Raw genomic sequence first — 94,172 nt, 5'->3', positions numbered from 1 at the left:
CGGGCGCCACCATGGTGGAGTACGCCATTATGGTGGCGCTGATCGCCGTTGTTGCGATCGCAACTGTAGTCACATTGGGCGACGAAGTTGAAGCGGCCTTCGATAACATCGCAACAACACTTCAAGATGAAGCTTAAGCCGAGTAAAAGTTGTTAGGAGTTTTCCGGTCGGGAATAACCCGACCGGTTTCCTGGTTACCTGTCTAAATTGGTGAGTGCCCAGGATGCCCGCACCTTTATTTAGTTTAACGTCCCTGCCCGTCCTTGGGGTTCTCACTCCCATCCTTATGGCTGGGGTCTTTTACGATCTGCGCGAGCACCGGATCCCCAACGCCCTGGTGCTCGCCGGGCTGGCGGCCGGACTGGCAGTCAATACCTGGGCGGGCGGTCTCCCGGGGTTTCTGGACGCTTTTGCCGGCGCCCTGGTCCTGCTCCTGCTCGGCTTCCCCCTGTTCGCCCTGGGCTGGCTCGGGGCCGGGGACGTGAAGCTGCTGGCGGCGGTGGGGTCCGTCGTCACCTGGCATCTGGCCCTCGCCGTGCTGGTGGGGGTGGGGCTGGCCGGGGGCGTCCTCGGGGTCCTGGCGCTGGTCTGGCGGGCCGGTGTGCGAGAGTCGTGGCAGCGGCTGGGCCTGTCCCTCGCCGTGCGGCGCCCCGTCCCGGCGTCCCCGGGTGCCGCCGGGGCGGCGCAGCTGCCCTACGCCGTGGCCATCGCCGCGGGGACGCTCGGTGCCCTCTACCTGGCACCGAGCGTCCCCGGGCTGGTCCTGTGACGGTTCCGAAAGGGGGCTCCCGGACATGAGCCTGTTCTCCCCCGCCGCAGAGGCCACTCCGGAGGTCCTGGAACGGTTCCGCCACCGCAAGCTCTCCAGCCCCTCCGGCGGGAGCCGGCCGGAGGCTTCCCCCTGCCCCGCCGCCCCCCGCGCGGCCGCCGACCTGGGGGTGGGCCCGGAGACCCTCCTGCAGCTGGTCCTGAAGCACCTGCACACCGGTGGGGCCCAGCGCCTCGACACGCTGGGGCGCAACCTGGGGGTGCCGGCCTCCCTGCTGCAGGACACCATCGCCTTCCTGCGCCGCGAGCACCTGGTGGAGGTCCACGGCGCCCGCCCGGGGGCCCCGAGCGGGACCGAGACCTACTTCCTCACCCAGCAGGGCCGCGAGCGGGCCCGCTCCCATCTCCTCGACGACGGCTACATAGGGCCGGTTCCTGTGCCCCTGGACCAGTTTCAGCGGCAGATCGAGGCCCAGTCGGTGGCCGGGACGGTGGTGGACCGCGCCTCCATGGCCGAGGCCTTCGCGGGCCTGGTGGTCCCCGAGCGGGTCCTCGAGCAGCTCGGGGCGGCCTTCAACAGCGCCAGCTCCCTGTTCCTCTACGGCCCGGCGGGGACCGGCAAGACCATGCTGGCTACCCAGTTCGCCCGCCTCCTGCAGGGGGAGGTGGCGGTGCCCTACGCCTTTTCCGTGGACGGGCAGATCGTCCGCGTCTTCGATCCCGTCTACCACGTCCCCACGGAGTCCCGGGCCCCCGAGTCCGGGGCTGCCTCCCTGGGCCGGGGCGGCGAGGACCAAGACCGCCGCTGGGTCCGGTGCCGGCGGCCGGTGGTGATCGCCGGGGGGGAGCTGACGGCGGACATGCTGGAGCCCGCCCACCACGCGGCGGGGAACTTCTACGAGGCGCCCCTGCAGGTGAAGGCCGCCGGGGGCCTGCTCATGATCGACGACCTGGGCCGGCAGCAGGTGGACGTGACCACCCTCCTGAACCGGTGGGTGGTGCCGCTGGAGTCGGGGGTCGATTACCTGGCGCTGCGGAGCGGCGCCAAGTTCCCGGTCCCCTTCGACGCCTTCCCCGTCTTCGCCACCAACCTCCGGCCGAAGGATCTGGCCGACAACGCCTTCCTCCGGCGGCTCGGCTACAAGGTCCACCTGGGCCCCCTGGACGAGGACGGCTACCGGGCCATCTTCGCCCAGTACTGCCGGGCCAACGGCCTGGAATACCGGGACCAGGCGGTGACCTACCTGCTGCGGGAGCACTACGAGCCCACGGGAACGCCGTTGATCGCGTGCCACCCGCGGGACCTCGTCAACAAGATCATCGAGTTCGCCCTGTTCGAGGGGGAGGAGCCCGGGCTCACGGAGGAGGCCCTGGCGCGGGCGTGGAATGTCTATTTCGTCCAGGAGTAGGCCGTCCGCGGCCGCTCCCCGGTGGGAGGCACCATGGAGAGACGGGCCCTGATCACCCTGCTGGTCGCCGTTGTCATCGGCGCCATCGCCGTCTGGCTGCTCAACACCCAGCTCCAGCCCCCCGAGCCGGAGGTGGTGGATGCCCCCGCCGTGGAGACTCGTCCCGTGGTGGTGGTCACCGAGGACCTGGCGGCCGGGGAGGATCTGCAGGAGCTTTTGGTGACCACCGTGGACTGGCCGAAGGATGCGGTTCCGGAGGGGGCCTATGCGGATCCCGAGCAGCTGCTCGACGGGGAGGACCCGCCCACCCTGACCAAGGAGGTCCGCAAGGGGGAGCCGGTGCTGGACTACAAGGTGGCTGGGGAGGGCCACCTGCGTGGCCTCGCCGCCAAGATCCCCGAGGGCATGCGGGCCATGACCATCCCCGTCAACGAGGTCCGCGGCGTGGGCGGCTTCGTCCTGCCCGGTGACCGGGTGGATGTGCTGCACACCACCACGGCGGGGCGGATCCGGGAGGACAAGGTCACCCGCATCCTCGAGCAGAACCTGCTGGTGCTGGGCATCGACCAGGAGGCCTCCAAGGAGGAAGAGGAGCCCGTGGTGGTGAACACGGTTACCGTTCAGACAACGCCCGAGCAGGCCCAGCGCATCACCCTGGCGGAGAGCGTTGGTGAGCTGAGCCTGGCCCTGCGCAACGAGGGGGACGGCGACACGCCTCGGACGAACGTGATTGCCACGGGCAATCTGATCACTCCCCCGGCCAATCCGCGGAAGAAAACTACCAAGAAGGCCGAGCGGGACCCCTCCCCTTCAAAGGACCGGAATGTGGAACTCATCCGCGGGCTGGTGGTGGAGGAGAAACGGATCCCCGAGGGGGAAGGCGGCGAGTCGGACGACACCGACCAACAGGCGAGGACGAGCCCATGAGGACGGCGGGGCGGGAAGGCCGGCCAGGCAGTGGCGCCGGCAGGGCGGTCCGGGGCCTGTGGATGGCCATTGTGTTGCTGGGGCTGACGGCCCCCCCGGAGCCGGTGGCGCAATCGGAAAAGGTGGACCTGGAGCTGGGGGACCAGGAGCGGGAGGAGTTCCGGCTGGCGGTGGGGAAATCCCGCATCCTCCGCTCCCCCCGCCCCGTGGAGCAGCTCATCCTCGGCAACGAGGAGGTGGCGGACGTCAAGCTGCTGACCTCGCGCCAGGTGCTCATTCTCGGCAGATCCGCGGGCCTGACCAATCTCGCCCTGCGCAGCGAGCAAGGGGACCTTATCGCCCTGCTCGATGTCCTGGTGGGCCACGACCTGACCGCCATCAAGCGCAAGCTGCACGAGGTGCTGCCCGAGGAAGAGGACCTGCAGGTGCGGGCCTCTAGCGGATCGGTTCTCCTCTCCGGCGAGGTGTCCAGCAAGGAGGCCATGGACACCGCCCTCGCCATCACCCGCAGCTTCGCCGGCGACGAAGTCACCAACCGCCTGCAGGTGGGCGGCGGGCAGCAGGTCATGCTGGAGGTGAATGTCTCCGAGGTGAACCGGGATGCCCTCCGGTCCCTGGGAGTGGACACCACCAACAACCTCGGCGACACGCCGCAGGGCGGCAACAACCTGGGGAGCCCCGCCCCGGGCATGGCCGGTACGCCCGAGGCGGGGGCCTCGGGGACCTCCGGGGACGACTTCGCCTTCGACTTCCTCCAGGAGAGCAACCTGCAGGCCTCCCCCTTCGGCACCCTGGGCATGCTGTTCGAGGGCGTCAACTTCCAGATCAAGGCCCTCGAGGAGAAGGGCCTGGCCAGCACGCTCGCCGAGCCCAACATCATCGCCCTTTCCGGCCAGGAGGCGAGCTTTCTGGTAGGCGGGGAGTTCCCGGTGCCGGCGGCGCAGTCCTCCGCGGGCACCGAGGGCATGAACGCCATCACGGTGGATTTCAAGGAGTTCGGCGTGGGGCTGGAATTCACCCCGGTCGTGCTGTCCCCCGGCAAGATCAACATCAACCTGCAGACCGAGGTCTCCAACATCGACCCCACCGCCAGCTTCCGGACCCCCGGCGGGTTCAACATCCCCGGTCTGGCCACCCGGCGAGCGTCCTCCACCGTGGAGCTGGGCGACGGGGAGAGCTTCGCCCTCGCCGGGCTGATCAAGAACGAGGACCAGAGCACGGTGAGCAAATTCCCCATTCTGGGGGAAATCCCCATCCTCGGGGCGCTGTTCCGCAGCACCGATTTCCAGCAGAACCGGAGCGAGCTGGTGATCGTCGTCACCCCGCACCTGGTCAAGCCCGGCCGGGAAGAGCAAATGGCGATGCCCACCGATGGCGTCCTGCCCCCCAGCCGCTTCGACCAGTACCTCATGGGCCGGGTGGAAGGGCTGGCGCCGGAGGAGCCGGCGGACGGCCGCCGGGAGGCGGAGGGCGCGTCGGCCGGAACCCCGCCCGAGGATGGGGGCATGGAAGGCGCCTACGGCCATCAGCTATGAGGAAACGGACCATGCATAATCCGGCACCGGCAGCGACCCTGGCCATCGCCCTCCTCGTGGCGGGGCCCCCGGCCTTCGGGGAGGAGGCCGGCGGGGACCGGCGGCACGGCGACGCGGTCCGGAGCAACGTGGAGGTCCAGCTCCTGGATCCGGAGGCCCCGCGCCGGGACCCCGCGGCCACCCTCCTCGACGGGCCCAAGGCCGAGCAGGTGCTGGAGGACTACCGAACCGAACAGAGCGAGGCGGACGGGGAGCGCCTCCTCGAGAACATGCAGGGGAACTGAGCCCCGGGGGGACGGGCCCGATGCGGAGTCGCCGAGACGGGGAAGGCGGGGCGATCCTGCCCATGATGGCCGTCCTGATGGTGGTCCTGCTGGGCATCACGGGCCTGGCCCTGGACTTCGGCCGGCTGGCCCTCTGGAACAGCCGGCTGCAGAACGCCGTGGACGGGGCGGCCCTGGCGGCCGCCACCGAGCTGAACGCCCGCCACGGGGCCCTGGAGCGGGCCCGGGTGGCCGCCCGGGAAATGCTGGAGCCCCAGGGGATCCCGCTGGAGGAAGTCCTGCCCGACGAGAATTTCACCTTCTACGCCACCATCGGCTCCAGCCGCGATCCGGCCGACTCCGGCAAGGTGGAGACCACCTCCCACCGGGAGGCGCACTACGTCGAGGTCCGGATCGAGCAGTGGCCCGTGGAGCTTTTCCTCCTGCCGGTCCTGGACATCCTGCCGGGCGTGTCCATGGACGACGAGCTGCAGGTGGACGTCCGGGCGCTCGCCGGACGGCACTATTACATGTGCGAATTTCCCCCTCTGATGTTCTGCAATCCCTTCGAGGCGGAGGGGGAGACCTTCCGGGAGGCGGTGGACCCCCAGCGCCCCGGGGGGCCCCTGCTGGAGCCGGGGGACTCGATGTACCTCAAATACCAACCGGATCACTGGGAGCCGGGCAACTTCGCCTTCCTCCGGCCCACGGACGAATCGGGGGATCCCGAGCACGGAGCCAAGGCGCTGGGGGAATACATCGCCGATCCGAGTCGCCAGGGGTGTACCTACCCGAACCTCCACACCCGTACGGGAACCGTGCAGAGCTGGCCCAACCACGGATGGAATACCCGCTTTGATCTCTACAAGGGGCTGACCCCCAAGGAGTTTCCTCCCGCCCCTGGGGTGATGGGCTACCCCCAGGACCAGAGCTTTCGGGACATTGGCGGCATGGACGACCGCTTCGGCAAGGGGGATTGGCCGGCGGCGGACTACTGGGCGGAGTACCACGCCTACCACGGCCAGCCCAAGCCGGTGGACTGGGACTCCTGGACCCGCAAGGAGGTCAACGAATGGGAGACCGCCCAGGGGTACCCGCCCTGCGACCCGGACGCCGGCGACGGGGTCTCTTGCCCCGCGGACGCCGATCTGCCCCTCCCCGTTCCGGACCACGACACCTACACCGATCCGGCCCCGACCCCCGAGCGCCCGGAGCCCATCCCCGACGGCCTCGCCGACCCCAACCATCTGGACTTCGACTCCGAGCCGGCCTCGGTGCCGGGAAGGCGCACCCTGCTGGTGGCCGCGGTGAACTGCAAGGAGCAGGAGGTCAAGGGGGACATGGACGTGACCGCCGAGGCCTTCGCCAAGTTCTTCGTTCTCCAACGGGCCAGGCAGGGGGCTTCGGACACCGACATCGACTTCCTGGTGGAGTACATGGGCCTGGCGAGCGCCAAGGACGAGGAATACCACGTGGATGTCCAGCTCTATGAATAGGCAACCGGCCTTCGAAGAGGAACGGGGCGCTGCCCTCGTGGAGCTGGCCCTCGTATTCCCCCTGCTCATGCTCCTCCTGGTGGGGGTCGTCGAGCTGGGGCGCGGGCTCTACCAGAGCCACATCCTCACCAAGGCGGTGGAATCGGGGGCCCGTTACCTGAGCCGGGAGCCCGGGGCCCTGGACTGGGAGAGTTGCGATACGGGGGAAACCTGGGGCGACGGGGTCCAGAGGGCCAGCCGTCTGGTGGTCTACGGCGACCCCTTCGGCGGCGAGGACCCGCTGGTGCCGAACCTCGGAACGGATGCCGTCACGGTCAATGCGACTGCCCCCGGAGAATCCGAGGGGGAAGGCCTGGCCGGCTCTCCCTGCGTGGTCCGGGTGCGGGCGGAGGCGGCCTTCGAGCCGGTGGTGGCCCCGGGGCATCTCCCCGGCCTCGCCGACCTCGTCCTCGTGGGGACCGCCGAGGAGCGCTACGTTGGCGAATGAGGCCTTGGGCCCGGGCGAGGGGCCCCGGAACCAAGGGGGTGCGGCCCTGGTGGAGCTGGCCGTGGGGCTGATGCTCTTCCTCGTCGTGGCCCTGGGGGTGCTCGAATTCGGCTACGCCCTGTTCAACTGGTCCCGGGTGGCCGAGGCCAGCCGGGCGGGGGTCCGTACCGCCATCGTCAACGACCCGCCGGCCGACCTGGGCGACCTCCTCGACGATTGCGCGGAAGGGACGGACGGCGAGGTCCAGACCTCTCCCGGGGACCGCACCCTCTCCGCCATGGAGGGGATCTACGCCCCCCTGGAAGCGGATCAGGTGGCCGTGACCTACCGCTGCTCGGGAACCGGCCATGCGGACCGGCCCACCCCGGTTTTGACGGTCGCGGTGGAGGTCCGGGAGGTGGCGCACCGGTTGATGGTTCCTCAGGTCCTGGGTCTGCCGGCGGAGATCACCCTGCCGGCGTTCACGTCCAGCCGGACCTCGGAGGACCTGGAGACCCAGCCCGTCTCCTGAGGGGCGGCTCATGCCGGCGAACGAGAGGTTGCCATTCCAATGATCAGCGGGCTCAAGGTTCTGGCGCTCCTCGCCGATCCAGCCACTGCCCGGGAGGTGCATGAGGCCGCCCAGGGCCTGGAGGGGGTCGACCTGGACCTGCGGATGGTGGGACCGGAAGGGGCCATGAGCCACATCGAGGTGGCGGCCCCCCCTCCCCTCATCCTGCTGGAGATCGACACCCAGGAGGAAGGCGACCTCCAGCAGACCCGGGAGCTGGTGGCCACGGTCGGCGACCGGGCCAATGTCTTCGTTACCTACGCCCAGGGCGACCTGAGGACCTTGCGCACCCTCATGCGGGCGGGGGTCCGGGACGTCCTGCCCCAGCCGGAGCTCCCCGACCAGCTGGCCCGGGAGCTGGAGGCCCTGCTCGCCTCCGAACGGGACAGCCTGCGGGCCGGCCAGGCCCCCCGGGGCAAGGCCATCGCCTTCCTGAACGCCAAGGGCGGGGCCGGGGCCACCACCATCGCCACCAACGTGGCCTACCATCTGGCGGCCGGGGAGCAGGCCAAGGTGGCCATCCTGGACTTGGATCTCCAGTTCGGGGCGGTGGCCATGTCCCTCAACCTGCGCCCGGAGCGCACCATCCAGGACGCCGTGGAGGCCCCGGAGCGGGTGGATCCCCTGTTCCTGAACGCGCTCATGAGCGAGCACGCCAGCGGCCTCCGGGTGCTGGCGGCCCCGGCCTCTCCCCAGGTCAGCGGCGAGATCCCCGGAGAGGCCGCCCGCGCCATCCTGGCGGCCGCCCTGGAGGGCCACGACTACGTGGTCCTGGATGTGCCCCGGGTGCTCAATCCCCTGCTGGTGACCATCCTGGCCACCGCGGATCCGGTGTACCTGGTGGCGCAGCAGAACCTAGCCACCCTGCACGACGCCCGCACCACCCTGGACGGCCTGTCCCACCTGGGGGCGCGGGCGGACCGGGTCCAGCTGCTCCTGAACCGGGTCCGGGGCAAGCGGCTGGGCGACATCCGGGAGGAGGACATTCCCGCCCTCCTCGGGCGGGAGATCGATGCCCGCCTGCATAACGATTTCGAGACGGCCAACCGGGCCCAGACCGAGGGCCGCCCGGTGGCCGAGGTCAAGCGCCAGTCCCCGCTGGCCAGGGATCTCCAGGCGCTCGCCCGCGGCCTCACCCAGTCCTCCGGCGCCGCCCCGGCCTCGGCCGGAAACCGGCGAAGGGGCGGCTCCTTGTGGAACCTCTTGCGGCGATAACGGAGCAGGAAGCCATGGCGGAATATCCGGAGCGCACGGTCGGACCCCAGGGGGAAAGGCCCCGGGGGGGCCCCAACCTCCCCGATTTCCAGGAGATGAAGGGGCAGATCCATCGCCGCCTCCTGGACCGCATGAACCTGGCCGTCATCGAGCATATGGACCCGGGCCAGGTCCGGGAGCAGATCGGCGAGCTGGTCCGGGAGATGCTGGCCGAGGAAGACATCCCCCTGAACGCCGGGGAACGGGACCGCCTGGTGCAGGAGATCCAGGACGAGGTCCTGGGCCTCGGGCCCCTGGAGCCCCTCCTCGCCGACCCCACGGTAAGCGACATCCTGGTGAACACCTCCCAGACCGTCTACGTGGAGCGCGCCGGGCGCCTGGAGGAGGCATCGGCCCGGTTCCAGAACGACGACCACCTCATGCGCATCATCGACAAGATCGTCAGCGGCATCGGCCGGCGGGTCGACGAGTCCTCGCCCATGGTGGACGCGCGCCTGGCGGACGGATCCCGGGTCAACGCGGTGATCCCGCCCATCGCGGTGGACGGGCCCATGCTGTCCATCCGCAAGTTCAGCGAAGATCCGCTGACCATGGAGAACCTGGTGGAGGGGAAGAGCCTGACCGCCGGCATGGCCGACTTCCTCCGCGCCGCCGTGCGCTCCCGGGTCAACGTGCTCATCTCCGGCGGCACGGGAACCGGCAAGACCACCCTGCTGAACGCCATGTCCGGGTCCATCCCGGAGTGGGAACGGGTGGTGACCATCGAGGACTCCGCCGAGCTCCAGCTGCAGCAGCCCCACGTGGTCCGAATGGAGACCCGTCCGCCCAACATCGAGGGCGAGGGCGAGATTACCCAGCGCGACCTGGTGCGCAACGCCCTGCGCATGCGCCCCGACCGCATGGTGCTGGGCGAGGTCCGGGGCGAGGAGGCCCTGGACATGCTGCAGGCCATGAACACGGGGCACGAGGGCTCCCTGACCACCATCCACGCCAACTCCCCGCGCGACTCCATGACCCGCCTGGACCACATGGTGGGCATGACCGGCATCTCCATCCCGCCCAACGTGATCCGGCACCAGATCGCCTCGGCCCTGGACCTGGTGGTGCAGCTGGAACGTCTCATGGACGGCCGTCGGCTTGTGTCCAGCATCCAGGAGATCACCGGCATGGAGGAGGAGGTGATCAGCATGCAGGAGATCTTCCGCTTCCGGCAGCAGACGGTCTCCCAGGAAGGGCGCGTGCAGGGGGTCTTCCAGGCCTCGGGCATCCGCCCCCAGATCCTCGGCCGGTTCCGGGAGCAGGGGATCCAGCTCGACGACACTCTGTTCGATCCCGACCGGACCTACGAATAGGACGCCCAATGGATCCGAATCTCGGTCTCTATGCGAGCTCGGCCCTGGTATTCGTGGCTGTCGTCCTCCTGGTGGAAGGGCTGTACCTGCTCCTGCGGAGTCTCCGGGGCGACGGGCGGACCCGTTTCCTGGACCGGGTTCGCACCCTTTCCGCCGGGGGCGAGCACGGCACCTCGACCCCCGATCTCATCAAGAGCGACCGCTTCAGCGATCTGCCCTGGCTGAACCGGCTGCTCGCCTACATTCCGCGCATTCAGGTCCTGGACCGGATGCTGGTCCAGAGCGGAGTGAACCTGTCGGTCCCCCGCTTCCTGGCCCTGGGCCTGGGCATGGCCGGGGGGCTGTTCCTGGCCCTGGCGGCGGTGGCGGGCTGGAACCTCCTGCCCGCCGTGGTGGTGGGCGCGGCTGCGGGGATCGGGGTGCCCCTGCTATGGCTGCGCCGCCGGGTGGCCCAGAACCAGGCCCGCTTCGCGGAGATCCTGCCCGACGCCCTGGATTTTCTGGCCCGCAGCCTGCGGGCGGGAAACCCGTTTCCCGCCTCCCTCCATGCCGCCGCGGGGGAGCTCCCCGAACCGGTGGCCAGCCAGTTCCGCCTCACCTTCGAGGAGGTCAATTTCGGGCTCGACCTGGAGTCGGCCCTGTACAACCTGGCCTCCCGGGTGGGCCTCCCCGAGGTCCATTACTTCGCCACCGCCGTCAACCTGCAGCGCGCCACCGGCGGCAACCTGGCCGACCTGCTCACCCGCCTCGCCGAGATCATCCGGGCCCGGCAGCGCACGTATCGGGAGGTCCAGATCAACGCCGCGGAGATGAAGATGTCGGCCCACGTGCTCATCGCCCTGCCCTTCGTCGTGGCCGGCGCCATCAGTGTGATGAACCCGGAGTACCTGGCCCCCCTGGTCACCGAGCCCTTCGGCCGGATGATCCTCGGAGCGCAGCTGGTCCTCTTCCTGGTGGGCTATTTCGTCATCCGACGGATGGTCAATTTCCACATCTGACCGGGCGGAACAGGAAATGGAAGAACTATTCATCCAAATAACGCGAGAGCAGGCCTGGACCATCGCCTCCGGCCTGTTCTTCCTCGCGGTGGTGCTCGCGATCCAGGGGGTGGGGGCGCTGCTTCTCAATCGGCAGGCGCCGATCCGCAAGCGCCTGGACAGCTTCCTGCGTCCCCGCGGTCGGCAGGCGGCCGGGGAGGAGGCCGGACCGGATCGCAATTGGCTCGTGCGCATCTCCAACCGGCTGTCGCAGGTCACCGTACCGGACGAGGACTGGCAGAAATCCCGGATCCGGCAGAAGCTCGTACACGCCGGGATCCGCGCCCCCCATTCCCTGGAGGTGTTCATGGGCCTGAAGGCCCTTCTGGCCCTGGGCCTCCTGGTGCTCGCCCTGCTGGTCGGGGCCCTGGTGTACGGCAAGTCCCTGTTCGTCGGGAGCCCCCTAGCCCTGGCGGGCGCGCTGAGCCTGGGCATTGCGGGGTATTACCTCCCCGACTGGGCGCTGGAACGCCGTCACAGGAGGCGCCTTACCGCCCTCCGCGACGGCTTCGCCGACGCCATGGACATGATGGTGGTCTGCGTGGAGGCGGGGCTGGGATTCGACGCCACCCTGCAGCGGGTTAGCCGGGAGCTGAAGCTCAGCCACCCGGAGATCTCGGAGGAGCTGGCCATCGTGGGGTGGGAGCTGCGCGCGGGAAAGAGCCGGGAGGAAGCCCTGAAGGACCTGGCCGAGCGGGTGGAGATCGAGGAGGTGCGCGCGCTGGTCAGCGTCCTGATCCAGGCCGAGCGCTTCGGGACGGGGATCGGCAAGGCCTTGCGGGAGCAGGCCCAGGAGATGCGCACCCTGCGCATCCAGATCGCCGAGGAAAAGGCCGCCAAGCTGCCCGTAAAGCTGATCTTCCCCGTCATCCTGTTCATCTTTCCGGCCTTGTTCCTGGTGATCCTCGGTCCGGCCGTCATCCAGATCAAGCGGGGCCTGGGGCCCGTCCTTGGCGGGTAGGCCCCCGCCGGGACGGTCCCCGCTCCTCCACAGCGCGAGGTCGCCATGCCAATTCCCTTCCGCAAACCTTGCCTCTTTGCCTTCGGGCTCCTCCTCCTCGCGGGCTGCGCCACCCAAGACGAACGGGGCCCGGAGGTGCAGTCGGTTCAGCGGGGCGATGTGGCGCAGCGCGACCCCGATCCCGAGGAACTGGAACTGGACCCGGAGGAGCACCTGGAGCGGGGCCGAGAGGCCCTGGAAGACGAGGAATGGCGGGAGGCGGAGCGCCACTTCCGGGAGGTGGTCAAGGACCGTTCCGAGGACACCGGCGCCCTGCTGGGTCTCGGCAAAGCCTTCGCCCGGCAGGAGAAGCACGCCAGGGCCGAGGAGGTCTTCGCGCGTCTGGCGCAGCTGGAGCCCGACCACGGGGAGGCCCTGGAAGGGCTGGGCCTCGCCCGGCTGCGGCTGCGCAAGCTGGCCCCCGCACGGGAGATCCTGGAAGGGCTGGTGGAGCGCGAGCCGGCACGTTGGCGGGCCTGGAACGGGCTGGGATTCATTCACGACCTGCACGGGGAGTACACCCGGGCCGAGCGGGATTACCGGCGGGCCCTGGAGGTGGCCCCCGAAAACGCCCGCGTCCTGAGCAACCTCGGGTTCTCCAAGGCCATGGCCGGAAACCTGGAGGCCGCGGAGCGGATCCTCCGCAGGGGCCTGGAGCGCGGATCCGACTACCCTCCCCTGCGCAACAACCTGGGAGTCGTCCTGGCGCGGCAGGGCCGGTACCGGGAGGCATTCCGGATCCTGAAGCGGGGCATGGAGCGGCACGAGGCCAGCAACAACGTGGGCTACGTGGCCATGCTCCAGGGGGATCACGAGGCCGCGGAACGGTTCTTGCGCCGGGCGCTGGAGGCCAGCCCCACCTACTACCGGCGGGCGGAACGCAACCTCGAGGAGCTGGAGGCACGAAGGAAAAACGCAAAGCCGGAAGGGGAAAGCGGGACCGAAGGGCGGCTGCGGATCTCCGGAGCCGACTGAACCGGCCTTGCCGAATCCCCCTCATTCCGCGTGGGCGGCCGGGGGCGCAGCAGGGCGCCCCCTTGCCGCCTTCTGAGCCCTAGTACCCGAACCGCTTCAGGGTGCTCTCCACCGAAGAGCGGTAGGGGCCGCCGAACAGGCGGACGTGGACCAGGAGCGGATAGAGGTTGTACAGCGGCCGGCGCACCTCGAAGAACTCCGGCTCGATGCGGCGCTGCTCCCCGTAACGGGCGTAGAAGCGGTCGCCGAAGGTGCGGAACATGGTGGTGAAGGCGAGCTCCACCTCCGGGTGGCCCCAGTACAGGGCCGGGTCGATGAAGCCGGTGATCCGGTCACCGACCGCCAGGATGTTGTTGTCCCAGGCATCCCCGTGCAGCAAGGCCGGATGCTCGGGCTCGGGGAACCAGTCCGCGGCATCGGCGGCGAAGCGCTCGATGCGACCGTACAGGGCATCGTCCAACCGCCCGGCGGTTCGGGCCTGACCGGCCATCTCCAGGAGGCGGGCCTCGGCGAAGAAGTCCGCCCACTTGTCGTAGCGGGGGTTGGGCTGCGGCAGTCCGCCGATGACCGTATCGTACTCGAAACCGAAATGAGGGGCAGGCTCGCCGTGCAGGGCGGCAAACAGGTCCGCGGCGTGCTCCTCGGCGGCAGGGCCGAAGTGGTGGTCGCCGTCGATGCGCGGCATCACCAGCAGGCCGGGCTCGAAATGCAATGGATCGGGTGCCGGCAAGGGGCTGCGCTGCGCCAGGTGGCGCAGCATTCGCCCCTCCGTCTCCAGCAGGTCCGTGGCCGGGGTCTCCACCTTGACCACGTACTCCCGCCCGCCGGCGCGGGCGCCGTACACCTCGCCGACGCAGCCGCCGCTCAGGGGGGCGGCCCCCTCGAGGGGTGCACCGATGATCTCCTCGGTCCGTTCGCGAAGGGCTTCAGGCAGAGGCATGGGCGATCCACTCCCCCGTTTGCACCGCTTCCACCAGGCCGTCGGCGGCCTCCTCCACCAGGTCCAGGACCCGGTCGAAGGCCTCCTCCGACTCGGCGTAGGGGTCCGGCACCTCCTGCTCCGGGGAGGCGGCGAAGTCCAGCAGGTACCGCACCTTGGTCCGGTCCGCCGGGCTGGGCGCCAGGGCCACCAGGTCGGCGTAGTTCTCGCTGTCCGCAGCCAGGATCAAATGGAAGCGCCGGAAGTCATCGGGCTCCACCTGGCGGGCCCGCAGCCCCGTGAGGTCGTAGCCGCGCCCGGCCGCCGCCTCCCGGGCGCGCGGATCGGGCATCTTACCGATGTGGTAGTCGCCGGTGCCGGCGCTGTCCACCCGTACGCGGCCGTCCAGGCCGGCCTCCTCCAGCTTGCGCTGCAGGACGCCGTGGGCGGTGGGCGACCGGCAGATGTTGCCCAGACAGACCACGAGGATGCGGATCTCGCCGTCGTGCTCGTTCATTCCCTATCCCGATTGGTGCTGGCAATTGCGGCGGCCCGGAGGCCTTGGGCTATTCCACGCCCAGGGCTTTGGACTCCAGCTCCTGCACCCGGTCGCGCAGCCGGGCCGCCTCCTCGAACTCCATGTTGCGCGCCTTCTCGAACATCTCCTCGCGCAGGCGCTTGATCTCCTTGTCGGCCTCCTCGGGGCTCAGGGCCTCGTAGCCCCCCTGCCCCTCCGCCACCTTCCTGGGCGCCGGGCCGGTGTAGCCGCCCTTCTCGGGGACCCCCTCCAGGATGTCCTGGACCTCCTTCTGGATGGTCTCCGGGGTGATGCCGTGGGCCTCGTTGTAGGCCTGCTGCTTCTCCCGGCGGCGCTCGGTCTCGTCGATGGAGCGGCGCATGGAGCCGGTCATGGTGTCCGCGTAGAGGATGGCGGTGCCGTTGACGTTGCGCGCGGCCCGCCCGATGGTCTGGATGAGGCTGCGGTCCGAGCGCAGGAAGCCTTCCTTGTCGGCGTCGAGGATGGCCACCAGCGACACCTCGGGCAGGTCCAGCCCCTCGCGGAGCAGGTTGATGCCCACCAGGACGTCGAACTTGCCCAGGCGCAGGTCGCGGATAATCTCCGAGCGCTCCACCGTGTCCACATCCGAGTGCATGTAGCGGACCCGGATGTTCATCTCCTCCAGGTAGCTGGTGAGGTCCTCGGCCATGCGCTTGGTGAGCGTGGTCACCAGCACCCGCTCGCCGGCGTCGATGCGCTCGTTGGCCTCCGAGAGCAGGTCCTCCACCTGGCTGGTGGCGGGGCGCACCTCCACGCGGGGATCCACCAGGCCCGTGGGCCGGACGATCTGCTCCACCACCTGGCCGGCGTGCTCCTGCTCGTAGGGCCCGGGCGTAGCAGAGACGAACACGGTCTGCGGCATGAGCCGCTCGAACTCCTCGAAGCGCAGCGGTCGGTTGTCCAGTGCCGAGGGCAGCCGGAAGCCGTATTCCACCAGGGTCTTCTTGCGGCTGCGGTCGCCGTTGTACATGCCGCCGATCTGCGGGATGGTCACGTGCGACTCGTCGATGATCATGATGCCGTTGTTGGGCAGGTAGTCCAGCAGGGTCGGCGGCGGCTCGCCAGGATTGCGCCCGGACAGGTAGCGCGAGTAATTCTCGATGCCCGAGCAGTAGCCCAGCTCCTGCATCATCTCGATGTCGAACTTGGTGCGCTGCTCCAGGCGCTGGGCCTCCACCTCCCGGTTGTCGGCGCGCAGCTCCGCCAGGCGCTCCTTGAGCTCCGCCTTGATCTGCTCGATGGCCTCCAGCAGCGTGGCCCGCGGCGTGACGTAGTGGGTCTTGGGATAGACGGTGACCCGCGGCAGCCGGGCGGTCACCTCCCCCGTCAGCGGGTCGAAGGTAGACAGGCCGTCCACCTCGTCGTCGAACATCTCGATGCGGATGGCCTCGGACTCGTTCTCGGCCGGGAACACCTCGATGGTGTCGCCGCGCACCCGGAAGGTGCCCCGCCGCAGGTCCATCTCGTTGCGCTGGTACTGGATGTCGGTGAGCTTGGCCAGGATCTCCTTCTGGTCCACGCGGTCGCCCTGGCGCAGGTGCAGGATCATGCCGTGGTAGGCCGAGGGGTCGCCGAGGCCGTAGATGGCCGACACCGAGGCGACGATGATGGCGTCCTCACGCTCCAGCAGCGACTTGGTGGCCGACAGCCGCATCTGCTCGATGTGGTCGTTGATGGAGGCGTCCTTCTCGATGAAGGTGTCGCTGCTGGGGACGTAGGCCTCCGGCTGGTAGTAGTCGTAGTAGGAGACGAAGTACTCCACGGCGTTGTCCGGGAAGAAGCCGCGGAACTCCGCGTAGAGCTGGGCCGCCAGCGTCTTGTTGGGCGCCATGATGACCGCCGGCCTGCCCAGCTCCTGGATGACCTGGGCCATGGTGTAGGTCTTGCCGGAGCCGGTGACCCCCAGCAGGGTCTGGTAGGCCTCGCCATTGGCGAAGCCATCCACCAGCTGGCGGATGGCCTGCGGCTGATCGCCGCTGGGCTCGTAGCTGCTGTCCAGCCTGAAGGGTCTGCTTTCCATGGGACCATTCTACCAAGTGATGACGGCGCCCCGGGGGCGACGGAAGCCCCCAAATGGCGGCGAGCGCGCAGTTATGCTAGTTTTCTCGTCTTTACCATGGCCTTCGACGGGAGCAAGGTACCCTTGGCACTCCGCCTCTCCGACCGTGTCCAGCGCATCCAGCCGTCCCCGACCCTGGCGGTCACCGCCCGCGCCGCGGAGCTGCGCGACCAGGGCCGCGACGTGATCGGCCTCGGGGCCGGCGAACCGGATTTCGTCACCCCCGAGCCGATCCGCGCCGCGGCTAAGGCGGCCATTGACGGCGGGCAGACGAAGTACACCCCGGTGGACGGCATGGCCTCTTTGAAACGGGCCATCGCCGCGAAGTTCCGCAACGAAAACGGGCTGGAGTACGGCAGCGACGAGGTGATCGTCTCCAGCGGGGGCAAGCAGGTGGTGTACAACCTGGCCCAGGCCCTCCTCCAGGAGGGCGACGAGGCGGTCATCCCGGCCCCCTACTGGGTCTCCTATCCGGATATCGTCAAGCTTACCGGGGCCGAGCCCGTCACCATCGAAACCGATGACACCGCCGGGTTCAAGATCAGCGCCTACCAGCTCGACAGCGTCCTGAACGAGCGGTCCCGGCTGCTGATCCTCAACAGTCCCTCCAACCCCACCGGCGCCGTGTACTCGGAGGCGGAGCTGGAGGCCTTGGCGGAGGTCCTGCGCAAGCACCCGCAGGTGGTGGTCCTCACCGACGACATCTACGAAAAGATCCTTCTGGGCCCCACGCCCTTCCGCAATATCCTCAACGTGGCCCCGGACCTCAAGGACCGCACCGTGGTCCTCAACGGCGTCTCCAAGGCCTTCGCCATGACCGGCTGGCGCATCGGCTACGCCGCCGGGCCGCGGGATCTCGTCGCGGCCATGAAGAAGCTGCAGTCCCAGAGCACCTCCAATCCCGCTTCCATCAGCCAGCACGCAGCCCTGGCGGCCCTGGAGAGCGATCCGGAACTGATCGAGCCCATGGTCGAGGCCTTCCGGGAACGGCACAACTACGTCTCCGAGGCCCTCAACGCCCTCCCCTACGTCTCCTGCCGGCGGGCCGAGGGGGCCTTCTACCTGTTCCCCTCCTTCCACAGCGCCATCGAGGCCCTGGGCCTGGAGGACGACGTGGCCCTGGCCACCCACCTCCTGGACCGGGCCGGGGTTGCGCTGGTACCCGGGAGCGCCTTCGGGGCGCCCGGCTACATGCGCCTGTCCTTCGCCACGGATCTGGACTCGCTCAAGGCGGCCATGGACCGGATCGGTACGGTGCTGGCAGGCTGAAAAGGTCCCCTTCCCAGGTCAAGGGCAGTGCCATGACGAATTCCCCCGGGGACCGGCCGTCCCCCCTCGAGGCCGCTCGTCCGGACGGGGAGGAGCTCCTCGCCGACCTCCTCCAGGGCACGCGCGAGGCCCCCTACTCCCTCTCCCCCAAGTATCTGTACGACCAGCGGGGCTCCGAGCTCTTCGACCGGATCTGCGAGCTCGACGCCTATTACCCCACGCGCACGGAGCTGGCCATCCTGGCGGCCCGGGGCCGAGAGATCAGCGCGGCCGTAGGACCCCGGGCGCTGGTGGTGGAGCTGGGCAGCGGCAGCAGCAACAAGACCCAGGCCCTGCTCGACCATCTGGAGGAGCCGGCCGCATACGTGCCCGTGGACATCTCCCGGGAGCACCTGGAGGCCGCCGCGGCCCGCGTGGACGCCGCGTATCCGGGGCTGGAAGTCCTCCCCGTGGCCGCCGACTACACCCGGCCCTACTCCCTTCCGACCCCGCGCACGGAAGCCGCCCGGACCCTGCTCTACTTCCCCGGCTCCACCCTGGGCAACTTCGACCTGCCCGAGGCGGAGGCCTTCCTCGCTCGCCAGGCCGCGCTGGCGGGTTCGGGCGGAGCCATGGTGGTCGGGCTGGACCTCCAGAAGGACGTGGACGTCCTGCTCCGAGCCTACGACGATCCGGAAGGGGTGACCGCGGCCTTCAACAGCAACCTCCTCCACCGCCTCCGGGACGAGCTCGGGGCGGACCTGGACCTGGACGGGTTCCGTCACCGGGCCCGCTACAACGAGGATCTCGGTTGCGTGGAGATGCATCTGGAAAGCCTCAAGGACCAGGAGATCCGGGTGGCCGGGCGTGCCATCCCCTTCCGCACCGGCCAGACCATCCGTACCGAACGGTCTTACAAGTACACCCTGGCGGGCTTCCGGGACCTGGCGGAGCGGGCCGGCTTCCGGGTGGCCCGGGTGTGGACCGATCCGGACGGGTACTTCAGTGTGCAGTTTCTTGAGGCAGTCTAGGCCCGGGGGTGGAGGTTTGCGGGTCGACCCAGTAAGCTGGGCCCGCCAAGCCGCAATCGGCGCGGCGCTAAGGGGGTGAGGTCAGGTCCGGCCGATGGCGATCAAGCATCCAAAATCCCTGCCCATGCTCATCCTGTATGGGTTCGGGGTGGTTTCTTTGCCCCTGATCGGGGCGCTGACCTACGGTGCCATCCATGTGGAGCGCCTGGCCGAGCAGAGCCAGGATGCCGTCCACCAGGCCGTGCGCGCCATTCAGCACAGCGACGAGGTTATCGAGCAGGTCACCTCCATGGAGCGAACCGGCCGCCAGTTTCTGGTCCTGCAGGACGAACCCCTGTTCGATGCCTATCGGGAAACCCATGAGGAGTTCCAGGACAACGTTGCCCGGCTCAAAGACCTCCCCCTGACCAGCAAGCAGTACAAGCTCGCCAGCGAGCTGCTCCTGGCAGAATCGGCCCTGTTCGAGCACGTTTCGCAAGCGGAGCCCACTGACCGCAACCAGAAGGAGGTGGCCGACGCTTTCATCGGCCTCACCCGCAAGGCGGAGATTCTGCTGTCGAGGAGCAACGAGCTCATTGACCGGGAGGTGGACGTCCTGCGCAAGGACGCGAGCCAGGCCCAGGAGGTGCTGTTCTGGCTGGCCGCCTCCCTGATTCCGCTGTCCCTGGCCTCGGCCGCCCTGTTCACCGTGCTGATCTCCCGCCCCATCCGGGAGGTGGACCGCTCCATCCGCCAGCTCGGAGACGGGGACTTCAACAAGGGCATCGACGTGGGCGGGCCCCAGGATCTGAAGCACATCGGCGAGCAGTTGGACTGGCTTCGGGAACGGCTGCGCGAGCTGGAACAGGAGAAGACCCGCTTCCTGCGTCACGTCTCCCACGAGCTCAAGACCCCTCTCACCGCCATCCGGGAAGGTACAGAGCTCATGGACGAGGGGACGGTGGGCGGACTGAACGACGAGCAGCTGGAGATCATGCGGATCATCCGGAACAGCAGCGGGCAGCTCCAGCGTCTCATCGAGGACCTGCTGAAATTCAGCAACGTGCAGATCGGTCCACCCGCGCTCAACCTCACCAAGGTCGACCTGGGGGAGCTCATTGAGGAGGTGGTGGAAACCCACAAGCCTGCCACCATGGCCAAGCATCTGGAGCTGGACATCCACCTCGAGGAGAGCATCCAGTTGACGGCGGACCGCGAGAAGCTCCGCACCATCGTGGACAACCTGGTTTCCAACGCGGTCAAGTACTCTCCCGAGGGGGGGCGGCTGGGCATCGCCGCCACCCGTTCCCCGGACTCGGTCACGCTGGATGTGGTGGACAGCGGGCCCGGCATCAGTGCCCAGGACTCCCAGCGGGTCTTCGAGGCCTTCTTCCAGGGCGGTGTCCAGGCGCAGGGCTACATCAAGGGATCCGGCCTGGGCCTGTCCATCACCCGGGAATACGTCAACGCCCACCATGGCAGCATCCAGGTGGTGGACGCCGAGCAGCCGGGCGGACACCTCCGCGTCACCCTGCCGCTAAACAGCAAGAAGGAGGCCGCGTGACGGCCTGGCGCCCGGCATCCGCGGCCCTGCTGATGACCCTTCTGGCCGGATGCGGTACGCTGGACCGGTCTGTCCCGTCGGGCTCGGCGGATGACTTGGCCGCCTTCTATCGGTACGCTTCGACCCTCGACAGCAAGACGCTGGCGGCTGAGTATCGGAACTTCCGCAATTGGGTCCCGGAGGATCGGTGCACTGCCGACCGTCTACGACTGGCGATCCTCACCCTTGTGGCCGATTCGGGCCCAGCGGTGTCGGCGGAGCCCGGGAAGGTGCTCGGTCCCTGCATGGGGAGCTCGGACCAGATGGCCCCACACCTCCGGAACATGGCTTTCCTCCTCAAAGACCAGCTTCAGCAACGCAACAAGCTGTTCGAGCACGCCGCGCAGCTGGAGCAACGGGTGGACGAACTGGCCAATAATGTAGCCGAGAGTCGGGCGGCCCACCGTGAGCTTAGCCGGGAAAAAGGGGAATTGGAGGAACGCCTCCAGAAGTTGCATGAGCAGCTGGAGGCCCTCAAGGACATCGAGCGCAGCATTCGACAACGGGACTGATTCCCCGCAGCACTGGAACGAGCTATGGACCGCGCCCAACGCATCCTACTGGTCGACGACGATCCGGGACTCCTGCGACTTCTCTCCATCCGCCTCCGTTCCGCCGGCTACCAGGTAGCGGCGGTGGAAAGCGGCCACGAGGCCCTGGCCAACCTCGCCGCGGTGCGCCCCCAGCTGGTCATAACCGACCTGCGCATGGACGGCATGGACGGCATGGCTCTGTTCGACAACATCCGCGAGCGCCACCCCACCCTGCCGGTCATCATCCTCACGGCCCACGGCTCCATCCCCGACGCGGTGGAGGCCACCAAGCGGGGGGTGTTCAGCTTCCTCACCAAGCCTTTCGACAGCAGCGACCTGATGGAACAGGTGGAGAAGGCCCTCACCCTTTCCGGCGGTGCGGAAGAAGGGCAAGAGGACGGCCGGCAGGCCCCGTGGCGGTCCGAGATCATCACCCGCAGCCCGCTCATGGAGGACGTCCTCGGCCGCGCCCGCATGGTGGCCGACAGCGACGCCAGCGTGTTCATCCAGGGCGACAGCGGCACCGGCAAGGAGCTGATGGCGCGGGCGGTCCACAAGGCCAGTCCTCGCGCCGACAAGCCCTTCGTTGCCATCAACTGCGGGGCCATCCCCGAGACCCTCCTCGAATCCGAGCTGTTCGGCCACAAGAAGGGGGCCTTCACCGGTGCCACCCAGGACCAGAAAGGCCTGTTCCAGGCCGCCCACGGGGGAACCCTGTTCCTCGACGAGATCGGGGACATGCCCCTGACCCTCCAGGTCAAGCTGCTGCGCGTGCTGCAGGAGCGCCTGGTGCGCCCCGTGGGGGCCACCGACGGCATCCCCGTGGACGTGCGGATCATAACCGCCACCCACCGGGACCTCGGCGAGGAGATGGCCGAGGGGCGCTTCCGGGAGGACCTGTACTACCGGCTGAACGTGGTCGCCCTGGAGCTTCCCCCGCTGGCGGACCGCAGCGAGGACATCCCCCTGCTCGCCAGTCACTTCCTCTCCCAGCTCGCCGAGAAGTACGGCAAGACGGTCAAGGGCTTCGCCCCGGAGGCCATGGAGCGGCTGGTCAGCGCTCCCTGGCCCGGCAACGTCCGCCAGCTCTTCAATGTGGTGGAACAGGTGGTGACCCTCTCCCCTACCCCCATCATCTCGGAGGACTTGGTCCAGCGGGCCCTCAACGAGGACCCGGAGGAGCTGCCCTCATTCGCGGACGCCCGGCGGGAGTTCGAGCGGGAATACCTCGCCCGGGTCCTCCAGATGACCGGCGGCAACGTGAGTCAGGCCGCCCGGCTCGCCAAGCGCAACCGGACGGAATTCTACAAGCTCCTGAACCGCCACCATTTGGACCCGACCCTGTTCAAGCAGTCCGCCCGCTCGGAGGGGTGAGGCGGGCTCGGGGCGGGATCACTCCTCCTGCTCCGCCTCCCAGCCCAGTTCGGCGGCCAAGCGCCGGGCCGCCTCCGCATGGATGCGGTGGTCCCGCTCCCCGTGCAGGACCATCCGGGCCAATCGAACGGATCCCAGTTCCGGCAGGGTCTCCATCAAGGAGCGCAGGGCGATGTCGGCGGCCTCCTCCATGGGGTAGCCGAAGGCGCCCGTGCTCAGGGCGGGGAAGGCCACCGAGCGCAGCCCGTGCTCATCGGCCAGCCGCAGGCTGTTGACGTAGGACCGGCGCAGGAGGTCGGCGGGCTCGGGGTCCTCGCCGTACACGGGCCCCACGGTGTGGATCACGTACCGGGCCGGCAGCTGGTGGCCCCCGGTGATCTTGGCCTCCCCCGTGGCGCAGCCGCCCAGCTGGCTGCTTTCCTCCCACAGCCCCGGTCCCGCCGCGCGATGGATTGCCCCGGCCACCCCGCCGCCCGGGGCGAGGGCCTTATTGGCGGCGTTCACCACAGCGCCCGTGTCCTGGGCGGTGATATCGCCCCGCACGACCTCCACGCAGCGCTGGTCGTGGCAGAATCGCATGGCTGCCCTCCTCGCTTTCCAACTCCCTCCGCTGGCGGGTCCGTCAGTCCCCTTCGTGGGTGATGGAACCGGAAGTGAACAGGCGTTCCCGCAGCTCCGAGTCCATGCGCGGATCCCTGCGGCGGATCCATTCGAGCACCATGGCCGCGTGCTCCTTCTCCTCGTCCCGGTTGTGGGCCAGGATCTCCTTCAGCTCGGGATCCTCCGCGGCATCGACCCGCTGGTTGTACCAGTCCACCGCCTCCAGCTCCTCCATCAAGGAAACGATGGCCCGGTGCAGGTCCTTGGTCTCGGTGCTCAAACGATCCTCGGCCTCGTGCCAGCCCTCGCTTGCCATGAGCCACTTCCTTTCCGGGTGAAATTGGTGTTTTCCCGGGAATGTAGCAAGGTCGTACGGACAACGCACCCGGGACCCAACCCTCGGTTTCGGCTACCATGGGGCAATGACCGGGATCCTTGCCATGGGGCTGACGGCCCTGCTCATCCTTGCCTGGGCGGATTTCCTCCGCGCCCGGGAGCGGGCGGTGCGCATCGCCGAGACCACCTGCCGGCGACAGGAGGCCAAGCTGCTCGACGACACGGTTGAGCTCCGCCGGCTGGGCACGGGCCGCGACGGGCGCGGCCGGCTCCGGCTCCGCCGGCACTACGCCTTCGAGCTGACCCGGGACGGCCGCACCCGCGAGCGGGGCCACCTTGTCCTTTTCGCTGGCCGCACCGAATCCGTCCGCCTGGAGGATCCGACCGGTCGGAGCATCTTCGAGGATCCGGCGGGGGGACCGGGATAGGCCCGGCCCGCGAGCGCTGCGGCCCGGGCGGTTGTCCAATCCGTTGAGGGCCATGGCGCTACCTGCCCCGGCGCCCGTCCGGAGTGCCGGGTCCGACACTCCCTGGCCGGTCCGCCACCGCGGCAAGGGGCCGCAAGGAGCCTGTCATGTCCGTCCGGTGCTTCGCCTGCGTGCTTGCCGGTCTGCTCCTGGCCGGGTGCGCCTCCAGCATCCCCGAGCCCATCCGCGACCCGGAGGATGGGGGCCCGAGCCTGGCGGCCGTTCGGGCGGACCCCGATGCCCATCTGGGGAAGACGATCCGCTGGGGCGGCGAGATCGTCGAAGTGGAGAACCGCCCCGAGCACACCGAGATGCAGGTGGTGGCCAAGCCGCTGGAATACGACGCCCGCCCCGCGGACCGCGACCGCAGCGAGGGCCGTTTCCTGGTCCGGTTCCCGGGCTTCCTGGACCCCGCGGTCTACGCCCCCGGCCGCCGGATCACGGTGACCGGCACCGTCGAGGAAATGCTGACCCGGGACATCGGCGAGTACGCCTACCGCCTGCCCCTCGTGGAGGGGGACGGCAGCTACCTGTGGACGCGGGAGGAGGACCGCCCCCGCCCCTATCGGGATCCCTGGCACGACCCTTGGTACCGGTACCACGACCCCTGGTACCCCTATCCCCATCCTTACTACCCGTACTGGTAGCCACCATGCGCACCCTCGGCCGTGGCCTGTTCGCGACTCTCTGGATCCTGGCTCTGGTGGCCTGCGCCGGCACCCCGCGCTTTTCCGTGGACGAGGGCGTCGCGGAGGTGAGCCCCCGGGAGGCCAAGCGGGATATGGCCTCTCTGGAAGGCTCCCGGGTGCTCTGGGGCGGCGTCATCGTCAACACCACCAACCTGGAGGACCGAACCCGCCTGGAGATCCTGGCCTATCCCCTGGATGGTCGCCAAAAGCCCGACGTGGAAGCGGACCCACGGGGCCGGTTCCTGGCCGAGGCGGAGGGGTACCTGGAGACCGCCGACTACGCCCCAGGGCGCCGGGTTACGGTGTCCGGCACCCTGGAGGAGACCCGCAAGGGCCGCATCGGAGAGGCCGAGTACACCTACCCGGTGGTGGAGGTGGCGGACCAGGAGCTCTGGACCGAGGATCGCCGTGCCCCCGAGGGGCCGCGCTTCCATTTCGGGATCGGCGTGATCTTCGGGGGCTGAGCGGGGAAGGGCCAGCGTCCTGTCTAGGAAATTCGTAACATTTGTGAGCTTCCTGCGGCGGGATAGGGAGACGCACAACGGCGCCGCCGGGGAGGTGGCCCACCTCTACAAGGGCATGGACCGGCGCCGCCGGTAGCGAAGAGGCCCGGGCGAAACGCGGCGCCCTGGCTGGTAGAATCGGCGCCATGCTCGAACTGGCCAACATCAGCCTCCGGCGCGGGCCGCGGGAGCTGCTCCGGAACGTCAGCCTGTCCATCCACCCCGGCCAGAAGGTGGGGGTGGTCGGCGCCAACGGCACGGGAAAGACCAGCCTCTTCTCTCTGGTGCGCGGCGAGCTGGAGGCGGACACCGGCTCAGTTAGCCTGCCGCGGCACTGGCGCATCGCCTGGATGGCCCAGGAGGTCCCGGGCCTCCCCCAGCCCGCCATTGACTACGTCCTGGACGGGGACGAGGACCTGCGCGCCACCGAGGCCGCCCTGGCCGAGGCGGAGGCGGCAGGGGACGGGGTACGGCTGGGGGAGCTGCACGCCCACCTCCACGCCATCGACGGCTACACGGCCCGCTCCCGGGCCGCCCGGCTCCTCCACGGCCTGGGATTCTCCGCCGCCGAGGAAACCGCCCCCGTGGCGGCCTTCTCCGGCGGCTGGCGCATGCGCCTGAACCTGGCCCGGACCCTGATGGCCCGGGCGGAGCTCCTGCTCCTGGACGAGCCCACCAACCACCTGGACCTGGACGCGGTCCTGCGCCTCCAGGACTGGTTGGCAGCCTATCCCGGGACCCTGCTGCTCATCTCCCACGACCGCGATTTCCTCGACGCGGTGGTGGACCGAGTAGTCCACTTCCAGCACGGGAGCCTCAAGGTCTATCCCGGCAACTATTCCGACTTCGAGGCCCGCTACGCAGCGGAAAAGGCCCAGCAGCAGGCCGCCTATGAGAAGCAGCAGAAGGACGTGGCGCGCATCCAGCGCTTCGTGGACCGCTTCCGCGCCCAGGCCTCCAAGGCCCGCCAGGCGCAGAGCCGCATCAAGGCCCTGGAGCGCATGCAGCAGGTTTCGGCCGCCCACGCCGAGGATCCCTTCCAGTTCAGCTTCCCGGAGCCCGCCAGGCTGCCCACCCCGCTCCTCGGCCTCAAGGACCTGCGCGCCGGCTACGACAGCGACCCCGTTCTCCGGGGGATCAGCCTGGAGCTCCATCCCGGTGACCGCATCGGCCTCCTGGGCCCCAACGGCGCGGGCAAGTCCACCCTCATTCAGGTCCTGGCCGGGCACCTCCGGCCCCAGAGCGGCCTGCGGGACCCCGCCCAGGGATTGCAGGTGGGCTATTTCGCCCAGCACCAGGTGGACCACCTGGACCCCGAGGCGAGCCCCATGCTCCACCTGCAGCGCCTGGACCCCGAGGCCCAGCCCCAGAACCTGCGGGACTTCCTGGGCGGCTTCGGCTTCCGGGGGGACGTGGCCCTGGAGCCGACGGCGCCGCTGTCCGGGGGGGAGAAGGCCCGGCTCGCCCTGGCCCTGCTGGTGTACCGCCGCCCCAACCTTCTGCTCATGGACGAGCCCACCAACCACCTCGACCTGGAGATGCGCCACGCCCTCACCCTGGCCCTGCAGGAATTCCCGGGAGCCCTGGTGACCGTCTCCCACGATCGCCACCTCCTGCGCTCGGTGACCGACCGCCTGTGGCTGGTGGATTCCGGGACCGTGGAGGCCTTCGACGGGGATCTGGACGACTACCGGCGGTGGCTCCTGGAGCGCAGCGAGGGTCCGGCCGAGCCCGCCGGCCCCGCCGGCGAGGCGCAGCCGACCAAGGACCGGGACCGCCGGCGCGCGGCCGCGGAGCGGCGCAAGGAGCTGAAGCCCCTGCGCGACGAGATCCGGCGCTGGGAGAAAGAGGTGGACCGCCTCACCCGACGCAAGGCCGAGCTGGACCAGGCCCTCGCCAATCCCGGACTTTACGGGGACGGGGAGAAAGAGCGCCTGCAGGATCTGCTTCAGGAGCAGGGGCAGGTGGAGAAGGCGCTGACCGAGGCCGAGGAGGCCTGGCTGGAGGCCAGCGAGCGCTTGGAGGCGGCCAACGGCTGACCCGTCACACGGTTTTCCGACCTTAAAGGTCTGGATTTCCCCGGAACGGGAATGGTAGCGTTTGCGTCGTCGGCCCCCGGGCGTACCCGCGGCCTTTTGGCAGCGGCCCGGCGGGCCGCCCCTCCCCCCTCGCCATGGAGAGCCGCCCATGTCCCGGCTTGGAGCCCGCGTTACCCTCACCGCCGACCCCGGCCAGGAAAGCCGCCTCGCGGGGCACCTCAAGGAGATCCAGGGGGTGCATCTCGACTACGAGGATCTGGACGTGGGCGATTTCGTCCTCGACGGCGAGACCGTGGTGGACTACAAGTCGGGCACCGATTTCATCCTGGCCGTGGTGGACAAGGAGGTCTTCGACACGGCCAACCGCATGAAGGCCCACTACCGGCGCCCCCTGTTCCTTCTGGAGGGGGACTATTTCACCGCCCGCTTCCACCAGACCCCCTTTGATGTCCACTGGGCCATCGGCTACCTTACGGGCACCCTGGAGATTCCGGTGCTCTACAGCCCGAGCCCCAAGGACTCGGCCATGCTCCTGTACACGCTGGCGGTGGAGACCCAGAACCAGGTGCCCGAGGACGATCGCCCGCTGCGCCCCAACCAGCCGGAGACCCGCCGCGAGGCCATCCGCTTCCTGGTGGAGGGCCTCCCCGGCGTCGACCCGGAGCTGGCCCGGGCCCTGCTCCGCCAGTTCGGCACCGCCCGGGCGGTCTTCCAGGCCTCCAGGGAGGAGCTCCTTGCGGTGGAGGGCATGCGCGAGAAGGTGGCGAACCGGATCAGCGACGTGCTCGACAGCAAGAAGGGCCGATAGTCCGCCCCCATTCCCCGCCTCCTGCCGGGGCAGAGGCGGGAACGGGCTGTAGGTACCGGCCACCCGCCAAACGGACCACGGGAGCAGCGACAATGGCCCAGCAACGCCCGGTCTATCCGGGGATCCACAACGACCAGTACGCCGGCATGACCGACGCCGGGCGCATCATCCGGGACGCCTGGGTGTTCGGGATCCTACCCGAGACCGAGACCTGCGAGGGGTGGGACTACGGCCGGCTGGAACAGCTCCACGCCCAGGTTCTCGAGGCCTGGGAGCCGTACGGTCACCTGGTGAGCAATCTGCCCGAGGATCTCCGGCAGCGCCACGAGCGCATCCACAAAGAGGCGGTCCGCTTGGCACGCGCCGCCGGTTGGCAGCCGGACCCCTCCGGGGAGGATTGACGCCCACAGGCGACGGGGCCCGCCCTACTCCCCGCCGGCGCTCCTCCGCCCCTCCCCGCCGGGGACCCCTCCTTCCAGGAACCTCGGGGCAGGCCGCCCCAGGTGGAAGCCCTGGCCCATGCCCACCCCCAGCTCTTCCAGAATCTCGGCGATCCGCCCGCTCTCCACGAATTCGCCCACGCTCTCGATCCCCAGGCTGGCGGTCAGCTCGCTCATGGCCTGAACGAAGCGGCGGTCGAACTCGTCCCGGTCCAGGGCGCGGACGAAGCTGCCGTCGATCTTGACCATGTCCACGGGCAGGTTCTTGAGGTAGTGGAAGGAGGAGAAGCCAACCCCGAAATCGTCCAGGGCCACCCGGCAGCCTCGCTCGCGCAGGGTATGGATGAACTGGCGGGCGCGGGTCAGGTTCTCCACGGCGGCGGTCTCGGTGACCTCGAAGGTCAGCGCGCGGGGGTCGGCGCCCTGGTGCTCGATGGCGCTGTTCATGAGCTCCAGGATGTCCGAACGGCCCAGATGGCGCCCGGAAAGGTTGATGGCCAGCTTCACCGGCCGGCCCACCCGCCGGGACTCCCCCTGGACCCGGATGGCGTTCTCCAGGACCCAGCGGTCGATCTCCCCGATCATGCCGAATCGCTCGGCCGTATCGAGGAACGCCCCGGGACCCACCAGCTCGCCGTCCTCCGTCTCCATGCGCAACAGCACCTCGTAGTGGCTGACCGCGCCGCTGCCCAGATGGATGATGGGCTGGTAGTGGAAGCGGAACCGGTCCTCGCGCAGGGCGCGCCGAATGCGGTCCTCCCATTTGATCTTGGCCCGCATGCGGCCGATGGCCTCGGCGCCCTCATGGTAGTGGTGCAGGCGGTCCCGCCCTTCCTCCTTGGCGGTCCCGAGCGCCACGTCCGCCCGCGCCAGCAGGTCGTCGGCCCGGACGCCATCGCGAGGGAAGAACACCATGCCCATGCTCGCGGTGACCGCCGAGAGGTACTCCCCCGATTCCACCAGGGGCTGTGCCAAGCGAGCGCGTAGGGCCCCGGCAAGCTCCTCCATCTCCTCGGGGGTGGCCTTGGGGCGGATGATCCCAAACTCGTCCCCACCCAGCCGCCCGATCACGTCCACCTCGCTGACGGCGTCCTGCAGGGCGGAGGCCACGGCGTGCAGGTAGTGGTCCCCGGTCCGGTGACCCAGGGTATCGTTGATGTACTTGAAACGATCGATGCCGAGCACAAGCAGCGCGCCGTCGTGGGCGTAGCTCTGCGCGTAGGTGATGTTGCGCTCCAGCTCTTCCTGGAAGCGTCCCCGGTTGTACAGACCCGTGAGGGGATCGTGGTCGGCCAGGTAGATGATGCGCTCGGCGGAGTGCTTCTCCTTGGTGACGTCCAGGAGGAGTCCGCGCAGGATCAACCCGCCGTCCTCGTCCCGGTCCACGGCGTTGATGGCCCGCACCCAGACCGCGTGGCCGTCCCGGTGCAGCATGCGGAAGTCCAGGCTGAAGGACCCCGGGGCATCCCGGTGGCCGGACACCCCGGCCAGGAAGGTCTCCCGGTCCTCCGGGTGGACATGCTCCTCCCAGAAACCGGGCTGGAACCAGCGGGTGACCGGATACCCGAGGAGGTTCCCGGCCTCCTGGCTAACGTAGGTGAGCTGGAGCGTGTTGGGATCGCCCTCCACCACCACCGCCTCCACCCCGTCCAGGAGGGTGCGGAAGTGACGCGCCTGACGCTCCAGGGCCCGGTTCTTCTCCTCGAGCTCCCGCTGGGCACCGGTCAGGTTGGCCGCCATGTCGTTGAAGGAGCGCGCCACTGGGGCGAAGTCGTCCTGGCCCTTCACCGGGATCCGGTGGGAGTAATCCCCCTGGGCGAGGGCCCGGGCCCCGGCCTCGAGGCGCCGGAGGTTGCGCGTGAAGGAGAGGCCCAGGAACAGGGTCGCCAGAATGGTCAAGACGATCTCGACGCCGCCGATCAGGGCGTTCTGCAGCTTGGCCTGGCTGGTGAAGGCGCGCCCGGGGGCCAGGGAATGGCCGGTCAGAAGCGTGCCCAGGCGCTCGCCGTCGGCCCGGATCGCGCTGGAGGCGTCGTAGACCCCCTCTGGCCCGGCCTCGCTGGGATGCGCATCCTCCCGGGGCTCCGGCGGGGCCTGGCCCCGAGAGGCCACCGTGCGACCCTCGCGGTCCAGGACCCGGACGTATTCCAGGTTGGTCCCCTCGGATAGGCGCTCCAGCACCGCCTGTACCCGGGTCGGCTGGGAGGCGGCCAAGGCCGGGGCCACGGACCGGCTCAGGAAATCGTTGACCCGGTCAGCCGACGACTCGATCAGCTGGTCATGGCTGCTGTTGAGGATCCGCACCGAGTTCCACACCAGCGCGGACAGCGCCACCACCTCGATGACCAGGATGGAGAGGATGAACAGGGTCGAGCGGGGGACCCTCGTCCCTTCGCGGGGTCTTACCATGCCCGGCCTCCCCCGGGCACGAAGCGCATCCCTTCCCCGCCGTGCCTCCATGTCGCCATCGGTTCCCCCTTTTTGCCGGATCCCGCCTATCCCGGACGGCAACCGGATTCCTCCACCTGCCGCGCCAGGGGACGGAACTGCAGCCCGTAGAACATTTCCAGGTAGCGACGGGTCTCGTCCCGCTCCAGATTGGTCACGTATTTCCAGAAGCCGTAGATGCGGGACAGGGTCATCATCCGCTCGGCGTACAGCTCCCAGGTGTACCGGGCGCGCACCCGCTCCACCGCCGCCCGGGAGACCCGCTCCCAGTGCCCAGGTTCGGCGGCGCAGCGCTCCAGGAACCCCGCCATGATCTCCGCCGATTGGTCCCCGTGGTTGGGGTTGATGTGGAAGCCCGACACCCCGTCCTCGATGATCTCCAGCGGCCCCCCGTAGGAGGTGGCGAAGGTGGGCAGGCCGGAGGTCATGGCCTCGATCACCGTGAGGCCGAAGGCCTCGAACAGCGCCGGCTGCACGAAGGCCCCGCGGCGGTCGGCGATGAAGCGGTACAGCTCCCCCGCCAGGTTCTTGTCCAGGTGGGTGCCCAGCCAGCGCACCTCCCCGTCCAGGCGGTACGTGTCCATGAGCCCGTGCATGCGCTCGATCTGCGCCCGCTCCTCCCAGTTCACCGACTTTCCCGCATCCACGTGGCCGGCGATCACCAGAAGGTTGGCCGCCTTGCGGAGCCGGGGGCTCGCCCCGAACCATTCCACCAGCCCGGTGATGTTCTTGATGCGATCGAGCCGGGCCAGGGTGAACAGCACCGGCTTGTCGGGGTCCAGGAAGCGGCCGCGGGCGTCGGAGCGCTCCCCGCCGTAGACCAGGTCCGCAATCTCCTCGTGGAGACCCGTGAGACGCCGCTCCTCCTCCGTATACGGGAAGTACACCTCCGGGTCGGCGCCCGGCGAGACGATGTTGAACTTGGGATCGTAGATGTCCATGCCGTTCAGGACGCGGTACAGACCCGGCATGGTAAACGATTCATAGCTTTCGTACTGCCCCATGGTCTCGGCATCCCCGGCGATCTCCTGGTAGGTGGAGGTGATGATGAAATCCGCCGCGTTCATGCCGATCAGGTCCGCCGTGAACTGGGCCGAGAAATGGTACTCCCCCTCGTTGTCCGCCCAGAACAGGTCCGAGTAGAGGTGCTTGGGCTTCTCCAGGGCGTGGGCGATGTTGCACTGGGTCACGTGGAGGCGCTGCGACAGCAGAGTGGCCACCAGGTTGCCGTCTGAATAGTTGCCGATGACCAAGTCGGGCCGTCCCCCAAGCTCGGCAAGGAGCTCTTTCTCCGCCTCCACCGTGAATCGCTCCAGATAGGGCCATACCTCGAAGCGGGAGATCCAGTGCGGCACCACCTCCCCCTGCTCGGTGCGGAACGGCACGCGCAGGATGTGGGTATACTTGGTCCCCAGCACGTGCTCGCGGTGCTGGTCGCAGGTGGTGCCCTCCGCCTCGGGGATCAGTCGGGTCAGGATGCGGATCTTGGGCTCGATGTCCAGGCCTTGCTCCCAGATGCGCTGGCGCATCTCCGACTCCAGAGCCCGGACCTGGTCCAGGATGTAGACCACCTGGCCTCCCGTGTCCGGCTTGCCGAGGACGTTGGATTGGCCGAAGAAGCCGTGGGGGGAGATCACCGCCAGGCTGAAGATCATGGGGATGCGGCCCAGGAAGCGCTCCAGCGTGGCGGGCTCGGGGGCCTCCAGGATGTCGGAGAGCAGGTGCAGGGTATCGCGGGTGCGGGCCACATCGCGGCCCCACCCCGGCTCGAAGCCGAGCTCCCCCAGATGGGGCTCCACCTCGCTCCAGGGGGCGCGTTGGTCGGCGCGCGCCAGGTAGACCTCGGCATAGCGCAGCGCGGAGCGCAGCGCATCCAGGCTCTGGATGCTGTCGTTCAGCATCAGCTGCTGGCCGCGGTACTGGTGGAGGCGCAGAAAGCGTAGCAGGCTCTGGTCCCCCCCGTTCAGGCTCTGGAAGAGCTGGCTGGACAGGCGGCGGTTGAGGAACTCCACGCCTCGGCCGATGGAGCGTGTTTCCTGCAGCTTGGGGAACTCCCGCGAGAAGGGCCCCAGGTCCACCTCCAGGGTCCAGTCCTCCTCCGGATCCCGTCGGGTCACCTGGCGCTCCTTGAACTTGAGGAACTCCGACACGGAGATGGGCTCGAACTCTACCTCCTCCACGTGGAAGCGCAGGTACTCCCAGGCGGCGATGGAGGGACGTACGGAGAGGCAGATCCAGGGGGCCTCCAGCACCGCCTCCTGGGCGACGGCGAGCAGGCAGCCCAGAGGGGTGCGCTCCATGCCCGGCACCGTTTCCGCGGAGAACCGCAGCAGCTCGTCCCAGAGGTCCGAATGCAGCAGCAAGGAACGCTTCAGGCTCAGGTAATGCCGCAGGAGCAGGTAGACGTCCTCCCGCTGCTCGTGCAGATATTGGGGAAGCGCCTCCACCGCAGGTCTTCTACCGAGCCAGGAATTCACCGTTCACCCACCTTTGCGCCCGCAGGGCGCAGTGACAGCCCAGATGGACAGATTGCCACCCCGTCCGGACCGGCCCCAAATCCATTCCCTTTTCCCAGCCTGCACCATTCCAGGCCGGACAGGGAATTTTTGCCAGTAACCGAGGGTAAGCCGTGCTCAGGATCGTCACCCTACTGCTTTTCGGACTGACCCCCGCCCTCGCGGCGGCCACCGACCTGGAGGCCACTGCCCGTCAGTTCGACCATCCCGACCGGTACCGGGTGCTGTTCAGCCGCCTCATCGACCGCGGCGTCCATCCGGAGCGCATCCAGGCCCTGTTCACCTCGGAAAAGGCGGCCCGTCGCGACGAGAAGGCCGTCCGCCTGCGCACGGACACCTCCGAGATCCCGAAGCACAAGGAGCGGGAGCGCGAGGCCAACAAGCGCTACGTCTACGAGGCCAACCTTCTGGTGGATAGCTTCCGGGAGCATGGCCCCGCCTACGAGCGCATGGAAAAGGAATACGGCATCCGCAAGGAGATCATCGGGGCCATCCTCCTGAAGGAGAGTGCCCTGGGCCGCTACGACGGCTTCGATCACGACGCCTTCACCGTATTCAACAGCCTCCTCGACGGCCTGACCGTGGGCCCGAACGCTCCGCGCCGACTGCAGCGCCGCATCCCCCGCCTCCTGGATATGGCGGAGGAACAGCTGGTGTCCCTGGTCCTCTATGCCCAGCGCCAGGGGTTCGATCTCGCCGACACCCCGGTCCGGGCCAGCTACGCGGGGGCGGTGGGCATTCCCCAGTTCCTGCCCTCCAATCTGGACCATGCGGTCAGCGCCGGGGAGGGACCCCCGGACCTTTCCCGGTTACCGGACGCCATCCTCTCCGCGGCCAACCTGCTCCGCAACAAATTCGACTGGCCGGACCGGATGCTTGACTTCCAGCGCCTGGAAAACCTGGGGGAGATCGTCGAGGCCTGGCTCGAATTCGACGAGGGCAATGCCAGCTTCGCCGCAGCCACCAACGCTGACGGCCAACGCCTGCGGCGTTTCGATAAGGTCCGTTCCGATATCCCCAACATCAGTTACGTGGCAACCTATGTCCGTGCGATCATGCGCTACAACTACTCCTCGGACTACGCCTTGGGGGTGCTGCAGATTGCCGAGCGGGCCCACCGACTCCAGGAAAAGCCCCAGGAAGGATAATCGGCCCATCCGCGTTGTCTGCCTCTAATTGAAGAGGGTCAAGGTCTGGGTCAGAGAAAAGGAGAGAGGAGCGCGGCCATGAGCGAGCGGCATGAGTCCACGGATCCCGCCAAGGTGACCTGCGAGGTCTGCATGGCGGAGGTTCCCCATGACGACGCCAAGAGCATGGAAAGCAGCGACTACGTGGTCTACTTCTGCGGGCTGGATTGCTACGACCGCTGGGTGGACGACGGCCAGGAGGAGGAATCCGGCGAATGAGGCACGGCAGCCGAGGGACATGGCGGGCCGGGCTTGTTCTGGTCTGCGCCCTCGGCTCCACCCCGGTTCTCGGGAGCACCGATTCCACCCCAGACCACCGCATCCAGTTGGAAGTCCAGCCGGACACCCATACCATCCTTGGTGTCGATCGCTTTCGGTGGTCCGGGAGCGGCCCCCTCGCCTTCCGCCTCCATCCGAAGCTGAAAGTAGAGTCCGTGAAGGTGAACGGCTCGCCTCACCAGGGTTCCCGAATGAAGGGGGATTCCGGCCGTTGGCAAAGCAACCGGCCCCTGGAGCCGGGCCGCCATGAGGTAGAGGTCCGCTACTCAGGGGCCCCGCCCGAGGAGGCCCATCCTGAGGACGGCGACCAGGACCCGAGCTTCGGCCCCCGCGTCACCCGGGAGGGTATCTACCTGGCAGGGGGCTTCTGGTATCCCCGCACCGGGAACCATCTTCACACCTACCGCCTCACCGTCACCGTCCCCCGGGAACACCGGCTCACGGCCCCGGGACGCCGAACCGAAGAGGAGACGGAAGGAGATACCCGCACCGTTCGCTTCCGGATGGCCCAGCCCACCGAGAGGGCTGTGCTAGTGGGGGGGCCGCACCGGATCCGGTTCGACACCACCGAGGAAGGGATCCCGGTGGCCACCTCCTTCCCGTCCGGTTTGGAGGACCTCACCGCCCCATTCCTGGAAGACACCGCCGACCACCTCCAACGCTTTCAGGAGCGCTACGGGCCGTATCCCCACAGCGGGTTCACGGTGGTCAGCAGTCCATGGCCCGCCGGGTTCGGCTTCCCGGGCATTGCCTACCTGGGGCGCCGGATCCTGCCCATGGGATTCATCCGCGAGCAGTCCCTGCCCCATGAGATCCTGCACAGCTGGTGGGGCAACGGCGTCTACGTGGAGCCCGATAGCGGCAACTGGGCCGAAGGGCTGACCACCTATGGGGCCGATTACCGCCTGCGGGCCCGGGGCTCCGAGGAGGCGGCCCGGGAGATTCGGCTCCGCTGGCTGCAGGACTTTGCCAGCTACCACCGCGATGAGCCCGCACCGGCCCTGCGCCACTTTCAGGCGCGGGTGGACCAGGCTTCCCGTACCCGGGGCTACAACAAGGCCGCCTTCCTCTGGATCATGCTGCGCGACCGACTTGGCAACGAAGCCTTCCAGGCCGCCCTACGCCGCTTCTACGAAAGGAACAAGTACCAACAGGCCTCTTGGGGGGACCTCCAGCGCGCCTTCGAGCAGGCTGCCGAGCAGAATCTGGATCCCGTCTTCCAGGCCTGGCTCGACCGCCCCGGGGCCCCGCGGCTGCGCATCGCGAACCTCCGCTCCGGTGGTAGAGCCCTGGAGCTGACCCTGGCCCAGGAGGAGCCGGCCTATCCGCTGCGCCTCCCCGTGCATATCCATCGGGCCGACGGAACCGTCCGCAAGGAGACCGTCTCCCTGACCCGCGCGGAGCAGACCTTCCGCTGGACCCTCGACGGCCCCGCCGCCACCCGGGTAGCCGTGGACCCCGAGTATCGGGTCTTCCGGCATCTGGCTCCGTCGGAGGTTCCGCCGAGGCTGTCCGCCGTTATGGCCGCCAGAGGCGGTGGGCTCCGCCTGCCGGCGGAGCACAAAGACACGGAATGGGAGGCCGCCCTGGGAGCCCTGGCTGGCGCCTTGTGGCCGGAGGACTCCCGGGTGGAGGATGGGGAGAGGGAAGAAGCCTCCATCCGGGTGGTTTCCCCCAACGAACTGGCCGCGGCGTGGGAAGAGGTGGACGGGCGCCGGCCCCTCCCCGATTTCCCCGAGGAGGCCTCCACGCGGGTGCTGGTGGGTCGGGCGGGTCCCCAGGCCTCCCCCACCCTGCTGATCGCCGCCGACTCCCCGGGGGATCTGGAGGGCCTGGCCCGGGCACTGACCCATTACGGCAGCTACGGGTGGCTGGCCTTCCGCAATGGCCGCAATGTGGCCAAGGGACGCTGGCCCGCCCCCGCCCGGCCCCTGAGCCGGGCCCTGGAGGGGAGCGGCGGCTCCTAGGGGGGACCGAGCCGGGCCTCTAAGGGTCCATCCGTATTTGCCTCGCCCTTTGCGCCCATATACTCCTTTCCCAGGAAGACCCAAGTACTCCTTTTCCCCTCAGGTATCCCGATCCATGCCAGGAACCCGCTACCGTCTCGAAGTCCAGCCGCGCCTCCCCGAAACCCTCCACCGCCTTGGGGAGCTGGCCAACGACCTGAAGTACACCTGGGACCGCCGCATCCGGGGCCTCTTCTATCAGCTCGACCACCGGCTCTGGGAGGAGTGCAGCCACAATCCCAAGGTGTTCCTGCGCCGGGTCAGCCAGAACCGCCTGGAACAGGCGGCGCGCGACCGGGTCTTCCTGGAGGAGTACAACCGGGTCCTCTCCAGCTTCGACAGCTACTACAAGGAGCCCATGCGTCCCGAGCTCCAGGAGCACCTGAACCGGGACCGGGACCTGGTGGCCTACTTCTGCGCCGAGTTCGGCTTCCACGAGAGCCTGCCCCTGTACTCCGGGGGTCTGGGCATCCTGGCCGGTGACCTGGTCAAGGCGGCCAGCGACATGCACCTGCCCATGGTGGCGGTGGGTATCCTCTACCGCCAGGGCTACTTCGTGCAGACCGTGGATGCCGAAGGCAACCAGGTGGCCCACTATAACCCCACCGACTTCGACGACCTTCCCATCGAGCCGGTGCGGGACGCGGACGGCGGGGAGGTCCGGGTGCGGGTCCCCCTCCCCGGCCGCGAGGCGTGGGTGCGGGTCTGGCGGGCCCGTCTCGGCCATGTAACGGTCTACCTCCTGGATACGGACCTCCCGGACAATGCCGAGGAGGACCGGGCCATCACCTATCAGCTGTACGGCGGCGACGCCACGGTGCGGATCCAGCAGGAGATCGTGCTGGGCATCGGGGGAGTACGCGCCCTGCGGGCCCTGGGCGTGCACCCAACGGTGTGGCACGTCAACGAGGGGCACGCGGCCTTCCAGGCCCTGGAGCGCTGCCGCGAGTACGTCGCCCAGGGGCAGGACCTGGACACCGCCCTCGAGCGAACGGCCAACGCCACCGTGTTCACTACCCACACCCCGGTCTCCGCCGGCCACGACATCTTCGCCCCGGAGCTTCTGGGCAGCTATTTCGGCGCCTACGCCGAGGAGGAGCTGGGAACGGGGCTGGAATGGCTCCTGGCACTGGGTCGGGATGCCTCGCAGGACGGCGGCTTCAACATGACCGCCCTGGCCATGCGCACCTCCCGGTACCAAAACGGGGTCAGCCGCATCCACGGCCGGGTGGCCTCCGAGATGGAGGGCTACATCTGGCCGGAGGTGCCCCGGGAGGAGAATCCCATCGGGCACGTCACCAACGGGGTTCACGTCCCCACCTTCCTGGCCCGCGAGTGGGTCAGCTTCTTCGATCTCCACTTCGGCGGGCAATGGCGGAGCGAGCTGCTCAACGAGGGGTTCTGGGAGGGCATCGACCGCATCCAGGACCACAGCTTTTGGAGCGTGCGCCAATCCCTGAAGGCCGAACTGTTCGCCGAGGCCCGCCAGCGCCTGATCCACCAGCACCGCCGCAACGGCGCCACCCAGGCCCAGATCGAGCGGCTCACGGAGCAGCTCCACCCGGACCGTACCGATGTGCTCACCATCGGATTCGCCCGGCGCTTCGCCACCTACAAGCGGGCCACCCTGCTGTTCACCGACCCCGACCGCCTCGCCCGGCTGGTCAACGATGCCCGCCGGCCCGTGCTGTTCCTGTTCGCCGGCAAGGCCCACCCCAATGACCAGCCCGGCCAGCACCTCCTCCGGGTCATCCACGAGTTCTCCCGCCGGCCCGAATTCGAGGGCAAGGTGGTGCTCCTGGAGGGCTACGATATGGCCCTGGCGCGCAAGCTGGTAACCGGCGTGGACGTCTGGCTCAACACTCCGGAGTACCCCAAGGAGGCCAGCGGCACCTCCGGCCAGAAGGCCGGCATCAACGGCGGCCTCAACCTGTCGGTGCTCGACGGCTGGTGGGGCGAGGGCTACAACGGCGACAACGGCTGGGCCATCACCCCCCACGATCCGGACATGAGCAGCGATTATCGCAACCGGGAGGAGGCCAAGGAGCTGTTGGAGCTCCTGGAGGACCAGGTGGTCCCCAAGTACTACCGGCGCAATGGCCACGGGTACAGCGAGGAATGGGTCCGGATGTCCAAGAACGCCATCAAGTCCCAGATCCCTCGCTTCAACGCTCAGCGCATGCTCATGGACTATGTGCGGGACTTCTACGGGCCGGCGAGCCGGCAGCAGCGGCGGCTGGCGCGGGACGGTGGCGAGCCGGCCCAGGATCTGGCCCGCTGGAAGCGCCGGGTCGACCGGGCCTGGGATCAGGTGCGCATGGAACGCCTGGACGAGGTCCGGGAGGAGCTGACGAGCGGGGACAGCCTGCCCATCACCGTCGCGGTGCGGCTGAACGGGCTGTCCCCGGAGGACGTGCGGGTGGAATGCCTGGTGGGGCGGGCCGACGACCTGGGTGGGTTCGACGCCCGCGAGCGCCACGGGCTGGTGCCCCTGGAGGAGCCGGGACCGGAGGGGGAAACCCGGTTCCATCTGGACCTGGAGCCCACCCTCCCCGGGCTCCAGTACTACAAGCTGCGCATGTACCCCTACCACCCCGGCCTCGCCCACCTCCACGAGACCGGGCGCATGCGCTGGCTGTAAGAACGGGATTGCGCCCTGTCAAAGGCGGCCTCCCCACCCCTTTTTCTGCATGCGTCCCTGCTGGGGGAGTTGGGGAGGCCGGGGCCCGTTGCTGTCACTTTTAAGCGACATTCCCGATTTGTCAATACCCATTCCGGGGAAAGTCCGTTATAGCCGGTCGTACAGGGCGTTCAGATCGCGCAGCCGGTCGGCGAGTCCCGCTGGGAGCCAGTCCCACCGGAACCGCCATTGCCAGTTCCCTTCCACGGTGGCGGGGCGATTCATGCGGTGCCGGCCATCCAAGGCCAACAGGTCCTGCATGGGCAGGACGGCGGTACGGGCCACGGAGGCCAGAGCGGCCCGGGTCAACGGCCAGGGTACGGGCTCCCCGGGGTGGCCCAGGTACTCCCGCACCTCCTCCCGGACCTCCTCGGGGATGTCCTCCTCCCACCACCCCAGGGTGGTGTTGTTGTCGTGGGTCCCGGTGTAGACCACGAAATCGGGCCGGTGATGGTGCGGCAGGTAGGGATTGTCCGCCCCCCCGCCGAAGGCGAACTGCAGGATCTTCATCCCGGGCAAGGCGAAGTCCGTCCGAAGCGCCTCGACCTCCTCGGTGATCACTCCTAGGTCCTCGGCCACCAGCGGCAGGTCTCCCAGGGCCTTTTGCAAGGCCCGGAACAGCGCCTCCCCCGGACCGGCCACCCAACGGCCCTCCGTGGCCGCCTGCCCTTCCGGGATCTCCCAAAAGGCCGAAAAGCCCCGGAAATGGTCGACGCGCACCCAGTCGAACAGCTCCAGCTGGGTGCGCATCCGCTCGATCCACCAGCCGTAGCCGTCCGCCGCCAGACGGTCCCAGCGGTAATGGGGGTTGCCCCAGTACTGCCCGGTCTCGGAGAAGTAGTCCGGGGGGACCCCGGCCACCGTGGCCGTCCGACCCTCGGCGTCCAGGTCGAAGTACTCCCGGTGCGCCCACACCTCGGCGCTATCGTGGGCCACGAAGATGGGCAGGTCGCCGAACAGGGCGATCCCCCGCCCGTTGGCGTATCCCTTCAGGGACCGCCACTGCTCGAAGAAGCGCCATTGCACGAACCGGTGGAAGGCGATCTCCCCGGCCCGCTCCCTCCGCACCTTGACGAGGGCCGCCTCCTCCCGTTCCCGCAGCGGCCGGGGCCATTCCCACCAGGGACGCGCGCTGTCCGCGCGCAGGGCCATGAACAAGGCGAAATCCTCCAGCCAGTGGGCCTGCTCCCGGCAGAATGCCGCCAGGGCCTCCCGCTCCTCGGCTTGCGCCCCCTCCTCGTAGCCGGCGTGGGCCCGCTGCAAGGCCTCCCAGCGATAGGCGGACGGATCGGCCCCGGCGGGTGGCTCCGGAACCTCCTCCAGCCAGCCCAGATCGCGGAGCGGCTCCAGGGCCACCAGCAGGGGGTTACCGGCGTGGGCGGACAGGCACTGGTAGGGAGAGCCGTCCTCGTGGGTGGGGCCCAGCGGCAGGGTCTGCCAGAGGGAGAAGCCCGCCTCGGCCAGGAAATCGACGAAGCGGTAGGCCTCGGTGCCGAGGTCGCCGTTACCGGCCCCTCCGGGCAGGGAGGTGGGGTGGAGAAGGACGCCGCTGCGCCGGCGGGCTCCGGGTCCGCTCAGGGATGCCATGGGGGCTCCTTCCGGATGCTAATCGGCGGCGCGTCCCGGGCGCATGACCCCTCCGTGGGCGGGGGTCCCGCTGCCGTGGGCGAAGGCGTGCGCCAGGTACTCGGGGGGCGTCTCCCCCAGCCTGCGATAGAGGCGGCTCAGGTGCAGCCGGAACAGGCGCTCGAAATCCCGCACCACCTCCTCCGGGTTGTAGTCCCCGAACCACCAGAACCAGTCGGATCCCTCGCAGGTGGCGAGCTGGTGGGTGGCCTCCCGCAGGGCCTCTCCTTCCAGCCGGCCCTCCCTTACGCAGCGGTCGTAGGCCTCCTTGGCCTCCACCAGCATCTCCCAGCCCCGGTTCTTGTCCTTGTCGCCGATCCAGGTGGACAGCGTTCCGTAGACCCAGCTTCCGGCCACCAGCCGGTCCAGCCGGTTCGCGGCCACCCCCTGAGCCAGTGCCTCGCCGAAGGTGGTGAGGTCGATGCCGGGGTGCTCCGCCAAACGGTTATAGAGCCCGGACAGGAAGTAGTAGCCGTTCTCCGGGTAATGCTCCCAGGCGTTCTCCCCGTCCAGGATGATGGGGACCAGGGGCTCGGGATGGTCCGCCGTGGCCTCGGCGATCCTCTCCAAACGGCCGATGAGGTCCTCCACGGCGTCATCGGCGTGCCAATCCGAGTACTGGAAGCCGATCAGGTCGGACAGTTCGTCGTCGCGGAAGAAGCAGGCCGTTTGGGACTGCTGGATGCGATAGGGGTAGCAGAGGTTGTTGGAGGGGTCGGCGCCGTACTTCCCGTAGTCCTCCCCCAGGCTGTGACCGAGCACCCCCTCCCCCGTGGCCGCCCAGGCGAAGCCGAGCTCGCCCAGCAGCCGCAGGGTGCCGGTACAAACCGCCCCCTCCGAGGGCCAGCAGCCTTCGGGGGCCAGCCCGAAATGCCGGCGGAAGGTCTCGATCCCCTCGCGGAGGTGCCACCGGGCCCGCTCCGTGCCGCCGGGATAGCCGTCCTTGGCGGGCAGCGGGCTGTCGGGCAGGGCCTCCCGGGCGGACTGAAAGTCGAGGAGCAGGGGGACGATGGGGTGGGCATAGGGGGTCACGGAAAGCTCCACCTGCCCCTTCTTGGCCAGGCGCCCGTAACGCTCCGGGACCGACTCGATCAGCTCGCCGATGATGGACAGCAAGTGCCGGCGGTCCTCCACGGTGAACCCCGCGGCCTTTTCCTGCAGCCCACGGATGCGGGGGTCCTCGCGGCGGACCGTCTCCCCCATCCACGCCAAGTGGTACCAGGTCAGCAGATCGGCGACGAACTGGTCGTCGATGTACAGCAGGGCCTCGGGATCCTCCTCCAGCCATTCGGCCATGTCCACCAGACGCCGGAAGGCCGGAAAGCGCTCAACCAGGTTCTCCCGGTTGGCCCGGGTGCAGTCCCGGATCAGGGCGAGGCGCTCCTCGCTCCCCGCCGGCGGCACCGGGCTGTCCAGCGCCGCCAGTAGCGGATCGTGGATGGGCGCCCCTTGCCGGAGGTGGGCCTCGATCTGGCCGGCGTAGTCCGCCAGCTGCTCCAGGAGCACGGGGGCGAAATTGACCACCGCCCGGGCCCGGGGAACCGCCTCGAGGTGGGCGGCCATGTCTACGTAGTCCTTGATGGCGTGCAAATAGGTCCAGGGGAGCTGGTAGCTCCCCGACTCGGGGTCCAGGTACTGCGGCTGGTGCATGTGCCAGCACAGGACCACCTTCAGGGGCCGCTCACCGGACATGATGCAGTTCCATCCCCAGCATTTCCGGCGTGACCAGGACCACGCCACCAGGGCTCACATCGAAGCGCTCGGCATCGGCCTCCGGAACCTCGCCGATGACCATTCCCTCCGGAATGCGGCAGCCACGGTCCACCACCGCCCGCTTCACCACGGCCCCCGCGCCCACCTCCACGTCCGGAAGGATCACGGAATCCTTCACGTAGGCCCGGGCGTGCACGTACACGTTGGAGAACAGGAGGGAATGCCGGACCACGCCCCCGGAGATGATGCAGCCGCCCGAGACCATGGAGTCCACGGCCATGCCGCGGCGGTCCTCGTCGTCGAATATGAACTTGGCCGGCGGCAGCTGCTCCTGATAGGTCCAGATGGGCCAGTCCTGATCGTAGAGGTTCAGCTCCGGGGTGACGCCGATGAGCTCCAGGTTGGCGGACCAGAAGGCGTCGATGGTGCCCACGTCCCGCCAATAGGCCTGCCCCCCGGTTTCGGGGTCGCGGAAGGGATAGGCCATCACCTGGCGGGTCTCGATGACCTGCGGGATGATGTCCTTGCCGAAATCGTGGGCCGAGTAGGTATCGTCGGCGTCGCGGATCAATTGCTCGTACAGGAACTGGGTGTTGAAGACGTAGACCCCCATGGAGGCCAGGGCCACGTCCTCGCGGCCCGGAACCGGATCCGGGTCTTCCGGCTTTTCGGTGAACCGAACCACCCGACCCGCCTCATCGGTGGTCATGACCCCGTAGGCCTTGGCGGTCTCCCGCGGCACCTCGATGCAGGCCACGGTCATATCCGCCCCGCTCTCCACGTGCCGGGCGATCATGGCGCCGTAGTCCATCTTGTAGATGTGGTCCCCCGCAAGGATCAGGACAAACTCCGGATTGTGTCCGCGGATGATGTCCAGATTCTGATAGACGGCGTCGGCGGTTCCCTGGTACCAAGAAGTGGTGATCCGTTGCTGTGCAGGGAGCAGCTCGACGAACTCGTTGAACTCCCCCCGGAGAAAGTTCCAGCCCTTCTGCACGTGACGGATCAGCGAATGCGCCTTGTACTGGGTGAGCACGCCCACGCGCCGGATCCCCGAGTTCATGCAGTTGGACAGGGGGAAGTCAATGATGCGGAACTTCCCGCCGAAGGGCGTGGCCGGCTTGGCCCGCCACAGGGTGAGCCGGCCCAGCCGGGATCCGCGACCCCCGGCCAGGATCAGGGCCAGGGTCTCCTTGGTGAGCCGGCTGACGAACCGGGGATTTTCGGGGGTTTCGCGGATCGGATCGAAGGCGCGCTGGTGATCGTTCATGGTGCTCCCGCGGGCGGTCCCTGGCCCAGGCGGCCAAATGGTGCGTTACAGTGGGCCTGTAAACCCCACTTAACCATTGTCCGCGCCGGGCGTCCAAGGCCCCTCGCGGCCACCCCCTCCGCAACCCGCTGACAGGTCGGCCATGCCCCAGGATTCCTCCACCCTCGATCCCGCCTTCCAAGCCCTCATGGAGGCCCGCCATCCGGACCCCTTCGCCGTTCTCGGCCGCCACCGGGAAGGCCCGGAGGCGGTGCTCCGGGCCCTTCTGCCCAGGGCGCGGCAGGTGGTCCTGGAGGACCGCGGCGAGGAGCTCGCCCGGATCCCGGGCACGGACCTTTTCGAGTGGCGCGGGGTCCCTGCCGACCTCCCCGACCCGATCCGCTACCGCTGGACCGATGAGCAGGGAGCGGAGCACACCACGTTGGACCCCTACACCTTCGGCCCCCAGCTCGCCGATTTCGACCTGCACCTGTTCGCCGAGGGCCGCCACTGGCATGCCCACAACTTTCTGGGGGCCCACGTTCGCGAAGTGGACGGGGTGGCGGGCGTGCTCTTCGCCGTGTGGGCGCCCAATGCGGAGCGGGTGAGCGTGGTGGGGGATTTCAACCAGTGGGACGGCCGGCGCCATCCCATGCGGGCCCGGGGGGAGAGCGGCGTGTGGGAGCTGTTCCTTCCTGGCCTGCAGCCCGGGGCCTTGTACAAGTTCGAGATCCGTAGCCGACCCACCGGTGAGGTCCTGCTCAAGTCCGACCCCTACGGCCGGCGCTTCGAGCTCCGGCCCGGCACCGCCGGGGTCGTCGAGCCCCCGTCCGAGCACACGTGGGGGGATGCGGATTGGATGCGGGGCCGCGCCGAGCGGGACTGGCTGCAGGCGCCCCTGGCCGTTTACGAAGTGCACCTGGGCTCCTGGGAGCGCGGCCCCGACGGCTCCTTCCTGGACTACCGCGAGCTGGCCCACCGCCTGGTGGATTACGTCCTCCAAACCGGCTTCACCCACGTGGAGCTGATGCCCGTGGCCGAGCACCCCCTGGACGCCTCCTGGGGCTACCAGGCCACGGGCTTCTACGCCCCCACCAGCCGGTTCGGCGACCCCGACGGCTTCCGCTATTTCGTGGATTACTGCCACCGCCACGGCATCGGCGTGCTCCTGGACTGGGTACCGGGCCATTTCCCCCGGGATGCCCACGCCCTGGCCCGCTTCGACGGCACGGCCCTGTACGAGCACGAGGATCCCCGCCGGGGGGAGCACCGGGACTGGGGGACCCTGATCTTCAATTACGGCCGTCCCGAGGTGCGCAACTTTCTCCTTTCCTCCGCCCTCTTCTGGCTGGAGGAATACCACGTGGACGGCCTGCGGGTGGACGCCGTAGCCTCCATGCTCTACCTCGACTACTCCCGCGGGGCCGACGACTGGGTGCCCAACATCTACGGCGGGCGCGAGAACCTGGAGGCCATCGACTTCCTGCGGGAGGTCAACCGGGTCCTCCACGAGCGCCATCCCGGGGCCCTGGTGATCGCCGAGGAGTCCACCTCCTGGCCGCAGGTGACCCGCCCGCCCTATGTGGGCGGCCTGGGCTTCTCCATGAAGTGGAACATGGGCTGGATGCACGACACCCTGGAGTACATGGCCCTGGACCCCATCTTCCGCCACTACCACCACGACCACCTCACCTTCGGCCTGGTCTACGCTTTCACGGAGAACTTCGTGCTGCCCTTCAGCCACGACGAGGTGGTGCACGGCAAGGGCGCCATGGTGGCCAAGATGCCCGGCGACGAGTGGCAGAAGTTCGCCAACCTGCGCCTCCTGTACGCCTACATGTACGCCTATCCGGGGAAGAAGCTCCTGTTTATGGGCAACGAGATCGGGCAGTGGGAGGAGTGGAGCGAGGAGCGGGCGCTCAGCTGGCAGGTCCTGCAGTACGGCTATCACGAGGGGCTGCGGACGCTGGTCGCCGACCTCAACCGCCTCCACCGGGAGGAGCCGGCCCTGCATCGCCAGGACTTCCAGGAACAAGGCTTCGAGTGGATCGACTGCCACGACGCGGACCAGTCCACCCTGTCCTTCCTGCGCCGGGACGGCGATCGCCTGGTGGTGGGGGCCTTCAACTTCACCCCGGTGCCGCGGGAAGGCTTCCGGCTGGGGGTGCCCCGCGGCGGACCCTATCGGGAGCTGCTGAGCTCCGATTCCGCCTTCTACGGCGGATCGGACGTGGGCAACGGCGGGGCGGTGACCGCGGTGGAGGAGCCCTGGATGGGCCGGCCCTGCTCTCTGACGCTGACCCTGCCCCCGCTCGGCGCGGTGCTCCTGCGCCCCGCGGATCTGGACTAGGCCGGCGAAGGCGTAGCGGACCCAATGCTCAGGATCCTTTTCGTCAGCAGCGAGGTGCACCCCTTCGTCAAGACCGGGGGCCTGGCGGATGTGTCCGCCAGCCTCCCCCATGCCTTGCACGAGCTCGGCCACGACGTCCGGATCCTGATGCCCGGCTACGCCGACGCCCTGCGCCGGGCCGGAGATCTGCCGGTGGCGGAGGGCTGGAGCGGATTGCCAGAGGGCCCGAAGACCCGCCTGCGGACCGCCCGCCTGCCCGACAGCGGGGTGCCGGTCTGGATGCTGGATGCCTCCGGGTTCAGCGACCGCCCGGGCAACCCCTATCTGGCCCCGGATGGCGAGCCCCATGCCGACAACGCCGAACGCTTTTACCGGCTCGCTCGCGCCACGGCGGCCATCGCCACGGACCGGGCGGGCTTGGACTGGCGGCCCGAGGTGGTGCACTGCAACGACTGGCAGACGGGCATGGTGCCCGTGCGCACGCTCTTGGAGCGCGTCCCCGCCGCCACCGTTTTCACCGTCCACAACCTCGCCTACCAGGGCCTGTTCCCCCACGCCACCTTCCAGGGGCTCAGCCTCCCCCCCTGGCTCTGGCACCCGGAGGCCCTGGAGTTCCACGGCCACCTGTCCTTCATGAAGGGCGGGGCCGCGTTCGCGGACCGGCTGACCACCGTCTCCCCCTCCTACGCCCGGGAGATCCAGACCGCCGAGCACGGCTGGGGACTGGACGGCCTGTTCCGCCGCCGCGCGGCGGATCTCACCGGTATCCTCAACGGCATCGACCACCGCGCCTGGGATCCCGCCACCGATCCCCACCTCCCCGCCCACTTCTCCAGCGAGGACCTCGCCGGAAAGCGGGAGGTCAAGGCCGCGCTCCTTGAGGAGCTGGGCCTGGATGCCGACGCCGAGGCCCCCCTGCTCGGGGTGGTCTCCCGCCTCGCGGACCAGAAGGGAATCGACCTGCTGCTGGGAGCGGCGCGAACCCTGCTGGCCCGGGGCGCCCGGCTCGCCGTGGTGGGGACCGGCGACCGCTACTACGAGACCGCCCTGCGGCGGCTCGCCCAATACAACCCCGGCAAGGTAGGAGTCCATATCGGTTTCTCCGAGGCCCTGGCCCACCGGGTTGTGGCGGGGGCCGACATGCTCCTCATGCCCTCGCGCTTCGAGCCCTGCGGTCTCAACCAGCTCTACGCGCTGCGCTACGGTACGGTGCCCGTGGTGCGCGCCGTGGGCGGCCTGGCGGATTCGGTGGTGGACGCCACTCCCGAAAACCTGGCGGCGGGAAGCGCCACGGGAATCACCTTTGCCGGGGATACGGCCGCCGCCTTGGGGGGCGCCGTGGACCGGGCCCTGAAGCTCTACCAGGACGATACCCAGTGGCGCCGCCTGCAGGACACGGGCATGGAGCAGGACTTCACGTGGGAGCGCAGCGCCGGCGAGTACGTCAAGGTCTATCGCAGCGCCCTGGAGGCGCGCCCCTTCGCCTAGTCGCCATGCCCGCCACCGCTCCCGTCCTCCGGCCGGTCCAGGGGCACGGGCACGGTCTCCTCTCCCTCCTCACGCCGGATCCGCAGCCGCAGGCTGCCGCCCCACTGCTGCTGGCGCACGGCGTAGATCAGCATGGTGGTGTCGTCCACCTCCCCACCGTTCACCGCCAGGATGCGATCGCCGGCCTGCAGACCCGCCTTATCGGCGGGAAAGCCCTCCTGCACCTCCTCGACGACAACGCCCTCGCCTTCTGCCTCGGGATCCAGGAGGGCGCCGATGCGGACCGGGTCCTCGGCCCGGTCCGGGGCCATGGGCCAGGCGTAGTCGGCGTCACCATTAAGTGGCGGGTCCTCGCCGTCGGGATCGAAGGGCACCACCGTACGCACCTCCAGGTCGGGCTCCCGGGCCCGCAGCTGATGGGGGATGCCGTAGCCCCCCTGCAGGTGCCCCTTGCCGGTGATCCCCACGACCACCGCCTCCGGATGGTCCCGCAGGCCGTCGAGGAGGCCTCCGGCCATGGCGGCGTCCCAGGCGGTCTGTGCCTCGATGAACTCCCGGGCGCCATGCCCGGATTCGTGCTCCCCCAGGCTATCGCGCAGGGCCTCCCGGTACTCCTCGGACGGGTCCGCCACCTCGCCAATGCGGCGTCGCTGGTCCTCCCCCAGGGCATCCAGACCCTCGCGGGCCACCCGGGAGATCCAGTCCCGCGGGACGTTGATGCCGCGCAGGGGCACCCCCTGCATCCGGACCATTTCCAGCATGTCACGGTAGAGCCCCGGATCGATGCTCCAACCCTGGAACCAGCGCACCTTCCGCAGGAATTCCGTAAAGGAGGGCGTCTCCCCCCGCCACCAGGCATCCAGGGCCTCTTGGCGGGTGGAAGGGAAGGATTCCATGCCCACCACCACGGGCCCCCGACCGAGAAGGGCGGCGATTACGGCTTCCTGGGCCCGGTGATGGGCCCGGCTGTCGTGCTCCTCGCCAACAAGCACCACATCGGCACGGGACAGGTCGTCGATCATATCGGCGAAGGGAACCTGGTCCCCGCTGTCCGGTCGAAAAATCTGGCCTTCGCTCCCGTCCGCATCGCTGGCGAAGGCAGGTGCGGCCTGGAGAAGGGTCAGGATCCACAGGATGACCCCGAGCGGGCCTGGGTCTGTTATTCTGCGCATGAAACGTCCCATTCCTGAACGGGTTGAAGGGCGGCCCCGGGCGGGGCAAAATCCCATACCGCGCCCGGACAGGTACCGAATACGTTATCCTAACCCCATGATCCCGTAAGCGGAGGCGAACGCAATAATGGCAAGCAATCAGTACGCGGTGGCGCAGCAGACGGCCGGCGCCCTGGCCACCAACAAGGTGCTCCGGAACACCTACCTGCTTTTGTCCATGACGCTGCTGTTCAGCGGTGCCACGGCCGGGGTGTCCATGGCCATGGACCTGCCCCACCCCGGGATGATCCTGACCCTGGTGGGGTACTTCGGCCTGCTGTTCCTGACCAACGCCCTGCGCAACAGCGTCTGGGGCCTGGCGGCCGTATTCGCGCTGACCGGCTTCATGGGGCTGACCCTGGGGCCGATCCTCAGCCAGTACATCCAGGCCTTCGCCAACGGCCACCAGCTGGTGCTGACCGCCTTCGGCGGCACCGGCGCCATCTTCCTGGGGCTGTCCGGCTACGCCGTGACCACCAAGAAGGACTTCAGCTTCCTGGGCGGCTTCATCTTCGTGGGCATTATGGTGGCCTTCCTGGCCGGCCTGGCCGCGGCCCTCTTCAGCATGCCCGTGCTCTCCCTGGTGGTTTCCGGGGCCTTCATCCTGCTGATGTCCGGGCTGATCCTGTGGGAGACCAGCCAGATCATCCACGGCGGCGAGGACAACTACATCATGGCCACCGTCTCCCTGTTCGTGGCCATCTTCAACCTGTTCCTGAGCCTGCTGCACATCCTGGCGGCCGTGGCCGGCCAGGAGCGCTAGGCAACGCATTAGGCGCGCATCGGGCCCCATCCAGCGGATGGGGCCTTTTTCATGGCCGGTCCCCTCCGGCCGAATCCTCGACAAGGCGAGGCGCCCAATGGGCATGTGGCAGCAGCTGGCCGTGATCGCCCTGGCGGTGGCGGTGGTCCTCCTCCTCGGTCCCGGAGTGAAGCGCATGGCCGAGGAAAGCCCCTCCGGGAGCCGGGAGGACTGGTGGACCTTCGTCCGGATCATGGCCGCCGTGGTGGGCTTTATCCTGCTCCTGATCCTGTTCCTGCGTAACTAGATCCCCGGAGGACCCCATGGACGAGACCCTCTTCTTTTTCCTGACGGCGAGTCCCGCGAAGAACCCGGAGCGTTGCGCCACCCCCTTTTACATGGCCACGGTGGGCGCCACCCTGGAGTACCGTACGGTGATGGCCCTGCAGATGGAGGCGGTGAACCTGTTCAAGCCGGGGGTGGCGGACGAGCTGGTGGCCGTGGAAGGCGGGCGTCCCATCATCGATTTCATCCGCGATGCCGCGGAGGCGGGGGCGGAGCTCTACGTCTGCTCCGGGTCTCTGGCCGCGCAGGGGATCGCCGAGGAGGAGCTGATTCCCGAGTGCACGGGGGTGGTGGGCGGTACCTGGATGATCGAGGAGGCCGGCGAGGCGGACCTGGTCATCAGCTACTGACCCGGGCCGCCACCACGGCCAGGGCCGCCCAGAACAGGGTCCGGACCCCCAGGGCCGCGGCGGTGCGGACCTCGTAGGCGCCTCCCAGGGCCACGTGGATTCCGAAGCCGGCAAGGACCAGGGCGGTGGCGGCGGCCAATCCCGCCGCCAGGGGCAGGGCCCACTTTCCGCGCAGGACCAGGGCGACCGCCCCCGCCAGGTAGAGGAACCCGGCGAGGAAGTTGAACCAGACCACGAAGGGGACGTAATCCCCGGCCGCCTGGCGTGCCGCCTCCGGACCGAACAGCACCGCCCCCGCGGCCCGGAGGGTTACCGCTCCGAAGCCGGCCGCCGCCAGGGCGGCGATCCAGGCCAGGCCACGCTTCCCCACCTCGTTCATGCCGGCGCTCCTTTTCGAGCCGGGCTCAGGGTCCGATGGCGGCCTGCCCGCCCAGGTAGGGGCGCAGGGCCTCGGGGATGCGCACGGAGCCGTCGGCCTGCTGCCCGTTTTCCAGCAAGGCCACCAGGGCGCGGCCGATGGCCACGCCGGAGCCGTTCAGGGTGTGCACGAGTCGGGGCTTTTTCTCCCCGTCGGGGCGGAAGCGCGCGCCCATGCGGCGGGCCTGGAAGTCGTGGCACCAGGACACCGAGCTGATCTCGCGGTAGGTCTCCTGCGCCGGCAGCCACACCTCCAGGTCGTAGGTGCGCCGCGCGGCGAAGCCCAGGTCCCCCGTGCACAGCTCCACCACCCGGTAGGGCAGCTCCAGGCGCCGGAGCACCTCCTCGGCGTGGCCGCACATGGCCTCCCAGGCCGCCGGCCCTTCCTCGGGATGGACCACCTGCACCAGCTCCACCTTATCGAACTGGTGCTGGCGGATCATGCCCCGGGTGTCCTTGCCGTAGGAGCCCGCCTCGCGCCGGAAGCAGGGGGTCCAGGCTACGTAGCCCGCGGGCAGCTCGGCGGCCTCGACGATGGAGTCGCGGTGCAGGTTGGTCAGCGGCACCTCGGCGGTGGGGATCAGATAGAAGCCGTCCTCCCGCGTCTGGAACAGGTCGTCGCCGAACTTGGGGAGCTGCCCGGTGCCTTGCAGGGTATCGTCCCGGGCGAGCAGCGGCGGGGCGATCTCCGTGTAGCCGTGCTCCTCGGTCTGGAGGTCCATCATGAACTGGCCGAGGGCCCGGGACAGGCGCGCCCCGGCGCCGCGCAGCACCGTGAAGCGCGACCCGGCCAGATTGGCCCCCGCCTCGGCGTCGAGGATGCCGAGGCCGGCCCCCACGTCCACGTGGTCCCGCACGGGAAAATCAAAGGCCGGGGGCTCCCCCACCCGCCGTAGCTCCACGTTGCCCGTCTCGTCGGCCCCCACCGGCACGTCGGGATCCGGGAGGTTGGGCATCTCCAGCAGCCAGGCGTCCAGCTCCGCCTTGGTGGCCTGGAAGGCGTTGTCGAGCTCCTCCAGCTCGCGGCCGATGGCCTCCGCCCGTTCCTTGCGCTCGGCGGCCGCCGCATCGTCGCCGGCCTTCTTGGCCTCCCCCACCCCCTTGGAGACCTGCTTGCGCTCCGCCTGCAACTCCTCCACCCGGGTCTGCTGCTCCTTGCGGCGGGCTTCCAGCTCCCGCCAGGCGGCAACATCCAGGGGGTAACCGCGCTTGGCAAGCGCCTCGGCGACCCCTTCGGGGTCCTCTCTCAGCAGGTGCGGATCCAGCATGGGCTCCCTCGGGCTGTGGGCAAGGTTTACGGGCGGGAAAAAGCTGGGGGCTCCCCGCCTTGAGGGAGCCCCGGACGTTGAAAAGATGCCAGAGAACCCGGGCTATGGGAAGCCGGAGGCACCGCCGGACAGTCCGTCGCTGTCCTTGAGCTTTCGGGGCTCCTGGGCTATAACGGGCCGCCCCCAATCCCCGGTACCGGACTCGACCCAGGCATGGCCGACCCCGCCCGCCACGTCCTGCAGACCATATTCGGCTACGAGGACTTCCGGCCCCTGCAGGGGGAGGTCATCGACCGGCTCATGGCCGGCGGCGACGCCCTCGTCATCCTGCCCACCGGCGGCGGCAAGTCCCTGTGCTACCAGATCCCGGCCATCGCCCGGGAGGGCGTGGGCGTGGTGGTCTCGCCGCTCATCGCCCTCATGGGCGACCAGGTGGCCGCGCTGCGCCAGGCCGGGGTGCGGGCCGCCTCCCTGAACTCCACCCTGGACCCGGCCGAGGCCCAGCGGGTGGAGGCGGAGCTGGTGGCGGGCGAGCTGGACCTGCTCTACATCGCCCCGGAGCGGCTCAACTCGCCGCGCACCCTGGCCCTGCTGGAACGCGCCCCCCTGGCGCTGTTCGCCATCGACGAGGCCCACTGCGTCTCCCAGTGGGGTCATGACTTCCGGCCCGACTACATCCAGCTCGCCGTGCTCAAGGAGCGCTTCCCGAACGTGCCCACGGTTGCGCTCACCGCCACCGCCGACGCGCCCACCCGTCGGGAGATCGCCGGGCGCCTCGGCCTGCGGAACGCCGAATGGTTCATCGGCGGCTTCGACCGTCCCAACATCCGCTACCGCATCGACCAGGCCGACGGCCGCCCGCGGGAGCGCCTGCTGCGCTTCATCCAGGGCGAACACCCCGGCGAGGCGGGCATCGTCTACTGCCTCTCCCGCAAGCGGGTGGACGAGGTGGCGGCCTGGCTGGCGGAGCGCGGCGTCACCGCCCTGCCCTACCACGCCGGCCTCTCCGGCGAGGAGCGCGAGATGAACCAGCGGCGCTTCGTCAACGAGGAGGGCGTGGTGGTGGTGGCCACCATCGCCTTCGGCATGGGCATCGACAAGCCCGACGTGCGCTTCGTCGCCCACCTCAACCTGCCCAAGAGCATCGAGGCCTACTACCAGGAAACCGGCCGTGCCGGGCGCGACGGCCTGCCCGCCGACGCCTGGATGCTCTACGGCCTGCAGGACGTCATCACCCTGCGCCAGATGGTGGACAGCTCGGAGGCGGAGGAGGCCCGCAAGCGGGTGGAGCGCCAGAAGCTGGAGGCCATGCTCGGCCTCTGCGAGCTCACCACCTGCCGCCGGCAGGCCCTGCTCGGTTACTTCGGCGACGAGCTGGCCGAGCCCTGCGGCAACTGCGACACCTGCCTCCAGCCCCCGGAGACCTGGGACGCCACGGTGGCGGCCCAGAAGGCCCTGTCCTGCGTGCACCGCACCGGCCAGCGCTTCGGCGTCGGCTACCTCACCGACGTCCTGCTGGGCAAGGCCAACGAGCGCATGGAGCGGATCGGTCACCACCGGGTCACCACCTTCGGCATCGGCACCGAGCTGAACGCCACCCAGTGGCGCGGCGTGTACCGCCAGCTCATCGCCCGCGGCCTGCTCGCCGTGGACGCCGAGGGCCACGGCGGCCTGCGCCTTACCGAGGCCAGCCGGCCGGTGCTGCGCGGCGAGACGGCCCTGCACCTGCGCCGCGAGACCCGGCCCGCCAAGCCCGCCGGCGACAAGCGCAAGGCGGTGAGCTTCCCCGATCCGGCCGACCAGGCCCTGTGGGAGGCCCTGCGCGACTGCCGCCGGGCGGTGGCCGAGGAGCGCGGCGTGGCCCCCTTCATGGTCTTCCACGACACCACCCTGCAGGAGATGGTGCGGGTGCGCCCCACCTCCGTGGGCCACTTCGCCGAGCTCTCCGGCGTCGGCGAGCGCAAGCTCGATGAATTCGCCGAGGATTTCCTGGCCGTGCTGCGCGAGCACGCCGGGCAATCGGGGCGGCAAAACGGCACGGCTCCGGAAAACCCCTGACAGCGCCCCCGATCTATATTAGGATACGTTCAGTGTTTGTAACGGCGGCAGCGCTTCACCCCGCCCGGCGTACCCGCAGAAGTCCTTCCCCGCGTTCTTGGCTGGTACCCGCAAACCATCGGCGGCCCCCTGTAATCAGGGGGGCTCCGCACTTCCACCCGTCAGCGCCATCGCACTGACCCGGGACGGCCTTGTTCGGCCGCCGGAGTCGATGGACCGACGGGTCCACGATCGGGATCCAGGACCCTATGGTCCGGACGGGTCCAACCAGGAGCGAACAATATGTCCTTTTCTTCCCTCGGTCTTTCCGCCGGGATTCTGAGCGCCGTCGAGGCGCAGGGCTACAGCGAGCCCACCCCCATCCAGGCGGCGGCCATCCCCGCCGTGCTGGCCGGCAAGGACGTCATGGCCACTGCCCAGACGGGCACCGGCAAGACCGCCGCCTTCACCCTGCCCGTGCTCCACAACCTCGGCGGCCCCAAGGGCGGCTCTCCCCGCGTCCTTGTGCTCACCCCCACCCGCGAGCTCGCCGGTCAGGTGGTGGAAAGCATCGGCACCTACGGCAAGCAGTCCAAGGTGCGGACCACCTCCGTCTACGGCGGCATGCCCATCGGCAAGCAGATCGGCGCCCTGAAGCGCGGCGTGGACGTGCTGGTGGCCACCCCCGGCCGCCTCATGGACCACATGGAGCGCGGCACCGTGGACCTCTCCCAGGTGGAGACGGTGGTCCTCGATGAGGCCGACCGCATGCTGGACATGGGCTTCATCCAGCCCATCGAGAAGATTCTGCGCGCCGTGCCCAGCCAGCGCCAGACCCTGCTGTTCTCGGCCACCTTCTCCAAGGCCATCCGCAAGCTGGCCGAGCGCTTCCTGAACGATCCCGAGCGCATCGAGATGGCCCGCCCCAACGCGGCGGCCGAGGGCGTAACCCAGTCCGCCTACCTGGTGGACGGCAGCCGCAAGCGGGACCTGCTCACCCACCTCATCGGCAGCCAGGATTGGGGTCAGGTGCTGGTCTTCACCCGCACCAAGCGCGGCGCCGACAAGCTGGCCGAGCACCTGGAGCGCCAGGGCGTGCGCTCCACCGCCATCCACGGCGACAAGACCCAGGGCGCGCGCACCAAGGCGCTCTCCTCCTTCAAGCGGCAGAAGGTGCAGGCCCTGGTAGCCACCGACGTGGCCGCCCGCGGCCTGGACATCGACAGCCTGCCCCACGTGGTCAACTACGAGCTCCCCGACAACGCCGAGGACTACGTCCACCGTATCGGCCGCACCGGCCGCGGCGGCGCCGAGGGCACGGCCATCTCCCTGGTCTGCGCCGACGAGCGCCGGCAGCTCAACGCCATCGAGCGCGTGGTGGAATGCCGGATCCCCACCAGCGTGGAGGACGGCTTCGAGCCCACCGCCAAGGCCTCCTCCGGCCCCCGCCGCAACGGACCCAACAAGGGCCCCCAGGGGCAGAACCGCGGCAACGGCCAGGGCCGCAGTGGCGGCCGTAACAACGGCGACCGCTCCCGCGGCGGCCAGGACCGCCGGCGGGCCTAGCCCCACCGCGGGGCCGCGCGGGGCGGCCCGGCCGTAAAGCAGGACACGAACCGGCCTTCCATGCAGCTGCATGGGAGGCCGGTTTTTTTGTGCTTCCCTCCGGGCACCGGCCCCTTGGGCCCACCCCCCTCCCTTGCGCTATCCTAACCGGCCCCAGTTTCCGGCCCCGGATGCCCATGCAAGCGCTACCCATCGACAAGTTCCGCCAGGACTTCGACGGCGCCCTCGCCAGCGGCCACGTGGTGGTGGAGGCCCCCACCGGCAGCGGCAAGTCCACCCGCCTGCCCCTTTGGTGCGCCGAGCGCGGCCCGGTGCTCATCGTCGAGCCGCGCCGTATGGCGGCGCGCTCCCTGGCCCGGCACGTGGCCGAACTGCGCGGCGGCGTGGTTGGGGGGGAGGTGGGCTACGCGGTGCGCTTCGACGCCCGCCACGGCCCGGACACCCGCATCGTCTTCGTCACCCCGGGCGTGGCGCTGCGCTGGCTGGCCGCCGACGGCCTGGCCGGGTTCGCCACGGTGGTGCTGGACGAGTTCCACGAGCGGCGCTGGGACACGGACCTGCTGGCCGCCCTGCTCAAGGGCGCAGCCCGCCACCGGCTGGTGGTCACCTCCGCCACCGTGGCCGGGACCCGGCTGGCCCGCTACCTGGAGGGGACCCGGCTGGAGGCGGAGGGCCGCACCCACCCGGTGGACATCGCCTACGCCGGGGACCCCTCGCTGCCCTCCACCAAGCACCTGGAGCAGCGCGTGGCCAAGGCCGTGCGACGCATGCTCCAGGAGACCGACGAGGGCGACATCCTGGTGTTCCTGCCCGGCCGGGGCGAGATCCGGGCGGCGGAGCAGGCCCTGTCCGGCATCGGCACGGAGGTGATCCCCCTCCATGCCGGGGTGGATACCGCGGTCCAGGACAGGGCCCTGCGCGCCGCCGACCACCGGCGGGTGATCCTGGCCACCAACGTGGCCGAGACCTCGCTCACCCTGCCGGGGGTCCGCGTGGTGGTGGACTCCGGCCTGGAGCGGCGCACCCACCACCGCGGCGGGCGCACGGTGCTGGGCCTGCAGGCCATCTCCCAGGCCGCCGCCGACCAGCGCGCCGGGCGCGCGGGGCGCCTGGGGCCTGGGCGCTGCCTGCGCCTGTGGGCCCGGGAGGCGCGGTTGGAGGATTACACGCCGCCCGAGGTGGCCCGCGAGGAGCTGGACGACCTGCTGCTCGCCGCCGCGGCCAGCGGCACCCCGGTCACCGAGCTGGAATTCCCCGATCCCCTGCCCGAGCACGCCCTGGAACGGGCCTGGCAGCGCCTGCGCGCCATGGACGCCATCGACGACGCGGGCCACCTCACCGAGCACGGCCGCCGCCTGTTCCCCCTGCCCCTGGACCCGCTGTTCGCCCACCTGATCACGGCCATGCCGGATACGGATACCCGAGCGGCCATGACCGATCTCGCCGCGGCCCTGAGCGCCGACCGCGCCCTTCTGCGCCCCCTGCGCAAGGAGGAAGAGCGAGAAGCCCTGCAGGAATGGGCCCCCGAGCCCTGCGACGCCGCCACCCGCATCCGCTTGGTGCGCGGCGACCCGCCCAAAGCCGTGCCCGCCAACCGCGGGGCGCTGGCCGAGGCCCGGCGCATGGCCGACCAGGTCCGCCAGGCGCTGGACCTGCCGCAGCGCGGCCCCGACGCCCCCCTGCCCCGCGAGGCCGTGCTGAGGGCCGCCGTGGCCGCCGCGCCCGAGCTGGCCTACGTGCGCCGCGCCAAGCGACGCAGCGCCCTGGGCAACGGCCACACCGAGATCCAGCCCGCCGAGGAGTCGCGCTTCCCGGAGGAGGCCGGGGCGGCGGTGGTCTTCGATCAGCACAGCGTCCCCGGCAAGGGCACCACCAAGACCCTCAACCTCGGCACCTGCATGGCGCCGGTGGCTCTGGAGGTCCTGGCCGACCAGGGACTCGGCGAGGTCGTGCACGATGAACCGGCGTGGGACGGCCAGCGGGTTACCGTTACAGCGCGCCGCGTCTACGCGGGCCGCACCATTGCCTCCGACACCGTGGCGGCGGAGGGCCCCGCCCTGCGCGAGGCCCTGACCGACCTGATCCTGGACGGCCGGCTCATGGGGGACCTGGGGGAGCGAATCCGGGAGGAGATCGAGGCCTGGAACCTGTATGTGGCGCTGGACTTCGGCGACGGCGAGGAGGTGCCGGAGCCCCGTCAGTGGCTATTGGGGCGCCTGGAGGGCCTGGGCGTGGAGCAGGGTTCCGACCTGGAGCTGGTGGAGCCCGAGGACCTGGCTTTTGAGGGCATCCCCGAGTGGGAACGGGCCCGCTTCGACCGCCACTACCCCCGCCGCCTGAACCTGGAGGAGATCGACGCCGTGGTCCACTACGAGCCGCGCCGCAAGCGGGTCACCGTGGAGAAGGTGGGTGGCCGGCGCACCACGGTGCCCAAGCGCACCGAGCTGCCCGCCTGGCAGGGCTGGAAGGTGCAGTACCGGGACGGCTCGCGCTTGGTGCCGGTATCCTGAGGCCGAATTGGCGAGGTGGTCCGAGCATCCGCGGTATTAGGCAAGGTACCCGTCGCCACCAGCCTTAACGGCACAGGTCGCGAACTGGGGCTCGCTCCAACATAGGGCCCAGCCTGCCGTTGTAGGAGCCGCCGGCCCGGCCGCACCCCCGCCCCTGACTGGGCTTGGGGGAAGGCGAACGCTCTCGTTCCCTATTCGTTCTCACACGCTCTGGTCCCCATCGCCTCGCCGCTTCCGTTGCAGCTCCTCCACGCGTTCGCGGATGCGGCCCTCCAGCCCCCGTTCCGTGGGCCGGTAGTAGATCCGGTCGGCCAGCTCCTCGGGCAGGAAGGCCTGCTCCGGGGCCACCCCGCCCGCGTGGTCGTGATCGTACTGGTAGCCCGCGCCGTAGCCGAGCTCCTTCATGAGCCGGGTGGGGGCGTTGCGGATGTGGTGGGGCACCTCCAGGCTGCCGCTGGCCTCCACCTCCGCGGCGGCCTCGTTGAAGGCCCGGTATGCGGCGTTGGACTTGGGGGCCACCGCCAGGTAGATGGCGGCCTGGGCCAGGGCCAGCTCCCCCTCCGGGGTGCCGAGGAAGTCGTAGGCGTCCCGGGCGTTGAGGGTGACCTGCAGGGCGCGTGGGTCGGCGTTGCCCACGTCCTCGGAGGCAATGCGCACCAGCCGGCGGGCGATGTAGAGGGGATCGTCGCCGCCGTCGAGCATGCGGGTCAGCCAGTAGACGGCGCCGTCGGGATCGCTGCCGCGGATGGACTTGTGCAGGGCGGAGATCAGGTCGTAGTGCTGATCGCCGGCCTTGTCGTAGCGCCGCACCCGGCCGCCGGCCACCGCCTCCACGGTCTCCCGGTCCACCTGCACCGGCCCCTCGCCGGCGCTCCGCGCCGTCTCCACAGCCAGTTCCAGCAGGGTGAGGGCGCGCCGGGCGTCGCCGTCCGCAGCGGCGGCCAGCAGCTCCAGCTCCTCTTCGCCCATGCGCACCTCCAGCTCCCCAAGGCCGCGCTCCCGGTCCCCCAAGGCCCGCTCCAGCATGCGGCGGAGGTCGCCCACCTCCAGGGCCTTGAGCACGTAGACCCGGCAGCGGGACAGCAGCGCGGCATTGAGCTCGAAGGAGGGGTTCTCGGTGGTGGCGCCGATGAGGGTGACGGTGCCGTCCTCCACCGCCGGCAGGAAGCCGTCCAGCTGGGACTTGTTGAAGCGGTGCACCTCGTCCACGAATAGCACCGCGGGCCGCCCCTGCTCGTCCCGCTCGCGACGGGCCTGAACGATGGCGGCGCGGATGTCCTTGACCCCGGAGAACACGGCGGAGATCTGCAGGAAGGCGTAGCCGGTGCGCTCGGCCACGATGCGCGCCAGGGTGGTCTTGCCGGTGCCGGGCGGTCCCCAGAAGATCATGGAATGGAGGCGGTCCGCCTCAATGGCGCGGCGCAGCGGCATGCCCGGGCCCAGGAGGTGGGCCTGGCCGACGAATTCCTCCAGGGTGCGGGGGCGGAGCCGGTCGGCCAGGGGCCGGCCGGGTTCCTCCCCCCCGGCGGCGCTGAACAGGTCCGGCTCGCTCATGGGCGCCCTAGAAGTTGGACCAGCCCAGGGAGAAGGTAAGGTACTGGGCGTTGGTGCGGTGCCGGCCGTCATAGGCCTCCACTGCCGCCCCTTCCACGTTGCGGGAAGGCGAGACGGCGTAGGAATAGGCCACGTCCAGGGTCAGGTTCTGCCCCCGCCAACCCCCGCCCACCGATACCAGGTGCTCGTCCCCGCTCGGCGACCGCGGGTCGAAGGTGGCGTCGTCCTTGGGGTCCGGCTCGTAGGAATAGCCGAAGCGGATCTCGGAACGGTCCGACAGGCGGGCGATGGCCCCGGCCTTGTATCCCACCGTGGCCTCCCAGTCCTTGCCGGTGGCGTCCACCCCCTCCAGGCCGTCGAATTCGTCCCACCCTCTGCGCACCGCGTCGAGGTGCACAGACCAGCGCAGCGAGGGCCGGTACTTGAGGCCGATGCGCGCCTCCGAGGGCAGACGGAAGTCGTCGTCGTTCAGGTTGTCCCCTGCCAGGGTCAGGTCCGCCCCGCTAGAATAGGTGGCGGCCAGGGACCAGGACTCCCGCCAGAACATGAGGCCCACCGTGCCGCCCCAGCCGTCGCCGTCGCCCGTGCGAGCCACCTCCCCGCTGCCGTCCGAAGCCACGGAGGAATACTCGAAGTCCAGGGCATGGTAGTAGTCGGCCCCCAGGGACAGGGCCAGGTCGGGCCGCAGCCGGTAGGAAACCGTGGGATTGACGTCCACCAAGTCAAGCTCCGTCCGGGTGGCGGCGCCAGCCTCCCCGAAATCCCATTCGCTGTCCATGCGATAGGGCCGGTCCACTGCCAGGCCCAGCCCGAAGGCAGACGCCGGGCTGCGGTAGGTGGCATAAAGGCTGTTGGGATAGAGGGTGGTGTCCGGCTGGCTTTTACCGCTTGCGGGGGACTCCATCTTCACATAGGGCCGGGCAAAGGAGGCCTGGACGTGCTGGCCGTCCTGGAAGGCAAGCCCCGCCGGATTGTAGGACATACTGCTCACGTGCTCGGCATCGGCCCCGAGGGCATTGGCCAGCCCGAGCCCCTGGGCGGAATGGCCGGTGCTCCGGAACCCCGTGGCCGAGGCCGACGCCGCCACCATGCCGAGTACTAGAACAGGTAGCCCACGCTGGACCGCCCCCCACGCAAAGCGGGACTTGGCTGGAACGAGGTGCTGCATGGATAAGCTCATCCGTTAGGTCCGCCCCCGCCGAGAACATCGGCGTCGGGAGGTGGCTGGAAATTGAAAAGGTCTGCATCAAGTGCGGGATTCACGCGGATGTTCTCGAACCGGAGACGGGTGCGGTTCTCGAAGGGGTCGGTGAAAACGAACTCCCGCAGTCGCACCGGATCCGCCTCCAGCCCCACCCGGGCCAAACGGAAGCCCGCCTCTTCCCGATCCCGGGGAACCAGCTCTACCCAGGCCAGGCCATCCTCCGTTCCGGCATCGCGGATCTCGAACTGGCGGCTGAGGTCCCCGCTCCCGGACAGGACGCTGCTCGGGGTGTGCCCCAGGCCCTGGGTGAAATCGCGAACAGTAACCTGCTCCATCTCGGGATCGTAAAACTGGACCGTCTCCCCGTCGGCGACGATCTTCTGGGGATGGGGTTCCCTGTACTCCCAGCGGAACCGGTCAGGTTGTTCGATCCACACCTCTCCCTGGCTGCGCTCCTGGACCTCCCCATCAGGGCCCGTTACCCGCTGGCTGAAATCCGCCCGAAGGGAACGGGTCTCTTCGTAGAACCGCTCCAGACGCTCAAGCCCCGACGGGGCATCGGCGGAGGCCGCTAGGGGGATAGCCAGAAGGGCCGCCAGTACCAGGACGGCTGGGTGCCGTAATGATCCTCGGAAACCATCCATAACGGGAAGGATGCCTGCGCCTCCTGAACGTGGTGAGCGATAGCTGGCGGTCGGAAGGATCAGCCCTCCACGGGGGGCGGGGCAAGAACCTCCCGACTGCCATTGGACTGCTGCGGTCCCACCACGCCGGAGCGCTCCATGGCGTCGATGAGCCGCGCTGCCCGATTGTAGCCCACCCGCAGGCGCCTTTGCACGTTGGAGATGGAGGCCCGGCGCGACTCGGTGACGATCTGCACGGCTTGGTCGTAGAGGGGATCGGTCTCGGCGTCCTCTCCACCGTCTTCCCCAACCGCCCCGCCGCCCTCGTCGGGATCGGCCAGCACCGCTTCGTCGTACTCCGGGGCTCCCACCGCTTTCAGGTGGCCCACCACCCGCTCCACCTCTTCGTCCTCCACGAAGGCGCCGTGCACCCGCCGAGGGGCGCTGTAGGAGGCCGGGAAGAACAGCATGTCGCCCTTGCCCAGGAGCTGCTCGGCCCCGCCCTGGTCGAGGATGGTGCGGGAATCCACCCGCTGGTTCACCTGGAAGGAGATGCGGGCGGGGATGTTGGCCTTGATCAGGCCGGTGAGAACGTCCACCGAAGGCCGCTGGGTGGCCAGGATGAGGTGGATGCCGGCGGCCCGGGCCTTCTGGGCCAGCCGTGTGATGGACTCCTCCACCTGCTTGCCGGCAACCATCATGAGATCCGCCAGCTCGTCCACCACCACCACGATCCAGGGCTGGGGCTCCAGCTCGGGTCCTTCGTGGACGCCGTCGGTGGAAGGGCCGCGCAGAGGGTCCCCCGCCTCCCGGGCGTCGCGGATCCGCTGGTTGTAGGCCGCCAGGGACCGCACTCCCACGTGCGCCATGAGCTGAAAGCGCCGCTCCATCTCGGCGATGCACCACTTGAAGGCGTTGGCCGCCTCGCTCATGTCGGTGACCACCGGCGCAAGCAGGTGCGGGATGCCGTCGTAGACGGACAGCTCCAGCATCTTGGGGTCCACGAGGATTAGCCGGACATCTTCGGCCGAGGCCTTGTAGACCAGGGACAGGAGCATGGAGTTGATGCCCACGGATTTGCCCGCGCCGGTGGTTCCGGCCACCAACAGGTGGGGCATGGCGCCCAGGTCGGTGACCACCGGGGCGCCGGCGATATCGGCGCCGAGGGCCAGGGTCAGAGGCGATTGGGCCTCCTGGAAGGCGTCGGACTGGATGATCTCCCGGATCCGCACCATCTCCCGCTGGGCGCGCGGCACCTCCAGGCCGATCACCGGCTTGCCCGGCACGTTCTCCACCACCCGGACGCTCTGCACGGCTAGGCTCCGGGCCAGATCCTTGGCCAGATTGGTAACCTTGTTGACCTTGGTCCCGGGCGCCAGCTCGAGCTCGAAGCGGGTTACCACCGGTCCGGAATGGTACTCGGTAACCGAGGCGGAGACGTTGAAGTCGGCCAGACGCTCCTCTAGCAGACGGGCCTGTTCGTCCAGGCCTTCCTCCGCACCCCGCCCCCCACCGCTGGCAGCGGCGTCGAGCAGTTCAAGGCTCGGGTACGGGGATTCGGGGATGCCCTTGGCTGCCTTCTCGGCGGCCTTTTTGGCCTTTTTCTTCTGCTTGGACGGAACGGGCGGGGCCTCGGGCTCCGGCCTCTCCTCGGGAACAGATTCCGCCTCCAGGGACTCGAGAGCCGGGGGCTCATCCAGGATGCGTGGAGCGGACTCGGCAACCTCGGTAGCCGGACCAGCCGGTTCCAGGCTGTTGCCAGGACGGTCTCCCACGGACCGGGCCGGACGGGGGCTTCCAAAGAGTCGGGGCCGTCGACGCAGTCCACCGGCCAGGCGCCTTCCGAGCTGCCCCAGAGCACGCCCGGAGCGACGCAGGGACCGGTTCACCGCTCGGCCCACCCCCACGGTGGACCGTCCGGTGGCCTCCAGGACCTCCACCCAGGAACGGCCGGAGGCGGCCATAAGGCCGAGAATCAAAAGGCCGGCGAGGGTCAGGCCGGTTCCGGGCACGTTCAGGTAAGGAACGAGGAGGGAGCTCAATAGCATCCCCAGGATCCCCCCGGACCCGGTGTCTCCGAGCCAGGGGTAGGGGTCCGGCCAGAGCAGGTGCAGCAAGGCAGCAGCGGCCGGAAGGAAGGCCAGGGTGCCGAGCCACCGGATAACGGCTTGCCGCCGGTCCCAGCGGCCGAGCAGGTTCCTTCCCCCCTGCAGCACCACCGCCAGCACCAGAAGGTAGGCCCCCAGCCCCAGGAAGCGGTACAGGACGTCGGCCAGATAGGCCCCCACCGGGCCAGCGGCGTTGTGCACGTCGGAGCCACTGGCTACGGACCAGCTGGGATCCGCAGGATGGTAGGTAACCAGGGCCAGAGTGGCGAATCCTGCCGCAACCAGCAGGACAATGGCGAGACTGTCACGGAGGAGGGGAACACGCATACCGCCTAGGCAACCCCGGGGCGAACGGGACATGGCGCGGGAACTGTACGTTCCAAGAAGGAACAGGCACAGGACTCAAACATAAAGCTGCTCGAGGCGGCTGCGAATCTCTTCGATCAAGTTCCCGGACTGCAGGTCCATCTTATTGAGGAAACCGTCCGCGCCGAGGTGCTGTGCGGTCCCTCGGTCCTCATCGCTGTCCCGGGAGGTGACCATGAAGACCGGCAGGCTGCGGAAACGGCTGTCGTCACGCAGCTTGCGCAGCAGATCGTAGCCATCCATGCGGGGCATCTCCACATCGGAGATGACAATGTCGGGGTATTTCACCTCCATGCGGTCGAGGGCATCGAGGCCGTCCACGGCCGTGTCCACCTCCATTCCGGCATTCTCCAGCACCGCCCGCTCCATCTGCCGGGCCAGAGGGGAGTCCTCAACCAGCAGCACGCGGAGGCCACGCAGGGGGTCATCGGGCAAACGCTCGCTCGACTGCAGGGACAGAGGGGCCGTCCGTTCCATTTCCTTGATGCCGGTGGGCTCCAGCAGCAGCTGAACCTCGCCGGCGCCGGAGATGGTGGTGCCGATCAGCCCCTGCACGGAATGCCGGCGGAGGTAGCCGCTGACATCCTTGACAACCGCCTGGGTCTCCTCGATGACATCGTCCACCACCAGCCCAATGTACCCCTCCAGGTGCCGCACCACCACCAGTCGCAGGTTCGGCGTCTCCTGGATCTCGTCGCTGCTGGTTGCAAACAGCTCGCTTAGCCAGGTAGCGGGCACTTGGTTGCCATGGTATTGGAAATGACGCTGGCCCCGGGATTCGGTAAGCACCACTTCATTGAGGCCAAGGATGCGCTCCACCTGGTTGGCGAGCACCCCGTAGACCTCATCCCCGACCCGGAACTTCAACACACGTTGCACGGCGGTGGAAACTGGAATATTGAGCGTGAAGGTGGTCCCCTTCCCCACCTCCGAATCCACCTGGATGGAGCCGGTCATCCGTTGGACAGCGTCCCGGACAGCGTTCATTCCGATCCCTCGCCCGGAGATCTGGCTGACCTCCTCCTTGGTGGAGAAACCGGGACGAAAGAGCATCTGGAGGAGGTCGTAGGGGAGCATGCTCTCGGCTTCCGCCGCGGTAGTCACCCCGGTTCGAATCGCCGTCTCCCGGACCTTTTCGTAATCGATGCCGCGGCCATCGTCGGATACGGAGATGGCAACTTCACCGCCGATGTGCTCGGCCCGGACCCGGATGTGTCCCACCGGATCCTTGCCGGCGCCCTCGCGTTCGTCGGGATCCTCGATGCCGTGGGAAATGGCGTTGGTCACCAAATGGACAAGGGGCTCGAGGAGCGCGTCCACGTTCTTGCGCTCAAGCTCGATCTCGCTGCCCTCGATGGAGAGCTCCACCCGTTTCTGAAAGCGCTGGGCCAGATCCCGGGCGGAACGGGGCAGCACGGAGAAGATGGTGCCCAGCGGGGAGACCATGAGCGCCATGACCCGCTGGTGGATTTCGTCGTACAGCCCATGCCGGGCAGCGATGTCCAGCTCGGTTTCCTGGCGGAATCGGTTCAGGGCTTGGGAAAGGTTCTCCAGCTGGTTGGCGAGGCTCCTCTGCTGCTGCACGAGGGGCCCCGATTCGGGGAGCTCCCCCTCCAGCAGTTCCCACTGGCTCCGCAGGGCGCGGAAGTCGGAGATGATCTGGTCCATCTCGGCCCGGCGATCCTCCTGCGTGGCCCGGTCCATTGCCAGCCCGATCACCCCCTCACTCAGGCGTTCGAGGCGCTGGGCGCTGACCCGCATCGTCCCGCGCCCCGTGCTGGCGGAGCGCGCCTTCCCGGGCTCAGCCTGCGGGCCTCCGGTGGGAGGGGCGGGAGCCTCTGTGGATGGTTCCTCGGGAGGAGGCTTGGGCGCTTCCGTCGCGCCGGCGGGCGCGGGGTCGCGCTCGGTTTCGGATGGCCCCTCCTCCAGGCGCTTGCGCCATCCTGGCACGTCCACTCGTGGCCGGTCTTCGTCGAGGACCTGATCTGTGGCATCGCGCAGAACGTCGTGGAGGCCCAGCAGGCCCCCGACATCCCCCCTCCCCCCCGAAGCCAGGGTTTCTAGACCCTCCTCAAGAAGCTCCGCGCCGCCGCCAATGTCCTCGACCCCCAGCATGTTGGCCGACCCCTTCAGGCTGTGGGCCTTCTGCCGCATGGCATCGAGACGCTCCTCGTCCAGCTCCCCCTGCTCTGCTTTCAGCAATCCGTCCTGAATCAGGGCCAGCTCCTCCAGGGCCTCACCCTGGAAGCCTTCCAGGAAGGCGGAGACATCCATCCCCGCACCTTTGCGCGAGGTGGCACGGCCCCCGGTGTCCCCGGATTGGGCGATGGCGGGAACCTCGTCATCTTCCTCGGGGGGCGCTGCTTCCGTCTCCCTCGGTTGCGCCACAGAGGGCTTTTCCGTGTCTCGGGGAGCGGTCTCTGCCTGGTCCGCGGGTCCCTGCCCGGCCTGAATGAGCCCCCATTGCTCCAGGAGGTCCCGAGCCTGGCGGATCTTTTGCTGGTCCAGAGGACGCCCGTCGGCTTCCCCGGCGTAGTCGACCCGGAGGCGGACCCGGTGAGCCAGGTTCTGCAGAAGCTCCCCGAGAGAGGCCGGAAGTCCCCCTACGGCCGGGGATTCCAGAACGCCGGCGATCAGGTCGACCCCCTCTGCCGCATCCTCTAGCCCGTCCTGACGCAGAGAAACGGCCAGGCCGTCGATGCGTTCCAGGAAGGAATCGGACGCGGCAGCCATGGGGTCGCCGGAGCCGAGGACTTCCTGGATGCCGTCCAGGATGGCCGCGGTCTCGTCGCGCACATCGGCAAGGGGCTCGGGCACCCCTATGCTTGCCGCCTCCTGAAGATCGCTTCTTTCCGGACCCCCGGGAGTCTCGGCGGGCACGGGATCGGGCTCAGAACCCGGGTCGGACCCGGAGGGCGGAGCAGACGCGGCCTCCGGGTCCGCCTCCTCCTGGGGGGAGCCGGGCTCTCCGACCACCGCCGCATCTTGCGGCTGCGGCGCCTCGGGCTGTTCGTCCTCCTGGCCTTCCAGGCTCTCCAGCTGCTCCCGCAGGCCGTCGGCGTCAAGGGGCTGGGCGTCCGGGGCATCGGCATGCCCGATCCGGGAGCGGAGGGCATCCACCACCTGGAACATGAAATCCGTATAGGCACGATGGGGCGCGGCGGTCCCGTCGCGCAGGTAGGCGAAGGCATCCTCCAGGACATGGGCGGACTCCCCGATGTCCCGCAGCTGGAGCATATTCGCGGAGCCCTTCACCGAATGGGCATCCCGGCGTAGGCGCTCCATCTGGTCCGCGTCCACCCCACCCTTCTCCAGTTCCACGAGGGTGGATTCGATGGCGTGAAGGCGCTCTTCGGCTTCCTCTTGGAAGCCGGCGATGAAAGCTGAGAAGTCGAATCCGGAGGCCATCGGGTGCCCTTAAAGCTCCCGGTTCATGCGGTCCGTAACCTCGCTCATGCGATAAGCGATCTCCTCGGACTGCTTAAGGCCCTTGGTGGTCTCCTGGAGCTTGGCGGAGATGTCCTCGAGCTGTTGCCGGACTTCGGCCGTGGAGGCGTCCTGCTCCTCGGTGGAGGTAGCGATCTGCTGGGTGGCCTGGGCGGTACGGTCCGTCATTTCCAGAATCCCGGACAGGGCCTGCCCGGCCTGCTTGGTCATCTCCACCCCCTGCTCCACGGATTGCACACCCGCCTCCGTAGCCTCGATGGAGGATTCGGTGGAGGAGCGCACCTCCTGCATGAGGCGGTTGGCCTCGTCGGTGAACTCCCGGGTGCGCTCGGCGAGGCGGCGGACCTCCGCGGCGACCACGCCGAAGCGCTGACCGTACTCGCCGGCCGCCGCCGACTCGATGGCGGCGTTCAGGGCGAGCATATGGGTTTCGTCGGCGATCTCGTCAATCGAGGCCACCGCGTCGGCGATCTGCTGGGCCTTGGTGCCCGTATGGGTGATCTTGTTGTTGATGTCGCGCACCCCGTTGCGGATCTCGTCCATGGAGCGCACCACCCGTTCCACGTCCTTGGCGCCGTTGCGGGCGGTCTCCCGGGTCTCTCGCGCCACCTCGTCCACGGAGGAGGCCGACTGGGCAATGTCCCTCGACACGCCGCTCATCTGCTCCATGGACTGGGTCATGGTGCCCATGGCCTGCTCCAGCTCGGAGGTGAAGCGGACCTGGGCCTCCATGGACCCCAGAATGGCGGAGGATTCCTCCTGCACCCGCGAACGGATGTCCTCTACGGTGCGCCGGATCCAGCCCACCATGAAGAGGGTCAGGGGCAGCGCGACCAGGATGGCGGCCCCGGTAACGCCCAGGCTTCCGAGAATGGCGAACTGCGACTGATCCTGCACGTCTTCCTGCAGGCCCTCAGCCCTTTGGGTCAGGGTGCCCCGCAGGTCGTCGGACTTGTCCTTGGCGAGATAGACCAGGGATTCCGCAATGGTAGCCATGGATTCCTCGGTGGAGGTGATCTCGTCCACCTCGAGGATCTGGGACCCAGTGGATTCGATATTCTCAACCAGATCCTTGACTTCCTTGATATTGGTCTGGGCCTTCTCCGGGAGATCTGGAATCTCCTCCACCTTCTGCATGGCCTGGCGGTAGTTCTGGAGCTCCTCCTCAAAGGTTTCCCGGTGCTCGGGGTCTTGGGACTGCAGGTAGCCGTTCATGGGCGGCAAAAGGCCCACCAAGGCCAGCTGCATCCGGGTCACCGTCTCGGCTTGAAGGTTCGACTGGGAATAGTCCTCCAAGAGCCGGGCCTGCTTGTCCTGAACCAAGTAGGTTACGGCTACGATCAGCACCCAAAGCAAGAGGACGGCGCTGATCCCCAGCAGGATCCGTTGCCTGATGTTAAGCGTGGACATGCATCATCCCTTTATTGATTGCCCCTGCCGGGCTTATGGCCCCAGGGGGCCCCGCCCATTTGCCATTCATTTCAAGAGCCGCTCGACGGAGAGATTCACCACGGGATTTCCGCGCCACCTGAAGAAGCCCGAGGCATTCGCCCGCACTCCGGGAGGCAGCTCCACCTCGATGGAGTCCAGATCCAGTGGAGCGACCAGGACAATGTCCTCCACCGTATCGACATCAAGTCCCACCTGCTCCTCCTCGTCTTCCACCAGCAGGAAGCGCCGCGGCCCCCCCTCCAGCTCAAGACCGAGCAGATGACGAAGATCCAGGACCGTAAGGATCCGACCTTGGATGTGGGTCAGGCCCATCACCGCCTCCGGCGCCATAGGCACACGGGTCAAGGAGACGGCCTCCATGGATCCTGCGGAGCGCTCCAGCGGAATAGCGAAATACCATCCCCCGAGGCCCACGATGGTGAAGCGGCCCTCCGCTTGCCCCACCCCGGCCCCGTAGCCTTCCTGAACCGCAGCCACTTAGGACACCACCTGTTGGGGCAGATCATCATCCTGTCCGGGGACCTTGCCACCTTCGCCGTAGAACTGGCGGTAGGTGGCCAGGATCTTCTTCACCCGGGCTGTGAGGGTCATGGGCTCGATGGGCTTGTTGATGAAATCGTCCGCGCCGTGGCCGAGCACCCCTGCCTCGGTCTCCTCGCCTTCCTGGGAGGTGAGCACCACCACCGGAATCCGGGCGAGGCTGGGATCCCCCTTGATCTTCTGGGTCAGCTCGTCGCCGTCCATATTGGGCATTTGCATATCCGTGAGCACCAGGTCCGGCATCTCCTTGGAAACCACCTCGAGCCCTTCACGGCCATCCTCCGCCTGGATGACCCGGTAGCCTTCGCTCTCCAGCACGAAGCGGCTCATGTCCCGGATGGTCCGGGAATCGTCCACTACCAGGATGGTCTCGGGCTCGTCCGCCTCGCGCTCCTTTTTGCGGGTGGCGGTAAGACCCCGCTCGGACCAGGGCAAATCAGCCTGCTCCAGGAGCCGCTCGGCGTCAATGTTCACGCCCGTGGGCGAGCCCACCGTGTTGAGAACGTCGCCGAAGGCCACTGCCCCACGCATGGCCTTGACCAGACCGTCCTCGAACATCAGGTTCATGCCGGAGCGCCGGGCCAGCTCCACAAGATCGGCCTCGCTTGCTCCCCGGTTGATGCCCTCGACCACCTCCCGATCGGGGATGAGCATCTCGTAGACACCCATCCGGCCCTTCTTGCCCTGGCCGTCGCAGGTGGAGCAGCCCTGCCCCTCGTAGAAGGTGACGTGGTCCGGGATATTGTACTTTTTGCGGATCGCATCGCCGACATCCACCGGCTCGCTGCAGTCGGGGCAGTTACGCCGCAGCAGGCGCTGCGCGATCACTCCGGACAGGCTGGAGGAGATCAGATACCCCGGCACTTCCATTTCCAGAAGCCGGGTAACCGCGCCTGCAGCGGAGGTGGTGTGCAGGGTGGAGAACACCATGTGGCCGGTTTCGGCGGCTTCCAGCGCGATCTCGGCGGTCTCCTGGTCGCGGATCTCACCCACCATGATCACGTTAGGGTCCTGACGCAGGATCGACCGGAGTCCTGCGGCGAAGGTCATGCCGGCCTTGGCGTTCACGGGGACCTGGTTGATCCCTGGGAGCTGGAACTCCACCGGGTCCTCCACCGTGATGATGTTGATGTCCTCGGTATTGATGGCGGAGAGGACGGAGTACAGGGTTGTTGTCTTACCGGAGCCGGTGGGGCCGGTGACCAGCATCATGCCCTGGGGCTGGTGCATGATGTCCTCGATCTGCTCACGCTCCGCGCGCAGGAATCCTAGCACGTCCAGGTCCAGGCCGACGCCCCCCTGGTCGAGAATACGCATCACCACCTTCTCTCCCCAGAAGGTGGGCAGGGTAGAGACGCGGAGGTCCAGGGTCTTCTCGCCCATGCGCATCTTCAGCCGTCCGTCCTGGGGCCGGCGGGAATCGGAGATGTCCATGCCGCCCAGCACCTTGACCCGGGAGATGACGGGATTCTGGACCTTCTTAGGGAGCCGGCGAATCACCCGCAGGGCGCCATCGATCCGGAAACGCACCACCAGGGAATTCTCCGCCGATTCCAGATGGATGTCGGAGGCGCCCTTCTGGACCGCGCGGAAGAGGATCTCGTTGACCAGCTTGACCATGGGCGAGGAATTGCTCTCCTCCTCCACGCTGGCCTGGCTCTGTTCATCCTCGTTTCCGCCTCCCTCTTCCACCTCCATTTCGCTGATGGCTTCATCAATGGCGCTATCTTCCCCGCCTCCCATGAGGCCGGAACCCCCGGCCCCATAGACGTCGCCAAGGCGGTCTTCGATGGCCTTCTGGGGGGCATACACCGTCTGCACCGGTCGCCCCACATGGAAGCGCAGTTCGTCCACTAGACGGATGTTGTGGGCCTCGCGCATGGCGAGCACCACGGACCCGCGTCGCTGGCCGAGGGGGAGGACCTGGTATTTGCTGGCGATCTCGTAGGGGAGCAGGCTGGCCGCGTCCGAACGAATGGTGAGGTCGTTCAGGTTCACGAGGGGAATCCGGTACAGCTCGGACAGGATCGGAAGGAGATCCTCCTCCCGTACGTAGCCCTGCTTCATCAGGAATTCTTCGAAGGGCTCCTTGATCTCCTGCGCCTGCGACCGCGCACTGGCCAGGGTCTGCTCCTTCAGCAGGCCCTTCTCGACCAGCTTCGCGCCGAGATCCTGTTTTTTCCCTTTTTTGCCCGTCTCCATACACCCTTCCATCCTGATCCGCGCCAAGGCCCCGCCGGGAATCCCGAAGGCTTCCCTCCCCCTTTCGAGGGGCGCAGGCTATCCGGACAGGGAGGCGGCCACTTCCTGGTTGTGGATGCCTCCGCGGACAACATTGAGCGCAGCGTCCATGTCCGGGGCTTGTCTCACAGCCCCCTCCAAATCGTTCAAGGGCATTCTTGCCAACTTTTTGGCGTATGGCAACAAGCGGGCCGAGAGGGACCGGCTGGCACTGAGCGGAACCGCGGCGGGGATGTTGGTCACGCCGAAATGGAGAACCCCCTCCTCGAGGAAGGTGGGGCGGGTATAGTCCGTGGGGCGCGTGGTCTCCACGCATCCCCCCTGGTCAACGGCCACATCGGCGATCACCGAACCCGGACGCATTGCGGCCACCTGGTCGCGGCTGACCACCGTGGGGGCCCGCGCGCCCGGGGAAAGGACCGCCCCCACCACCACGTCCGCCTCTCCCACGGCCTCGGAGACCGCGTCCTGATACGGATACAGCCCCGTGATCTGTCCGGGACCGTGCTTGGCCAAGTCTTCGGCCCGGTCCAGGTCCAGATCGAAGACATCCACCCGGGCGCCGGCAGCGCTCAGCAGCGCGGCGGCGCTGCTGCCGACGACCCCGGCCCCGAGCACGGCCACCCGGCCGCGCTCCGTCCCCGGCGCCCCCCCGAGGAGCAGCCCCTTCCCCCCTTGCGGCGCGTGCAGGAGGGTGATGGCGTACTGGGCGGCCACCTTGCCGGCGATGGCGCTCATGGGCGCCAGCAAAGGCAGGCGGCCGGCGTGATCCTCGAGGGTCTCGAAGGCGAACGCCGTCACCCCCCGATCCTGCAGGAACGCCGCCAGGTCGGGAACCGCCGCCAGGTGCAGGAAGCTGAACAAGACATGGTCGCTGCGGTAGAAGCCGTATTCCTCGGGGATCGGCTCCTTGACCTTGAGGATCAAACGACTGGCCGCGTAAAGATCCTCCGCGGAGCCCACCACCTCCGCGCCGGCCCAACGGAACGCCTCGTCTCCGAAGCCACTGCCGGTGCCGGCCCCACTCTCCACCCGGACCCGATGCCCCTCGCGCACCAGCTCGCCAACGGCCTCGGGGACGAGGGCCACCCGCCGTTCCTCGGGCTTGCGCTCGCGCGGGATGCCGATATCGATGCCTTGAGTCACGCAGCCTCCCCGGAAATGCCCTATCCGCCCCGTCAGCTTTACGCTGCCCGGGGCGCGTAGTATTTTCTAGATCCGCATCAAGGAGCACTCTAACGCCGTTCTCCAAGGGGTCCAAACCGCACCCCCCAACCGCTCTGGAGCCTTCTGGAATGCCCGAAACCCAACACCACCGCCTGATCATCCTGGGATCCGGCCCGGCCGGCTATACCGCCGCCATCTACGCCGCCCGCGCCAATCTCGACCCGGTCGTGATCCAGGGCATGGAGCCCGGCGGCCAGCTCATGACCACCACCGACGTGGACAACTGGCCCGGGGAGCCCGATGGGATCCAGGGACCGGAGCTCATGGACCGCATGAAGCGGCAGGCGGAGCGGTTCGACACCCGAATCATCTTCGACCACATCAGCGCCGCCGACCTGAACGAGCGCCCCTTCACCCTCAACGGCGACCAGGGCACCTATACCTGCGACGCCCTGATCGTCTCCACCGGGGCCTCCGCCCAGTACCTGGGGCTGCCCTCCGAGGAGGAGTTCAAAGGCAAGGGCGTCTCCGCCTGCGCCACCTGCGACGGCTTTTTCTACAAGGGTCAGAAGGTCATGGTGGTGGGAGGCGGCGACTCCGCCGTGGAGGAGGCCCTGTTCCTGGCCAACATCGCCGACCAGGTGACGGTGGTCCACCGCCGGGACGAGTTCCGCGCGGAGCGGATCATGCAGGAGAAGCTGTTCGAGAAGGACAACATCGACGTCCTGTGGAACACCGAGCTCGACGAGGTGCTCGGTGACAACATGGGCGTCACTGGGGCGCGGGTGCGCAACAACCAGTCCGGAGAGACCCAGGACCTGGACCTCCAGGGCGTGTTCATCGCCATCGGCCACAAGCCCAATACGGACATGTTCGGCAACGAGCTGGACATGGACCAAGCGGGCTTCATCAACACCGCCCCCGACAGCACCGCCACCAACATTCCCGGGGTGTTCGCCTGCGGGGACGTTCAGGACAAGCATTTCCGGCAGGCGATCACCGCCGCCGGTACCGGCTGCATGGCGGCCATGGAGGCCGACAAATGGCTGGAGAAAAACACCTAGACGACCGGACCCCGGACCTCGACCCCGAAGAGCGGGCGGTCTTTCGCGAGGCCGTGGCGGATGTGGCCCCCCTGAGCACGGATCGTGCCGTTCCCGAACGGCCGGCCCCGCCCCCGGTGGCCGCCCAGCGAGAGCGGGAGGCGGAGCAGGCGCGCCTGGACCTGGCCACCGGCGCCGCCGACCCCGAGCCCGCCGAGACCGGGGAGGAGGTCTTCTGGTGCCGGGAGGGGCTGCAGCGCCGCGTACGCCGTCGCCTGCGCACCGGCCAGGTGCCCGTGGAGGGCGCCATCGACCTGCATGGCCTGCGGGTGGAGGAGGCCCGGGAATCCCTGGGCGCCTTCCTTCACCAGTCCCTGGCCCGCGGGCGCCGCTGCGTCCGGGTGGTTCACGGCAAGGGGCTGCGCTCCCCCGGCGGTGAGGGGGTGCTCCGCGGCAAGGTGCAGAAATGGCTGGCCCGGCGAGAGGAGGTGCTGGCCTTCGCTTCCTGCACGGCCGTCGACGGGGGAACAGGGGCGGTCTACGTCCTGCTGAAAAAATAACTCAGGAAGGCGTGCTGACCCTGCAAGGAGCGGCTTCAGGGGCCCCCGCCGCAACCGGTTTCCCTACCCCGGGCTCCCCACGGAAATCACCTCACGCACCACCGCGGTGGCGAAGCTGCCCGCCGGCAGGAGGAAGCCGACCCACAGGCCCCCGGCATCGCTTTCCACCGAGCCGTCCCGGGGGACCACCCGCAAGGCTCGACGATGCCCCTTAACCTCCGCGACCCGCAGCCCCTCCAGGAGCCCCGGCTCCGCCGCCAGGATCCGGTCTTCCAGCTTCGCTGCCTCCCCCCTGGGCCCGGGCCCGTCCACGCCGGGCAGGGGCCCGCTGGGGTGCAGATCGCCGGCGTCCAGGCGTTGCGTCTCCGCCGCGGGATCCGTCACCACGAAACCGCTGTTCACGTCCGGGAACACGGCGTACTCCCCTTCGAGCAGACGCCCCCAGCTGCCCTCCCCGATCCGCGTTGCCAGGACCCGGTTGAACAGGTAGCTCCGCGCCGCCGAGAGGTAGAGCCCCCGCAGGCGACGGTCTGGCTGGGCCCCGCCCGCGAACAGTCGCCGCGCGCCGGCCAGGTTGCCCCCTTCCCGCCCGAAGCGCTGGGGACCGAAATAGTTGGGCACCCCCCGGGAAAGCACCCGCTCGAAGCGGGCGGCGGCCGCCTCCCGCCCCGCCGGGGCCAGGTGCAGCCGCAGGCGGAAGGCGTTGCCCGCGAGGGCGCCGCGCTTCAGCTTTTTCCGCACCCGATCCCCGGCCTCCACCCCCCAGCTCGGCCCGGCCCATTGCCGGGGGTCGTCGGCCACCTTCTCCGCCGGAACGGTGAAATGCTGCACCGCCACCGCGTACCGGTCCTTGAGACCCGCGTAGCCCACATCCCTGGGCCGGCATCCGGCCAGCCGGGCAAGGTCCTTGGCCACCCGGTCGGTGTTCACGCCGACCTTGCGGACCCGCAGGAGGAAATGGTTCCCCTCCCCTTCCGCCTCGAAGGGGAGGATCTCCGTGACCCGGAAGTCCTCCGGCTCCAGGCGGAACCGGCCCGGCGGGCGGAAGCCGGGATGGGCCACGGGCCAGGGGTCGTCGGGAAGGGATTCGGGCGATGGAGCGGCGGGGGGCACGGGGTCCCGGGCGCGGCCGGCGGTCACCGGGCCGGCTCCAGCAGGGCCACGGCCATGGCGGCGATGCCCTCTCCCCGACCGGTCCAGCCGAGGCGCTCGGTGGTGGTGGCCTTCACGTTGGCCCGGCCGGGGTCCACGCCGAGGTCGGCGGCCAGGTTGGCCTCCATCTCCGCCACGTAGGGGCCGAGCTTTGGCCGCTCGGCCACCACCGTGGCGTCCACGTTGCCAACGCGCCAGCCGCCCGCGGCCAGTTGCCCGGCCACGTCGCGGACGAACTCGCGGCTGTCCCGGCCGGCGTGGGCGGCGTCGGTGTCCGGGTAATGGCGCCCCAGGTCGCCAAGGCCGCCAGCCCCGAGGAGGGCGTCGCACACCGCGTGCAGCAGCACGTCGGCGTCGCTGTGGCCCGCCAAGCCAAGCTCGAAGGGAATGGGGACCCCGCCGAGGATGAGGGGACGGCCCTCCACGAGGGCGTGCACGTCGTAGCCCTGCCCCACCCGCATCACCGCGCTCCCAGGAACAGTTCGGCCAGGGCCAGGTCCTCGGGGCGGGTGACCTTGAGGTTGTCCTCTCGACCCACCACCACCTGCACCGGGTATCCGGCCCGCTCCAGGAGGCTGGCTTCGTCGGTGGCGGGCGCTGGGTTGTGGCGGGCCGCCTCCAGGGCCTCCTCCAGGATCCCTGCCGGGAACACCTGCGGGGTCTGGGCCCGCCAGAGGCCGGCCCGGTCCACGGTGGCCTCGATGCGGCCCTCTCCGTCCACCCGTTTCAGAGTGTCCGCCACCGGCACCGCCAGGATGGCCCCGGCGGTCTCGGCAGCCGCGCCGATCACGGCCCGGATCTCCTCGGCGCGGATGCAGGGGCGCACGGCGTCATGGATCAAAATCAGGTCCCGCGTGGTCCGATGGGTCAAGGCCGCGAGGCCGTTGGCGACCGAATCGGCGCGCTCCTTACCGCCCGCTGCCTCCGCGAGCAGCTTGGGGTGGCCCCCCAGGCGGTCGCGCACCGTGGGCCAATAGGGGTCGTCGGGGCGGATCACCGGCAGCACCGCGTGGATCTCCCCCTGGTCCAGGAGCCGTTCCAGGGTATGCTCCAGGATGGTCCGGCCGGCCAGCTCCAAGTACTGCTTGGGACGCTCGCTGCCCATGCGGGTGCCGATTCCGGCACCGGGCACGATCGCCCAGACGCGGCGCTCGTTGGTATCAGCCAAGGAAATGTCCTGCTCCGGGTCGTGGCTATGGCAATGGGAGAGTGAGTATAGCCCATGGCCCGGTGGATCGCATTGTGCTTATGCGGTCGTTGCGGGAAAATGGGTCCTTTTTCCCGCCGGGCCCGCCGGTGGGCGGCGCCCCGTATCGCTGCTTTCATCTCCAAGCCATCACCCAGCGGAACCAAAGAACGTCCATGCACCGGTCCTGCGCCATTCGCCTGCCGCTCCCCGAGTCGGGAAACGCCACCACCTGGGGCAACCTGCAGGGCGGCTCCGCCGCCCTGGCCGTGCTGTCCGCCTACCGGGAGCACGATGGGGCGCTCCTGGTGGTCTGCCGGGACATCCCCCAGATGCAGCGCTTTGCCGCGGAGCTGCGCTTCTACGGCGGGTCGGAGCTGGGCGGTCACGTCCACCTGTTCCCGCACGGCGAGACCCTGCCCTACGACACCTTCGCGCCCCACGCGGACCTGGTGAACCAGCGCCTGACCACCCTCTACCACCTCCACAACGGCGGCGGGGGGATCCTGCTGGCGCCCTGGGCCGCCCTCTCCCAGGCCCTGCCCCCTGCGGAGTTCCTGGACCGTTTCGCCCTCTGGATCCGGGTCGGTGACACCCTGGATCCGGAATCCTTCCGGGAGCGCCTGGACCGGGCCGGCTACCAAGCCGTCTCCCAGGTCAAGGAGCCCGGGGAATTCGCCATCCGCGGCAGCATCGTGGACCTGTTCCCGGCGGGCACCGAGCGGCCCATCCGCATCGACCTGTTCGACGAGGAGGTGGACAGCCTCCGCTATTTCGATCCGGAGACGCAGCTCACCACCGGCCAGGTGGAGGAGGTGCGGCTGCTGCCCGCCCGCGAGGTGCCGTTGGACGAGGAGGGCATCCAGCATTTCCGCAGCGCCTTTCGCACGCGCTTCGAGGGCGACCCCCACAACATTCCCCTGTACCGGGACGTCTCCCAGGGCCTGGCCCCCGGTGGCATCGAGTACTACCTGCCCCTGTTCTTCGAGCGCACCGCCACCCTCGCGGATTACCTGCCCCGCTCCGCGCTGGTGGCCCTGCCGGCCGGCCGGGAGGACATCGCCCGGGAATGGGACAGCGAGGTGCGGGAGCGCTTCACCATCCGCTCCAAAGACCCCCTGCGGCCCGTGCTACCCCCGGAGGAGCTGTTCCTGGATGCCGAGGCCGTGGAGGATCGGCTGGACGCCTTCAGCCGGGTGGAGCTCGCCCCCGAGCCCACCGGGGACCCGGGCCGCGATGCCCCGGTTGAGGCCCCGCACGCCTTCCCTGCCGCCCGGGAGCGCCACGCCGCCATCGATGAGCTGGCACGCTTCCTCACCGAGCACGGCGACACCCCCACCCTGCTGGTGGCAGAGAGCGCCGGCCGCCGGGAGACCCTGCGCGAACTGCTCGGGGAGCGCCACCTGATCCCCCACGAGGTGGCGGACTGGGACGAATTCTGCTCCCGCGCCGACAGCCTGGCCCTGACGGTGGGAAATCTGGAGCACGGGCTGGTGCTGCAGGATCCGGCGGTGCGCGTCATCCCCGAAGCGCAGATCTTCGGCGGCCGGGCCCCGCGCCCGGAGGCCCGCAAGCGGCAGCGGGACCCCGAGGCGGTGATCCGCAACCTGGGCGAGCTGGAGATCGGCAGTCCGGTGGTCCACGAGGACCACGGCGTGGGCCGATACCAGGGCCTCACCCGCCTGCCCAGCGGGGAGGGCTACGACAGCGACTACCTGGTTCTGGAGTACTCCGGCGGCGACAAGCTCTACGTGCCGGTGGACGCCCTGGACCGCATCAGCCGCTACACCGGCTCCGCCGAGGAGGAGGCGCCGCTGCACAAGCTGGGCGGCGACCAGTGGCGCCGCGCCAAGGCCCGCGCCAAGAAGAAGGCCCGCGACACCGCCGCCGAGCTGCTGGAGCTCTACGCCAAGCGGGCCGCCAAGGAGGGCTACGCCTTCCCCGCCCCCGACAGCGCCTACCACGAATTCGCCGCCGACTTCCCCTTCGAGGAGACCCCGGACCAGGAGAAGGCCATCGAGGAGGTGCTGGGCTCCATGCAGGCGCCCCAGCCCATGGATCGGCTGGTGTGCGGCGACGTGGGCTTCGGCAAGACCGAGGTGGCCATGCGTGCCGCCTTCCTGGCGGTGCAGGCCGGCAAGCAGGTGCTGCTGCTCACCCCCACCACCCTGCTCGCCCAGCAGCACCACGACAGCCTGCGGGACCGCTTCGCCAATCACCCGGTGCGCATCGAGCTGCTTTCGCGCATGCAGTCCCAGAAGGAGGTCAACCAGGCGCTGGAGGGGATCGAGGCGGGCAAGGTGGACATCGCCGTGGGCACCCACCGCCTGCTGCAGAAGGACGTGACCTTCAAGGACCTGGGCCTGGTGATCCTGGACGAGGAGCACCGCTTCGGTGTGCGCCAGAAGGAGCGCCTCAAGCGCTGGCGCGCCGAGGTGGACATGCTCACCCTCACCGCCACGCCCATCCCGCGCACCCTCAACCAGACCATGGCGGGGATCCGCGACATCTCCATCATCGCCACCCCGCCCGACGAGCGCCTGGCGGTGCGGACCTTCGTCTCCGAGTGGGACGACGCCCTGATCCGCGAGGCGATCCTGCGCGAGATCCGGCGCGGCGGGCAGGTGTACTTCCTGCACAACGAGGTGCGCACCATCGAGCGCACCCGGGAGCAGATCGAGAAGCTGGTGCCGGAGGCCACCATCCGTGTGGCTCACGGGCAGATGCGCGAGCGGGAGCTCGAGGACGTCATGTCCGACTTCTACCACCAGCGCTTCAACGTGCTGGTGACCACCACCATCATCGAGTCGGGCATCGACATCCCCAGCGCCAACACCATCATCATCAACCGCGCCGACCGCTTCGGCCTCGCCCAGCTCCACCAGCTGCGCGGCCGGGTGGGCCGCTCCAGCCACCGGGCCTACGCCTACCTCATGGTCAACAGCCGCCAGGGCCTCACCGCCGACGCCGAGAAGCGCCTGGAGACCATCGAATCCCTGGAGGACCTCGGCGTGGGCTTTCTCATCGCCAACCACGACCTGGAGATCCGCGGCGCCGGCGAGATCCTCGGCGAGGAGCAGAGCGGCCACATTGACGCCGTGGGCTTCGAGACCTACGTGGAGCTGCTCAACGAGGCCATCGAGGACCTCAAGGCGGGCCGCGGCGTGGACATGGACACGGAGCTGGAGGAGGAGGACCACGGCATCCAGGTCCACCTCCACCTGCCTACCCTGATCCCCGAGGACTACCTTCCCGACGTCCACGAGCGCCTCGTCCTCTACAAGCGCATCGCCTCCGCTCCCGACCGCGAGACCCTGCAGAATCTGCGCGAGGAGATCGTGGACCGCTTCGGCCGGCTGCCGGATTCCACCAGCCACCTCCTGGAGGTGGCCCAGCTCAAGCTCCAGGCCCGGACCCTCGGCATCGAGCGCCTGGAGGCAGGCCCCGTGGGCGGTCGCGTGGTGTTCTCCCACCGGCCCCGGGTGGGCCCGGACCGCCTGGTGGCGCTCCTTCAGGAGGATCCCCAGCGCTACGCCCTGCACGGCGACCGCGAGCTGCGCGTCAAGGCGGACTGGGGTGAGCCCTCCGCGCGCATCGAGGGCGTCCGCCAGCTCCTGGCCCTTCTGGCAAGCGATCAGGCGGCCCCGGAGACCCCGGCAGCGGCCCCGCAGACCGACTGACCCCCCCAGTTCCCATTCCAGGAGACCCACATGGCCCAGCATGCGTACCGGATCAATGCCTTCTCCGCCGCGCCCGGCTCCGACCCCGGCGCCGCCCTGCAAGGCCTGGACGGGCTAGCCGGCCCGGTGGAAACCCTGGGTTTCGGGGACTTCCGCCTGGCGGTGGGGACGGTGGAGAGCCTTCCGGACCCCACCGGGGAAGCGCTTGACCGGTTTCTGGGCGAGGCCTTGGCTGCCTCCGGAACGGCCTATGGATGGCGGGTCGCCCGGCACGGAGACCGTTCCTTCCGGGCGGTGGCCCTGGGAGGGGACCTGGACGGGACCCGACTGATGGAGGTGGCGGAGGCCCTGAACGGACAGGGCCTGGTTGTCACCGGCCTGCGCACCCTCTCGGAGAGCTACGCCGCCGTGGAGCTGACCCTCGCCGGCCCCGCCGCCGAGCCCCACGAGCTGACCCGGGCCCTGCGCCCCGCCGCGGAAGAGGCTGGGGTGGACCTGGCGGTGCTGCCGCCCCGGGATGAGCAGCCGGAGCCCGGCCTGCTGATGATGGACATGGATTCCACCCTCCTGGCCGTGGAGTGCATCGACGAGATCGCCGAGCACGCCGGCGTCAAGGACCAGGTGGCGGCCATCACCGAGCGGGCCATGAACGGCGAGCTGGACTTCAGGGGCAGCCTGATCGAACGGGTCAAGATGCTGGAGGGGCTGCCCGAGGATGTGCTGGAATCGGTGTACCGGGAGCGCATCGTGGCCAATCCCGGCGCCCGGCGCCTGGTGGAGACCGCAAGGGGCATGGGAATTCGGGTAGCCGTGGTGTCGGGCGGCTTCACCTTCTTTACCGACCGCCTGAAGGACGAGCTCCGCCTGGATTACACCGACGCCAACGTGCTGGAGGTGGCCGAGGGCCGGCTGACGGGCCGGGTTCTGGGCGAGATCGTGGATGGCGCGCGCAAGGCCACCAACCTTCGCGAGCTCCGCGATCGGCTGGGCCTGCGGGCGGATCAGCTCATCGTCTTGGGCGACGGGGCCAACGACCTCCCCATGATCGCCGAGGCGGGCCTGGGCCTGGCCTTCCACGCCAAGCCCAAGGTGCGGGAACGGGCCCCCTACAACCTCATCCACAGCTCCCTGGACGGGGCCCTGTATCTCCTGGGGCTCACCGACGCGCAAATCGACCGGCTTCGCCAAGCCGCGGAAACCTGACCAATCCCTGCGGAGGGAACGCCTTGCCGCCCATTCCCCGGGTCCTGTACGCCGCCCTCGCCCTGCTCCTGGCCGGGGCCTTGCCATTGTTCTCCACCGCGGCCCTAGCGCAGCAGCCGCCCGAGCTTCCCCAATTGCAGGGCCCCGACGGGCCGTCGGGGGCCCTGCAGGAGCGCATCGATGTCCTCCGTGAGCAGAACGGTCAGCTGCGCCGCCAGGTGCAGGAGCTCCGCGAGCGCACCACCCGGTTGGAAAGCGACCTGTCCCACATCCGGGAACAGACGGGGACGCGCGTTGAGAGCCTCGACCAGCGCCTCGCCGACGAGACTTCCAGCCTGGAATCCACCCTGGCCCTCTACATGCGGGTGGGTACCTTCGTGCTCATCCTGCTCGGCGTTTTCGGCTTCGGCTACATCCACACCATGCTGCGGGACATCATCGAGCGCGCCACCAGCAGCCATCTGCGCAGCGAGGAGTTCAGCAGGAGCCTGTCGGAGAAGGTGGAGCAGGTGGCCCAGGAGGCGCGCGAGTCCATCCTTGAGGAGAACAAGGAGGAAACACGCCGCCTCACCCGCAAGCTCATCGACGAGTTCCTTACCGAGGAGCGGTCCCGGATCGAGCGGGCCGTGGAGGAGGAGCAGAACGCCCTGAAGAAGCTGCGCGAGGAGCACCTCGACCTGCAGTCGCCGGTCTCCCCGGAGGCGGGGGCCTATCTGGAAACGGTGGCCACCGCGGTGAGCGACCGCAGCCTGGATCTGCTCACCGACGACGAGCTCTACTACGCCATGCTGGAAGCGGACAGCAAATCCAACTACGCCGAGGCGGAGCGCTACGCCCGCGAGCTCCTGCGCCGCCACCCCAGCACCGCCGACAGCCTTTCCAACCTGGCCTGGATCCTGGAGCACACCGGCCGGGTGGAGGAGGCCGAGGCGCACTACAAGCGGGCCCTGGAGGCGGACCCCAGGCGCGCTGACATCGCCCGTTATTACGCCTATCTGCTGGACTCCCTGAACCGGCAGGAAGAGGCCCAACGGGTCCTGGGCCACGCCCTGGAGCAGTCCCCCGGCGACCCGGGCACCCTCCGCCAGTACGCCAATCTCCTGGCGCGCCGCCAGCAGCCCGAGGAGGCCGAGCGCCTGCTGCGGGAGGGCCTGGAGGCCAACCCCGAGGACGCCCTACTGTTGAGCGCCCATGCGCGGGTTCTCTGGCAGCTGGGAAGCTGGGATGCGGCCGCCGAGCGCTACCGCCAGGCCCTTCAGGTCCAGCCCAACGACCCGGCCCTGCTCGGCGAGGTGGCCGAGATGGAGCTGGAACGTGGTAACCTCGAGCGGGCGGTGCATGACGTCAGCGCCCTGCTGGAACAGGCCCCCGACTCCGTGGACGGCTTGATGCTCCGGGGCCGGATCAACCTGCAGGCCAGCCGCTTCGACGAGGCCGAGACCGATTTCCGCCAGGCCCTGGACCAGAAGGAGGACCGTCCGGGCCCCCTGTTCTCCCTCGGCCTCGCCCTCCTCGGCCAGGGCCGCCATGCCGAGGCGACGGAGGTGTACAATCGGGCCCTGCACCTTGCCGGGGACCCGGAGACCGTGCGCAGCCGGGGCGTGGAGCCCCTGCGCGCCCTCTCCGAAACGCACGAGATCCCCGAAGCGGGATCGTTCCTGGAATGGCTGGAGGGCGCCGCCCACCCGGCGGCGGGCACCGAATCGGAAGAGAGCGAGGCGAGCGAACAGTGAGGCACTTTGTCCTGACGTTGCTGGCGGGAGCCGCGGCTCTGGTAACGAGTCCGGCCGGGGCGGTGGCCGAGGACCCCTCGGATCAGGAAGAGACCCCTTACGTGGTCCGCTTCCTGCTGTTCCAGCACCAGGACTACTGGGACGACCCGGCCCTCGCCTCCCCTCCGCGTCGCGACGAACTGGCGCTGCGGGCCGATGGGGCGGGATCGGGTAACGCTCCGGAGGAAGAGGATCCCATGGAGGGCCTCTGGGAGCGCCTGTCCCGCGACGATGACTACCGCCCCCTTGCCCAGGGGACGCTCACGGCCCCGGCAGTCCCCGAGGAGGAGGCCACTCCGGTGACGCTGGAAGAATCCTGGCCGGCCAGCATCCGGCCGAGCTTCGCCGCCCTCGAAGGGGTGGCGGACCGGCCCCTCCGGACTCTCCTCGGCGATGGGGGTGGCGATCAACCCGCCGACTGGATCACCGACCGTCTCCAGGGCTCCCTCACCTTCCACAAGGGCCGGTACGCGCACCTTGCCGTGAACCTGGCGCTCACCGAGCACCGCCGCTGGATGCCCTGGGGGGTGGATACCCGCCATTACTTCCTTCGCCAGAGCCGCCGCCTGCTGCCGGATCAGTACTACTACTTCGACCACCCCCGCTTCGGACTCATCGCCCGCATCGAGGAGCGGGAGTAGACACCCGGTCCGGGTCCCAGCCCACGGACCCTGGCAACACGGCGAAAAAAAGCCCGCCGTTTCCGGCGGGCTTTGGCACTGCGAAGGTCGACCTTAGTAGGTCATCACGCAGGTGTCCTCGTCCATCGCCTGGGTGATGACGTAGGCGCCGCCTACCACCTCTTCGACCTCGGGGATCAGGCCGTCCTTGTCGACGCCCAGCAGATCCAGGGTGGGGGTGCAGGCCATGAACTTCACGCCGGCCTCGTGGGCGTCCTTGATGAAGTCATAGACGGTCTTGTCGCTGCCTTCCTGGACCACGAGGTTCTCGGCCACGCCCTTCTTGGCCAGCTCGCCGGCGCCGCCGGTCATGACGACCTCCACCTCGAACTCCATGGCCGCGGCCACGGTGGCCTGAAAGAACGGCGCGCCCAGCTCGGACCCGTGGCGCGGATCCGTGTTCACCATAACCATCAGCAGCTTTTCCATGAGGCCCTCCTCCTGGCGCTCGTGCGAATGCGGTCGCCTGTTCGTCTGGGGAATTTAAGAATTTTGGGATAATTCCATAAGCGAACTGCAGGGGCAAACAGGATCTTTGATCTACCCATAAAGCAGCCCCTCCCCACTTCCTCTCCGGGGGAGGGCCGCCACCTTAGCAGGCCGCGGCCCAACCTTCGACCCCGATGAGGGGCGCGGGTTTCTGCCCTCCGCCGGTTTGCCCCGCGACACACCCAACCCCTATACTTCCGCGATGGAATTGACCCTGATTCAGAAGATCGTCATCTGGGCGCCGCCGGTGCTTCTGGCCATCACCCTGCACGAGGTGGCCCACGGCTGGGTCGCGCGGCTGTTCGGGGACGATACGGCCTATGTCATGGGCCGCCTGACGCTCAATCCACTCCGGCACGTGGACCCCATCGGCACGGTGGCCCTCCCGGCAGTCCTCGTGATCCTGGGCTCGCCGTTCATCTTCGGCTGGGCCAAGCCGGTGCCGGTGGCCTTCGGCAACCTGCGCAACCCCAAGCAGGACATGGTCTACGTAGCCCTCGCGGGCCCCATGGCCAACCTGGGCATGGCCCTGGCGTGGACTGTGGTGACCGCCGTCGGTCTGGCCATGCTGCCGGGCATGGCCTACCTCGGCGAACCCCTCATGCTCATGGGCGCGGCAGGCATCCTGATCAACACCGTGCTCATGGTCCTGAACCTGGTGCCCATCCCGCCCCTGGACGGCGGGCGGGTGGCGGTGGGCCTGCTGCCCCACCCGGCGAGCCGCTGGGTCTCCTACCTGGAGCCCTTCGGCCTGCCCATCCTGCTGGTGCTGCTGTTCACCGGCACCCTGGGCCTGATCATCGGCGGCCCCATCTTCTACGTTTCCGACTCCCTCATGGGCCTCGCGGGCATGGACCTGCGGACCCTGCTGCAATTCCTCGCATAACGAACCGACCATGACCACGACATCCCTGGAACAGCCTCAAGGCAAGCGGATCCTCTCCGGCATGCGCCCCACCGGCCGCCTCCACCTCGGCCACTACCACGGCGTGCTCAAGAACTGGCTGGAGCTGCAGAAGGCCAATGACTGCTTCTTCTTCGTTGCCGACTGGCACGCCCTGACCACCAGCTACGAGGACCCCCGCGGCATCCCCGAGGCCACCTGGGAGATGCTGGTGGACTGGCTGGCGGTGGGCGTCGATCCCGAGCAGGCGGTGCTGTTTGTCCAGTCGGCGGTGAAGCAGCACGCGGAGCTGCACCTGCTGCTGTCCATGATCACCCCCCTGCCCTGGCTGGAACGGGTGCCGACCTTCCGCGACCAGCAGGAGCAGCTGGCGGACCGGAACCTGGCCACCTACGGCTTCCTCGGCTATCCCCTGCTGCAGAGCGCTGACATCCTCATCTACAAGGCCGACGGCGTCCCGGTGGGCGAGGATCAGCTCTCCCACCTGGACCTGACCCGGCAGGTGGCCCGCCATTTCAACTGGCTGTACGGCCGCGAGGCGGACCACGACGAAAGGGTGGAGGCGGCCCTCAAGAAGATGCCCAAGAAAGCCGCCGGCCAATTCAAGAAGCTGCGCGCGGCGTGGCGGGAGGCCGGCGACGGCGAGGCCCTCGAACAGGGCAAGGGCCTGCTCGGGGAACAGCAGAACCTGGGACGCGATGACCGGGAGCGCCTGTTGGGCGAGCTGGAGGGGCGCGCCCGGGAGATCCTGCCCGAACCCGAGGCCCTGCTTACCCCCGATGCCAAGTTCCCGGGGCTGGACGGACGCAAGATGTCCAAGTCCTACGGCAACACCATCGGCCTGCGGGAGGCCCCCGAGCAGGTCACGGAGAAGATCCGCACCATGCCCACGGACCCGGCGCGGGTACGGCGCACCGATCCCGGCACCCCCGAGAAATGCCCGGTGTGGGAGCTCCACCAGGTCTACTCCGACGCGGAGACGAAGGCCTGGGCCCACGAGGGCTGCACCACCGCCGGCATCGGCTGCGTCGATTGCAAGGGGCCGGTGATCGAGGCGGTGCTCGCCGAGCAGGCCCCCATCCGCAAACGGGCCGAGGAGCTCGCCGCGGACCCCGACCGAGTCTGGGCGCTGGTGGCCGAGGGCAACCGCCAAGCCGCGCGCATCGCCGAGGAGACCCTCACCGAGGTGCGGGGCGTCCTGGGGCTGGGTCGCTGACCCGCCGGCGGGGGCGAGCATGAGCGAAGCCGAGGCCGTCGCCAAGGTCCACGGGGAGCCGCTGGTCCAGCTCCCCGACGACCTCTACATCCCCCCGGAGGCCCTGGAGGTGTTCCTCGATTCCTTCGAGGGCCCCCTGGATCTCCTCCTCTACCTGATCCGGCGGCACCGCGTGGACATCTCCGTCATCTCCATCCAGGCGGTGGCGCACCAGTACATGCAGTACGTGGAGCTCATGCGCCAGAACCGCTTGGATCTGGCGGGCGAGTACCTGGTGATGGCCGCCACGCTGGCCGAGATGAAATCCCGCACCCTGCTGCCGCGTCCCCCCGCCGCCGAGGAGGACGAGGAGGAGGATCCCCGCACCGAGCTGATCCGCCGCCTGCAGGAGTACGAGCGCTTCAAGGAGGCGGCGGAGGCCCTGGACCGGCTGCCTCGGCAGGAGCGCGACTTCTTCGTGGCCCGCGCCCCCATGGACCCCGCGGCGGAGACCCCCCAAGCCGAGGCCTCCCTGCTGGACCTGCTGGAGGCCTTCCAAGGGGTACTGCAGCGGGTGGAGCTGCACAGGGAGCACGAGGTGGGCCCGCAGGGGCTCACCGTGCGCCAGCGCATGAGCGAAGTGCTGGCCCGTCTGGAGAGCGGCACCGCCTACCGTTTCACCGAGCTCCTGGACGGCCAGGAGGGCCGCGAGGGGCTGGTGGTGACCTTCCTGGCCCTGCTGGAGCTGGCCAAGAGCCGGATGATCGAGCTGGTCCAGGTGGAAGCCCTGCATCCCCTCTATATCCGCGTGCCATGACCGAGGATACCGACAAGCTGCGCCGGATCGTCGAGGCCGCCCTGTTCGCCGCCCAGGAGGCGCTGTCGGTGGCCCAGCTGCAGCGCCTCTTCGACGACGAGGCGGCCCCCGGGCGCGCGTCCCTTGAGGGCGTCCTTTCCAAGCTGCAGGAGGAGTACGCCGACCGCGGCGTGCGCCTGGTGGACACGGGCGGCGGCTACCAGTTCCAGACCCACCCCGACACCAACCCCTGGGTCTATCGCCTCCACCAGAGCCGGCCGCCGCGCTTCTCCCGGGCCGTTCTGGAGACCCTGGCCATCATCGCCTACCGCCAGCCCGCCACCCGCTCGGAGATCGAGGACATTCGCGGCGTCACCCTCAGCTCAGGGGTCCTCAAGACCCTGACGGACCGGCAGTGGATCCAGGTGGTTGGCCGCAAGGACGTCCCGGGCCGCCCCTCCCTCTACGGCACCACCAAACAGTTCCTAAGCTACTTCGGCCTGAACAGCCTGGACGAGCTGCCCCCCCTCAAGGAAGTCGAGGAGGCGGACCTGGCCTCCCTCGCCGCCCACCTGGACATCGCCGCCGGGGCGGAGAGCGAGGCTCCCGAGGAGGGTCCCGGAACTTCCAGTCCGGAGGCCGGGGATGGATGAACGGGTGCAGAAAGTTCTGGCCCGGGCCGGATGGGCCAGCCGCCGGCAGGCGGACGCCTGGGTGGCCGCCGGCCGGGTGACCATCAACGGCCGCGTGGCGCGGCCGGGGGATCGCGCGGGGCCCGGGGACGAGGTGGCCCTGGACGGCAAACCGCTGGTGAAGGGCCCCACCCAACCGGAGACCCGGGTGCTGGCCTACCACAAGCCGGTGGGCGAGGTCTGTACCCGCTCCGACCCTCAGGGCCGTCCCACCATCTTCGACCGCCTGCCCGCGCCCGGTGTCGGGCGCTGGCTCCAGGTGGGCCGGCTGGACGTGAACTCCTCCGGCCTGCTTCTGCTCACCACCGACGGCGACCTGGCCAACGGCCTCATGCACCCCTCCCGCAAGGTGGAGCGGGAGTACCGGGTGCGGGTTCGCGGCGTGCCGGACGAGGCGACCCGGGAGCGTCTCGTCTCCAGGGTGGAGCTGGAGGATGGGCCGGCCCGCTTCCAAAGCGTCGAGCTCCTGCCCGTCCGGGGGCGCCATGCCGATCTGCGGGTGGTACTCACCGAGGGCCGCAAGCGGGAGGTGCGACGGCTTCTGGAGGCGGTGGGCCACCCGGTGAGCCGGCTCCTGCGCACCCGCTACGGCCCGGTCCCCCTCCCCCGGGACCTGGAGCCCGGGCAGTACCGGGAGCTGGGGGCCGAGACGGTGGCCGCCCTTCGGGACCTGGCCCGAAGGCCCAGCCATGCCCGGAGAGGCGAGGATGGCTGAGCCGAATTCCGGGGTCCGACCCGGCGTAGGGCTTTCCTTCGCCGGCATCTACGAGGGCCTCCTGGAGGCCTTCGGCCCCCAGCACTGGTGGCCGGCCGACACCCCCTTCGAGGTGGCCGTGGGCGCCGTCCTCACCCAGAACACCGCCTGGACCAACGTGGAGCGCGCCATCGCCAACCTCAAGGAGGCGGGCTGCCTGACCCCACAGGGGCTCCTGGACCTTTCCCCCGAGCGGCTGGCCGAGCTCATCCGCCCCGCCGGCTACTTCAACGTCAAGGCGGCGCGACTGCGCGCCCTTTGCGAGTTCCTCCTCGGGGAATGCCCGGAGGGAGACATCCGGCATCTCGCCCCGCGCCCCACCACCTCCGTCCGCAACGAGCTCCTGCGGGTGAAAGGGGTCGGAGAGGAGACCGCCGATTCCATCCTGCTCTACGCCCTAGACCACCCCGTCTTCGTTGTGGATGCCTACACCGTGCGCATCTTCCAGCGGTTGGACCTTCTGGAGACGGGCCTCTCCTACGGGGACGTCCAGGCGCGCTTCCATGCGGCCCTGCCTACCGACCGCGCCCTGTTCAACGAATACCACGCGCTGGTGGTTGCCCTGGGCAAGGACCACTGCAAGCCCCGCCCCCGCTGCGGCGCCTGCCCCCTGCGGGTGGATTGCCCCACTGCCGGGAGCCCCGATTGACCCCACGGCATCCGCTGGCCTACCCAGTCCCTTGAATCCAGGTTGGCCCTTCGCTACGAAACGGAAGGGGATCCCATGACGAGCATACAAAACGCCCCCGACACGGACCGCCTCACCGATCGTTACCGACGGGTCCGTCAGACCACCGAGGCCCTCTGTGCCCCGCTCTCCCCCGAGGACTGCCTGGCCCAGTCCATGACGGAGGCCAGCCCGGCCAAATGGCACTTGGCCCACACCACCTGGTTCTTCGAGACCTTCATTCTCGAAGCCCATCAGGAGGGCTTCCGGCCCTTCGGGGAGCAGTACCGGGTGCTCTTCAATTCGTACTACAACGGCATCGGCGAGCAGCACCCCCGCCCGCAGCGGGGACTGCTCACCCGCCCCGCCCTCGAGGAGGTCTACGCCTACCGCGCCCATGTGGACGCGGCCATCGACGCCCTGCTGGACTCGCCAAAGGGGGAGGCCATCGCCGGGCTGGTGGAGCTGGGCCTCAACCACGAGCAGCAGCACCAGGAGCTGATCCTCATGGACCTCAAGCACCTGTTCAGCTGCAATCCCCTGGACCCGGTCTACTGGAGGCCCCCGTCCCATGCCGGGCGGGAGTCCCCGCCGCTGACCTGGCACCATTTCGGCGAGGGAATCCGCCAGCTGGGCCATCCAGGAGGGGGCTTCCACTACGACAACGAAGGTCCCCAGCACCGGGTCTTCCTGGAGCCTTTCCAGATCGCCTCCCGCCCCGTCACCTGCGGGGAGTACCTGGACTTCATCGCCGACGGGGGCTACCGCCGCCCCGAGCTGTGGCTGGAGGTGGGCTGGAACCGGCTCCGGAAGGAAGGCTGGGAGGCGCCCCAGTACTGGCGCCGGGACGCCGACGGCTCGTGGACCGTCTTCACCCTGCGCGGCCGGCGCCCGGTGGACCCCAACGAGCCGGTATGCCACGTGAGCTACTTCGAGGCCGACGCCTTCGCCCGGTGGGCCGGGGCGCGCCTCCCCACCGAGGCGGAATGGGAGGTGGCCACCCGGGAGCGCCCCGGCCCCCGAGGGACCTTCCTGGAGGACAACCTCCTGCATCCGGTCCCGGCCCCGGGGGAAGGCCGGGCGCCGGTCCAGATGCTCGGCGATGTCTGGGAATGGACGGGAAGCGCCTACCTCCCCTACCCCGGCTACCGCCCCCCGGAAGGGGCGGTGGGGGAGTACAACGGCAAGTTCATGGTGGATCAAATGGTCCTGCGCGGCGGCAGCTGCGCCACCCCCCGCTCCCACATCCGGGAAACCTACCGCAACTTCTTCCCCACCGACGCCCGTTGGCCCTTCACCGGCTTCCGCCTGGCCCGCTCCGGCTCCTGAGTCCCCAACAAAAAAGCCCCCGCAAGGCGGGGGCTGGCACGAGCAACCTACTAGAGCTTCTAGAAAGGATGCCTAACCGAGGCGGCGCTCCTCACACCTGCTCCAGGGAGCGCATGCCGTTGGGCAGCAGCTTCATGTCGGCGAGGCCGGCGACCAGGGCCTTGCCGAAGGTGGCCTCGTCCTCGTACACCATCTTGTAGAACTGGATCTTCATGGTCAGGGCCGCGCCCACCACGATGGAGGCGAAGGTCAGGAAGCTGCCCAGGGCCAGGGTGGACACGCCGGTCACACCCTGCCCGATGGTGCAGCCCATGCCCATCACGCCGCCGATGCCCATCAGGAAGCCACCGATGATGTGGCTGCCGGCGTCCTTCCAGGAGGCGAACCACTCGAACCGGAAGGTGCGGCTCACCAGGGCCCACAGCAGGGAGCCCACGATCACGCCGGCCAGGGCCAGGAGGCCGAAGCTCAGGAGGTTGGAGCCGAAGCCCTCGGTCAACCACCGAGCCAAGTCCCCCGCGGGGGAGATGAAGGTGTAGGACTGGGCCGAGGCGTGCTGAACGGGCTTGTCGGAGGCCATGGCCATCTCGCCCATCCACTCCTGGCCCTTGGGTCCGGCGGTCACGTACCAAGCGGCCACCACTCCCAAGCCGATCACGGCACCGCCCAGGATGTTGTTGAAGCGGCCCCGGAAATCCTGGGACTTGAAGGCAAAGGCCAGGAGGGCGATAACCAGGATGGTGCCCAGCACGTAGTTCATGGTGCTCGCGGAGGCGCCCACCATCGGACCAATGATGCCGCCCAGGGACTGGTCATTGGCTCCGAGTCCTTCCAGGTCCACGGCGACGGAGCTCATCGGCACCTGCAGAAGCCGCTGGGTGCCCTCGTGGAACATCATCAGGTAGGCGCCGAGGGCGATGAACGCCAGCACCACCACCGACTTGAGGTTGCCCCCGCCGATGCGGACCAGCGTCTTGTTGCCGCAGCCACTGCCCAGGGTCATGCCGATGCCGAACAGCAGGCCGCCCACGATGTGGCCCAGCCAGACGAAGTTGCCGTTCCGATACGGCGGGAAGGTGCTCAGGCCAGTGAAGGCATCGGCCTGGCCGGAGCTGATTGCTGTAATGGCAGGATCCATGACCCCGGTTACGCCCATCAGCAGGACACCGGCCATAGCGACGGCCATGGCGAAGACCCAGGAGCGCATGCGGCCGGTGTCCTGGATGTTAATCCAGTCCGAGACTGCGCCCATGGTGCAAAAGTTGGTCTTGTTGGCGACCGCGCCCATCACCACGGCCACCAGGAACCCCCAGAGGAGGATTTCTTGGGTTAGGGTGAGATCCATTGCTTTTACCTCAAAAAGCGTCCGTTGGGTTTTCGAACCCGCCCGACCAGGGCTCTTCGATAACGGGTAAGTCCGGTATGGCCGTCGGCATTCCCCACCCGACCCTGGTCGGGAATGCCGCCGATACCGGCAATGCACCGGGGACCCCGTGGCAGGCGACCGGAAGAGCCATGCCAGCCGGGGATCATCACCGTCCCCATTCGGAGACGGTGCCCTTTCTGCAATCCCCATACCATATCGAACGCCGTACCATATGGGGAACATCCCTCTTCCCCTTCCCGGGAAGCTGGACCAATCTGGACAGCCGCGCGGCCATGGTGGCCGGTTTGGGACGGAACGAGACCCAATGAGGCCCCGCGGGAGGGGAGAAAGTTCCCGTGTACAGAGGGAAATAATGAGGGGTCCGGAAACAAGGAAGGCCGGCGCGGGGGACGCCGGCCTGGCAAGCCAACCCCTTAAGAAATCAACCGAATAGGGGGTCGTCCGGACCCACCCGCTCTCCCTGGCGGGGCGTGCCAGTCGGGGCCGCAAGCTCCAGGAACAAGGGGGCCAGGTCCGCGGGATCCCGCCAATGGGCCGGATCGACGGCGGGATAGGCCTCCTCCTGCAGGGCGGTACGGACGGCACCCGGCTCCACCACGTTGACGCGGACCCTGGCCTGATCCGTCTCTTCCCCCAGCATGCGGGCCAAGCCTTCGAGCCCCACCTTCGAGACGCCGTAGGCCCCCCAGTAGGCCCGAGGGCGCCCGCCGACCTCATCGCTGACGAAGGTCACGGTGGGATCCTCGGCCTGCCGCAGCAGCCGCAACAGGGGCTGGGTGAGGAGGAAGGGGGCGGTCAGGTTCACCCGCAGGACCTTCTCCCAGGTCTCCGGGGAGAACTGCTCCAGCGGGGTAAGGGCGCCCAGGATGGCGGCCGCGTGCACGATCCCGTCCAGCCGGCCCAGCTCTCCCTCGATGGTTTCCGCCAGGCGGGCGTAATCCTCGGGCTGCGCCCCGGCCAGGTCCACGGCGAAGATGGCCGGCTGAGGATGGCCCTGCTGCTCGATCTCGTCGTAGAGGGCCTCAAGCCGAGACACCTCCTTGTCCAGCAGGACCACGGTGGCCCCGGCGGCGGCGAAGGCCAGGCTCACGGCCCGCCCCACTCCGGCTCCCGCCCCGGTAACCAGATAGACCCGACCCTTCAGGGTTGGCGCGGATGGCGTTCCTGTCTCCCCTCCCACTTCGTCCTCCTCACGGTTCATTGATTGGCGGCGCACTTGGCCCGCTTGCGCTCCCGCCGATAGGTTTTCCAGGCGATCCAGAACTTGCGCAGCGGCGTCAGCCGGATTTCATGGGTCAGGACGCTCTGGTCGGCATCCAGCACCTCCTGGAGGGTCTGACGGTAGATGGCCGCCATGATCAAGCCGGGGAGCTGGTTGTAGCGGTCCTCCTCCGGGAGCTCCTCCAGGGCCTGGCGGTAGAAGTCCCGGGCCCTTTGGCCCTCGAACTCCATGAGGCGGGAGAAGGCCTCGGAAGACCGACCGGCGAGGATGTCGCTCTCCGCCACCCCGTGAGCCCGCAAATCCTCCTGGGGCAGATAGATGCGGCCGCGCCCCGCGTCCTCGCCCACGTCCCGCAGGATATTGGTGAGCTGGAAGGCCAGTCCGAGCTTGTGGGCGTACCGGCGTGTGGCCCGATTCCCATAGCCGAAGATCTCAATGGACAGCAGGCCCACCACCGATGCCACCCGGTAGCAGTAGAGCTGAAGGTCAGAGAAGGACTCGTACCGATGGGTGGTGAGGTCCATCTCCACCCCGTCGATGATCTCGTGGAAATAGGCCTTCTCCAGGTTG

The 94,172-nt window shown here is 68.9% G+C and carries 79 protein-coding genes; 50 read left to right on the top strand and 29 right to left on the bottom strand.

What is annotated here, in order from left to right; genetic code table 11:
* Window positions 1–11 precede the first annotated feature (11 nt).
* The 14 genes from ACLFRB_RS01695 (at window position 12) to ACLFRB_RS01630 (ending at window position 13,014) form a co-directional block, all read left to right on the top strand.
* Window positions 12–137: a Flp family type IVb pilin gene (locus tag ACLFRB_RS01695; RefSeq protein WP_411067268.1), complete on the top strand. Its 126-nt coding sequence runs from the start codon at window positions 12–14 to the stop codon at window positions 135–137.
* An 86-nt stretch (window positions 138–223) separates the two neighbouring features.
* Window positions 224–769 (top strand): prepilin peptidase, encoded by a 546-nt coding sequence (locus ACLFRB_RS01690; protein WP_411067267.1) that lies wholly within the window; start codon window positions 224–226, stop codon window positions 767–769.
* Between the two features lie 25 nt (window positions 770–794).
* The gene (locus ACLFRB_RS01685; protein ID WP_411067266.1) at window positions 795–2,177 is read left to right on the top strand and encodes an ATP-binding protein; all 1,383 of its coding nucleotides are present in this window, start codon (window positions 795–797) and stop codon (window positions 2,175–2,177) included.
* 33 nt (window positions 2,178–2,210) lie between these two features.
* Window positions 2,211–3,104: a Flp pilus assembly protein CpaB gene (gene cpaB, locus ACLFRB_RS01680; RefSeq protein ID WP_411067265.1), complete on the top strand. Its 894-nt coding sequence runs from the start codon at window positions 2,211–2,213 to the stop codon at window positions 3,102–3,104.
* A 62-nt stretch (window positions 3,105–3,166) separates the two neighbouring features.
* A complete protein-coding gene (locus ACLFRB_RS01675; protein ID WP_411067264.1) occupies window positions 3,167–4,639 on the top strand; it encodes a type II and III secretion system protein family protein in 1,473 nt (490 codons plus the stop codon).
* Window positions 4,640–4,650: 11 nt separating this feature from the next.
* The gene (locus tag ACLFRB_RS01670; RefSeq protein WP_411067263.1) at window positions 4,651–4,923 is read left to right on the top strand and encodes a hypothetical protein; all 273 of its coding nucleotides are present in this window, start codon (window positions 4,651–4,653) and stop codon (window positions 4,921–4,923) included.
* A gap of 20 nt (window positions 4,924–4,943) precedes the next feature.
* Window positions 4,944–6,398: a TadE/TadG family type IV pilus assembly protein gene (locus ACLFRB_RS01665; protein WP_411067262.1), complete on the top strand. Its 1,455-nt coding sequence runs from the start codon at window positions 4,944–4,946 to the stop codon at window positions 6,396–6,398.
* The gene (locus ACLFRB_RS01660) at window positions 6,391–6,885 is read left to right on the top strand and encodes a TadE/TadG family type IV pilus assembly protein (RefSeq protein ID WP_411067261.1); all 495 of its coding nucleotides are present in this window, start codon (window positions 6,391–6,393) and stop codon (window positions 6,883–6,885) included. The genes ACLFRB_RS01665 and ACLFRB_RS01660 overlap by 8 nt, the downstream gene beginning before the upstream one ends.
* Window positions 6,875–7,396, top strand: a complete 522-nt coding sequence (locus tag ACLFRB_RS01655; RefSeq protein ID WP_411067260.1) for a TadE/TadG family type IV pilus assembly protein — start codon at window positions 6,875–6,877, stop codon at window positions 7,394–7,396. The genes ACLFRB_RS01660 and ACLFRB_RS01655 overlap by 11 nt, the downstream gene beginning before the upstream one ends.
* Before the next feature lie 39 nt (window positions 7,397–7,435).
* Window positions 7,436–8,650: a CpaE family protein gene (locus ACLFRB_RS01650; protein WP_411067259.1), complete on the top strand. Its 1,215-nt coding sequence runs from the start codon at window positions 7,436–7,438 to the stop codon at window positions 8,648–8,650.
* Window positions 8,651–8,664: 14 nt separating this feature from the next.
* Entirely contained in the window at window positions 8,665–10,002 is a 1,338-nt protein-coding gene (locus tag ACLFRB_RS01645) for a CpaF family protein (protein WP_411067258.1), read from the top strand.
* Window positions 10,003–10,010: 8 nt separating this feature from the next.
* The gene (locus ACLFRB_RS01640; protein ID WP_411067257.1) at window positions 10,011–11,000 is read left to right on the top strand and encodes a type II secretion system F family protein; all 990 of its coding nucleotides are present in this window, start codon (window positions 10,011–10,013) and stop codon (window positions 10,998–11,000) included.
* Window positions 11,001–11,016: 16 nt separating this feature from the next.
* Window positions 11,017–12,000, top strand: coding sequence for a type II secretion system F family protein (locus ACLFRB_RS01635; protein ID WP_411067256.1), 984 nt, complete (start codon window positions 11,017–11,019; stop codon window positions 11,998–12,000).
* Window positions 12,001–12,135: 135 nt separating this feature from the next.
* Window positions 12,136–13,014 (top strand): tetratricopeptide repeat protein, encoded by an 879-nt coding sequence (locus tag ACLFRB_RS01630; RefSeq protein ID WP_411067255.1) that lies wholly within the window; start codon window positions 12,136–12,138, stop codon window positions 13,012–13,014.
* A gap of 79 nt (window positions 13,015–13,093) precedes the next feature.
* Here the strand turns inward: ACLFRB_RS01630 and ACLFRB_RS01625 are convergent, their stop codons facing one another.
* Genes ACLFRB_RS01625 through uvrB form a run of 3 tightly spaced genes read right to left on the bottom strand, consistent with a single transcriptional unit; the run spans window position 13,094 to window position 16,512 of the window.
* The gene (locus ACLFRB_RS01625; RefSeq protein WP_411067254.1) at window positions 13,094–13,954 is read right to left on the bottom strand and encodes a fructosamine kinase family protein; all 861 of its coding nucleotides are present in this window, start codon (window positions 13,952–13,954) and stop codon (window positions 13,094–13,096) included.
* A complete protein-coding gene (locus tag ACLFRB_RS01620) occupies window positions 13,941–14,450 on the bottom strand; it encodes a low molecular weight protein-tyrosine-phosphatase (RefSeq protein ID WP_411067253.1) in 510 nt (169 codons plus the stop codon). Before ACLFRB_RS01620 ends, ACLFRB_RS01625 begins: the two co-directional genes overlap by 14 nt.
* Window positions 14,451–14,499: 49 nt before the next feature.
* Complete coding sequence (gene uvrB, locus ACLFRB_RS01615) at window positions 14,500–16,512, bottom strand: excinuclease ABC subunit UvrB (RefSeq protein WP_411067252.1); 2,013 nt, start codon at window positions 16,510–16,512, stop codon at window positions 14,500–14,502.
* Between the two features lie 123 nt (window positions 16,513–16,635).
* Here uvrB and ACLFRB_RS01610 point away from each other — a divergent pair, with 123 nt between their 5' ends.
* The 5 genes from ACLFRB_RS01610 to ACLFRB_RS01590 all read left to right on the top strand — a co-directional run bounded on the left by ACLFRB_RS01610 (window position 16,636) and on the right by ACLFRB_RS01590 (window position 22,319).
* Complete coding sequence (locus ACLFRB_RS01610; RefSeq protein ID WP_411067251.1) at window positions 16,636–17,820, top strand: pyridoxal phosphate-dependent aminotransferase; 1,185 nt, start codon at window positions 16,636–16,638, stop codon at window positions 17,818–17,820.
* A 32-nt stretch (window positions 17,821–17,852) separates the two neighbouring features.
* On the top strand, window positions 17,853–18,830 hold the full coding sequence (gene egtD / locus ACLFRB_RS01605) for an L-histidine N(alpha)-methyltransferase (protein ID WP_411067250.1): 978 nt from the start codon (window positions 17,853–17,855) through the stop codon (window positions 18,828–18,830).
* A 94-nt stretch (window positions 18,831–18,924) separates the two neighbouring features.
* Window positions 18,925–20,373, top strand: coding sequence for an ATP-binding protein (locus tag ACLFRB_RS01600; protein ID WP_411067249.1), 1,449 nt, complete (start codon window positions 18,925–18,927; stop codon window positions 20,371–20,373).
* A gap of 302 nt (window positions 20,374–20,675) precedes the next feature.
* Window positions 20,676–20,924: a hypothetical protein gene (locus ACLFRB_RS01595; protein WP_411067248.1), complete on the top strand. Its 249-nt coding sequence runs from the start codon at window positions 20,676–20,678 to the stop codon at window positions 20,922–20,924.
* 24 nt (window positions 20,925–20,948) lie between these two features.
* On the top strand, window positions 20,949–22,319 hold the full coding sequence (locus ACLFRB_RS01590; RefSeq protein WP_411067247.1) for a sigma 54-interacting transcriptional regulator: 1,371 nt from the start codon (window positions 20,949–20,951) through the stop codon (window positions 22,317–22,319).
* A gap of 18 nt (window positions 22,320–22,337) precedes the next feature.
* Here the strand turns inward: ACLFRB_RS01590 and ACLFRB_RS01585 are convergent, their stop codons facing one another.
* Both ACLFRB_RS01585 and ACLFRB_RS01580 read right to left on the bottom strand, forming a co-directional pair.
* Window positions 22,338–22,898, bottom strand: a complete 561-nt coding sequence (locus tag ACLFRB_RS01585; protein ID WP_411067246.1) for a macro domain-containing protein — start codon at window positions 22,896–22,898, stop codon at window positions 22,338–22,340.
* Between the two features lie 43 nt (window positions 22,899–22,941).
* On the bottom strand, window positions 22,942–23,235 hold the full coding sequence (locus tag ACLFRB_RS01580; protein ID WP_411067245.1) for an encapsulin-associated ferritin-like protein: 294 nt from the start codon (window positions 23,233–23,235) through the stop codon (window positions 22,942–22,944).
* A 106-nt stretch (window positions 23,236–23,341) separates the two neighbouring features.
* Between ACLFRB_RS01580 and ACLFRB_RS01575 the strand changes: the two genes are divergently transcribed.
* The 6 genes from ACLFRB_RS01575 (at window position 23,342) to ACLFRB_RS01550 (ending at window position 28,162) form a co-directional block, all read left to right on the top strand.
* Window positions 23,342–23,683, top strand: coding sequence for a DUF3301 domain-containing protein (locus tag ACLFRB_RS01575; protein ID WP_411067244.1), 342 nt, complete (start codon window positions 23,342–23,344; stop codon window positions 23,681–23,683).
* A 146-nt stretch (window positions 23,684–23,829) separates the two neighbouring features.
* Window positions 23,830–24,369, top strand: a complete 540-nt coding sequence (locus ACLFRB_RS01570; protein ID WP_411067243.1) for a Slp family lipoprotein — start codon at window positions 23,830–23,832, stop codon at window positions 24,367–24,369.
* 5 nt (window positions 24,370–24,374) lie between these two features.
* The gene (locus tag ACLFRB_RS01565; protein ID WP_411067242.1) at window positions 24,375–24,875 is read left to right on the top strand and encodes a Slp family lipoprotein; all 501 of its coding nucleotides are present in this window, start codon (window positions 24,375–24,377) and stop codon (window positions 24,873–24,875) included.
* Window positions 24,876–25,060: 185 nt separating this feature from the next.
* Window positions 25,061–26,953: an ATP-binding cassette domain-containing protein gene (locus ACLFRB_RS01560; RefSeq protein WP_411067241.1), complete on the top strand. Its 1,893-nt coding sequence runs from the start codon at window positions 25,061–25,063 to the stop codon at window positions 26,951–26,953.
* Between the two features lie 148 nt (window positions 26,954–27,101).
* Window positions 27,102–27,761, top strand: a complete 660-nt coding sequence (locus tag ACLFRB_RS01555) for an ERCC4 domain-containing protein (RefSeq protein ID WP_411067240.1) — start codon at window positions 27,102–27,104, stop codon at window positions 27,759–27,761.
* 92 nt (window positions 27,762–27,853) lie between these two features.
* Complete coding sequence (locus ACLFRB_RS01550; protein WP_411067239.1) at window positions 27,854–28,162, top strand: hypothetical protein; 309 nt, start codon at window positions 27,854–27,856, stop codon at window positions 28,160–28,162.
* 24 nt (window positions 28,163–28,186) lie between these two features.
* Here the strand turns inward: ACLFRB_RS01550 and ACLFRB_RS01545 are convergent, their stop codons facing one another.
* Both ACLFRB_RS01545 and ACLFRB_RS01540 read right to left on the bottom strand, forming a co-directional pair.
* Window positions 28,187–30,610 (bottom strand): putative bifunctional diguanylate cyclase/phosphodiesterase, encoded by a 2,424-nt coding sequence (locus tag ACLFRB_RS01545; protein ID WP_411067238.1) that lies wholly within the window; start codon window positions 30,608–30,610, stop codon window positions 28,187–28,189.
* Between the two features lie 86 nt (window positions 30,611–30,696).
* Window positions 30,697–33,126 carry a sucrose synthase gene (locus ACLFRB_RS01540; RefSeq protein ID WP_411067237.1) on the bottom strand — a complete coding sequence of 810 codons (2,430 nt, stop codon included), beginning with the start codon at window positions 33,124–33,126 and terminating at the stop codon, window positions 30,697–30,699.
* Window positions 33,127–33,278: 152 nt separating this feature from the next.
* On the opposite strand from ACLFRB_RS01540, the gene ACLFRB_RS01535 reads away from it, so the two are divergent.
* The 4 genes from ACLFRB_RS01535 to glgP all read left to right on the top strand — a co-directional run bounded on the left by ACLFRB_RS01535 (window position 33,279) and on the right by glgP (window position 39,278).
* Window positions 33,279–34,313, top strand: a complete 1,035-nt coding sequence (locus tag ACLFRB_RS01535) for a lytic murein transglycosylase (RefSeq protein ID WP_411067236.1) — start codon at window positions 33,279–33,281, stop codon at window positions 34,311–34,313.
* 78 nt (window positions 34,314–34,391) lie between these two features.
* Window positions 34,392–34,571: a DUF3330 domain-containing protein gene (locus ACLFRB_RS01530; RefSeq protein ID WP_411067235.1), complete on the top strand. Its 180-nt coding sequence runs from the start codon at window positions 34,392–34,394 to the stop codon at window positions 34,569–34,571.
* Window positions 34,572–34,822: 251 nt separating this feature from the next.
* Window positions 34,823–36,598: a M1 family metallopeptidase gene (locus ACLFRB_RS01525; protein ID WP_411067234.1), complete on the top strand. Its 1,776-nt coding sequence runs from the start codon at window positions 34,823–34,825 to the stop codon at window positions 36,596–36,598.
* Between the two features lie 115 nt (window positions 36,599–36,713).
* Entirely contained in the window at window positions 36,714–39,278 is a 2,565-nt protein-coding gene (gene glgP, locus ACLFRB_RS01520) for an alpha-glucan family phosphorylase (RefSeq protein WP_411067233.1), read from the top strand.
* A gap of 147 nt (window positions 39,279–39,425) precedes the next feature.
* Here the strand turns inward: glgP and malQ are convergent, their stop codons facing one another.
* Genes malQ through glgC form a run of 3 tightly spaced genes read right to left on the bottom strand, consistent with a single transcriptional unit; the run spans window position 39,426 to window position 43,926 of the window.
* Window positions 39,426–40,904, bottom strand: coding sequence for a 4-alpha-glucanotransferase (malQ, locus tag ACLFRB_RS01515; RefSeq protein WP_411067232.1), 1,479 nt, complete (start codon window positions 40,902–40,904; stop codon window positions 39,426–39,428).
* Window positions 40,905–40,922: 18 nt separating this feature from the next.
* Window positions 40,923–42,635: a glycoside hydrolase gene (locus ACLFRB_RS01510; RefSeq protein ID WP_411067231.1), complete on the bottom strand. Its 1,713-nt coding sequence runs from the start codon at window positions 42,633–42,635 to the stop codon at window positions 40,923–40,925.
* Entirely contained in the window at window positions 42,625–43,926 is a 1,302-nt protein-coding gene (gene glgC / locus ACLFRB_RS01505) for a glucose-1-phosphate adenylyltransferase (RefSeq protein WP_411067230.1), read from the bottom strand. Before glgC ends, ACLFRB_RS01510 begins: the two co-directional genes overlap by 11 nt.
* Window positions 43,927–44,068: 142 nt before the next feature.
* On the opposite strand from glgC, the gene glgB reads away from it, so the two are divergent.
* Both glgB and glgA read left to right on the top strand, forming a co-directional pair.
* Window positions 44,069–46,255, top strand: a complete 2,187-nt coding sequence (glgB, locus tag ACLFRB_RS01500) for a 1,4-alpha-glucan branching protein GlgB (protein ID WP_411067229.1) — start codon at window positions 44,069–44,071, stop codon at window positions 46,253–46,255.
* Between the two features lie 24 nt (window positions 46,256–46,279).
* Window positions 46,280–47,743, top strand: a complete 1,464-nt coding sequence (gene glgA, locus ACLFRB_RS01495; protein WP_411067228.1) for a glycogen synthase GlgA — start codon at window positions 46,280–46,282, stop codon at window positions 47,741–47,743.
* On the opposite strand, the gene ACLFRB_RS01490 is transcribed toward glgA, so the two are convergent.
* Complete coding sequence (locus ACLFRB_RS01490; RefSeq protein WP_411067227.1) at window positions 47,740–48,915, bottom strand: ChaN family lipoprotein; 1,176 nt, start codon at window positions 48,913–48,915, stop codon at window positions 47,740–47,742. The genes glgA and ACLFRB_RS01490 overlap by 4 nt on opposite strands.
* Before the next feature lie 127 nt (window positions 48,916–49,042).
* Between ACLFRB_RS01490 and ACLFRB_RS01485 the strand changes: the two genes are divergently transcribed.
* The 3 genes from ACLFRB_RS01485 (at window position 49,043) to ACLFRB_RS01475 (ending at window position 50,391) form a co-directional block, all read left to right on the top strand.
* Window positions 49,043–49,717, top strand: coding sequence for a Bax inhibitor-1/YccA family protein (locus ACLFRB_RS01485; RefSeq protein WP_411067226.1), 675 nt, complete (start codon window positions 49,043–49,045; stop codon window positions 49,715–49,717).
* A 97-nt stretch (window positions 49,718–49,814) separates the two neighbouring features.
* Window positions 49,815–50,003, top strand: a complete 189-nt coding sequence (locus ACLFRB_RS01480) for a hypothetical protein (RefSeq protein ID WP_411067225.1) — start codon at window positions 49,815–49,817, stop codon at window positions 50,001–50,003.
* A gap of 16 nt (window positions 50,004–50,019) precedes the next feature.
* Window positions 50,020–50,391 (top strand): DsrE family protein, encoded by a 372-nt coding sequence (locus tag ACLFRB_RS01475; RefSeq protein ID WP_411067224.1) that lies wholly within the window; start codon window positions 50,020–50,022, stop codon window positions 50,389–50,391.
* Here the strand turns inward: ACLFRB_RS01475 and ACLFRB_RS01470 are convergent.
* Complete coding sequence (locus tag ACLFRB_RS01470; protein ID WP_411067223.1) at window positions 50,381–50,770, bottom strand: hypothetical protein; 390 nt, start codon at window positions 50,768–50,770, stop codon at window positions 50,381–50,383. The two genes, ACLFRB_RS01475 and ACLFRB_RS01470, sit on opposite strands and share 11 nt — an antisense overlap.
* Window positions 50,771–50,795: 25 nt before the next feature.
* Window positions 50,796–52,076: a serine--tRNA ligase gene (gene serS / locus ACLFRB_RS01465; protein ID WP_411067222.1), complete on the bottom strand. Its 1,281-nt coding sequence runs from the start codon at window positions 52,074–52,076 to the stop codon at window positions 50,796–50,798.
* Window positions 52,077–52,289: 213 nt separating this feature from the next.
* Between serS and recQ the strand changes: the two genes are divergently transcribed.
* From recQ to ACLFRB_RS01450, 3 genes are all read left to right on the top strand, one after another.
* Entirely contained in the window at window positions 52,290–54,134 is a 1,845-nt protein-coding gene (gene recQ / locus ACLFRB_RS01460) for a DNA helicase RecQ (RefSeq protein WP_411067221.1), read from the top strand.
* Window positions 54,135–54,416: 282 nt separating this feature from the next.
* A complete protein-coding gene (locus ACLFRB_RS01455) occupies window positions 54,417–55,679 on the top strand; it encodes a DEAD/DEAH box helicase (protein ID WP_411067220.1) in 1,263 nt (420 codons plus the stop codon).
* A 176-nt stretch (window positions 55,680–55,855) separates the two neighbouring features.
* A complete protein-coding gene (locus tag ACLFRB_RS01450) occupies window positions 55,856–58,189 on the top strand; it encodes a helicase-related protein (protein ID WP_411067219.1) in 2,334 nt (777 codons plus the stop codon).
* Window positions 58,190–58,390: 201 nt separating this feature from the next.
* Here the strand turns inward: ACLFRB_RS01450 and ACLFRB_RS01445 are convergent, their stop codons facing one another.
* The 9 genes from ACLFRB_RS01445 to ald all read right to left on the bottom strand — a co-directional run bounded on the left by ACLFRB_RS01445 (window position 58,391) and on the right by ald (window position 72,870).
* Entirely contained in the window at window positions 58,391–59,743 is a 1,353-nt protein-coding gene (locus tag ACLFRB_RS01445) for a replication-associated recombination protein A (RefSeq protein WP_411067218.1), read from the bottom strand.
* A gap of 7 nt (window positions 59,744–59,750) precedes the next feature.
* Window positions 59,751–60,833 carry an OmpP1/FadL family transporter gene (locus ACLFRB_RS01440; protein WP_411067217.1) on the bottom strand — a complete coding sequence of 361 codons (1,083 nt, stop codon included), beginning with the start codon at window positions 60,831–60,833 and terminating at the stop codon, window positions 59,751–59,753.
* Between the two features lie 86 nt (window positions 60,834–60,919).
* Window positions 60,920–61,591: an outer membrane lipoprotein chaperone LolA gene (gene lolA / locus ACLFRB_RS01435; RefSeq protein WP_411067216.1), complete on the bottom strand. Its 672-nt coding sequence runs from the start codon at window positions 61,589–61,591 to the stop codon at window positions 60,920–60,922.
* A gap of 59 nt (window positions 61,592–61,650) precedes the next feature.
* On the bottom strand, window positions 61,651–64,005 hold the full coding sequence (locus ACLFRB_RS01430) for a DNA translocase FtsK (protein ID WP_411067215.1): 2,355 nt from the start codon (window positions 64,003–64,005) through the stop codon (window positions 61,651–61,653).
* 75 nt (window positions 64,006–64,080) lie between these two features.
* Window positions 64,081–67,452, bottom strand: a complete 3,372-nt coding sequence (locus tag ACLFRB_RS01425) for a response regulator (RefSeq protein WP_411067214.1) — start codon at window positions 67,450–67,452, stop codon at window positions 64,081–64,083.
* 9 nt (window positions 67,453–67,461) lie between these two features.
* Window positions 67,462–68,901, bottom strand: coding sequence for a methyl-accepting chemotaxis protein (locus ACLFRB_RS01420; RefSeq protein ID WP_411067213.1), 1,440 nt, complete (start codon window positions 68,899–68,901; stop codon window positions 67,462–67,464).
* A 66-nt stretch (window positions 68,902–68,967) separates the two neighbouring features.
* Window positions 68,968–69,420, bottom strand: a complete 453-nt coding sequence (locus ACLFRB_RS01415; protein ID WP_411067212.1) for a chemotaxis protein CheW — start codon at window positions 69,418–69,420, stop codon at window positions 68,968–68,970.
* Window positions 69,421–71,685, bottom strand: coding sequence for an ATPase, T2SS/T4P/T4SS family (locus ACLFRB_RS01410; protein ID WP_411067211.1), 2,265 nt, complete (start codon window positions 71,683–71,685; stop codon window positions 69,421–69,423).
* Window positions 71,686–71,763: 78 nt separating this feature from the next.
* Window positions 71,764–72,870: an alanine dehydrogenase gene (gene ald / locus ACLFRB_RS01405; RefSeq protein ID WP_411067210.1), complete on the bottom strand. Its 1,107-nt coding sequence runs from the start codon at window positions 72,868–72,870 to the stop codon at window positions 71,764–71,766.
* Between the two features lie 149 nt (window positions 72,871–73,019).
* On the opposite strand from ald, the gene trxB reads away from it, so the two are divergent.
* On the top strand, window positions 73,020–73,955 hold the full coding sequence (gene trxB / locus ACLFRB_RS01400; protein ID WP_411067209.1) for a thioredoxin-disulfide reductase: 936 nt from the start codon (window positions 73,020–73,022) through the stop codon (window positions 73,953–73,955).
* Window positions 73,934–74,494 carry a Smr/MutS family protein gene (locus ACLFRB_RS01395; protein ID WP_411067208.1) on the top strand — a complete coding sequence of 187 codons (561 nt, stop codon included), beginning with the start codon at window positions 73,934–73,936 and terminating at the stop codon, window positions 74,492–74,494. The genes trxB and ACLFRB_RS01395 overlap by 22 nt, the downstream gene beginning before the upstream one ends.
* 63 nt (window positions 74,495–74,557) lie before the next feature.
* On the opposite strand, the gene truD is transcribed toward ACLFRB_RS01395, so the two are convergent.
* Genes truD through ispD form a run of 3 tightly spaced genes read right to left on the bottom strand, consistent with a single transcriptional unit; the run spans window position 74,558 to window position 76,814 of the window.
* Window positions 74,558–75,634 (bottom strand): tRNA pseudouridine(13) synthase TruD, encoded by a 1,077-nt coding sequence (truD, locus tag ACLFRB_RS01390; RefSeq protein WP_411067207.1) that lies wholly within the window; start codon window positions 75,632–75,634, stop codon window positions 74,558–74,560.
* On the bottom strand, window positions 75,631–76,107 hold the full coding sequence (gene ispF / locus ACLFRB_RS01385) for a 2-C-methyl-D-erythritol 2,4-cyclodiphosphate synthase (RefSeq protein ID WP_411067206.1): 477 nt from the start codon (window positions 76,105–76,107) through the stop codon (window positions 75,631–75,633). The genes truD and ispF overlap by 4 nt, the downstream gene beginning before the upstream one ends.
* Window positions 76,107–76,814, bottom strand: a complete 708-nt coding sequence (gene ispD, locus ACLFRB_RS01380) for a 2-C-methyl-D-erythritol 4-phosphate cytidylyltransferase (RefSeq protein WP_411067205.1) — start codon at window positions 76,812–76,814, stop codon at window positions 76,107–76,109. The genes ispF and ispD overlap by 1 nt, the downstream gene beginning before the upstream one ends.
* 194 nt (window positions 76,815–77,008) lie before the next feature.
* Here ispD and mfd point away from each other — a divergent pair, with 194 nt between their 5' ends.
* The 4 genes from mfd to ACLFRB_RS01360 are packed head-to-tail and all read left to right on the top strand — an operon-like array spanning window position 77,009 to window position 84,128.
* Entirely contained in the window at window positions 77,009–80,512 is a 3,504-nt protein-coding gene (gene mfd, locus ACLFRB_RS01375; RefSeq protein WP_411067204.1) for a transcription-repair coupling factor, read from the top strand.
* Window positions 80,513–80,542: 30 nt separating this feature from the next.
* Window positions 80,543–81,715 (top strand): phosphoserine phosphatase SerB, encoded by a 1,173-nt coding sequence (gene serB, locus ACLFRB_RS01370; protein WP_411067203.1) that lies wholly within the window; start codon window positions 80,543–80,545, stop codon window positions 81,713–81,715.
* Window positions 81,716–81,738: 23 nt separating this feature from the next.
* A complete protein-coding gene (locus ACLFRB_RS01365) occupies window positions 81,739–83,448 on the top strand; it encodes a tetratricopeptide repeat protein (protein WP_411067202.1) in 1,710 nt (569 codons plus the stop codon).
* Window positions 83,445–84,128, top strand: a complete 684-nt coding sequence (locus ACLFRB_RS01360; protein WP_411067201.1) for a CsiV family protein — start codon at window positions 83,445–83,447, stop codon at window positions 84,126–84,128. Before ACLFRB_RS01365 ends, ACLFRB_RS01360 begins: the two co-directional genes overlap by 4 nt.
* A 93-nt stretch (window positions 84,129–84,221) precedes the next feature.
* On the opposite strand, the gene ACLFRB_RS01355 is transcribed toward ACLFRB_RS01360, so the two are convergent.
* On the bottom strand, window positions 84,222–84,596 hold the full coding sequence (locus ACLFRB_RS01355) for a DsrE/DsrF/DrsH-like family protein (protein ID WP_411067200.1): 375 nt from the start codon (window positions 84,594–84,596) through the stop codon (window positions 84,222–84,224).
* A gap of 262 nt (window positions 84,597–84,858) precedes the next feature.
* On the opposite strand from ACLFRB_RS01355, the gene ACLFRB_RS01350 reads away from it, so the two are divergent.
* The 7 genes from ACLFRB_RS01350 (at window position 84,859) to egtB (ending at window position 90,993) form a co-directional block, all read left to right on the top strand.
* Window positions 84,859–85,542, top strand: coding sequence for a site-2 protease family protein (locus tag ACLFRB_RS01350; protein WP_411067199.1), 684 nt, complete (start codon window positions 84,859–84,861; stop codon window positions 85,540–85,542).
* 10 nt (window positions 85,543–85,552) lie between these two features.
* Window positions 85,553–86,776: a tryptophan--tRNA ligase gene (locus ACLFRB_RS01345; protein WP_411067198.1), complete on the top strand. Its 1,224-nt coding sequence runs from the start codon at window positions 85,553–85,555 to the stop codon at window positions 86,774–86,776.
* Window positions 86,777–86,795: 19 nt separating this feature from the next.
* A complete protein-coding gene (locus ACLFRB_RS01340) occupies window positions 86,796–87,572 on the top strand; it encodes a segregation and condensation protein A (protein WP_411067197.1) in 777 nt (258 codons plus the stop codon).
* On the top strand, window positions 87,569–88,204 hold the full coding sequence (scpB, locus tag ACLFRB_RS01335) for an SMC-Scp complex subunit ScpB (protein WP_411067196.1): 636 nt from the start codon (window positions 87,569–87,571) through the stop codon (window positions 88,202–88,204). Before ACLFRB_RS01340 ends, scpB begins: the two co-directional genes overlap by 4 nt.
* Window positions 88,197–88,958, top strand: a complete 762-nt coding sequence (locus tag ACLFRB_RS01330) for a pseudouridine synthase (protein WP_411067195.1) — start codon at window positions 88,197–88,199, stop codon at window positions 88,956–88,958. The genes scpB and ACLFRB_RS01330 overlap by 8 nt, the downstream gene beginning before the upstream one ends.
* Window positions 88,951–89,646 (top strand): endonuclease III domain-containing protein, encoded by a 696-nt coding sequence (locus ACLFRB_RS01325; protein WP_411067194.1) that lies wholly within the window; start codon window positions 88,951–88,953, stop codon window positions 89,644–89,646. The genes ACLFRB_RS01330 and ACLFRB_RS01325 overlap by 8 nt, the downstream gene beginning before the upstream one ends.
* Window positions 89,647–89,721: 75 nt before the next feature.
* The gene (egtB, locus tag ACLFRB_RS01320) at window positions 89,722–90,993 is read left to right on the top strand and encodes an ergothioneine biosynthesis protein EgtB (RefSeq protein WP_411067193.1); all 1,272 of its coding nucleotides are present in this window, start codon (window positions 89,722–89,724) and stop codon (window positions 90,991–90,993) included.
* A 91-nt stretch (window positions 90,994–91,084) separates the two neighbouring features.
* Here egtB and ACLFRB_RS01315 read toward each other — a convergent pair whose 3' ends face one another.
* The 3 genes from ACLFRB_RS01315 to ACLFRB_RS01305 all read right to left on the bottom strand — a co-directional run.
* Window positions 91,085–92,338 (bottom strand): YeeE/YedE family protein, encoded by a 1,254-nt coding sequence (locus ACLFRB_RS01315; RefSeq protein WP_411067192.1) that lies wholly within the window; start codon window positions 92,336–92,338, stop codon window positions 91,085–91,087.
* 463 nt (window positions 92,339–92,801) lie between these two features.
* Window positions 92,802–93,560 (bottom strand): SDR family NAD(P)-dependent oxidoreductase, encoded by a 759-nt coding sequence (locus tag ACLFRB_RS01310; protein ID WP_411067191.1) that lies wholly within the window; start codon window positions 93,558–93,560, stop codon window positions 92,802–92,804.
* 17 nt (window positions 93,561–93,577) lie between these two features.
* Window positions 93,578–94,172 (bottom strand): squalene/phytoene synthase family protein (locus ACLFRB_RS01305; protein WP_411067190.1); only part of this gene is annotated, 595 nt, incomplete at its 5' end.

Origin of the sequence: Thiohalorhabdus sp. (assembly GCF_046545655.1) — a bacterium.
Classification (GTDB): domain Bacteria; phylum Pseudomonadota; class Gammaproteobacteria; order Thiohalorhabdales; family Thiohalorhabdaceae; genus Thiohalorhabdus.
Note: the sequence above shows the minus strand (reverse complement) of the source record. Positions and strands in the feature narration are given on the sequence as shown.

Excerpts from the sequence above, each read along its gene's own strand:
- ACLFRB_RS01475 (WP_411067224.1), top strand. The coding sequence starts at position 50,020 with ATGGACGAGACCCTCTTCTTTTTCCTGACGGCGAGTCCCGCGAAGAAC.
- ACLFRB_RS01675 (WP_411067264.1), top strand. The coding sequence starts at position 3,167 with ATGGCCATTGTGTTGCTGGGGCTGACGGCCCCCCCGGAGCCGGTGGCG.
- ACLFRB_RS01625 (WP_411067254.1), bottom strand. The coding sequence starts at position 13,954 with ATGCCTCTGCCTGAAGCCCTTCGCGAACGGACCGAGGAGATCATCGGT.
- egtB (WP_411067193.1), top strand. The coding sequence starts at position 89,722 with ATGACGAGCATACAAAACGCCCCCGACACGGACCGCCTCACCGATCGT.
- ACLFRB_RS01490 (WP_411067227.1), bottom strand. The coding sequence starts at position 48,915 with ATGCGCAGAATAACAGACCCAGGCCCGCTCGGGGTCATCCTGTGGATC.
- ACLFRB_RS01510 (WP_411067231.1), bottom strand. The coding sequence starts at position 42,635 with ATGTCCGGTGAGCGGCCCCTGAAGGTGGTCCTGTGCTGGCACATGCAC.
- ACLFRB_RS01315 (WP_411067192.1), bottom strand. The coding sequence starts at position 92,338 with ATGGATCTCACCCTAACCCAAGAAATCCTCCTCTGGGGGTTCCTGGTG.
- serB (WP_411067203.1), top strand. The coding sequence starts at position 80,543 with ATGGCCCAGCATGCGTACCGGATCAATGCCTTCTCCGCCGCGCCCGGC.
- ACLFRB_RS01525 (WP_411067234.1), top strand. The coding sequence starts at position 34,823 with ATGAAGGGGGATTCCGGCCGTTGGCAAAGCAACCGGCCCCTGGAGCCG.
- ACLFRB_RS01595 (WP_411067248.1), top strand. The coding sequence starts at position 20,676 with ATGGCCCCACACCTCCGGAACATGGCTTTCCTCCTCAAAGACCAGCTT.
- glgA (WP_411067228.1), top strand. The coding sequence starts at position 46,280 with ATGCTCAGGATCCTTTTCGTCAGCAGCGAGGTGCACCCCTTCGTCAAG.
- ACLFRB_RS01325 (WP_411067194.1), top strand. The coding sequence starts at position 88,951 with ATGGCTGAGCCGAATTCCGGGGTCCGACCCGGCGTAGGGCTTTCCTTC.
- ACLFRB_RS01545 (WP_411067238.1), bottom strand. The coding sequence starts at position 30,610 with ATGGTAAGACCCCGCGAAGGGACGAGGGTCCCCCGCTCGACCCTGTTC.
- ACLFRB_RS01470 (WP_411067223.1), bottom strand. The coding sequence starts at position 50,770 with ATGAACGAGGTGGGGAAGCGTGGCCTGGCCTGGATCGCCGCCCTGGCG.
- ACLFRB_RS01480 (WP_411067225.1), top strand. The coding sequence starts at position 49,815 with ATGGGCATGTGGCAGCAGCTGGCCGTGATCGCCCTGGCGGTGGCGGTG.
- ACLFRB_RS01450 (WP_411067219.1), top strand. The coding sequence starts at position 55,856 with ATGCAAGCGCTACCCATCGACAAGTTCCGCCAGGACTTCGACGGCGCC.
- scpB (WP_411067196.1), top strand. The coding sequence starts at position 87,569 with ATGACCGAGGATACCGACAAGCTGCGCCGGATCGTCGAGGCCGCCCTG.
- ACLFRB_RS01585 (WP_411067246.1), bottom strand. The coding sequence starts at position 22,898 with ATGCGATTCTGCCACGACCAGCGCTGCGTGGAGGTCGTGCGGGGCGAT.
- ACLFRB_RS01560 (WP_411067241.1), top strand. The coding sequence starts at position 25,061 with ATGCTCGAACTGGCCAACATCAGCCTCCGGCGCGGGCCGCGGGAGCTG.
- ACLFRB_RS01530 (WP_411067235.1), top strand. The coding sequence starts at position 34,392 with ATGAGCGAGCGGCATGAGTCCACGGATCCCGCCAAGGTGACCTGCGAG.
- ACLFRB_RS01330 (WP_411067195.1), top strand. The coding sequence starts at position 88,197 with ATGGATGAACGGGTGCAGAAAGTTCTGGCCCGGGCCGGATGGGCCAGC.
- ACLFRB_RS01455 (WP_411067220.1), top strand. The coding sequence starts at position 54,417 with ATGTCCTTTTCTTCCCTCGGTCTTTCCGCCGGGATTCTGAGCGCCGTC.
- ACLFRB_RS01565 (WP_411067242.1), top strand. The coding sequence starts at position 24,375 with ATGCGCACCCTCGGCCGTGGCCTGTTCGCGACTCTCTGGATCCTGGCT.
- ACLFRB_RS01420 (WP_411067213.1), bottom strand. The coding sequence starts at position 68,901 with ATGTCCACGCTTAACATCAGGCAACGGATCCTGCTGGGGATCAGCGCC.
- recQ (WP_411067221.1), top strand. The coding sequence starts at position 52,290 with ATGGCCGACCCCGCCCGCCACGTCCTGCAGACCATATTCGGCTACGAG.
- ACLFRB_RS01355 (WP_411067200.1), bottom strand. The coding sequence starts at position 84,596 with ATGGAAAAGCTGCTGATGGTTATGGTGAACACGGATCCGCGCCACGGG.
- ACLFRB_RS01660 (WP_411067261.1), top strand. The coding sequence starts at position 6,391 with ATGAATAGGCAACCGGCCTTCGAAGAGGAACGGGGCGCTGCCCTCGTG.
- glgB (WP_411067229.1), top strand. The coding sequence starts at position 44,069 with ATGCCCCAGGATTCCTCCACCCTCGATCCCGCCTTCCAAGCCCTCATG.
- ACLFRB_RS01690 (WP_411067267.1), top strand. The coding sequence starts at position 224 with ATGCCCGCACCTTTATTTAGTTTAACGTCCCTGCCCGTCCTTGGGGTT.
- ACLFRB_RS01350 (WP_411067199.1), top strand. The coding sequence starts at position 84,859 with ATGGAATTGACCCTGATTCAGAAGATCGTCATCTGGGCGCCGCCGGTG.
- ACLFRB_RS01555 (WP_411067240.1), top strand. The coding sequence starts at position 27,102 with ATGTCCCGGCTTGGAGCCCGCGTTACCCTCACCGCCGACCCCGGCCAG.
- glgC (WP_411067230.1), bottom strand. The coding sequence starts at position 43,926 with ATGAACGATCACCAGCGCGCCTTCGATCCGATCCGCGAAACCCCCGAA.
- malQ (WP_411067232.1), bottom strand. The coding sequence starts at position 40,904 with ATGGCATCCCTGAGCGGACCCGGAGCCCGCCGGCGCAGCGGCGTCCTT.
- ACLFRB_RS01620 (WP_411067253.1), bottom strand. The coding sequence starts at position 14,450 with ATGAACGAGCACGACGGCGAGATCCGCATCCTCGTGGTCTGTCTGGGC.
- ACLFRB_RS01410 (WP_411067211.1), bottom strand. The coding sequence starts at position 71,685 with ATGGAGACGGGCAAAAAAGGGAAAAAACAGGATCTCGGCGCGAAGCTG.
- uvrB (WP_411067252.1), bottom strand. The coding sequence starts at position 16,512 with ATGGAAAGCAGACCCTTCAGGCTGGACAGCAGCTACGAGCCCAGCGGC.
- ACLFRB_RS01580 (WP_411067245.1), bottom strand. The coding sequence starts at position 23,235 with ATGGCAAGCGAGGGCTGGCACGAGGCCGAGGATCGTTTGAGCACCGAG.
- egtD (WP_411067250.1), top strand. The coding sequence starts at position 17,853 with ATGACGAATTCCCCCGGGGACCGGCCGTCCCCCCTCGAGGCCGCTCGT.
- ACLFRB_RS01570 (WP_411067243.1), top strand. The coding sequence starts at position 23,830 with ATGTCCGTCCGGTGCTTCGCCTGCGTGCTTGCCGGTCTGCTCCTGGCC.
- ACLFRB_RS01395 (WP_411067208.1), top strand. The coding sequence starts at position 73,934 with ATGGCTGGAGAAAAACACCTAGACGACCGGACCCCGGACCTCGACCCC.
- serS (WP_411067222.1), bottom strand. The coding sequence starts at position 52,076 with ATGCTGGATCCGCACCTGCTGAGAGAGGACCCCGAAGGGGTCGCCGAG.
- ACLFRB_RS01645 (WP_411067258.1), top strand. The coding sequence starts at position 8,665 with ATGGCGGAATATCCGGAGCGCACGGTCGGACCCCAGGGGGAAAGGCCC.
- trxB (WP_411067209.1), top strand. The coding sequence starts at position 73,020 with ATGCCCGAAACCCAACACCACCGCCTGATCATCCTGGGATCCGGCCCG.
- ACLFRB_RS01600 (WP_411067249.1), top strand. The coding sequence starts at position 18,925 with ATGGCGATCAAGCATCCAAAATCCCTGCCCATGCTCATCCTGTATGGG.
- ACLFRB_RS01575 (WP_411067244.1), top strand. The coding sequence starts at position 23,342 with ATGACCGGGATCCTTGCCATGGGGCTGACGGCCCTGCTCATCCTTGCC.
- ACLFRB_RS01430 (WP_411067215.1), bottom strand. The coding sequence starts at position 64,005 with ATGCGTGTTCCCCTCCTCCGTGACAGTCTCGCCATTGTCCTGCTGGTT.
- ACLFRB_RS01695 (WP_411067268.1), top strand. The coding sequence starts at position 12 with ATGGTGGAGTACGCCATTATGGTGGCGCTGATCGCCGTTGTTGCGATC.
- ACLFRB_RS01640 (WP_411067257.1), top strand. The coding sequence starts at position 10,011 with ATGGATCCGAATCTCGGTCTCTATGCGAGCTCGGCCCTGGTATTCGTG.
- cpaB (WP_411067265.1), top strand. The coding sequence starts at position 2,211 with ATGGAGAGACGGGCCCTGATCACCCTGCTGGTCGCCGTTGTCATCGGC.
- ACLFRB_RS01650 (WP_411067259.1), top strand. The coding sequence starts at position 7,436 with ATGATCAGCGGGCTCAAGGTTCTGGCGCTCCTCGCCGATCCAGCCACT.
- ACLFRB_RS01440 (WP_411067217.1), bottom strand. The coding sequence starts at position 60,833 with ATGGTGGCGGCGTCGGCCTCGGCCACGGGGTTCCGGAGCACCGGCCAT.
- lolA (WP_411067216.1), bottom strand. The coding sequence starts at position 61,591 with ATGGATGGTTTCCGAGGATCATTACGGCACCCAGCCGTCCTGGTACTG.
- ACLFRB_RS01425 (WP_411067214.1), bottom strand. The coding sequence starts at position 67,452 with ATGGCCTCCGGATTCGACTTCTCAGCTTTCATCGCCGGCTTCCAAGAG.
- ACLFRB_RS01590 (WP_411067247.1), top strand. The coding sequence starts at position 20,949 with ATGGACCGCGCCCAACGCATCCTACTGGTCGACGACGATCCGGGACTC.
- ACLFRB_RS01635 (WP_411067256.1), top strand. The coding sequence starts at position 11,017 with ATGGAAGAACTATTCATCCAAATAACGCGAGAGCAGGCCTGGACCATC.
- ACLFRB_RS01485 (WP_411067226.1), top strand. The coding sequence starts at position 49,043 with ATGGCAAGCAATCAGTACGCGGTGGCGCAGCAGACGGCCGGCGCCCTG.
- glgP (WP_411067233.1), top strand. The coding sequence starts at position 36,714 with ATGCCAGGAACCCGCTACCGTCTCGAAGTCCAGCCGCGCCTCCCCGAA.
- ACLFRB_RS01340 (WP_411067197.1), top strand. The coding sequence starts at position 86,796 with ATGAGCGAAGCCGAGGCCGTCGCCAAGGTCCACGGGGAGCCGCTGGTC.
- ACLFRB_RS01550 (WP_411067239.1), top strand. The coding sequence starts at position 27,854 with ATGGCCCAGCAACGCCCGGTCTATCCGGGGATCCACAACGACCAGTAC.
- ispF (WP_411067206.1), bottom strand. The coding sequence starts at position 76,107 with ATGCGGGTGGGGCAGGGCTACGACGTGCACGCCCTCGTGGAGGGCCGT.
- ACLFRB_RS01685 (WP_411067266.1), top strand. The coding sequence starts at position 795 with ATGAGCCTGTTCTCCCCCGCCGCAGAGGCCACTCCGGAGGTCCTGGAA.
- ACLFRB_RS01345 (WP_411067198.1), top strand. The coding sequence starts at position 85,553 with ATGACCACGACATCCCTGGAACAGCCTCAAGGCAAGCGGATCCTCTCC.
- ACLFRB_RS01665 (WP_411067262.1), top strand. The coding sequence starts at position 4,944 with ATGCGGAGTCGCCGAGACGGGGAAGGCGGGGCGATCCTGCCCATGATG.
- ACLFRB_RS01670 (WP_411067263.1), top strand. The coding sequence starts at position 4,651 with ATGCATAATCCGGCACCGGCAGCGACCCTGGCCATCGCCCTCCTCGTG.
- mfd (WP_411067204.1), top strand. The coding sequence starts at position 77,009 with ATGCACCGGTCCTGCGCCATTCGCCTGCCGCTCCCCGAGTCGGGAAAC.
- ACLFRB_RS01445 (WP_411067218.1), bottom strand. The coding sequence starts at position 59,743 with ATGAGCGAGCCGGACCTGTTCAGCGCCGCCGGGGGGGAGGAACCCGGC.